Genomic DNA, 114,913 nt, shown 5'->3' on the forward strand with positions numbered 1-114,913 from the left:
CAGGCCGCCACCCAGTACTTTGCCGAGTTGGGCATCACCATCGAGCGAGTGATCACTGACAACGGTTCGGCCTTCCGGTCCCACGCCTTCCGGATCGCCTGCGGTGCCTTGGGCATCCGCCAGAAATTCACCCGCGCCTACCGGCCCCAGACCAACGGCAAGGCTGAGCGATTCATCCAGTCCGCCTTGCGCGAATGGGCCTACGGGCACGCCTACACCAACTCGGATCAGCGGCGTGCTGCGCTGCCACTCTGGAATCACTTCTACAACTGGCACCGACCTCATCACGGAATCGGCTGCCAAACCCCCAGCTCTCGGCTACCGGGTGACAGAAACAACGTCTTGACTCTTCACATCTAGCACATTCAGATTACGCGAGTCACCCGCGGGGCGTAACTCGGGCAAAATACGGGTCTCGCATGCGCAATAGAATGACAATCAGATAAAAACTGACTTCTGCGCAATTCCGCAGCACCATCGGCCGTGCGTCCCCAACCAATCGGCCGGTCCCTTCAGAAGGACAGCAATGGCATATCTCTCTTGGTCAGACGACCTGGACACCGGCATTGTCGAAATCGACAATCAGCACAAGCAGATCATGGACTTCATCAACCGCCTCCATGACGCCCGCCAGCACGCGGACCGGAGCAACATCGTCGCGGTGGTGGACGATCTGGTGGAATACACCCTGTCCCACTTCGCCTTCGAGGAATGCCTGATCGAGGACGCCGGCTACGAGTTCGTGCGCGGCCACAAGAAAGTGCACGAACTCTTCGTGCGGCGGGTGAACGGCTTCGTGGAACGCCTGGCCAAGGGCGAGGACATCAGCCACGAACTGCACAGCCTGCTGCACCGCTGGCTATTCAGCCACATCCGCCACGACGACGCAGCCTACGTGGCAGCGGTCCGCCCCAAGATGAAGGTGCTTACCGAGACGCAGGCACCAGGCGGCTGGCTGTCCCGCTCCCTGAAGCGCTTCTTTGGTGGCTGACGCCCCGCCGGCCGGCCTTCAGCTGCTCAATACGGTGTGCAGCATCTTGGTGGACAGCAGCACCAGCACGGCCGCAAAGATCTTCTTCAGCGTCGCCACCGGCAGCTTGTGAGCCAGCCTGGCACCGACAGGCACCGTAAAACTCGACAAGGCGCTGAGCAGGACCAGGGCCGGCAGATACACATAGCCCGCCGACCACTCCGGCAACCCACCCGAGCCCCAGCCATTGATCAGGTAGCCCACCGCACCCGCCACCGCGATGGGCAGGCCGATCGCCGCGGAGGTGCCGATGGCGTTCTGCATCTTGACGTTGCACCAGGTCATGAAGGGCACCGACAGGGAGCCACCACCGATCGCCACCAGCGCCGAGATCACCCCGATCGCTCCGCCGACACCGGCCAGCCCGACCGTGCCGGGCAATTCACGCGAAGGCTTGGGCTTCACGTTGAGGATCATCTGCAGGGCCACGTAGGCCATGAAGCAGCCAAAGAAGATCGCCAGCGGCGTGGTCGGCACGCGGGAGGCGATGAAGGTCCCGCCAAACGTGCCCAGCAGCACCCCCGGCGCCACGCCCCGGACGATGTCCCAGCGCACCGCGCCGTGCTTGTGGTGGGCCCGCAGGCTGGCTATCGAGGTGACCACGATGGCCGCCATCGACGTCCCCAGAGCCAGGTGCACCAGGTGTTCCCGTGGCACCCCCTGCGCGGCGAACAGCGTCGTCAGGATGGGCACCATGATGCCGCCACCGCCCACCCCCAGCAGTCCCGCAAAAAAGCCCACGAAGGCCCCCAGGGCCAGGTAGGCCACCAACCATTCGATACCCATTGTTCAATCCAGTAGATCAGAAGCGCCAAGCAGCTGCCCGACGATGAAGCGCCATTCCGCCGGCTCCACCGGCGTGATGGAGAGGCGGTTGCCGCGCGCAAGGACGCGCATGTTCTCCAGTTCCGGGTGGCGGCGCAACTCGGGCAAACCCAGGAGCCGCGTCTTGCGCACGAAGGCCACATCCACGTGCATCCAGCGCGGGTTCTCGCGCGTGGCCTTGGGATCGTGGTAGCGATGGGCCGGGTCGAACTGGGTCTCGTCCGGGTAGGCCGTCGAGGCCACCCGGGCAATCCCGGCAACGCCCGGTTCGGCGCAGCCCGAATGGTAGAACAGCACCCCGTCACCCACCTGCATCTGGTCGCGCATGAAATTGCGCGCCTGGTAATTGCGGACGCCGTACCAGGGCACGGTCTGAGCCGGGAGGGCCTGCAGGTCGTCGATCGAAACATCGTCCGGTTCGGACTTCATCAGCCAGTAGCGCATGGGTGACTCCTGTTTACCTGCCCGGTCGTGTGTGATGGCCGAAATTGTGGCATACATGCGGCGGCTGGCCGCAGCACCATTGCGGCACACGCACATCCTGGAGACCGGATCCCATGCGCATCACCCCACCTGCCGGCCGCCAGCGGCCTCTGCCGCCCGCCACGCTGGCGCGCGTCCTGGGCCTTTTGCTGGCGGCCCTCACCCTGCTGCTTGGCGCGGCCACCGCAACCCTTGCAGCGGAGCCTGCCGCCGCCAGCCCGGCTGAAGCCGAGCTGGTGCTGATGAACCGCAGCGTCGTGCGCTTCCGCGCCAGCGTGCTCGGCTCGCCACCCGCCCAACGAGCCGAGCGCGGCGCCCGCAACCTGGCGTCGATCCTGGCCCGCAACGACAGTGACGAGGTCAGGGCCCAGCCCAATGACATCGGCAACCTGATCATGGTGGGCGACCAGCTCGCCTTCATCCTGTCGCCGGACGACGCCGACAAGCTCTCCGGCGAAACCCTGCCGATCCTCACCGACAGGACACTCGATGCCCTGCGCACGGTGATCGCCGAGTCCCGCGAAAGCAGGGACAGCGAGGCCTTGCTGAAAGGGCTGGCGGTCAGCGCGATGGCCACGGCCGTACTGCTCCTGCTGATCTACGTCCTGACGCGCCTGCGCCGCTGGATCGGCACGCACCTACTGACCGCGGTCGAGCGTGGCGCCGAACGCCTGCGCCTGGCCGGAGCCGAGCTGATCCGCCGGGACCGCATCCTTGCAGCGGTCGGCTGGGTCACCCATGCCGTCTATTGGCTGCTGGTGGTGGTGCTTGTCCATGCCTGGCTCGGCGTGGTACTGGCCCGTTTCCCCTACACCCGGGCCTGGGGCGAACGCCTCAGCCAATACCTGCTCGGCGTGGTCGCCGACCTGGGTGGCGGCATCCTGACCACCCTGCCCAACCTCCTCATCGCCGGCTTGATGTTCCTCATCGCCCGTGGCGTGGTGGGCGTTCTGAAGCCCCTCTTCGACCACATCGCCGCCGGCCAGGCCGGTATAGGCTGGCTGGACCAGGACACCGTCGAGCCGACCCGCAAGATCACCAACATCCTGATCTGGATCTTCGCCCTGGTAATGGCCTACCCCTACCTGCCCGGCGCCCACACCGAAGCCTTCAAGGGCATGTCGGTGCTGATCGGCCTGATGGTCTCGCTGGGCGCCTCGAGCATCGTCGGACAGGGCGCCAGCGGGCTCATCCTGATGTACTCGCGCACCCTGCGCAGCGGCGAATACGTGAAGATCGGCGAACACGAGGGCACCATCGTCGGCATCAACCTGTTCACCACACGCCTGCGCACCGGCCGCGGCGCCGAGATCACACTGCCCAATGCCATGATCGTCGGCAGCGCCACCCGCAACTACTCACGCACCGTGAATGGCGAGGGCTTCATGCTGGACACCAGCGTCACCATCGGCTACGACACCCCCTGGCGGCAGGTGGAAGCGATGCTGATGGAGGCTGCCCGGCGCACCCCCGGGATTCTCGCCGAGCCCGTCCCCCGGGTGTTCCAGACCGCCCTGTCAGACTTCTATCCCGAATACTGCCTGGTAGCCCAGGCCACTCCGCTCGGCGCCGCGCCACGGGCCGAAGTACTGAGCCGCCTGCATGCCAACATCCAGGACGTCTTCAACGAATACGGCGTCCAGATCATGTCGCCCCACTACATCGAAGACCCCGAATCCGAAAAGGTAGTGCCCCCTGGCCGCTGGTACCCTTCGCCAGCTCACCAACCAGACGCATGACACGCACACACCAACGCCCTTCGCGCCGCCCAGCTCCCCCTGCCGCTGCATCCGGGCCCCCTGGGGTATGATCCCGGGCTGCCCCATGATCGCCCCAGGAACCCCCATGAGTACATCCCCCGAGCGCCGCAAGAACCTCAGCCTGCGTGAGCTGGTGGACAAGGCCTACCTCATCATCGAGCCCTTCTTCGATCCGGCCAATGCCTGGAACGGCCAGTCCCTCGAGCACCTCGCCTACCGGGTGGTGCGCGAGAACCTGCCCGACATCTCGCCGGCCGAGGTGCAGGTCATCGTCTCCGCCGCTGCCCGCATCTACCGTAGCAAGCACATCCCCCGGTAGGCCCCGGTGACCCCGTTGGCAACCCGTCTCTACCCGCTGCTGTTCGTGCTCCTGTGGAGCACCGGCTTCATCGGCGCCAAGTACGGCCTGCCCTACGCCGAGCCCCTCAGCTTCCTGTGCGCCCGCTATGTGCTGGTGATCGCCCTGATGGGCGTACTCGCCCTGGCCACCCGCGCGCCATGGCCGAAGGACCCGCGCCAGTGGCTGCACATCGCGCTCAGCGGGGTGCTCGTCCATGCCATCTACCTGGGCGGCGTGTTCACCGCCATCCGCCACGGCCTGCCGGCCGGCATCACCGCCCTGGTGGTCGGCCTGCAACCGCTGCTCACCGCCCTGGGTGCCGGCGCCGTACTCGGCGAACGAGTGCTGCCGCGCCAGTGGATCGGCCTGGTGGCCGGCTTCACCGGGGTAGGGCTGGTCGTCGCCCACAAGGTCGCCGCCGCCACCGCACTGCCGGAGCTCGGCGCCATGCTCATGCCGGCCGTGGTCGCGCTCCTTGGCATCACCATCGGCACCCTGTATCAGAAGCGCTTCTGCCCCGGCTTCGACCTGCGCACCGGCTCAGTGATCCAGTTCCTGCCCACCCTGGCCCTGTCGGCCCTGGTGGCCAGCCAGACCGAGAGCATGGTCATCGACTGGTCCGGCCAGTTCGTCTTCGCCCTGCTGTGGCTGGTGCTGGTGCTGTCGGTGGGTGCGGTCAGCCTGCTCAACCTGCTGATCCGCAGCGGCAGCGCGGTGAATGTGGCCAGCCTGTTCTACCTGACGCCCCCCACCACCGCCCTGATCGCCTGGGCCGCCTTTGGCGAAACCCTCACCGGGCTGGCCTTGGCCGGCATGGGCCTCAGCGTCTTCGGCGTGTGGCTGGCACGCAAATGAAGGTCCATGGCCCCGCCGCCTCGGCCACCGTCGCCACGCGCATCCTGGGCATCGACCCGGGCCTGCGCATCACCGGCTTCGGCCTCATCGACACCCTGGGCAGCCAGCTGCGCTACGTGGCCAGCGGCTGCATCAAGACCGGCGAGGGCAGCCTGCCGGAACGCCTCAAGATCATCCTGGCGGGCATCCAGGAGGTGATCGACACCTACCGCCCCGACCAGGTGGCAGTGGAGATCGTCTTCGTCAACGTCAATCCCCAATCCACCCTGCTCCTTGGCCAGGCCCGGGGCGCCGCCATCTGCGGTGCCGTGTCGCGCGACCTGCCGGTGGCCGAATACACGGCCCTGCAGGTCAAGCAGGCGGTGGTAGGCCATGGCAAGGCCGCCAAGGAGCAGGTCAGCCACATGGTGCAGCGCCTGCTGAGCCTGGACGGCGCCCCCTCCGCCGATGCCGCCGACGCCCTCGGCTGTGCCATCTGTCATGCACACGGCAGCAGCGGCCTGGCCGCCATGACCGGGGCCGGCACCCGCAAGCGCGGCAGCCGCCTGACCCTGCGGGAGCGCTGAGCTTCACCCCTGGCTGCTCCCGACCCACGCAGGGGACGGCAGCCTTCATAGCCGCAGACATTCACCATTACGCGAAACGCATCGACATTTCTATCGCACCCCTCCCCGGCGGCACCTAAGATTCAACAACACAAGCCGGCATGACCGGCACATGGGGACGGGGAGACAAAGTGATCGACGTATCGCTGAAGTTCCTGATCGACGAGCTCAACGGCTACCTGCAGCGGCGCCTCGACTCCAGCTTCGGGCAGGCCGCCCTGGGCGCCCTGGTCGATGACAAGGGCACCTGGACCATCTCCGAGGACAGCCTCCGGATGTGCCTGTTCCAGATCGAGGAAGAACGCATCACCCGCGCCCCGGTACCCCAGCAGACGCTGGTGGATGGCCGCCACGTCACCCTGCGGCCGCCTCTCACGATCAACCTCGTGGTGCTCATCGCCGCGCGCTTCAGCCAGTACCACGAAGGGCTGCGCATGCTGGCCCTGGTCCTCACCCACTTCCAGGCCCACTCGCTGTTCACGCCGGCAACCCACCCCGGGCTCCCGGCGGGCGTAGACAGACTGTCCGTAGAACTGGTCAATTACGGGCCCGAGCAGGCCAACCAGATGTGGGCCTGCCTGGGCGCACGCCACCTGCCCTCGGTGGTGTACCGGGTCCGCATGCTGATCCTGCAGGACAGCGAGCCCGACCAGGTGGCCATGCCGGTCACCCACATCAGCACCCGCACGGGGCCGCGATGAACGCGCATTTCCGCCTGCTCTGGCAGATCAGCGTGCATCACGCCTTCCGGGGTGGCGCCGCCGACGAGTTCGAGTTCGTGCCTGCACCCTCCGCCAAGGACAGCCTCGCCGCCATGCAGGCCGTGCTCAGGCAGCGGGGCGGCCGGCTTCAGGTCATCATCGCCACCGACGAACTCGGCGCGCCGCTGGGCGACAGCCCCGGCCGCAGCCTGCTCTTCGGCCTCGTCCCCCGCCAGGCCGCTTTCGCCCTGTACACCCGCGCGCCCGCCCTGGCCGCAGGGCAGATCCCGCTCTACGCCAACAGCCCCGACGCCCCGGACAGCCTGGCCGCACCCCGCGGCATTCCCCGCGGCGACCCGCTGCTCGCCAGCAGCGGCCTGGCCGATGCCACACCCTGGGGCCTCCTGCAGCTCACTGCCAGCAACGACCACGTCAGCCGAGGCCAAGCCTTCCAGCTGAACCTCGAGGCCCGCGAGGACACCCTGCGCTACTACGTGGTGCTCACCCCCGCCGATGCCGACGACGCAGCCAGCCTGCGCATCGAGGACACCGGCGCAGCGGGCGACGGCCGTGCCCCCATCGCCTTCCGCCGCATCGAATCGGACGCCTTCGGGCCCACCCACCTCAGCCCCGCCCAGCTCGGCGGCGGCGCCCGCCGCACCGTGCTGTTCGAGACCCTCGCCCCGGTACCCCGCCGCGCCCGAGGGCCCCGCGGGCTCGAGCTGCACCGCCATGACGAAGTCCTGATCGGCCACCTGCCCCAGGCAGGCGCCGACCGCCCCGACGCCCAGTTCGTCGTCCATCTCAAGTAGTCCAGCGAAGAGGAGCGAAGCCGCCATGCCCACCTACCGCACGCCCGATGTGTATGTCGAAGAGATTTCGGTCTTTCCGCCCTCGGTGGCCGAAGTGGAGACTGCAGTGCCCGCCTTCGTCGGCTACACCGCCCGCGCCACCCGCACGGTGAACAACGACCTGCGCAACGTCCCGACCCGCATCACCTCCCTGCTGGAGTTCGAGACCCTGTTCGGCGGCGCTCCCGCCCTGCAACTCGAGCGGGTGGACCTGGACAACGCCAGCCGCTTCCAGAGCGCGACCCTCGCCGCCACCAACACCAAGTACCTCTACGACAGCATGCGGCTGTTCTTCGACAACGGCGGCGGCAAGGCCTGGATCACCTCGGTGGGCGACCTCGACGACGCGGTGGACAAGACCGCCCTGATCGAAGGCTTCAAGCACGTCGCCACGGTGGACGAGCCCACCATCCTGCTCGCCCCGGATGCCGCCGGCCTCGGCGCCGATGACCTCGCCGCCGTACAGGTGGCCACCCTCAACCAGTGCGGCAAGCTGGGCGACCGGGTCGCCGTGCTCGACACCCGCCTGGCCGGCAACAAGCTGGAACACACCACGGTGGTCGAGGAGTTGCGCAACCGGATCGGCATCAATCACCTCAAGTACGGCGCCGCCTACGCCCCCTGGCTCAAGCTCAACTACCCCAAGAACGTCGGCTATGCCGATGTGCGCGGCGTGCTGCGCAAGGGCGGCGTGGCCGTCACCCTGGCCAGCCTCAGCGGCGACGCCGGCGTCGTCGCCATCATCCAGGGGCTGGAGCAGATCCTCGTCGACCAGAACGGCCTCGCCGCACGCATCGGCAATGTCAGCGGCAGCCCCGCCACGGCCATCTCCGACGCCTACGGCGCCGCCGTGCTGGCCTACCAGGGCGAGCGCAGCGCCGGCAACCTGGAAGACCTGTTCGCCCTGGTCTTCCGCCTCGCCCCCATGCTTGACGGCATGGTCGCCGGCGCCACGGCCTTCACTCACCCCGGCCTGCGCGGCGACGTGACCCGCGCCATCACCAACAGCTTCCTGCCCGCCCTGCGCGAACTCATCGCCATCGAACGCGAAATGGACGACAAGCTCGGCGATGATGCCGGCTACACCCTGCAATACACCAACACCGGCGCGCTGACCCTGCCCGCCTGGGCCACCCTGTTCGGTGCCGGCGCCCCGGCCATCCCCAACCCGGCCACCGCGGTCACCGGCGCGACCGACGCGGAACTGCTCAACAGCGGCCTGGCCCATGTGCAGCGCATCTACGCCCCGCTGGCCTCCGCCCTGGACGCCATCGACGCTTCCCTCGGCGCCTACCGGGCCAATGCCGAAGCCAACCTGCTGGAGAGCTTCGGCACCTACCGGGACATCATCCGCGGGGTCGGCAGCACCCTCACCGCCTGCCCGCCGTCGGGCGCCATCGCCGGCATCTACGCCCTGGTGGACAACCAGCGCGGCGTCTGGAAAGCCCCCGCCAACGTCAGCCTCACCGGCGTGATCGGGCCGACCTACGCCCTCGACAGCGACGACACCGACAGCCTCAACGTCGATGCCACCGCCGGCAAGTCGGTCAACGCGATCCGCGCCTTCGTCGGCAAGGGCACCCTGATCTGGGGCGCCCGCACCCTGGCCGGCAACGACAACGAATGGCGCTACATCTCGGTGCGGCGCTTCTTCAACATGGTCGAGGAGTCGGTCAAGAAATCCACCTATTGGGCGGTCTTCGAGCCGAATGACGCCAATACCTGGGTCAAGGTGCGGGGCATGATCGAGAGCTACCTCACCCAGAAATGGCGGGAGGGCGCCCTGGCCGGCGCCACCACCAAGGACGCCTTCTTCGTGCGCTGCGGCCTCGGCACCACGATGAGCAGCCAGGACATCCTGGAAGGCCGCATGTACGTGGAGATCGGCATGGCGGTGGTGCGCCCGGCCGAATTCATCATCCTCAAGTTCTACCACAAGCTCCAGACGTCCTGATGCCCGGAGCCGGGCCGCGCTGAATCCCCCGCCGGCCTGCCCCGCCCCCGCCATCGATCGCGAAAGGAACCGACATGCCCGCCCAGTATCCCCTGCCCGTCTTCCATTTCACCGTCCAGTGGGGCGGCACCCGCATCGGCTTTTCGGAGGTCAGCGGCCTGACCCAGGAAAACCAGGCCATCGAGTACCGGGACGGCTCCTTCCCCGAGTACTCCTCTATCAAGATGCCGGGCCTGCGCAAATTCAGCAACCTCACCCTCAAGCGCGGCATCGTGAAATCGGACAACGACTTCTTCAAGTGGCTCGCCACCATCAAGCTCAACACCGTCGAGCGGCGCGACCTCACCATCAGCCTGCTCAACGAAAACCACGAACCGGTGATGGTCTGGAAGATCCACAACGCCTTCCCAGTCAAGGTGGAGGGGCCGCAGCTCAAGGCCAGCGGCAACGAGGTGGCCATCGAGTCCATCGAGCTGGCCCACGAGGGCCTCGAGCTGCAGAACGAATGAGCGGCCTGCCCCAGCCATGTACACCCCGCCGGTCGGATTCCACTTCAAGGTCGAGGTCCTGGGTCTGCCCCGGGCCGTGGACGATGACGTGCGCTTCACCGAAGTCAGCGGCCTGTCCTTCGAGCTGACCACCGAAGAGGTGCCCGAGGGCGGCGAGAACCGCTTCATCCAGCGCTACCCGGTGCGCGTCAAATACCCCGACCTGGTGCTCAAGCGCGGCCTGCTGAAAAGCTCGGCCATCTGGGACTGGACCCGCGACAGCATCGAGAACCTGGACATCCGCCCCTGCAACGTGGACGTCAAGCTCCTCAACGAGGAACACCAGCCCCTGATCACCTGGCACCTGGTCGGCGCCTGGCCGGTCAAGTGGGCGGTCACCGACCTCAACGCCAGCAACAACGCCGTCGTCGTGGAAACCCTGCAGTTGGCCTACCAGTACTTCACCGTGGACAAATCCTGAAAGCCCGCCATGCCCATCATCGTCGATGAAGTGGTCATCTCCGTCGAAGTCGGCAATGCCGCCTCCGGTGGCACCCCCACCCCGCCCGCACCGGAAGCCGACCGGCAGGCCCTGGTGGCCGAATGCGTGCAGCAGGTGCTGGACATCCTGCGCCGGGACCAGGAAGCCTGAGCGCCGGAGCCCGCCGCCATGCCCGACCGCGGACAGCTCGAACACCTCCGGATCGAGGCCTACACCAAGGCCGACTATGCCGGCACACCCATCGCCACCTTCGAGGCCTACGTCAATCCCGCCGAGCTGACCCTCTCCTACGAGATGGAGTACGACAGCGGCCAGGGCGCCGGCACCACCGGCAGCCGCATGGACTTCAAGAAGATCAAGCCCGGCGACCTCAACCTGGCCTTCTTCATCGACGGCACCGGCGCCAACGGCCGGCCGGAGGACGTGCAGCGCAAGGTCGAGTCCTTCCAGGAGGTCACCGGCTACAACGGCGACATCCACCGCCCCAACTACCTCAAGCTGATGTGGGGCCGCCTGCAGGTCAAGCGCTGCGTGCTGAAGAGCGCCTCCATCGCCTACAAGCTCTTCAAGCCCAGCGGCATCCCCCTGCGGGCGGTGATCACCGCGGTGTTCACCGACACCGCCGACGACCAGACCCGGGTGGCCCTGGCCCAGGACTCCTCCCCCGACCTCACCCACGTGCGCATCGTGCATGCGGGCCAGACCCTCGCCGCCCTGTGCCACGAGATCTACGGCGACCCGCGCCTCGCCCCGCGGGTGGCCCGGGCCAACGGGCTGGACGGCTTCCGCCACCTGGCGCCGGGCACCCGGGTCGTCTTTCCGCCCCTGGAGAAATGAAATTCCCGCCCCCCGCACGCTCCCCATCGCCGCCGCCCACCGGGAGTTCACCATCAAGGTGAACGGCAGCCCCGTGCCGCGCACCCACCAGCTCCTGTCGGCCAGCCTGTCCAGCAGCGCCGGCCACATCGCCTGGGCGCGGCTGGCCTGGCGCGACGGGGACGCCGCCAGCGGCGCCTTTGCCCTCGCCGACGACGCCCTCTTCGCCCCCGGCGCCGAAGTCGAGATCCTCGCCGGCGCCGACACTCCGGACCGACTCTTCAAGGGCATCGTGGTCAGCCAGCAGCTGCGCATCCGCGAGAGCTCAACCCCCCAGCTCATCATCGAATGCCGCCACGCCGCCACCCGCATGAGCCTGCGGCGGCACAGCGCCACTTACCTGGAGATGAGCGACGCCGACGTGATCGGCAAGCTCTTCGCCGACGCCGGGCTGAGCATCACCACCGCCACCACCAGCGTCACCCACCCCCACCTGGTGCAATACGACTGCACCGACTGGGACTTTGCGGTGACCCGCGCCGAGGCCAACGGCCAGCTCCTGCTGACCCGCGCCGAGGCCCTCGAGACCCGCGTGCCCGATGCCTCCGGCGCCCCTGTGGCGACCCTCCAGTTCGGCGCCACCCTGCTCGAGTTCGACGCCCGGGTGGACGCCCGCGAACAGACCCGGGCCGTGCAGGCCCTCACCTGGAATGCCGCCGACCAGGCCGTGCACAGCCTCGACGCCAGCCCCCCGGCCTTCACGGCCCCCGGCAACCAGTCCACCGACAGCCTCGCCGATGCCCTCGGGGTGGACAACCTGGCATTGCCCCACGTCATGCTCCCCGACGCCGAGGCCAGCGCCGCCGCCGACGCCCGCCTGCTGCGCGCCCGCCTCGACCAGGTCAGCGGCCGCGCGGCATGCCTCGGCCTCGGCCAGGTGCTGCCCGGCGACGTGGTCGAGCTGGCCGGGGTGGGCGGACGCTTCAACGGCCGCGTGCTGGTCACCGGGGTGCGCCATGAGATGGACGCCACCCAGGGCTGGCGCACCCACCTGCAGTTCGGCGGCGTGGGCGAAGACCCCGCCCGGCGCCAGCGCCTCGAGGCCCGCCGTACCACCAGCCTGCTGCCCCCCGTGCACGGCCTGCAGGTGGGCGTGGTCAGCGACAACGAAGATCCCCAGGGCGAATTCCGGGTACGCATCCGCCTGCCCCTGGTCGACCCGGACAGCGACGGCGTGTGGGCCCGGGTCGCCGCCGCCGACGCCGGCGACAACCGGGGCGTGATGATCCGCCCCGAGATCGGCGACGAGGTGGTGGTCGGCTTCTTCGACGACGACCCGCGCGCCGCGGTGATCCTCGGCATGCTCCACAGCAGCGCCAAACCCGCGCCGCTCACCCCCAGCAACGACAACCACGAGAAGGTCTTCCGCAGCCGCAGCGGTATCCGCATCCACATGGACGACGACAAGGTCGTGCTGACCCTCACCACCCCGGCGGAACAGCAGATCGTCTTCGACGACGACAAGGGCGAGGTGCTGCTCAAGGACAAGAACGGCAACAGCCTGCGCATGGACAGCAGCGGCATCACCATCGAGTGCTGCGACACCCTGTCCGTCAAGACCAAGGGCACGACCCGGCTCGACGTGGGCAGCAACGCCGAGCTGAAAAGCGCCACCGGCATCGAGATCAAGGCCGGCACCCGCCTCGCGCTGGAAGGCAGCGCCGGCACCGAACTGAGCAGCCCGGCCGTCACCCAGGTCAAGGGCTCGCTCGTGCAGATCAACTAGGAGAAGCGCCATGCCCAGTGCCGCCCGCCTCACCGATGTCAGCGTCCATGGCGGCCTCGTCATCGGCCCGGGGGTGCCCACCGTGCTCATCGGCGGCCTGCCCGCAGCGGTGCTGGGCGACCTGCATGGCTGCCCGATCCCCCCGCCGCACCCGCCGGTGAGCCCCTTCGTGGCCGGCAGCGCCACCGTGCTGATCGGCGGCCGGCCAGCCCTGCGGGTCGGTGACAGCTGCGGCTGCGGCGCCAGCACCGCGGTGGGCGAGCCCACCGTGCAGATTGGCTGAGGCGGCCATGAGCGATCCTTCATCCTTCCTCGGCCGCGGCTGGTCCTTCCCGCCCGCCTTCGCCAACGGCGGCGTGCAGATGAGCGAAGACGAGGCCGACATCCAGGCCAGCCTGCACATCCTGTTCGGCACCGCCCCCGGCGAGCGCTTCCTGCACCCGGACTACGGCCTGGACATGCGCGCCCTGATGTTCGAGCCCTTCAGCACCACCCTGCGCAGCGACCTGAAGGACCGCATCCAGAAGAGCGTGCTGGTCCATGAGGCGCGCATCCGCCTGCTCGACGTGGACATCGACGACAGCCGGCTGCACGAAGGGGTGGTCAGCATCCGCCTGGACTACCGGGTGCGCAGCACCAACTCCCGCTTCAACCTGGTCTTCCCCTTTTACCAGGGCGAGGCCGCCGCCGCGGCGCACACCGCCCATGCCGGGAGATGAGCCGCCATGGCCCTGCCGGACCTCCTCGCCGCCCTGATCGCCGCCCCCGGCACGCGCCAGGCAGACCGCCTGCCGGCCGCCCTCGATCCGGCCGGCGCGCCCCTCGATGGCCGGAATCCCGGCGACCTCCTGCACGCGGCGCAGGCCCTGGCCGCCCACCTGCACTACTACGGCCACGACCCCGTCACCCCGGCCGGTGACTGGCAGGCCTTCTTCCCGGCCCGCGGCCCGGGAGAGTCCGACGCCGCCTACCGCGCCCGCCTTACCGCCCTGGCCGACACCCGCGACGGCAGCCTGCCGCCCCACCTGGCCCTGCTCATCGCCTTCCTGCAGGTGGCCCGCCACCCCCGCGCCCTGCTTGACGACTTCACCCGCCGCCACCTGGCCTTCCAGATGGAGACGGTGCTCGGTTTCCGCCCCCGTCCGCCGCAGCCAGACCACGTGCACGTGGTGCTGCACCTCAAGAAAGGCGTCGCCCCCGTCGAGATCGGCCCCGGCCTGGCGCTCGCGGCCGGCAAGGACGCGGAAGGGCGGCCCCTGCACTACCGCCCGGTGCGCCCGGTGGTGGCCGGTCACGCCCGCATCGAACGCCTCGCCGCGCTGGGACGCGACGGCGGGCGGGTCAGCTTCGCGCCGCTGGCCGACTCGGCCAACGGCCTGGGCGAAGCCCTGCCGCCCGACGATCCGGCCTGGCACCCCTTCGGCCTGCGCCGCCCCGGGCAGGCGCCACTGGCCGACGCCCCCCTCGGCTTCGCCCTCGCCGCCCCGGTGCTGCGCCTCGCCGAAGGGCGCCGCCGCATCAGCGTCAGCCTGGGGCTGGCCGGTCTGCCCGCCGACCTGGACGGCGCCACCCTGGCCGCCGCCTTCGAGGCGCGCCTGAGCGGCCCGAAGGGCTGGCTCGGCCCCTACCTGCCTGCCCCCGCCGAGTCCCGCGCCGGGCCCGACGGCTGGAGCTTCGTGCTGCAGCTGGAAGCCGACCAGCCGGCGGTGGTGGACGCCAGCCCGGCCCTCCACCAGCAGGCCTTCCCGGCCGGCACACCGGTGCTGCAGCTCCTGCTGCGCGAAGGCGCCGGCCCCCTGTTCGAGCGCCTCGCCGCGGTGCGCGTGCGCGAGCTGCGCATCGGCGTCACGGTCGAAGACATCCACGGCCTGAGCCTCGACAGCGACTTTGGCCCCCTCGACCCGAAGAAGGCCTTCCTGCCCTTCGGCCCTCAACCCACGCCTGGCACCCGCTTTCACGCCGGCTGCCCGGAAGCCCTGGGCAAGCGCCTGTCGGCCCTCAGCCTCAAGCTCGTCTGGCAGGACGCCCCGACCAGCCAGAGCCGCCTCAACGCCCGCTATGACCATTACTCCGGCCTCGCCGGGCTGGCCGGCGGCGTCCAGGCACAGGCCAGCTGGATGGACGCCAGCGGCAGCCACCCGGCCAGCACCGTCACCCTGGCGCCGGCCCCCGGCAACACGGTGATCCTGGGCCTCGCCGGCATCAGCCCGGCCCCGCCGGCCAGCGGCTTCCGCGCCGTGGATGACTACGCCGCCCTGCTGCGGGTCGGCGGCAAACGGGCCCGCGAGGAGGCCGGTTTCCTCAAATGGCGGCGCGGCAGGTCCTCGCGCCAGCCCGCCGCCAGCCCGCGGGCCGGCTTCATCACCCTCAGCCTCGCCACCGACCTGCTGCACAGCGCCTGGCGCAGCGAGGCCGTGGCCGGCCTGCTGGCCGACCCGCCCACGCCCCTGGCCGAACCGTGGACACCCCGCGCCACCGGCATCAGCCTGTCCTACAGCGCCAGTGCCGGCCCCAGCCGGGTGGACGACCCGGACACCGCCGGCTTCACCGGCGCCGAGATCGAGTTCTTCCACGTGGACGCCCTCGGCGTGGCCCGCGAACACGCCTGGCTCAACGCCCGCCGGCCCTGGGCGCAGCAGGACGGCGTGGCCCTGCTGCCGCCCCATCCGGCCGGCGGCGAGCTGTTCATCGGCCTCTCCGGCAGCGCCCCCGGCGCCCCGCTCAGCCTGCTCTTCCAGGTCGCCGAGGGCAGTGCCGACCCCGGCGCCCACGCCCTGCCGCTGAGCTGGTCGGTGCTCGCCGACAACGCCTGGTACCCCCTCGCCAGCGGCCGCGAGATCGGCCTGGATACCACCCGCGACCTGCGCGCCAGCGGCCTGCTCGCCCTGACCCTGCCGCAGCAGGCCGGCACCGACCACAGCCGCCTGCCCGCCGGTCTGATATGGCTGCGCGCCGTGGCGGGCGACCCGGCGGCCGCCTGCCGGCTTGTCGGCATCCACACCAACGGTATGGAACTGGCCTTTGACGACCAGGGCAACAGCGCCAGCCACCTGGCCGCCCCCCTGCCGGCCGGCCGCATCACCCGCTTCCAGGCCAGCCCGGCGGCGGTCAAGGAAGTCGTCCAGCCCTACGCCTCCTTCGGCGGCGCCCCGCAGGAAGACCCCATGGCCCTGGCCCGGCGGGCCGCCGAGCGCCTGCGCCACCGCAACCGCGCGGTCAGCCGCTGGGACTACGAGCGCCTCGTGCTGGAGGCCTTTCCCGGGGTCGAGCGGGTCAAGTGCATCCCCCATGCCCAGCCGGGCAGCTGGCTCGCCCCCGGCCACGTCCTGCTGGTGGTGGTGCCCGACCTGCGTCAGCGCAACGCCGTCGATCCCCTGCAGCCGCGGGTGGACCTGGACACCCTCACGCGCATCCGCGACTTCATCCTCGAGCGGGCCCCCATGGCCCTCGGGCCCGACAACCTGCACGTGGCCAACCCGGCCTACCGCCCGCTACGGGTGGACTTCAAGGTCGCCATGCGGCCGGGCCATGCCTTCAGCTACTACCGCCAGGCCATCAACGAGGCCCTGGTCCGCGCCCTCTCCCCGTGGGCTTTCGACAGCAGCCAGGCCCTCGATTTCGGCGGCCGGGTACGGCGCTCGTCCCTGGTCAACTTCGTCGAGGACCTGCCCTGGGTGGACTACGTCACCGACTTCCGCCTGAGCCTGGCCGAAACCGGCGCGGCCGACAGCGCCGAGCTTGCCCCCGACGCCCCGGACGCGATCCTCGTGTCCGCCGCGGAGCACCTGATCGCCGAGGTCGCGCCATGACCGACATGCCCCGCCCTGTCAGCCTGTCCCGCGAGCCCGAGCCCACCGGCCGCGACGCCGCAGCCCTCTATGGCGAAGCCCTGGAGCACCTGCGCCGCCTGGCCGGCCGGACCTGGACCGACCACAACCTGCACGACCCGGGCATCACCATTCTCGAGATCGCCACCTGGGGCCTGGCCGAGTTGGGCTACCGGGCCGACCTGCCCCTAGAAGACCTGCTGACGCCCACCGCAGGCAGCCCGGCCACCCTTGCCGAGCAGTTCCTGCAGGCCCGCCGGGTGCTGCCCATGCGCCCCCTCAGCGCCCGCGACTGGCGCAAGCGCCTGATCGACCTGCCCGGGGTCAAGAACGCCTGGGTCCAGCCGGTGACCCCGCCGCCCCTCTACGCCGACCTGCTGGAGCGCCGCCTGCGCCGCCATCCGCCGGAGCACGGGCGCTACCGGGAAGTGCGCCTGCGCGGGCTGGTCCGGGTGCTGATCGACTGCATGGACGGCCTCGACACCCAGGCCGAGCGGGAGCCGGTGCTGCGCGCGGTACGCGCCGCCCTGGAAGCCGGGCGCAACCTGTGCGAAGACTTCGTGGCGGTGGACATCGTCCCCACCCAGTCCTTCGCCCTGTGCGCCGAGGTGGACCTGGAGCCCGCCGCGGACCTCACCGAGACCGCCGCCCGGCTGCTGTTCACCGCCGCCCGCTGGATCGCCCCGCCAGTCCCCGCCCACCGCCTGGGCGAGCTGCTGGCCCGCCCAGGCCCCGACGGTCAGGCGCGAACCCCTGACCAGATCTTCGACGGCCCCCTGCCCGACAACGGCTTCATCGACGACACCGAGCTGGCCGCCGGCGACCTGCCCGCCGAGCTGCACCTCTCCGACCTCATCAACGTGCTGATGGACGTGCCGGGCGTGCGCGCCCTGCCCGACCTGCTGCTGACGCCCCTCGACGGCGACGGCTTCGGCCAGCGCCTCGCCAGCCCCTGGCGCATCCCGGTCACGCCAGGCCATCTGCCGCGCCTGGCCCTCGGCGGCGATGGCCCCGCCGCCGGCCGCCTGGTCTTCCGCAAGCGCGGCCTGCCGGTGGCCGGCTGGAACCTCGACGCCCTGCCCGGCCCCGTCGCCACCCGCCTCGCCGAACTGCAGGAGGCCGCCCGCCGCGCCCTCGAAACCCCCGATACCGAAGACCTGCCCCTGCCCGCCGGGCGCGGCCGCGAGGTGGCCGCCTGGCGCTCGCTGCAGCTCGACTTCCCCCCCCTCTACGGCCTGGGCGAAAGCGGCCTGGCCGGCAACCCGGACCCGCAGCGGCAGGCCCAGGTGCTGCAGCTCAAGGCCTGGCTGAGCTTCTTCGACCAGCAGATCGCCAACGACCTGGCCCTCCTCGGGCAGGCCCGCGAGCGGCTGTCGATGGCCCCGTCCGACCTGGCCGCCACCGCCGCACGCTTCAATGACCCGTCCACGCCCGCGCAGTTACTGGTCGGCCAGCGGGTGGACAGCATGCCCGGCCACACCCGCATCTACACCGACGACGTAGGCCCGGCCCTGCTCGCCGGCCTGATGGAATCCCCAGCCGAGGCGGTGGCCCGCCAGCAGCGCCTTCAGGACCACCTGCTGGCGCGTCTCGGCGAGGACTTCTCCGACTACGCCGGCGCGATGGCCTCCGCCTTCGGCCACAGCGACGCCCGGGTGATCGCCGACAAGAGCCGCTTCCTGGCCGATGCGCCCGAGGTGGTCGGCCAGCGGGCCGGCGCCTACCACCAGGCCGCCGATGCCCCCGAAGCCCTGTGGAACAGCTTCAACGTGAGCGGGCTGGAGATCCGCCTGGCCCGCCTGCTCGGCATTGCCGACTTCAGCCGGCGCAACCTGGGCGCCGTGTCCTACGACACCTATGCCGAGATCGACGCCACCCCCGGCGACGAATTCCGCTTCCGCGTGCTGCGCGCCGGCGACGACAAGATCCTGCTCTCCTCCACCGGCAACTTCACCACCCGGGAAGCCGCGCGGGCCCGCATGATCGAAGCCATCGAGCGTGGCCAGCGCAGCGACGACGGCCACTACCGGATCATCCAGGGCAGCGACGGGCGCTTCTACTTCAGCGTGCAGGCCGCCGACGGCCACCTGCTGGCCCGCCGCGCCGAGGGCTTCGCCAGCCGCGACGCAGCCCTCGCCGAGATCACCGCGCTGGCCGCCTACCTGCGTGACCACTACAGCGGCGAAGGCCTCTACGTGATCGAGAACCTGCTGCTGCGCCCCGCCCTGCAGCGCCAGGCCGACGGCAGCTGGACCTACGCCGAAGACTCCGCCGACCCGGCCAACGACGACCCCTTCCTGCCCATCTGCGTGGACCCGGCCTGCGCCGACTGCGGCGATGACGACCCCTACTCGCAGCGTCTGCAGATCGTGCTGCCGGCCTACGCCGGGCGCTTCCAGGAGCCGGACTTCCGCGACTTCGTCGAACACACCATCCGCCAGGAAGTGCCGGCCCACCTGCTGCCCAAGCTGTGCTGGGTCGGCGCCGACCAGATGGCCCGCTTCGAGGGCGCCTACCGCGACTGGATCCGCCTGCACGCCGGCGCCCTGCGCCCCGACCGGGCCGGCCGCCACGCCATCCTGCAGGCCATGCTGGAGGCCCTCACCGAGATGAAGAACCAGTACCCCCGACGCACCCTGTTCGACTGCGTTGCAGACGCCCCCCGGCCGCCCTTCGTGCTCGGCCTCCACGCCCTCGGCAGCGCCCCCGACCAAAACCTTCCCCAGGAGACGGACAATGGCTAAGGTCCTCACCCGCCTCACCCCGCCCCTTGCCGGCCACTACACGGTCTTCGAGCGGGATCAGGTCCTCACCCACGGCCAGCTCAACGACGTGGCCGACTGGCTCGACCAGCAGGACCGCCTGTCCCGGGTCAGCCTCACCGGCACCGGCCTGATCGCCGGCCTGGCCCTCGGCGGCGACGCCGGACGGATCACCGTCAGCCCGGGCCTGGGCATCACCTGCGACGGCGACCTGGTCCGGGTCGACGCCCCGCTGCTGCTCACCGCCCTGCGCCCCTACGACGACACCGCGCCACGCTACGAGCCCTTCTTCGACGCCACCACCGGCCAGCCGGTGATCCTCGGCGAGCTGGTGGCCAGCGACGACGCCAACCCCGGCCAGCCCCTGGCCGACCTCCCCGGCATCCTCGAGCGCGGCATCGTGGTGCTGCTCGCCGAGACCAGCGACACCGACCGGGACCTGTGCACCGGCACCGACTGCGACAACCTGGGCCAGCAGCGGCGCCAGCGCCTGCGCGTGCTGCTGGCCGACCGGCGCTGGGCCGGACTGCTCACCGACGGCCCGGTCAGCGTTGCCGCACGGGCCCGCGACCTGCCCGAAGCCATCGCCTACCGGCCGCAGCTCGGCGCCGGGCTAGCCAACGCCGAGACCCTTGTCGCGCGATACCAGGAAAGCAGCGACCGCACGGTGGCCGGGCTGCAGACCTGCTTCACCAGCCTGAGCCAGCTCTTCCCCGAACTGCTGCTCGAACTTTTCCAGGGCGACCCGATGCCCGACCTCGACGCCCAGCTCCTCGCCCGCCTGGCAGGCACCCCCGCCCTGGCGGCCCAGACCTTCTCCGACTTCCTGCGCGACCTGGTGGCCAGCTGGAACGAGCTGCGCGACGCCCTGCTCGACGACGACTCGATCAGCAATCCGTCCATCGGCACCTTCCCCAAGCATCTCGGCCTGGGCGCGCTCGGCGACCAGAGCGACGCCCCCATCGGGCGCAGCGGCTTCCACCCGGCAGCCAGCGCCACGGACGCCCGCCAGCGCCGCGCCGACGCCCGCTTCCTGCTGCGCCGCCTGGCCTCCCAGATCGACCGCTACCGGATGCCGGAGGACACGCTGCTGCGGATCACCCCGAGCCACGGCGAGCATGCCCCCCTGGGCGAGCGCGCCATCCCCTGGTACTACACCGCCAGCACCGCCGCCGTGTGGAACCGCCGCCTCGCCGAACGGCGCCTGTCCCACCACAACCTGGGCTACCGGGCCGCCGACTATGGCGGCAGCCCCCGCGCCCTGGTTCCGCTGGCCGGCGCCATCGGCGGCCACGACTTCTTCCGGGTCGAAGGCCACCTGGGGCGCAGGGTGGACGAGGTCTCCGCCGAGCTGAAAAAGCTCATCGCCGAGCACAACCTGCCCTTCCAGGTGCATGCCGTGCTGGCCCACAACCGCAAGGACCGCATCCGCATCCGCCCCGGCATCCGCTACACCGACCTGCACCGCTTCCATTACCTGCTGCGCCAGGACGTGTCCCTGCGCCTCGACGAGAGCGACAGCTACGCCGAGCGCTTTGTCGGCAAGCTGCGCGGCGCGGTGGAGCAGAACGAGGTGCCGGCCGAGACCGACTCCGGCGCCTCCGTGCTCAACATCGCCGGGCTGGCCCGCAGCGCCATCGGCACCCTGGCCGGCCGCGCCAAGCCCGCCCTCGACTCCCGCAGCTACAGCATTTACCGCAGCGCCAGCACCGAAACCCGCTGGAGCAACGGCATCGGCGAGGCCCTCGGCGCCCTTGGCGGCGCCCGCAGCAACCTGGGGCCGCTGGCCCGCAGCGACTTCGTGTCGCCCCTCGACAGCCTGATCCAGACCACCCACCCCCTGTGGCTGGACTGGCTCGATGACCTGATCCAGGCCAAGGACGACAAGGACGACGACAAGCTGCTGCTGGCCCGCTTCGCCACCGACCACCCGGGCCTCGACCACCTCGGCGGGGTGTGGCGCGGCGGCACCCTGGTGCTGGTCTATGACGACAACCAGCGGGTGGTGGCCGACTTCACCCTGGCCTATCCCTGCGCCGAGGCCGACGAGCCCGAGCCCGTCGAGCCGCCGCTGGTGCGACCGCCGCAGCGCCGGCCGCCCTTCGACCTGGACCCGATCCGCCCGATCCGCCCGGTGGACCGCCTGGTCAGCTCCCTCGTCGGCAGCGCCGTGGCCAGCCGCTTCGATGGCGCCCGGGCCGAGCTGGCCGCCGACCTCAAGGCTGTCCAGGCCGAGGTGCGCAGCCGCCTGGACAACCAGACCGCCAGCGTCGAAGGCCTGGTCAAGGGCGTCTTCAGCACCCGCGAGGCCACCGGCGCTGGCGTGGTGCTGCCGGGCAAGAGTGTCGCCACCGGCAACCTGCTGGTCGATGAGATGGTCCGCGACGTGGAACTCAAGCGCCAGAAGGTGCAGAGCCTGGTCGAACTGACCACCCGCGGCGACCTCCCGCCGGAGAGCCGCGAAGATGCCCAGGCCCTGCTCGCCCGCGCCCAGGCCGAACTCGGCGCCTCGGTGGCCGACGCCGCCGAGCAGCTGGTCAAGCACAAGGTGGACACCTCCACCGGCAGCGCCGCCGGGGTGGCCACGGTGCTCGCCAACAGTGCCGTCTTCGTCACCGACGCGGGCGCCGCCAAGGAGCTCGGCAACCGCCTCGACGGCCTGCGCGCCGGCCCCCTGGACAACACCCAGACGGTGCTGATCGGCAACATCCAGAGCGTCACCCGGATCCGGGGCTAAAGGAAGGAACTCTCGATGAGCACCCTGCTGCCCCACCGCATCCGGCGCCTGCACTGGCAGGCCCGGGCCCCCACGCCCACCGCGGCCTTTGGCTTGCGCGGCCTGTTGCGGGACGCCACCGACGAAGTGCTGACCGCGCTAGAGCGCAGCCTGTCGGCCCACATCCCCGCAGACCAGGTGCTGCGCCTGCCCCGCCTGACCCTGAACGTGCGCCTGCCCCCCGGCGCCCAGGCCGACGACCTGGCCCGCGGCATCGAAAGTGCCGTGGCCGAAGCCCTGGCCGGGCAGCTGTCCGCCAGCGCGCCCAGCCCCGGCGGGCAGGGCACGGACGGCAGGCCGATGCAGGAAGACAGCCCTCCCACCGACGCCCTCGCCACCCTGCAGCGCCTGCCGCCCGATGTCCTGCAAGGTCTGCTGGACAGGGTACTGGCCAGCACCCGGACGGAGGACGACGCGGCCCTGGTGCCGATCACCCTGCCCGACCCCCGCCTGCCCACCAGCCACCTGCCCCTCGGCCTCGTCCGCCAGCTCGCCCGGCAACTGCGGGGAGAATCCGCCCCCTCCGGCACCGGCGGCACCAGCCCGGCGCACCACGCCCAGGCCGGCCTGGAGATCTACCTCGGCAGCGGCAACGTGGACTGGCCCCTCGCCGGCCTGGACCCGGAAACCCTGCTGCAGCTCCTGCGCGAAGCCGCCCTCGCCTGGGTGGATGGCGATGCCCTGCCCCCGGCCATTGCCCGCCTGACACCAGCCCTGCGGCCCGGTGCCGTGGCGCGCTGGCTGGCCCTGCTCCCCCTGGCCCGGCGCAGCGACGCGCTGGCCGGGCGGCTGGACGCGGGTGGTGCCCTGGCGCAGCACCCCCTGACCCCGGCACTGCGCGACCGGGCCCTGGCAAACAGCCCTGCCACCACCCTGCTCCCCGCCCTGTGGCTGGCCTGGCGGCTCGAAGCGGCCAGCCCCCCCGCAGCCCTCGCCGACTACTGCCGCGGCCTGCGGCCCCTCCTGGCCCATGCCCCGGCAGCCGATGGCGAGGCCCTGCGGGCGGCGCTGGAAACCGCCGCCCCAGCCGGGCCGGAGTCGATCCCCAGGACAGACCCCGACACACGCCCCGCCACCACCGACACCCCTCGCTTCACCCAACGCCCGGAAAGTGCCGCCCCCTCCGGCCTGCTGGTGCCGGCGGCCGGCCTGGTGCTGGCCCACCCCTACCTGTCGCGCCTGCTCGACGCCACCGGCCTGCACCCGGCAGGCACCCGCGGGCCGATACCCGACCCGGTGCTGCCGGCCGCCGCCAGCCTGCTGCACTGGCTGGCCACCGGACGGGAGGCCGAGCAGGAATTCACCCTGCCCTTCATCAAGCTGCTGCTGGGCCGTGACCCGGACACCCCGCTGCCCCACGCCCCGCCGCCCCTGCCCGAGGCCTGGCGGGTCGAGGCCGACGCCCTGCTGGAAGCCATGCTGGCCCACTGGCAGGCCCTGCGCGGCACCCGCCCGGCGGGCCTGCGCAGCGGCTTCCTGCAGCGCCGCGGCTGCCTCGAAAAAGGCGACGCGGCCTGGCGCCTGCGGATCGAACCCGAATCCTTCGACATGCTGCTCGACCTGCTGCCCTGGGGCTTCAGCCTGGTCCGCCTGCCGTGGATGCCCCGCCCCCTGGTCACGGAGTGGCCCACCCCATGAGCGGCCCCGACCTGCCCTGGACGCCGGCCCCCTCTGCCGCCACGGCGGACAGCCTGCTGCCGGCCGCGGCGGCAAGCCTGGAAGCCGAGCTGGAATGGCTGGCCAGCTGCCTGCAGGCCCGGCTGGGCAGCTACTTCGGCACACCCCCGTCGTCGCCGGCCCTGCCCGTGGACGCCCCGCTCCTCGGGCAGCCGGGCTGCCCCTATGCCGCCGCCGTGCAGGGCCACGGGCTCGACCCGGCGGAGCGGCTGGTGCTGGCCCTCGCCCTGGCCCCCAGCCTGCGGCCCCAGCTCCTCGACGTGCTGTGGTCGCCCAATACCAGCATCCAGCGGCCCTACACCGAGTTTGGCGCCATCGGCGGCGGGCCGGTGTGCCTGCCCAGCGGCGAGACCGCCTGCTTCCTGCTCGCCGGCGACGCCCTCGCACTGCGCCTCGCCGCCATGCGCCGGCTCGCCCCCGAATCCCGCCTGGCCCGCCAGGATGTACTGCGGGTCGGCCCCCCGGCCATGTCTGGCAGCGCCGGCATCCCCGTCAGCCCGCTGGCCGGCCCCCTGCAGGTATCACCGCGCTTCCTTGCCGAGGCCTTGCCCGGCCTGCCCCTGCCGGTCAGCGGCGAAGCCGGCCTGCCGGCGCGGCGGGTCTTCAGCGGGCTGGGCTGGCACGACCTGGTGCTGCCCGCCCAGACCCTCGCCCAGCTGGAGGACATCGCCCTGTGGCTGACCCACGGCCACACCCTGCTGCACGAGTGGGGCCTCGGCCGGCGCAGCGCCCCCGGCCACGTCAGCCTGTTCCACGGCCCCTCCGGCACCGGCAAGACCCTCTCCGCCGGCCTGCTCGGCCAGCGCTGCGGACGCGAGGTGTGGCGGGTGGACCTGTCCCAGGTCAGCTCCAAGTACATCGGCGAGACCGAGAAGAACCTGGCCCGCCTCTTCGAGGCCGCCGAGCAGGCCGGCTGGATCCTCTTCTTCGACGAGGCCGACGCGCTGTTCGGCAAGCGCACCGGCGTCAGCGACGCCCATGACCGCTACGCCAACCAGGAGGTGAGCTACCTGCTGCAGCGCATCGAGGCCTTTGCCGGCGTGGTGATCCTGGCCACCAACCTGCGCCACAACATCGACGACGCCTTCCTGCGCCGCTTCCACTCGGTTGTGGCCTTCCCGATGCCCAAGGCCGCCGAGCGCCTGCGCCTGTGGCAGGAGTCGATCCCCGCCGCGGCCCGCCTCGACCCGGCCATCGACCTGGCAGCCCTGGCCCGCCGCCACGAGATCTCCGGCGGCACCCTCCTCAACGTGGTGCGCCACGCCTGCCTGCAGGCCCTCGGCCGCGGCGACACCACCCTGCGCCCCACCGACCTGGACGAAGGCCTGCGCCGCGAACTCCTCAAGGAGGGCCGGACCAGCTAGGTCCGGCATGGAATGAGCGCCGCCCGGCCGTCCGAAGGCGATCGCCCCGAAGCCCATCAGGGCGGAGGGCGTATTACGGACGCAGCCCGGCCGCCCGAAGGCGATCGCCCCGAAGCCCGCAGGGCGGAGGGCGTCTTATGAATGCGCCCCTGTCGCGGCAGATCCTGCGCGCACCGGAACACCGGAGCCAGGTGGTGGCGGCCCCCCAGGCCCAGCGCTCGGCCGTGTCCGCCGCCCCGGCCAGCTTTGCCGGGCTGCGGGTGTCCAGCCCCCACGATGCCGCCGAGCACGAGGCCACCCGGGTGGCGGCGCGAGTGGTCAGCATGCCGGCGGGTGCGGCGTCGGCCAGCGCGGCCCGCTTCAATGGCCTGGTGCCGCCGTCGGCCCAACGTTCCCCCGCCCTGCCCACCACGGCAGGGGGGGGCCCCAGTGTCTCCGGGCTGCCGGCCGGCGGCCAGCCCCTGCCACGCCCGGTGCGGGATTTCATGGAGCCGCGCTTCGGCGCCGACTTCTCGGCGGTGCGCATCCACACCGGCCCCCAGGCGGCCCAGGCCAGCCGCCAGCTCAACGCCGCCGCCTTCACGGTGGGCCACCAGGTGTTCTTCGGCGCCGGCGCCTGGCAGCCCGACAGCGGCTCCGGCCGCGAGCTGATCGCCCACGAGCTGACCCACACCATCCAGCAGGGCGCCGCCCCCCAGGTGCAGCGCAGCCCGCTGCCCATCCAGCAGCACGGCGCGCCCTCGGTGCAGCGCCTGGGCGTCGCCGATGCGCTGGACTACTTCGCCGAGCAGGCCAACCTGCTGCCCGGCTTCCGCCTGTTCACCCTGGTGCTCGGCGCCAATCCGATCAACCTGCGGGCGGTGGACCGCTCCGCCGCCAACCTGCTGCGGGCGGTGGTCGAGCTGCTGCCCGGCGGCGCGCTGATCACCCGCGCCCTCGACGCCCACGGCATCGTGGACCGGGTGGCCGGCTGGGTGCAGCAGCAGATCGGCAGCCTCGGCCTGGTGGCAGGCAGCATCCGCCAGGCGGTGGACCGCTTCCTGGGCAGCCTGGGCTGGCGCGACATCTTCCGCCTGGGCGACGTGTGGGAACGGGCCCGGCGCATCGTCACCGAGCCCATCGCGCGCATCACCGCCTTCGTCGGCAACCTGGCCGGTGGAGTGCTGGCCTTCATCCGCGATGCGGTTCTGCGCCCCCTGGCCGGGCTGGCCCGCGGCACCCGCGGCTGGGACCTGCTGTGCGCCGTGCTGGGGCGCAACCCGATCACCGGGGAGGCGGTGCCGCGCACCGCCGAGACCCTGATCGGCGGCTTCATGCGCCTGATCGGCCAGGAGGAGGTGTGGCAGAACATCCAGCGTGGCAATGCGCTGGGCCGCGCCTGGACCTGGTTCCAGGGCGCCCTGGCCGGCCTCATGGACTTTGTCGCGACCCTGCCCGGCCTGTTCATGGACACCCTGCGCAGCCTGGGCATCGCCGACCTGGTCAGCCTGCCCCAGACCTTCGCCCGCATCGGCCGGGTCTTCGGCGACTTCGCCGGGCGCTTCGTGGCCTGGGCCGGCCGCCAGGTGATGAGCCTGCTGGAGATCATCTTCGAGGTGGTGGCCCCCGCCGTGATGCCCTACCTGCGCCGCGCCGCCGGGGCCCTGCGCACCATCATCGCCGACCCGGTGCGCTTCATCGGCCACCTGGTGCGGGCCGGGGTGCAGGGCCTGCGCCAGTTCGCCGGCAACATCGTCAGCCACCTGCGCGCCTCCCTGATCGGCTGGCTGACCGGGGCGATGGGCGGTGCCGGGGTCTACATTCCCCAGGCCTTCACCCTGCCGGAGATCATCAAGTTCGTGCTCAGCGTGCTCGGCCTGACCTGGCAGGCGCTGCGCGGCAAGCTGGTGCGGGCGGTGGGCGAAACCGCAGTGACGGCCCTCGAGACCGGCTTCGACATCGTCGTCACGCTGGTCCGCGACGGCCCCGCGGCGGCCTGGGAGCGCATCCGCGAGAGCCTCTCCAACCTGCGCGAGATGGTCATGGAGCAGATCATGAGCTTCGTGCGCGACAACATCGTCAGCGCCGCCATCACCCGCCTGGTGTCCAGCCTCAACCCGGCCGGCGCCTTCATCCAGGCCATCATCGCCACCTACAACACGGTGATGTTCTTCATCGAGCGGATGCGCCAGATCGGCCAGGTGGCGGCGGCGCTGATCGACTCCATCGCGGCCATCGCCAGCGGGGCCATCGGCGCCGCCGCCAGCCGGGTCGAGCAGACCCTGGCCGGCCTGCTGACCCTGGCGATCAGCTTCCTGGCCCGCCTGGTCGGCCTCGGCCGGGTCAGCGATGCGGTGACCAACATCATCAACCGCATCCGCGCCCCCATCGACCGGGCCCTCGACCGGGTGGTGGAGTGGATCGTCGCCATGGCCCGGCGCATCGGTCGGCTGTTCGCGGGTGGAGGTGGAGGCGCCGCCGCCGCACCGGCCGCCGCGGGGGTGCGCGGCGAGGCCGCCCGCCTGCTGCAACAGCGCCTGGGCAGCCACCAGACGCCCGAGCAGGCACGCCAGACTGTCCGCCAGGTGCTGGATCAGCTGCGCCCCGCCGGCCTGCGCAACCTGCTCATCGTGCCCGGCACACCGGAGACCGGCGAGCGCATCGAAGCCGAGGCCAGCCCCCGCCTGCCCCTGCTCAAGCTGCTGCCGCGCGGGCTGATTCCGCCGGGGCGCAGCGTGACCATGGTGGCCCGGGTCACCCTCGACCCGGGCCCCGCGCCGGCCACCCCGGCACCCGGCAGCGTCACGCCCCTGCCCGCCGCGGAGCGGGGCGCCCCGGTGCGCGGTTCGGCCCTGGTGCCCTTCGGCAGTGGCGGCGCGGTGCTGGCCTCCGGGGGGGCACAGATCCTCGACATGGCCAGCTGGAACACCGGCCGCCTCAACGAGACCGGCAACAGCTCCCATGCCGAGCATCAGTTCATCCACCACATGGAAGGGCGCAACCGGCGCGAACGGGGCTTCTTCGGACGCATCGCCAGCCTTGAGCTGAACCTGCGCAACTACAGCCCGTGCACCGTCTGCGTGGACGAGTTGTCCGGCTTCCTGCGTGACATCCGCGCGGCCCGCGCCGCCGCCGGCACCCCCACGGTGCAGGCCCGCATCGCCTGGACCGAAGCCTACCCGGGCGGCCGCGGTGGCCTGCAGGCCACCACCACCCAGAGCCTGGGCACCCTCTCCGGCGCCGGCTGGACCCTGGCCGCGCCGGCCAGCGGGCTACCCCCCAATGACAACGCCTGGGCCGCTCAGGTGCACGTCGAACCACTGTAAGCTTGCTCCTGTTGCCTCAGCCGAGATCCCCGTGCCGGTTCCCTCTTTCCTCAACAGCGTCCTGGGTGGCAGTTGGACGGCCCGCCCCCTCGACGTCAGCGACTTCGCGGCAACCTGGCGGGCCGACGGGCCGGACGGGGCGCTGTTCGTCAAGGCGGTTCCCCTGGCCCGCGCCAGCATGCTGGAGGCTGAGGCCGACGGCCTGGCGGCACTGGCAGCCACCGGTACGGTGCGCACCCCGCAACTGGCCGGCTGCTGGCGGGACGGCGAGCGGGACCAATGCCTCCTGGCCATGGAATGGCTCGATCTGGCACGCCCCGACCAGCGCTTCGGCGAACGTCTCGGCCACGCTCTGGGGGCCCTGCACAGGACCCCGCCGCCCGAAGGCGACGGCCGCTTCGGCTGGCATCGCAACAACGTGCTCGGCGCCACTCCCCAGCTCAACACCTGGAGCCCGCAGGACGGCCGGGCCGGATGGCTGCGTTTCCTCACCGACCAGCGCCTTGGTGCCCTGCGCGAGAGGCTGGCGCGGCGCGGCGCCCCACCTGGCCTGCTGACAGCCCTGGACCCCCTGATCGACGGGCTGGAGCATTTCTTCCCGGCCGACTTCAGCCCTCGGGCCAGCCTCATCCACGGTGATCTGTGGTCCGGCAACCGGGCCATGCTGAAGGATGGCAGCCCGGTCATCTTCGACCCTGCAGTATCCATCTCCGACCCCGAAGCCGAGCTGGCCATGCTGGAGCTCTTCGGCCCCGCCCCCGCCGGCTTTGCCGAGGCCTACGCCGAGGCCGGCCTGCAGCCCGGGGGTTCGGCCGAAGGCGCGATGCAGCGCCGCAAGCTCTACCAGCTGTACCATCTGCTCAATCACGCGCTGCTGTATGGCGGCAGCTACCTGAGCGAAGCAGAACGGGTTGCCCGGGCCCTTCTGCCCCGCTAGCACGCGCAACCCCGCCGCCAGAAGAGCAACACCGCGCCGAACGCCGGACAGCCACCATGCGCCCCCCTGCTTCCACCCCTCTCCCGCCGGAGCCCCTCTGGCATGCCCTCTCCGCCGAACAGGTGCTGGACGCGTTGGGCTGCCTCCCCGCCCGCGGACTGACGCCCGAAGAAGCCGCCGCCCGGCTGGCCCGGGTCGGCCCCAACGCCCTTGCCGAGGCACCGCGCCGGCCCGGCTGGCGGCGCTTCCTCGACCAGTTCACCAGCCTGCTGATCCTGATCCTGCTCGGCGCCGCCGTGCTGGCCGGCCTGCTCGGCGACATCAAGGACGCCGTGGTGATCGGGCTGGTGGTGCTGCTCAATGCCAGCCTCGGCTTCATCCAGGAGAACCGCGCCGAAAGGGCGCTGGCCGCCTTGCGTGACATGCTCTCGCCCTCCGCGCGAGTCCGCCGTGATGGCGCGGAACAGGTCGTCGACGCGGCCAGCCTGGTCCCGGGTGACCTGCTGCTGCTTGAGGCCGGCGAACGCATCGCGGCCGACGCCCGGGTGGTCGTGGCCATCTCCGCCGAAGTGGCGGAAGCCGCCCTCACCGGGGAATCCGCCCCGGTTCCCAAACAGGTGGAGGCCAGCGACGCCGCGGCCGGGCTGGGAGAGCGCCACGGCATGCTGTTCATGAACACAGTCGTCACCCGGGGCCGGCTGGAGGCGGTGGTCACGGCCACCGGGATGGCCACCGAGATGGGCCACCTCGCCGGGCTGCTGGAACAGGCTGGCGAGCCGCCCACGCCGCTGCAGGTCCAGCTCGATGTGCTGGGCAAGCGGCTCGCCCTGATCGCCGGCGTGGTCGTCGCCCTGATGTTCGCCGCCGGCCTGGCCAGGGGCGGCAATCTGATGGACACCGCCCTCACCGCCATCGCCCTGGCCGTGGCGGCGATTCCCGAAGGCCTGCCGGCGGTGGTCACCGTCACCCTGGCCCTGGGCATGCACCGCATGGCCGGGCGCAAGGCCATCGTCAAGAAGCTGGCGGCAGTGGAAACCCTGGGCTGTACCACGGTGATCTGCTCCGACAAGACCGGCACCCTGACCCTCAACCAGATGACCGCCCGGGCCCTGCTCAGCGGCGGACGTCGCTTCACCCCGGCCGCTGACGACGATGCCGGCCCCGCCGGCCTGCGTGCCGAAGACGGGGGCCCGCTACCGGACCTGCAGACCCTGCTGAGGCCCGCCGTGCTGTGTTGCGATGCGTGCCTGCGCGAGGGCGAGCTGATCGGCGACCCCACCGAGGGGGCCTTGCTGGCCCTCGCCAGTCAGGCCGGCCTTGATGGTGAGGCCCTGCGCGAGGCCTTCCCGCGGATTGCCGAGATTCCCTTCGACTCGTCCACCAAGTTCATGGCGACCTTTCATCGCGAGGGCGAACAGGTCCGGATGTGGGTCAAGGGCGCGCCGGACGTGCTCATGGCCCGCGCCTCGCACTACCTGGCGGGGACCGGCGAGGCCGCCCTCGACGACGAGGCCCGGACCCGCCTGCAGGCCGCCAACGAGGCCCTCGCCGGCCAGGCCATGAGGGTGCTGGCCCTGGCCGGGCGGAGCCTGCCGGCCGCGGACTTCGATCCGGACGGGGATCTGCAGGCCTGGGTCCGCGACCTGAACCTGGTGGCCCTGGTGGGCATCATCGACCCACCCCGCCCGGAAGCCCGGGCGGCCATCGCAACCTGCCGGCGGGCCGGCGTCGAGGTGAAGATGATCACCGGTGACCATCGCCTCACCGCCGCCGCCATCGCCGCCGAGCTGGGCCTGCACGGCCGGGTCCGCGAAGGGCGCGAGCTGGACGGCCTGAGCCCCGCCGCCCTGCAGGCCGCGGTGGCGGACACGGCAGTCTTCGCCCGCGTCTCGCCAACCCACAAGACCCGTATCGTCGAGGCCCTGCAGGCCGGCGGCCAGGTGGTGGCGATGACCGGCGACGGGGTCAACGACGCCCCCGCCCTGAAGGCTGCCGACATCGGCGTGGCGATGGGCATCACCGGTACGGCCGTCACCCGCGAAGCCGCCACCCTGGTACTGGCGGACGACAACTTCGCCACCATCGTGGAGGCCATCGAGGAAGGCCGCACCATCTACGACAACATCGTCAAGTTCGTGCGCTTCCAGTTGTCCACCAACATCGGCGCCATCCTGACCGTGCTGGCGGCGCCCTTCCTGGGCTTCGCCACGCCCTTCACGGCCATCCAGATCCTGTGGGTGAACATCATCATGGACGGGCCACCGGCCATGACCCTGGGCCTCGAGCCGGCACGGCCGGGCATCATGGACCGGCCACCCCGCCCGGTCGACGCCGCAATCCTGTCGTGGCCGCGCCTGGCGCGCATCGGCACCTATGGCCTGACCATGGCGGCGGGCACCCTGGGCATGTATGCCTGGGGTCTGGAGCGGGGCGGCGCCGCGCTGGCCGGCACCCTGGCCTTCACCACCTTCGTGCTGTTCCAGCTCTTCAACATCTTCAATGCCCGGACGGAGCACGAGTCGGCCTTCAACCGCCAGTTCTTCAGCAATGGTCGCCTGTGGACCGCCCTTGCCAGTGTCCTGACCCTGCAGGTCCTGGTGGTGCACTGGGCTCCGGCCCGGCAGATCTTCGACACGGTGGAACTGAGCGCGCTGGAATGGGGCCTGGCCGCCCTGGTGGCCTCCACCACCCTGCTGCTTGATGAAGCACGCAAGCTGATGTTGCGCAGCTTCCCCCCCCCGAAAAAAGTGCGCGGCTGAACAACTTTGGCGGAAATTTGTCACCGGCGGGCAGACACAGCCTTCCCCGCCCGGCTTAGACTCATGGTTTTCCCTGATTGCGTCCCGGATTTTCCCGGTCGGCCCCACCCTCCGCCTTGAAGACCTCCATTCTGCTCGAGTCCGGTCGCAGCTTCGGCATCGCCCTCAGTTACCTGGCACTGGGCAGTCTGGGGCTGGTCTTCGCCATCGCTCCCGGCTACGCCAGCCCGATCTTCCCCGCCTCGGGCCTGGCCCTGGCGGTCGCACTGGTGATGGGCAAGCGGGCCCTGCCGGGCATCTGGGCCGGATCGGCGGGCATGAACTGCCTGCTCGCCCTCCTCAGCGGCACCGCCTCCCAGGCCACGCTGACCGCCGCCTTGCTGATCGCCACCGGCGCCACCCTGCAAGCCTGGATCGGCAGCCGCCTGATCCGCATGCTCGAGGCCCAGCGCTGGCGGCAGCTGGAGCAGGAACGCGATGTGGTCGTCTTCCTGCTCATGGGTGGCCCCCTGGCCTGCCTGGTGTCGGCCACCGTTGGCATCGGCAGCCTCTACTTCCTCGACGTGCTGCCCCAGGCCGCCACCCTGTTCGCCTGGTGGAACTGGTTCGTCGGCGACACCCTGGGCGTACTCACCTTCACGCCCCTGTGCATGTCCCTGCTGCTGCGCCACTCGCCGCTGTGGGCATCGCGCCTGCGCCAGGTCGGTGTCCCCATGGTGCTCACCCTGTTCTGTGTGGGGGTCGCCATCTACTTCACCGGCCGCTGGGAACAGCAGGGCCAGCTGAACCGCCTGAAGGCCGACTCCCTGGCCATCCAGAGCCATATCACGGACCGTCTGCTGAGCCACCGGGAAGCCCTGCAGGCCCTGCGCCGCCTGATCGAGATCGACCCCGATCTGTCGCCGGAGCACTTCACCCGCTACACCCTGTCGACCCTGCAGGACAACCCGGACATCTCGGCACTCAGCTTCAACCGGCGGATCCGCGGCGCCCAGCGCAGCAGCTTCGAGCACGATATGGCTACCCGCCTGAGCCAGCCCGGTTTCCGCATCACCGAAAGGAACAGCGAAGGCATGCTGGCACCCGCCGAAGAGCGGTCCTTCTACGTGCCTGTGACCCATATAGTGCCCCGTTCGGGCAACGTGCCGGCCCTCGGTTTCGACCTCAGTTCGGAGTCGGTTCGACGGGAAGCCCTGAACCTGGCCATGGACGGCCAGACCCCCATCACCCTCACCCCGCCCATCCAGCTGGTGCAGGATGGCGCCGAACGGAGTGCCGTGCTCATGATGGCGCCGGTACACCGCCATGAAAGCATGCCGGGCTCTCCCAACGATCGCCTGCTGGGCGTTGCCGTGGCGATCATCCGTCTGGAAACCCTACTCGAGACCTCGATCCGCGGACACCTGCCGGCGGGGCTGTCCCTTGAGCTGTACGACGCGGGCGGCGGCCTCCTGGCCCGTCATCACCGCCTGGAAGCCGAAAAAAATGACCGGATCACCTGGCAGGGCCAGTTTCCGGTCGGCCAGCGCACCTGGGAACTGAAGGTCTACGCGGAAGATGCCTACCTGGAGCAGAACCGTCTGTGGGTGGCCTGGGCGGTGGGCGTGGTGGGCCTGCTCTTCGCGTCCCTGCTGCAGACCCTGATGCTGGGCATGAGCGGCCGGGCCGCCATCATCCAGCGCAAGGTCGAGGAGCAGACGGCCGACATCGCGGCCAAGAACCAGGAACTGGCGCTGGTCAAGATCTCCACCGACCGCTCCGCCGACGGCACCTACTGGATGCACACCGACGGCCGGATCGTGCGGGTCAACCCCGCGGCGCACCGGATGCTCGGCTACACCGAGGAGGAGCTGACCCGCCTGCGCGTGCCGGACATCGACCCGCTGGTCAGCCAGGCCGTCTGGCAGGGCCACGTGAAGCTCCTCGCCGAAGGGGCCACCAGCCGCTTCGAAACCCTGCACCAGCGCAAGGACGGCAGCCGCTTCCCGGTGGCCATCTCGGCCGCCATGGTGCATGCCGGCGGGCAGGACTACATCTACGCCACCGCACGGGACATCACCGAACGCAAGCTGGCCGACGACGAGCTGCGCCGCCACCGGGACCACCTCGAAGACCTGGTCACCACCCGCACCGCCGACCTGAACATGGCCAAGGAGGCCGCCGAAAGCGCCAACCGGGCCAAGAGCAGCTTCCTCGCCAACATGAGCCACGAACTGCGCACGCCGATGAACGCCATCATCGGCCTGACCCACATCCTGAGCCGCCGCAACACCGACCCGGAACAGAAGGATCGCCTCTCCAGCATCAGCCGGGCCGCCCGCCACCTCATGCAGTTGCTCAACGACGTGCTCGAACTGTCGCGCATCGAAGCCGAGCGCCTGCCCCTCGAAGAGCAGGATTTCATCATCGACGGGGTCATCACCGGGGTACAGGGCCTGGTCTCCACCGATGCGGCCAACAAGGGCCTGAGCCTCGATTTTGCGGTGGCCCCGGCCCTGGCCGGACAGCCCCTGCACGGCGATCCCCTGCGCCTGCAGCAGATTCTCCTCAACTTGGTCGGCAACGCCATCAAGTTCACCCGCGCCGGCGGGGTGCGGGTGCGGATCGACATGACTCCGGGCGAAGGCCGGGAGATCCTGCTGCGGGTTGAAGTGGACGATGACGGGATCGGGATTCCACCCGAGGCACGGCAGCGCATCTTCGAACCCTTCGAGCAGGCGGATGGCTCCACCACCCGCCAGTTCGGCGGCACCGGGCTCGGCCTGGCCATCTGCAAGCGCCTGGTGAACATGATGGGCGGGCAGATCGGGGTCGGCGAGCACCAGGGCGCGGGCAGCACCGTGTGGTTTACCGCCCGCCTGCAACGTGGCACCGAGGGCTGCCACCTCCCCGGTGCCAGTACCAGCCAGGACGGCATCGAGGCGGAACGCCAGCTACGGGCGCACCATCGCCAACGCCGCGTCCTGTTTGTCGAGGACGACGCGGTGAACCAGGTGGTCGGGCTCGAACTGCTGCGGGAGATCCTCGGCCTGCACACCGAACTGGCCTGCAATGGCCTGGAAGCCCTCCAGAAGGCCGAAACCCAGGCCTATGACCTGATCCTGATGGACATCCAGATGCCGGTGATGGACGGCCTCACTTCCACCCGCCGGATCCGGGCCCTGCCGGGGCATGCCCGCACACCCATCGTGGCGATGACCGCCAACGCCTTCGAGGAAGACCGCCGGGCCTGCCGCGAAGCCGGGCTCGATGACTTCATCTCCAAGCCGGTCGCCCCCGACCGCCTGTATGCCACACTGCTGCAGTGGTTCGAGGCTGCGGTCGACACGGCCCCCGCCCTGCCCGAGCGCGCCTGAATCCGCGCCGGCAGTCCCCTGGTAGATCCATTCCCCTTGCCCGAACTCCGCCCCGGGCCTAGCATCCCGCCCGGCATGCCCGCCCCACCGGAGATTCCGATGCCCACCGACAACGCGACGCGCCCGCGCGTCGGCCTGTTCGCCACCTGCCTGATGAACCTGTTCCGCCCGAACGTGGGCTTCGCCGCGGCGCGGCTGCTGGAGGATGCCGGCTGCAGCGTGGAGGTGCCCCAGGCCCAGACCTGCTGCGGCCAGCCCGGCTACAACAGCGGAGATTTCGAGGCCGCCCGGGCCCTGGCGCGGCAGCTCATCGAGGTGTTCGAGGGTTACGACTACGTGGTCGGCCCCTCCGGGTCGTGCATGGCCACCCTGCGCCACGACTACCCGAAGCTGCTCGCCGACGACCCCGCCTGGCGGGCCCGGGCCGAGGCCCTGGCGGCAAAGAGCCACGAGCTGCTGTCCTTCCTGACCGATGTGCGCGGCGTCCGCAGCGTGCCCACCCGCTACGCCGGCACGGTCACCTACCACGACTCCTGCTCATCGATGCGCGGCCTGGGGGTCGAGGCCCAGCCGCGCCTGCTGCTCGGCTCGGTGGCCGGCCTGAGCCTGGCCGAGATGGCCGACCGGGAGGTGTGCTGCGGCTTTGGCGGCAGTTTCTGCGTCAAGTACCCGGCCATCTCCGGCCGCCTCGCCGGAGACAAGACCGCCGCGGTGGCGGCCAGCGGCGCGGACACCCTGCTCGGCGGCGACCTGGGCTGCCTGCTGCACCTGGCCGGCAAGCTCCGCCGCGACGGCCAGCCGGTCAAGATCTTCCACACCGCCGAGGTGCTGGCCGGCATGGCCGATGGCCCCGGCATCGGCGGCGAGGCCTGAGCCCATGCAGGTCAACAGCCCGAACTTCAAGGCGAAGGCGGAAGCCGCCCTGACCGACCCCCAGTTGCGGGAGGCCCTGGGCAAGACCCGCATCATGTTCGTGAACAAGCGCGCCGAACTGGCCGCCGCCCTGCCCGAATTCGAGCACCTGCGCGACGAGGCCCGCGATCGCAAGAACCACATCCTGGCCCACCTCGACCACTACCTGGAACGCTTCGACGAGGCCGTGACCCGGGCTGGCGGCAAGGTGCACTGGTGCGCCGACGCGGCGGAGGCACGCCGCGTCATCCTCGACATCTGCCGTCGGGTCGAAGCGAAGTCCATCACCAAGGGCAAGTCCATGGTGTCGGAGGAGATCGGCCTCAACGAAGCGCTTGAGGCCGAGGGCTACCGGGTGCTGGAGACCGACCTGGGCGAGTACATCATCCAGCTCGCCCACGAGCCGCCCTCCCACATCATCGCCCCGGCCGCCCACAAGACCCAGGAGCAGGTGGCCGACCTCTTCCACGCGGCCCACGGCGGCCCGCGCAAGACCACCGTCGCGGAGCTGGTCACCGAGGCCCGCCTGGTGCTGCGCGACGAGTACTTCAGGGCCGACGTGGGCATCACCGGCGGCAACTTCCTGGTGGCCGAGACCGGCTCCACGGTGATCGTCACCAACGAGGGCAACGGCGACCTGACCCAGACCCTCGCCAGGGTGCACATCGTCACCAGCGGCATCGAGCGCATCGTGCCGACGCTGGAGGACGTCAGCCTGTTCCTGCGCATCCTGGCCCGCAGCGCCACCGGCCAGGAAACCGAGACCTACACCACCTTCTCCACCGGCCCGCGGCGCCCCGGCGACCCGGACGGCCCCGAGGAATTCCACGTGGTCCTGGTGGACAACGGGCGCAGCGGCATGCTCGGCGGCCCCTTCCAGGACATGCTGCGCTGCATCCGCTGCGGTGCCTGCATGAACCACTGCCCGGTGTATGGCGCGGTGGGCGGCCATGCCTACGGCTGGGTCTATCCGGGCCCCATGGGCGCGGTGCTGACGCCGCTGTTCGTCGGCCTCGACGCTACCCGCGACCTGCCGAATGCGTGCACCCTCAACGGCCGCTGCCAGTCGGTATGCCCGGTGCGCATCCCCCTGCCCGAACTGCTCCGTGAGCTGCGCCACCAGCAGCACCAGCAGGGCCTCCGCCCGCCGGCCGAACGCCGCGCCCTGGCCACCTGGCGCTTCGTGGCGGAACGGCCGCGCCTCTACCAGTTCGCCAACCGGGTGGCGGCACGCGCCCTCAAGGGCCTCGGCGGCGACGCCGGCCGCCTCCGCAGCCTGCCCTTCGCCGAAGGCTGGACCGCCTTCCGTGACCTGCCGGCACCCGAAGGCCTGACCTTCCTCGAACTGTGGCAGGCCCGCCACCCCGGAAAGCGCTGAAGCCATGCCCGACTCCCGCGACACCATCCTCGCCCGCATCCGCGCCGGCCTTGGCCGCGGCCCACTGCCCGCGGCCGCCGGAGCGGCCCTGGATGCCCGCCCCGCGCACACCCGCATCGCCTTTGACGATGACCTGACGGAGCGCTTCATCACCAAACTGTGCAGCCGCGCCGGCAGCGTGAACCGCCTTGCCAGCCTGTCGGAAGTGCCCGCCGCCGTCGACGCCTACGGCGAGGCCCATGGCCTGCCGCCCCGCGCCGCCGTGGCCCGCCCCCTTGCCGGCCTGCCCTGGCCGGCCGGGCTGGCCCGCCATGAGGGGCCCGCCGGCAAGGACGAGATCCTGTCCGTCACGGCCTGCCTGGCCGGCATCGCCGAGACCGGCAGCATCCTGCTCGCCTCCGGCCCAGACAGCCCGACCACTCTCAACTTCGTGCCCGACCACCATCTGGTCGTCTTGCTGGCCAGCCAGCTGGTGCCCGATTTCGAGGCTGCCTGGGCGCACCTGCGGGCCCTGCCGGGAGGCATGCCGCGAACGGTGAACATCGTCTCCGGCCCGTCCCGCACCGGCGACGTGGGGTTGACCCTGCAGCTCGGCGCCCACGGACCACGCAGCCTGCATGTACTGCTGGTGGGCGGCGACACCTAAACTTCTGCCGCCGACGGCCGAAAACCTCCATTCATCCGCCCTGACCGTCGCCCGATGCAAGCATCACCGCCCCAGGATTTCGTCGTGACCCCCGACCAGCTGTGCCTCGGGCTGTTCGTGCACATCGACCTGCCCTGGTTCAGCCACCCCTTCAGCTTCAACAGCTTCAAGATCCGCAATGCGGAACAGCTGGCGACGCTGCGCAAGCTGGGCGTCAAGCACTTCCGCTACGACCCGGACCGCTCCGACGTGCAACCGGCCGGGCTATCGGCTGCGCCACAGGTCGAGGCCCCGCCCCCCCCACCGGCCGAGCCGGTGGACGATGGCACGCTGGCGGCCAAGCGCGAGCGCATCGCACGCCTGGCCCAGCGCAAGCGCAAGGTGGTGGAGGTGGAAAAAGCCCTGGTCAAAGCCGCCGGGGTGATGCGCAACATCAGCAAGAACCTCTTCGCGCGCCCCAAGGAATGCATGGAGGAGGTGAGCGAGCTGGTGACCCAGATGGTGGTCGCCTTTCTCGACCAGCCGGAGGTCGCCCTGCACGTGATCGGCGAGCACTCTGGCGGCGAGGAGACCTATTACCACGGCCTCAACTGCTCGATCCTGTCGATGATGCTGGCCAAGGAGCTGGGTTTCCCCCGCGCCCATTGCCAGCTGCTGGGGGTCGGCGCCCTGCTCCACGACATCGGCCTCAACGACATTCCCGACCGGGTGGCCCGCCCGCGCCACGAGCTGACCGCCCCGGAGCGCCACCTGCGGGAGCTCCACTGCGAATACGGCGTTCGCACGGGCAAGCAGATCGGCCTGCCCGAGCCCGTCCTGCGCATCATCGCCCAGCACCACGAGCTGGCCGACGGCAGCGGCTTCCCGAACCGCCTCAAGGGCGACCAGATCGACCCCCTGGCGCGCATCGTGGCGCTGGTCAATTACTACGACAACCTGTGCAATCCAGCGGATCAGGCCAAGGCCATGACGCCCCACGAAGCCCTCTCGCTCATGTTCGCCCAGCGCCGTGCCAAGTTCGACCCCAAGGCCCTGCAGGTCATGATCCGCTGCCTGGGGGTGTATCCGCCCGGCACCGTGGTCAAGCTGTCCAACGACGCCATCGCCCTGGTGGCTTCGGTCAACCCGGTCAAGCCGCTGCGGCCCTGGGTCACGGTCTACGACCCCGGCGTCCCCAAGGATGAAGCCATCATGCTCGACCTGGAAGAGGAGCCGGACATCAACATCGCCAAGGCCCTCAGGCCCATCCAGCTGCCGCCCGAGGTCTACGACTATCTCAGCCCGCGCAAGCGCGTGACCTACTACTTCGACGCCGACTCCAAGAAAGGGCGCACGTGATGACCGCCCCCTACAAGGACGTCCTGCTCGCCGCCGCCGAGGAGATCCTGCTGCTGGTCGACCCGACCAGCCTCTCCATCCTGGCGGCCAACCCGGCCGCCGCGCGCCTGCTCGGCCACCCCGCCGACGCCCTGGTGGGCATGTCCATCACCGACGTGGAGTGCGCCCTCGCCGACCTGTTCTTCTGGGAGGAGGTGCGGGCTGGCGGCGCCATCGACGAGCAAGTGATGGAAGGCCTCTACCGCCGCGCCGACGACAGCCTGCTGGCCGCCCGCAAGACCGTGCACCGCATCCCGGAAGGCGTCCTGGTGCGGGCCTCCGACATCGGCGCCCAGAAGCGCGCCGAGGACGAGCTGGCCCAGATGGCCTCGCGCCTGCGCGCCACCCTGGAGGCGACCGCCGACGGCATCCTGGTGCTCGACCGGGACGACCGGGTGGTCAATCTCAACCGCCGCCTGGCCCAACTCTGGCAGATCCCCGAATCCCTGCTCGCCCGGCACGATGACGAAGCCCTGCTGGAACATTTCTGCCAGGCCGTCGAAGACCCCGCCACCCTGCGCCGCCTGCTGACCGGCCACGGCCGCGACACCCGGGAGACCTTCGACACGGTGTCCCTGCGCGACGGCCGCATCTTCGAGATCAGCTCGCGCCCCGCACGCCACGACGAACAGATGATCGGCCGGGTCTTCTGCATCACCGACGTGACCGAGAGGCAACGCGCTCAGCAGGCCCTGATCACCGCCCGCGACGCCGCCACCGCCGCCAGCCGCGCCAAGAGCGACTTCCTGGCGATGATGTCGCACGAGATCCGGACCCCGATGAACGGCATCATCGGCATGGCCCAGCTGCTCGAGATGGCACCCCACTCGGAAGAGCAGCAGGAGTACATCTCGACCATCCAGAAGAGCGGCGAGGCCTTGCTCGGCATCATCAACGACATCCTCGACTACTCCAAGATCGAGGCCAACAAGATGAGCCTCGAGACCGTCGGCTTCGACCTGCGCCAGCTGGTCCTCGACGTGGAGCGCCTGTTCCGCCCGAAGGCCGCCGAAAAGAAACTGGCCTTCGCCACCTCGGTGGCGGCCAACATCCCGCGGGTGCTGATGGGCGATCCGACCCGCCTCAGGCAGATCCTGGTCAACCTGACCGGCAATGCCTTCAAGTTCACCGCCCACGGCGAAGTCGGCATCCACGTGGCCGGCGTCCCCGGCCAGCCGGGACGAACCAACCTGCGGATCACGGTGAGCGACAGCGGCATCGGCATCGCCCCGGCCAAATGCAAGCACATCTTCACGCCCTTCGAGCAGGCCGACATGTCCACCACCCGCCGCTATGGCGGCACCGGGCTGGGGCTGGCCATCTGCCGCATGCTGTGCGAGCTGATGGGTGGCGAGATCGGCGTGGACAGCGAGGAGGGCGCCGGGTCGCGCTTCTGGTTCACCCTCAACCTGGAGAACGGCGCCGGCGAGGAATCCCAGCCTCCCGAAACGCCCCGCCCCATCCTGCGCCAGAGCACGCGCATCCTGATCGTCGAGGACAACCCCATCAACCGGATGGTGCTGGGGCGCATGCTAGAACGCTTCGGCGCGAAGGAGCTGGCCTACGCCGAAGACGGCCAGGAAGCCCTGGAGAGCTGCGCCACGAAAGCCTACGAGCTGATCTTCATGGATGCCCGCATGCCGCGCCTGGACGGCCTGGCGGCCACCCGGGCCCTGCGCGAAGCCGGCAACCCGGCCTACATCATCGGAGTCAGCGCCGACGCCATGAGCGACGAGCGCAGCAAGGCCCTCGAGGCCGGCATGAACGACTACGTGGTCAAGCCGGTGGCACGCCAGGCCCTGGCCGAAGCCATCCATCGCTGGCGGCAGACCCTCATCGACAGCCACAATGCGGCCAGGGAGGACAGCCAGGAAAGCTGATGGCCCGCAGCCGTGGCACAAAAGTTTGCTTACAAAGGCTCACCACCCGTCACGACGGGCCTGGCTATCCTGCAAGCGCGTCCGGTTCAACCGGAACCTTGAGGAGAATACGATGAGCCCCCTGAAACTGCTGACCGCCTGCCTGATCGCACTGGGCACCCTGAGTGTGTCCCTCCCCGCCAGCGCCGACCGGGGCGAACATCGGGGACACCACAAGCACTGGGAACGTCATGACCACCGCCATCGGCATCATGATGAATACCGTTATTACCGCCCCTATCGGGCTCCGGTCGCCGTGATGCCCGCGCCGGTCTATGTGCCGCAACCGGTGTACCCGGCGCCGGCCTACGCCTACTCCCGCGATCCCGCCGTGGTGATCGGCATACCGCCGCTGGTCATCCCCCTGCGCTGAGCCTGGCGCGCACACCCTGGCGCAGCGCCAGGGTGAGGGGATCGGGGCCAGAGAACGCCAGCCGCAGGGCCGGATGCTCGGCCTCCCCCACCGCAAAGACGCTCCGCACCCAGCGCATCTGGGCTGCACCGGCCTCGTCGATCAAGCCCTGGAGAATGGTCACGCAGCCCTCGGCGCCCGCTTCTATCATCAGGTTCAGGCGATTGTCGAGTTCGGCCCGATCGACCGCGTAGAGCACATCGTCCTGCCGCAGGGCCTGGCCGCGCAGACAGCTGCTGGTCGCCCCCAGGAGCAGGCGTCCGGCCAGGAAATGCAGGCGCTGCGCGGCATCCGCCTGCGCCAGCAGCAGGCTGCCGAACAGGTCCGTGAGGTGCAGGCTGGCGCATTGTGCCGATTCCGGTTGGATCCACATGGGCGGGCTCTCGTTGAGGGTGATGACCGGGCTCCCTTGGCGGCCACAGGCCGGGGGAATCGAATTGCTGCGGGCGATCCAGGCGGTTTCCGCCCGACAGGGTCGGACGCCATGCGCACGCAGCTGCCCATTCTGCGCCAGTTGCGGCTGAATGTGTCAGCTGTCGCGGGCGTTCACCGGCCACAGCCAGGCCGCCCCGCGCACCCCCGATGCATCCCCGTGCAGGGCCGGCGCCAGGCGTGTCGCCACCTCATCCGAGAACACGTGCGGGCACCACAAGCGGGGGACTGACTCGTATAGACGGGCCAGGTTGGAAAGCCCGCCGCCCAGCACGATCACATCCGGATCGAGAATATTGATGACGCCGGCCAGCGCCCTCGCCAGGCGTGTCTCATAAGCCTGCAGGCTGGCCTCGCAGGCCGCATCCCCGGTCGCCGCCGCGGCCACGATGGCCTCCGGGGCCAGGCGGAGGCCGCTGTCGCGGGCATGCAGGGCGGCCAGGCCCGGGCCGGACAGATAGGTCTCGATGCAGCCCGCCCGGCCGCAATAGCACGGCGGCAGCGGCAGATCGGCCCCCTCCGGCAGGGGCAAGGGGTTGTGCCCCCACTCACCGGCAATCGCATTGACCCCCTCGACGACCTCTCCGCGGATCGCGATCCCGCCACCCACGCCGGTGCCGATGATGACCCCAAACACCACATCGGCCCCCGCCGCAGCCCCGTCACCCGCCTCGGACAATGCCAGGCAGTTGGCGTCGTTGGCCAGCCGGACCTCGCGCCCCAGGGCGGCCGCCAGGTCCGCCGCCAGTGGCCGGCCGATCAGGCAGGTGGAGTTGGCGTTCTTGATCAGGCCGCTGCGCCGGGACGGCGCGCCGGGCATCCCGACGCCCACCGTTCCGCGCTGCCCGAGTTCGGCCTCGACACCGTGCACCAGGCCGGCCACCGCCGCCACCGTGCCCGCATAGTCGCCCTGCGGCGTCGCCACCCGCCGCCGCGCCAGGGTCTGGCCGCCGCGGCCGAGGGCGATGATCTCGATCTTCGTGCCGCCAAGGTCGATGCCGATACGCATGCTCAATCGTCTCCGCAAATGGGCGCCCGATGATAAGCCTTACTCCCCGTGGCAAACGACGGATGACTGGCATATTCTTCAGGCACGCCACGCGCAGGCCAGGAGGAGCGTTCCCACCATGCCCCACGAAGCCGGACAGTCCGAGATCGGCCAGATCTTCGTGAGCGCCACCGCCCAGGACTGCAAGGTCTACCGGGAAGCCGTGCGGGACTTCATCCACGACAACCTCGAGTCGACCAGGATCTTCCTCCAGGAGAACTGGGCCGCCGGCGGCCAGTATGTCGAGAAGGTGTGCAAGCGCAAGGTGCAGGAATCGGACGCCTACCTCGGCCTGTTCGGCCACCGCTACGGCTGGACCCCGCCGCTGCAGCGGCGCTCCATCACAGAACTCGAATTCCGCTGGGCGGTCGAGCGCTGGGGTGCGGGCGAGGCGCCGATCTTCATCCTGCGCCCGGTGCCCGGCAGCGAGGCCGACCAACATCTGCGAGACCAGGCCGCCCTGCTCCACGCGCAGCTGCCCCCCGCCGACGCCGAGGCCGACCGGGCCGCCCAGCAGCAATTTCTCGCCAGCGTCGATGACTGGGCCGGCGGACGCATCCAGGTCTTCTACCGGACCCCACTGCAGCTGGTCGGCAAGGCCCTGTGCTGCATCAAGGACTGGGATCAGGAAGTGCTCCGCAATGCCTCGCGGGGCCGTTACGCAGCCGCCGGCGACATCCCCCGTGACGAGCTCGGCCGGATCGGCCGCGACGCGCAGATCAGCGCCCTCGAAAACGCCCTCGAAGCCTTCCGCGAGCGCAAGACCGAGCGCGCCGCGGCCTTTCTCGTCCATGGCCCGGAAAGCCACGGCCAGCTGGAGTTCGTCGAATTCCTGCGCAACTGGCACGACGAATGGGACGGGATGGACGTCCATTGCGGCCAGGCCGACGAACCCGACAGCGCCGAGTCCCTCATCTGCTGGACCTGCAGCCAGCTCGGCGAACCCCTGCTCGGCGAGCCCGGCATCGAGGCCCTCGCCGGCCTCCTCGCGGTACGCCTGGCCGGGCGCTCGGTGGTCATCATCCTGCGCACCGCCGGGCTCGAGGCGACCCGGCTGGCGCTCTTCCAGCAGCGCTTCTGGCTGCCCCTGAAGGCCGCCCTTACCACCCGCCCGCCAGCCGGCAAGGGGCGCCTGTACTGCTTCCTGGCCGACCACGCCGCCCTGCCGCCGGGCCCCGACGCCGCCTTCCGCAGCGCCGGCCTGGACGCGGACGACGTGGACTACCGCCAGATCCTGGCCTTGCCGCCCTTGGGCCCCATCAGCGCGCGGCAGGTGCGCAGCTGGCTGGCCGACATCCGGACGAGCGCCGGCGTGCGCGTCGGCGAAGCCGAGCGGGAGAGCATCGCCGAGCACGCCACCACCCCCGACGGCAATCCCCCCCACGTCTTCAACCGATTGATCCTGCACGGCTTCTGGAGCCGCGCCCGCTGAGGAACCCACCGTGCCCGACACCCCGCCCTACACCGAATTCAGCGGCAACCGCGCCACCGGCTACGTGGCCGCCCCCCACACCGCCACCATCATAAACCTGGCCATCCGCCTGGGCCGGCCGCTGCTGGTGGAAGGTGAGGCGGGCTGCGGCAAGACCCGCCTGGCCAGCGCCATCGCCGAGGAGCTGGGCATCGACCTCACCGTGATGACGGTCAAGAGCACCAGCCAGGCCCGCGACCTGCTCTACCGCTTCGACGCCCTGCGACGCCTGCAGGACGCCCAGGACCCGGCCAATCGCAGCGCCCGCCAGGTGCATCCCTACATCGACCTGGAACCCCTCGGCCACGCCATCCGCGAAGGCCGGCCGCAGGTGGTCCTGATCGACGAGGTGGACAAGGCCGACATCGACTTCCCCAACGACCTGCTCGACGTCCTCGACCGCTTCGAGTTCGACATCGAGGACCTGCCCCGCACCGAGGACGACGCCTGCCGCCAGGCCCGCGGCTTCGGCCGCCACGTCACCGGCCCCGAGGGCGGCGTGCGGCCCATCGTGCTCATCACCAGCAACCGCGAGAAGCAGCTCCCCGAACCCTTCCTGCGCCGCTGCCTGTACGTCCAGCTCGACTTCCCCGCCGACCAGCCCGGCATGCTGGCCGACATCGTGCGCAAGAACCTCGACGCCCGCAGCGAGCAGATCAGCGACGAACTCATCACCGGTGCCGTGGAGCGTCTGTGCCGCATCCGCGAACGGGGCCGCGAGCTGGGCATGCAGAAGCTCCCCGCCACCAGCGAGCTGGTGGACTGGGTGCGCGTGCTGCACTGGCAGGGCCGCAAGGCCGAAGCCGTGTCGGTCGACAGCCTCGATGCCGTGGATCAGGCCGTGCTCTTCAAGGTCCGCCAGGACATCGAACGCTACCGCGCCCGCACCGACGACGAGGCCGGGCGGTGAGCCACACCCTGCCGCCCCTGCTGCTCGGCCTGTTCCGCGAGCTCAAGGCGCATGGCGTGCCGGTCGGCGTGCGCGACTACCTGGACGGCATCGAGGCCCTGCGCCTGGGCTTCGGCCACGGCGACCGGGCCGCCCTGCGCGACCTGGCGGTGGCCCTGTGGGGACGCAGCGACGAGGAACGCCGCCTCATCAGCCGCTGGTTCGACGTATTGCCGGCCCCCGACGGAGCCCTCACCGACGCCATCCACGCCAGCCTGTCCGCCCTGGACACCCACGACAGCGACGGTACATCGCCCTCTGGCACCGCTCCACCTCCCGGCCGCGGCTCCTCGTCCGGCGCTGCGCCCCCGGTCCGCCCACCCCCCGTCGAGGCTGACGCCCAGGCCGCTGAAGCCCGCGCCGCCATGGCCCGGGTCGCCTTCGCCGCCGCCCGCGAAGGCAGCGGCCTGCCGATCCCCCGCCTCGCCACCACCCCGCAGATCGGCGAAGACTACGTGCTCATACCCCAGCCCCTCGTCAGCCCGCGCGACCTGGCCGTGCTGTGGCGGCGCTACCGGCGCAGCACCCGCCACGGCCCACGCACCGAGCTGGACCTGGCCGCCACCCTGCGCGAACGCTGCCGCCGCGGGCTGCTGTGCCAGCCCGTATGCCGCCCCCGCCGCAGCAACAGCGCCCGCCTGCTGATCCTCGCCGACGCCAGCCCAAGCATGGACCCGTGGCGCCCCTTCCTCGCCACCCTGGCCGAATCCCTGCCCCTGGGCCGCCTGGGCCAGGCCGAGGTGCACTACTTCAACAACCTGCCCCGCCGCCAGCTGTTTGCCACACCCGGTCTGGCCAAGGCAGCAGAGCGGGATGAGATCCTGCGCCGCCATGCGGGTGCCGGCCTACTGGTGGTGAGCGACGCCGGCAGCGCCCGGGGCGTGCTCAACCGCCGCCGGGCCCTCCAGACCGCCACCTTCCTCGAGGACGCCCGCAAGTTCTGCCCCACCGCCGTGTGGCTCAACCCGATGCCGCGGAGCCGCTGGGCCGGCACCACCGCCGGCCTCATCGCCGACGGCCCGGTGCGTATGCTCCCCCTGGACGCCGCCCACCTGCTGCGCGCCATCGACATCCTGCGCGGCAACAAGTAGCCATGCCCTACCCCGCCGCCCTCGGCCACCGCCCGCTGGAAGTCGACGAAGCCTACGCGGCACTCACCCAGTACGCCGCCGACTACGGCCGCGAACCCCTGCTGCTGCTGATGCACGCCGCGGTGCCGGAAACCCTGCGGCCCGACCTGCTCAACCTGATCCGGGTGAACTTCCTCGCCGCCCGCGGCCCCGACACGAGCCTGGAGGCGGACGTCCTGTTCTCCCCCCTCGCCACCGCCCTGGGCGGCGGCTACTACCGCATCGACGCCCAAGTGCGCTGGCATTGCCTGGTGATGCTGCGCTCCCTCTACCGTCACGACCCGCGGCCGCGCATCCGGCGCATTGCCGAGCTGCTGTGGCGCTACGTGGAGGCCCGCGAGCACCAGGCCAGCCGTGCCGCCGACCCGCAGCTGGCGGAGTTTCTCGACATCCAGCGCTGGGTCGCCCTGGCCTTCCTCGAGCCGGGCAGCGCCGCCCACGCCTTTGCCGATGCCCTGCGCCAGGCCGGCGACAGCCGCAGCGAGGTCACCCTGCGCCTGGGCGGACTCGCCGCCGCCATCGAGATCCCCCTGGCCGGCCAGCCGGAGCTGCTGGCCTACGCCCGCGGGCTGGACGCCCTCGCCGGCGGCAACGAGGAGGCCGGCCGGCAACTGCTCGAAGCCCTCGGCGACGGGGACATCCGGGTCGGCGACATCGTCCTGCGCCCGGGCGAACTGCTCGCAGATTCAGCGGCCCCCTCGCTCCGGCCGGACACGAAGGGAACACCAGCGTCCCGCCGCATCTGCCTGGTTCTGGCCGGCCGGGGCAGCACTCGCGACCCGATGGACGGATCACTCATCGATTTCGAGGCCCTCTACCCGGCCATTACGCAGGGCCTTGCCCGCCTCGATATCGCCAGCCGGCGCTTCGACCTGCCCGCCTCCGACAGCATCCAGATCCTGCTCGACGCCGACCTGGTACTCGGCGACCTGAGCGGCGCCGACCCGGACACCTGTTACCAACTGGGCCTGGCCCTGGCCCTGCGGCCCGAGGGTGTCCAGCTCATCGCCCGGCGCGACAGCTGGCAGGGCGTGGACGCCCTGGCGCTGGGGCTGATCCACGAATACGATGCCCCGGAATCCACGCCGGCCGGACTCGCCCGCTTCGCCGCCTGGCTGGCCGGCAGCCTGCAAGGCCCCGGCACCCCGCTGGCACGCAGCCCGGTCTATCTCGACCTGGACCTGCGCCCTCCCCACCTGGACGAGGACGCCATCGCCCAGCCCCTGCCTGCCTGGCCCTCCCGCCCGCAGGCCCTGCTGATCCAGGCGCACGGCCTGCGCGTCGACCCGGCAAGCGGGCGCAGCATCGATCTGGACGATAGCCGGGCAAGCCTGGGAAGGGCGCTCCAGGGCGCCGGGATCGACATCCGGAGGGCCGACGACGACGCCACGCCGGGCTCACCCGACTTCCTGCGGCAGCTCCTGGAGGCCGACCTGGTGGTCGCCGACCTGAGCACCCTGCCGCCGGACACCCTGCTCCAGCTCGGCCTGCGCCACGGCCTGCGGCCCGGCCGCAACCTGCTGCTGGCCGAAGCGGAGACCCCGCTCCCGATCAGCCTGCGCAGCCAGAAGGTGCTGCGCTACAAGCGGGTGAACACCCACCTGGACACCCGCGAACAGGCAGACCTGAACGCCATGCTGCAGGCCGCCCTGGTGCACCTGCTGGCCCAGACCCGCGCCGACAGCCCGGTCTACGAAGCACTCCCGGCCCTGCACCCCCCCAGCCCGCGCCCGGCCCGCATCTTCGTGTCCTACCCCCAGACCTACACACCCTACGTCCGCCCCCTGGTCGCCGCCCTCAAGGGCCTCGGTCTCGAGGTCAGCTGGGACATGGATCTCTCGTCCGGTCACGACTGGGCCACAGCCCTGAGCCGGATGCTGGAAGAAGCCGACGCGGTGATCTGTGTCGCTGGCCGGGACACCGCGGCACGGGAATTCCCCATGGCCGAGATCCAACGGAGCGTCGAACTGGGCAAGCGCTTGATCCCGGTGCTGGTCGAGCCCATCGACGCCCCGCCCGAGCTCACCTCACGCAGCGCCGCCAACCCCGAACGGAACGGGCGGCTGCGCTATCTGCTGGACGGCTGGCGGGAGGACGACTTCGACGCCCTGGTGGCGGAAATTGCAGAACGCATCCGCACGCGCCTTGGCGCACCGGAGCAGGCACCGCCAGCTGATTCCAACGGCCAGGCCACCCGCCAGCTCAGCATCCGGGTCCTGCGGGCCGGACAGCTGGAGGTCCAGTGTGCCGACGAAAGCGGACGCCACGACTGGAGGCAGGCCTACGACCCGGCTGCGGTCGCCCTCGCTGCCGACACTTTCCAGCACCAGACACCAAGGACCGGACAAGCCCTCGACGTCCTCACCGACCTGCTCATCCCCTCTGCCCTTGCCGGACTTCCACGCGCCTCCGCCTACCGCTTGATCCTCGGCCCCGAAGCCGTGCCCTGGCCTTGGGAGCTGATGCTGTCCTGGCGCCTGCACGCATTGCGCAAGGCCATCCCGGTGCTGCGCCGGAGCGACGGCAATCTCTTCTCGGTATTGCGTGAGCCGCCCCGCCGGGCCCTGCTGGTTCATTCCCGGCCTCAGTCCGAAGCCCCGATCCGCGCGGACGGACTTGACGCCCTCCAGGGCGCGGGCTTCGAGGTCACCATCAGCACGGGCGAGCCACGGGAGACCCTCCTGGCGCTCACCTCCGGCGATTTCGGCCTGGTCATCATCAATGGTCGCTCGAGCGCCGGAGACGGGCGCGCCGGGATGCTCCTCGGCGACGGCGTGGCCTTGGGCAGCGAGGACCTGGCCCAGATGCGCCTCACCCCGGAAGTCGTGATCCTGCACGCCCCGGAAGTCGACCACGGCGGGCTGGCCAGCCTGATGGCGCCGGCCCTGCAGAAGGCTGGGGTGCGCTGCGTGGTGGCGCCCGCCTGGGGCACCGGGGGCCCGGCCGATGCGGCCTACCACGACACCCTGCTGAGCCTGCTGGCCGGCGGCGAGCGCTTCGCGGACGCCCACGCCGGCGCAGTGGCGGCCTGCTTCGACGCCGCCCCGCAGGACGGCCAGTGGGCAGCCTACCAGGCCTGGGGCGAGCCGGACTTCCGCTTCCCCGGCCTGGCGCCTGCCTGAACGGCTCAGCCGGCCCGGGCCGCCCGGTATTTCTGCCAGCCGCTCCAGCTGTACAGCCCCAGGCCGGCCCAGATCAGCGCAAAGGTGAACAGGCGGGCCGGCTGCAGGGGTTCACCGAAGATCAGCACCGCCGTGAGGAACTGCAGGGTCGGATTGATGTACATGAGCATGCCCACCGTAGCCAGGTTGAGGCGCTGGGTGGCCGCCGCAAAGAACATCAGCGGCAGGGCGGTGATCGCCCCGGCAGCGGCCAGCATCGACTGGGTGGAAGCATCGAAGCCGGTGAACACACCGTGTCCCTGGCCACCCTGCCACAGCGCATAAATGCCGATCAGGGGCAGCATGGAGAGGGTCTCCAGCCACAACCCGGACAAGGCATCCACCTGCACCTGCTTGCGCACCAGGCCGTACAGCCCGAAGCTGGCCCCCAGGAAGATCGAGATCCAGGGCAGGCTGCCGAGGGTCAGGAACTCGCTGCCCACCGCCGCCAGGGCCAGGGCCACCGAGGCCCATTCCTTGCCATTGAGCCGCTCCTTGAGCACCAGCATGCCCAGCAGCACATTGACCAGCGGCGTCAGGAAGTAACCCAGGCTGGAGGCCACCACCTGGCGCTGGTCCACCGCCCACAGGAAGGCCAGCCAGTTGGATCCCACCAGCAGTGCCGCCACGAACAGGCGCAGCACGGTGCCCGGCCGCCGCGCCGCCGCCAGGGTGGGGCCCCAGTGACGACGGGCGGTGAGGATCAGGCTGACGAAGACACAGCCCCACACCGCCCGATTGCACAGCACGTCCATCGGGCTCACATGCCCGAGCTGCCGGAAGAACAAGGGAAAGAAACCCCAGATGCCATAGGCACCGAGGCCGAAGGCGATGCCGGCGAGAGTGGTGCGAGGATCCACGGGATTGACGGGCACGGAAGCTAGGCCCTCCAACTTACCACCAGGGCCGCATGGACACCCTTGGGGTTTTCCTCCACGCCGGCCCGCGGGCCTACAATGCCGTCATTCCACTGTGAGGATCCTTTTACCCATGCTGATCATCTTCAAATCCCCGGCCGGCGGCGACGTCATCATGTTCGAGAAGAACGGCAAGGACATGCTCGAGGTGCTGGGCAAGGACCCGGCCGACGCCAAGGGCATCGTCACCGTCGAGCAGCTGCCTGCCGCCATCGACACCCTCAAGGCCGCCATCGCCGCCGACAAGGCCCGCCAGGCCGAACAGGGCGAGCCGGACGATGCCGACGCCAAGCCCGGCAGCGGCAATGTCAGCTTCTTTCAGCGGGCCGTGCCCCTGCTCGAACTGCTCGAGCGCTCCCTCAAGGACAGGAAGCCTGTCACCTGGGGCGTGTAGGGGCGGTGCAGGGGCGGCTTCAGCCGCCCACCTCCTGCTCAGTCCGCAATCGCCTCCCCGCCCGGCACCACCACCGCGAACAGGTCACCCAGGGCCGCCAGCGCTACAGCCTGCACGGTCGCCGCTTCCACGACGCCACCACCCGGCATCGGCAGCGGGCGGGTTGCGGTGGCCGCCGCCGGCACCGTCACCGCGAAGCCCAGGTTGAAGGCGCCCCGGGTCGTCGAGTTGATGCACATGTGGGTCATGAAGCCGACCACCACCAGGTTCTTCACGCCGGCCGCCTTCAGGCGTTCCTCGAGGTCGGTGCCGACGAAGGAGTTCGGATAGTGCTTGATCACCACCGCCTCGCCCTCCTGCGGCGCCACCTTGGCGGCGATCGCGCCGTTTTCCGCGCGGATGTCGTAGGGCGAGCCCGGGCCGGCGTCGTGCTGGATGTGGATCACCGGGATGCCGAGGCCACGGGCCCGGGCCAGCAGGCGGGCACATTCGTCCAGCGCCGGCTCGACGCCGGTGAGCTGCATGATGCCTTCCCGGTAGGTGTTCTGCGCATCGACGATGATCAGGGCCGACGCGGACAAGGGCGCGGGCTCGGCGGGCAGGCCGGAAAGCTGGCGAAGGGTGTGGGCTGCAGTCATGTGGGTCTCCGTTGGGTGGGTTGCAGTAAATCAGTGCGCACAGGCTAAACTCCGGCCACCCCTGCGCAAATAGACATCCATACCCGAGACACCTGCAAAAATGCAGCCCCCCTCCACAGTCCCCAACTGGGACGACCTGCGCTTTCTCGCCACCATCGGTCGGGAAGGCACCCTGGCCGCCACGGCCCGCCGCCTCGGCGTGGACCAGACCACCGTGGCCCGCCGGCTGCGCGCCCTGGAGGAGGCCCTCGGCACCCCTCTCTTCGAGCGCAATGACGGCCGCTGGCAGCCGACGCCGGTCGGCATGCGGGTGCTGGAACGCTGCAGCCGCATCGAGGACGAGGTGGCCGGCGTGATCCGGGTGGCCGACGCCGGCACCCAGGCCATCAGCGGCCTGGTGCGCATCACGGCCGTCAGTGCGCTGATCGGCGATTACCTGGCCGGCCAGCTGGGCAGCCTGTACGCCCTGCACCCCGAGCTGAGCATCGAGCTGATCGCCAGCAACGACAACCTCAGCGTGTCACGCCGGGAGGCGGACATCGCCATCCGCCTGGCGCGGCCGGCCAGCGGCGACTTCCTGATCCGCAAGCTGGCCGACGTGGGCTTTGCCATCTACGGGGCGGCCCAGGGCGACCTGCCGGTACGCCCCGGTGACTGGGTCGCCTACAACCCCGACCTCGACCACACCCCGGAGATGCGCCAGCTGACCGCCATGCTGGGGGACGGGCGGATCCGCCTGCGCTCCAACAGCCTGCGCGGCCTTGCCCGCGCGGTGGCGGACGGCATCGGCCAGGGCATCCTGCCGTGCTTCCTGGCCGACCCCGACACCCACCTGACCCGCCTGTCCGGTCCTCAACCCGTGTTGAGCCGCGAAGTGTGGATGCTGATCCACCCTGACGCCCGCCAGCAGGCCCGCGTTGCGGCCACCGCCGACTGGCTGGTGCGACGCTTCGAGGCCACTGCAGGGATTTTCAGCGGCACGCTTTGAGTGATCAGCCTTTGCGTTTGCCGCAGATCAGAATAAGAGGAATTTTCCCGTTCCGTGCAGTAGTTGAGCAGGCGAAGCGACAGCCCCTTCGGATAAGATCGGGCGATGCTCCTGAAACGATTTTTTACAAGCCTTCTCAGCCGGATGATTCTCTTCGGGCTGCTGCTGGTGCTGCTCGGCGGCGGGGCCCGGTACGTCTTTCTGTCCAGGTTCCTGCAGGAGGATCTGACCCAGGTGGTATCGGCCCAGCAGAAGGCCCTGGCGGAGGCCGTAGCCCAGGACATCGATGGCAAGCTCGTGGAGCGGCTCAACCTGCTCGCCCAACTGGGCAAGACGCTGCCACCAGAATTGCTGACCCAACCGGCCCGGCTGGAAGCCTGGCTCGCCGAACGGCACGAGCTCCACCCGGTGTTTTCCCTTGGCATGGTGGTGGCCGACCCACAGGGCCGGGTCATTGCCGACTTTCCACCGATCAGCGGACGCCGGGGTGCATCCCTGGCTGGACAGGCCAACTTCCGCGCCGCGGCAGAGGGCAAGGGCGGCGTCGGACAACCCCGGCGCGGGGATTTTTCCCATCAGTGGATGCTGCCGATCGGCAGGGCGGTGAAAGACGCCGACGGCAGTGTCCGAGCTGTCCTGATCGGCATCACCGCCCTCAACACCCCCGGCTTCCTGGACAGGATCTCCCACGGACGGATCGGGGAGGCCGGTAGCTTCCTGCTGGTGTCGCCGGCCGACAAGCTTTTCATCGCCGCCGGCGACCCCGACCTGGTGATGAAGCCGACCCCGCCCCCGGGCGTCAACCTCCTGCACGACAAGGCCATGGCCGGCTTCCGCGGAACCGGCATCACCGTCAATGCCAAAGGCGTTGAAGAGCTGGCCACCATGGTCAGCGTGCCGAGCACCGGCTGGTTCGTGGTGGCCCGGCTACCCACCTCCGAGGCCTTCGCTCCGGTGCGCCGCGCCCAGGACACGGTGATCCGGCACAGCTTCACAGCGATGTTGATGGTCCTGCTGGTGGCCGGCTTCTTCATCCGCGCCATGCTCGGCCCGCTGCACCGGGCCGCCCAGCTTGCCGACCGGATGACCCAGGGGGACATCCCGATGCAACCCCTGCCGGTGGTTCGCAATGACGAAGTGGGGCACCTCACCGTGGCCTTCAACCAGCTCCTGGACAAGCTGCGCAACAGCCAGGTGGAGCTGGAACGCCTGGCCCACCACGACAGCCTCACCGGCCTGCCCAACCGCCTCCTGCTGGCCGACCGCATGCAGCAGGGGCTGGCCCGGGCGCGACGCAACGGCACCCGGATCGCCGTGCTCTACCTGGACCTGGACGGCTTCAAGCCGATCAACGATGAGCTTGGACACGAGGCCGGCGACCAGGCGCTGATCGAAGTCGCCCGGCGCCTGTCGGCCACCCTGCGCCGCAGCGACACCCTGGCCCGGATCGGTGGCGACGAGTTCGTGCTGCTCGCCACCGACCTGTCCGGCGACTGGCAGGAGAGCGCCATCAGCCTGGCCAGCAAGTGCATCACGATCCTGTCGGCCGGCGTCGAGCTGGATGGGCGTGCCCGCGCGCTGGGGGCCTCCATCGGCATCGCGGCGAGCGCCGGGCACGACACGCCGGAGGCCATCCTGTTCGCCGCCGACGAGGCCATGTACGACGCCAAGCGCGCCGGCCGGGGCCGCTACGCCATGGCCCCGGACAAGCACGATGACAAAGCCCGGGGGGTCAGCGGGGCCCTGCGTCCATGAGCGCCAGCAGGCTGCGCAGCTGAATGCCTTGCGGGCGGGCCAGGTCGTCCAGCACCGAGAAGTGGTGGCAGCCGGGCAGGGGCAGATAACTGACCTGCTCGCCGGCCTGCACGCCGGCCACCGCATAGTCGCGGGAATGCCGCAGCAGCTCCGGCAGTTCGTCATTGCCCACGGTGACCAGGGTGGGCACGCCCCTGCCGATCTGGCGCAGGGGGCTGAAGGCGGCGATCTCGGCCGGCGTCAGCTGCAACTTGTCGTTGAGCCAGCACAGGCTGATCGGCTCCAGGTCCACCAGGGCGCTGATCGGCATGGCATGGGTGAGCGCCGGATGGCTGCGGAAAAGCGCCGTGAGGTGGCCCCCGGCGGAGTGCCCGCTCAGCACCACGCGCCGCCCGCGCAGGCCGAACTCGCCCTCGCTGGCGGCCAGATGGTCGAGGAGCCGGCCGATGTCGCCGACGATCCGGCTCATCGAGGCCTCGGGCGCCAGGGTGTATTCCGCCAGCACCACGTCGAAGCCCTGCTCCAGGGGCCCCCGGGCGATGAAGGCGAAGTCTTCCTTGGTGGTGGCCTGCCAGTAGCCGCCATGGATGAAGATGAACACCGGCGCATCCGGGCGCCCGCAGCCGAACCAGTCGAAGCGCTGGCGCGGGCCGGGCCCGTAGGCGCCGTCGCGCAGGCAGGGGTGTTCCCAGTAGAGGCGGGCGCTGCGGGCCTGGAAGTCGGCCAGGATGGCCGGGAAGCCCGGCACGGCGCGGGTGTTGTTGTAGGCCAGCTCGAGCTGCGCCCGATCCAGCCCGCGATAGAGGGGCTGGCCGGCGGCCGGCATGGATTCGTCGCGCGCAGGAGTGCTCATGGCAGGTAACCGGTATCGAAAATGACCCGGCGATCCTGAACAAATCCGCCACGCCTGACTATCCGGATCCGCGGCCGGATGTGTCCGGCTTTTCCGGCCAGACAGCCACTGCGCAGACTGCGTCGACGGACTCCGGCGTCACGGACTCTGCGGCTAAAATAGGCTCGCCCGCGGCCTCCCTCAAGCCGGCATTCTGCCGCGGCCTTGGTCGCTCCTCCACCCTGCCCGCCCCGCATGTCCGATCTCCCCGAGCCCCCCAGCCGCCAGCCGCGCCGCCTGCCCCAACGCCTTCTCGCCTACCTGCGCGGCCTGCCCCGGCCATCACGGAGCAGCCTGCGGCGCATCGCGCTGGCGCTGCCGGTGCTGGCCCTCGCCTATGTGCTGGTGCTGATCCCCTTCACCCCCGGCATCCGCGACATCCGCAAGGCCAAGGTGGAGCAGCCCGCCCGGGTGCTGTCGGCCGACGGCAAGGAGCTCGCCGTGTTCAAGTGGGCCAACCGCCAGTGGGTGGGCCTGGCGGACATTTCGCCGCAGGTCACCGCCGCCCTGATCGCCACCGAGGACCACCGCTTCCGCGAGCATCACGGCATCGACTTCTACCGCCTTGGCGGGGCGATGCTGCACACCTTCTCCGGCGAGCGCCAGGGCGGCTCGACCCTCACCCAGCAGCTCGCCCGCAACCTCTTCCCGGACGAGATCGGCCGCGCCCCCACCCTGACCCGCAAGCTCAAGGAGGCCATCACCGCCCTGAAGATCGAGGCGCTCTACTCCAAGGACGAGATCCTCGAGACCTACCTCAACACGGTGCCCTTCCTCTACAACGCCTGGGGCATCGAGATGGCGGCTCGCACCTATTTCGACAAGCCGGCGCGCAACCTGGACGTGCTGGAGGCCGCCACCCTGGTCGGCATGCTCAAGGGCAACAGCTACTACAACCCGGTGCTCAACCCGGAGCGGGCGGTGGCCCGCCGCAACACCGTGCTGGCCCAGATGGTCAAGCGCGGCCAGCTCGACGAGCGCCGCCTGGAGGCCCTGCAGAAGAAGCCGCTGCGCATCGACTTCGAGCGCCAGCTGGAGTCCCCCGGCCCGGCGCCCCACTTCGCCGTGCAGATCCGCAAGTGGTTGATCAGCTGGGCCGACCGCAACGACTACAACATCTACGCCGACGGCCTGGTGCTGCGCACCACCCTGGACAGCCGCCTGCAGGCCCGGGCCACCCAGGCGGTGATGCGGCGCGGACGCCAGCTGCAGGGCCTCGCTGACCAGGCCTGGAACAGCCGCAAGGGTTGGTCGGGCAGCCCGGAGCTGGTGGCCACCTTTGTACGGGAGTCAAAGGAATACCGCGCCGCCGTGGCCCGCGGCCAGGATCCGGACGAATCCCTGGCCCGCCTGCTCGCCGACAAGGCCTTCATGGAGGCCCTGCGCCAGGACAAGACCCGGGTCCAGGTCGGCTTCCTGGCCATCGACCCGCGCAACGCCCAGATCCGCGCCTGGGTGGGCAGCCGCGACTTCGTGCAGGACCCGTTCGATCACGTCGCCCAGGCCCGCCGCCAGCCCGGCTCCACCTTCAAGCCCTTCGTGTATGGTGCGGCCTTCGACAAGGGCATGAGTCCCGCCGGCACCCTGGTGGACCAGGCCGTGGAAATCCCCCTGAAGAACGACGAGATCTGGCGCCCCGACGACGAATCCCCGCCCAGCGGCAAGCCGGTGAGCCTGCGCGACGGGCTGGTCTACTCCCGCAACCGCATCACCGCCCAGCTCATGCAGGAGGTCGGCCCGGCCCGGGTTGCCCGCCTGGCGAAGAAGATGGGCGTCCGCCAGAGCCCGCTGGAGGAAGTGCCCTCCCTGGCCCTCGGCACCAGCCCGGTGACCCTGCGCGAGATGGTCAGCGCCTACGCCACCCTGGCCAATGGCGGCGCCTTCATCGAGCCGGTGCTGGTGACCCGCATCGAGGACCGGGAAGGCCGGGTGCTCGAGGAATTCGCCCCGGCCGACGCCGAGGCCGCCCTGGACGCCGGCACCGCCTACACCCTGCTCGACGTGATGCGCGGCGTGGTGGACCGGGGTACCGGCGTGGCCATCCGCAACCAGTTCGGGCTGCGCGCCGACCTGGCCGGCAAGACCGGCACCACCCAGGACAACACCGACGGCTGGTTCATCCTGATGCACCCGCAGCTGGTCGGCGGCGCCTGGGTCGGCTTCAACGACAACCGCATCACCCTGCGCAGCGACTACTGGGGACAAGGGGCCCGCAGCGCCCTGCCCATCGTCGGCGACACCTTCCATTACGCCCTGGCCAACCGCCTGATCGATCCGAAGCTGCGCTTCCAGTCGCAGGAAGGGCCGGGCCTGCTGCAACGCGGCTGGAACTGGCTGAAGGGCCTGTTCGTCACTCCCGAGCCGGAACCCGCGCCCGAGCCCCGGCGTCCACGCCGACAGGCCGCCCCGCGCCCGGCGACAGCGCCCGCAGACACACCGCCGCCGACGCCGCCAGCCGTGCCCCAGGCTCCATCGCCACCCCCCGTACCCGTGGCACCGGAAGCCACCGCCCCGGCGGCAGCCCCCACCCAATGACCTCGCCCGGACCCGCCCGATGGACGACCACGACCCGCACGCCAAGCGCCCCTTCGCCCTCGACGAAGCCGAGAAGGAACGCCGCCTCGCCGCCGTGAAGGCCCGCCTCACCATCGACACGCCCCCCCCGCCACGCAACGCCGGCCGCAGTGCGGGCGGCTGGTTCCTGCCCGCCCTGTTCTGGACCGCCCTGATCGTGCTCGGCACCGTCGCCACCAGCCACTGGCTGGGCGGCCGCGGCGACACCACCCCGAGCGTGCGCGCCGACGGCAGCCTGAGCCTGCGTCTCGGGCCGGGCGGCCGCTACGAGGTGGCCGGCAGCGTGGCCGGTCAGCCCACCCGCTTCATCGTCGATACGGGCGCCAGCCTCACCTCCATCCCCAAGGCCCTCGGCGACCGGATCGGCATCCGTGAATGCCCCGCCATCGGCTTCGACCTGAGCCGGGCGGACGAACCCGGTTGCTGCCGCCGGGAGACCTTCCACACCGCCAACGGCAGCACCGAAGGCTGCGTGGCGCGGGTGCCGCTGCTGCGCTTCGGCCCCTTCGAAGTGCAGCATGCCCAGGTCGCGGTGATGCCGGCCATCGGCGACCGGGCCCTGCTCGGCATGAACGTGCTCAAGCACTTCAGCCTGCTCCACGCCGGGGCCGAGCTGAGCATCCGCCCAACACAACGACCATGACAGACACCATGGACACCCTCCGTTTCCCGCTGGCCATCATCGGCGCCGGCGCCCTCGGCCTGCACTTCGCCGCCCGCCTGGCCACCGCCGGCCCGGTGGCCCTGGTGGCACGCAACGATGCGCAGGCCGCTGCGCTGCGCGCCGGCACCCGGGTCGGCGGCGTCCTGTTCCAGGCGCAGGCCTTCGGACCGGCCGCCCTGCCCCGGGCCGACTGGGTGATCCTGCTGGTCAAGACCGGCGACACCCTCGCCGCGGCCGCCACCGCCAGATCCATGGCGCCGCGGGGCATCGTGTCCCTGCAGAACGGGCTGGTGGACCACCTCCTGCAGGCCGCCTGCCCCGGCCTGCCCACCGGCCAGGGCATCACCACCGCCGGCGCCTGGCGCGATGCGGACGGCGTACACCCGGCCGGCACCGGCGACACCCTGCTGCCGCCCGGCTTCGAAGCCGTGGCGGAGAGACTGACGGCAGCCGGCCTGCCAGCCCGGGTGGAGCCGGAGATCGCCGCCGCCCGCCTGGCCAAGCTGCTGGTCAATGTGGCCATCAACCCCCTCGCCGCCCTGCATGGCGTGACCAACGGTGCCCTGCGGGAGGCGCCCTACCGGGCCGCACTGGACGCCCTGGTGGACGAGGCCTGGCCGGTCCTGCGCGCGGCCGGGCTGGCCCTCGACGCCGAGGCCGCCCGCCAGCGGGTCATCGCTGTGGCCACCGCCACCGCCGCCAACCGGGCCAGCATGCTGCAGGACGTGCAGGCCGGCCGGCGCACCGAGATCGACGCAATCACCGGGGCCCTGCTGGAGATGGCCCGCCAGCAAGGCATCGACCTGCCGGCCCACCGGGAGATCTTCTCCCGCATCAAGGCCCTGGAAGTTGATTAAAGTCATACGGTATTACGCTTTACCTTGACCCCGGGGCGATCGCCGCCTACCTTGAACCATCATGAATGGCGACGTCTTCTCCTGGTGGGCCTTCCTGTCCACGATAGCGACCCTCAACATCGCTGCCTGGGCCTATGCAGCCTGGCAACTGCAGCGACGACGTCCGCTGATGGACGCCGAGGCCTTCGCCCTGCGCCGGGCCCAGCTGCTGCTGTCGGCCGGCTACGTCTTCGGCTGCGCCTACCGCTCCTACCTGCCGGTGTTCGACGTGCCGCGGCTGTGCCTGGTGGATAGCTGGCTGTCCAGCGTGGTGGTCGGCCGCTCGGTGGCGACCATCGCCGAACTGTGCTTCGTGGCCCAGTGGGCGCTGATCCTGCGCGCCACCTCACGGGCCACCGGCAGCAGCGTGGGCGGCGCCATCTCGTCCCTGCTGGTGCCGATGATCGCCGTCGCCGAAACCTGCTCCTGGTATGCCGTGCTGACCACCTCCAACCTCGGCCACGTCATCGAGGAGACCCTGTGGGGCCTCGGCGCCGCCCTGCTGGTGATCAGCCTGGTGGAGATCTGGCCGCGCTGCGCCCGCCGCCTGCGCCCCCTGCTGGCCGTGTGGGGTGCCGCCGGGCTGGGCTACGTGTTCTTCATGTTCCTGGTGGACGTGCCCATGTACTGGTCGCGCTGGCTCGCCGACGAAGCCACCGGACGCCACTACATGAGCCTCGCCCAGGGCCTGCTGGACGCCTCCAGCCGCTGGGTGGTGTCCCACCGCTGGGCCGACTGGCACAGTGAGGTGGCCTGGATGAGCCTGTACTTCAGTGTGGCGGTGTGGCTGAGCATTGCGCTGATCCACGCCCCACTGCCCGCCGGGCGCCGGCTGCGCCCGCACTGAACGCACGCCACAGTTTCCTTCAATACGGCGCGGTCGCGCCGGCCCAAGCTGCGTCTCCCGACCCTGCGTGGAGACGCGAATGAGCACCCTTGTTTCCATGGCGGCCTTTGCCCTGGCCGCCTCGATCTCACCCGGCCCGGTCAATGTCGTGGCGCTCGGCGCCGGGGCGCGCTTCGGCCTGCGGGCGGGGCTGCGCCATGTGGGCGGCGCCACCATCGGCTTCACCCTGCTCCTGCTGCTGTGCGGGCTGGGCCTGCAGGCGGCCCTGGCGCAATGGCCCGGCGCCCTCGGGGTGATCCGCGGCAGCGGGGTGGCCTTCCTGCTGTGGATGGCCTGGCGCCTGGCCTGCGACGACGGCCGCCTGGCCACGGATGGGCCACTCCGCGCCCCGTCCTTCCGGGTCGGCGCGGTGATGCAATGGCTCAACCCCAAGGCCTGGCTGGCGGCAGTAGCGGGGATGGGCGCCTACGCGGCCGATGGCGACCTGGGCCAGGTGTGGCTGTTCACCGGGATCTACTTCGTGGTCTGCTACCTGTCCGTCGGCTGCTGGGCCTGGGCTGGCGCCCGCCTGCGCGGCCACCTCGCCGCCCCGGCGCGGATGCGCGCCTTCAACCGGACCATGGCCGGGCTGCTGGTCGGCAGTGCGGCCTGGCTGCTGCTGGAAGCCTAGCGCCGGTACTGCCCCGGCGTAGCGGCCACGTGGCGCTTGAAGGCCCGCTGCAGGTGGGCCTGGTCGGCAAAGCCGGCCTCCAGCGCCACATCGGCGATGGGGTGGCCTTGGCGCAGGCGGGCGCGGCAGAACTGGATGCGGCGATTGACCAGGTAGGCGTGGGGCGTCATCCCGTACTGCCCCTTGAACGCCCGGATCAGGTGGGACTGGGACAAGCCCGCCGCGGCGCAGATGTCGTCCAGGCGCAGGCTGCGGGTGTAGTTGTCGCGGATGAAATCGGCGGCCCGGGCCAGGGGCCGGTGCACCTCGGCACGGCACTCCGGAGGCGGGTCGAGGTGGTCGTGCAGATCGGCCACGAAACCCACCAGGGCGGCCTCCTTGGCGAGCAGCCCTGCCGCGGGGTCATCCAGCAGCCGGCACAGCGCCGCGGTCGCCCGGTACAGGCCCGGGGCATGGCTGAGCCGGGTGGCCGAAGGGCGGAAGCCCCGCTCGCCGGCAAAGCCCAGTTCCTGTTGCCGGCAGGCCAGCCACGCCGTGTCGAGGTAGAGCATGCGGTAGGACCACGGCGCATCCTCCAGCGGATTGCAGGCATGCACCTCCTCCGGGTTCATGATCACCACCGCCCCGGGCCCCACCCGCTCGCGCAGGCGGCCGTTCACGTAGGTGCTGCGGCCGCCGGTGATGATCCCGAGGGAAAAGCTCTCGTGGCTGTGCGGGGCGTAGCAGACGCGCCGCCCGTCGGCGATGGAGCGGGCTTCGGCGAAGGGCAGCGCGGGGTCGTACCAGAAGCGGGGAGTGGCGTCGGAGGGCATGCCTCGTTCCTCAAGGCCGTGAGGACGCCACTGTACCCCGCCGGGCGGCGCCGCGCCCGGGGCTCAGGCCTTCTTGACGAACTCCGACTTGAGCTGCATGGCGCCGAAGCCGTCGATCTTGCAGTCGATGTCGTGGTCACCATCGACCAGGCGGATGTTCTTGACCTTGGTGCCGACCTTCACCACCGAGGACGAGCCCTTGACCTTGAGGTCCTTGATCACGGTGACCGAATCACCGTCCTGCAGCACGTTGCCGTTGGCGTCACGCACCACCTTCTGTTCTTCGGCGGCGGCCACCCTGGGCCACTCGTGGGCGCATTCGGGGCACACGAAGTTGTCCCCGTCCTCGTAGGTGAACTCGGACTTGCACTGGGGGCACGGGGGCAGGCTGCTCATGGACTTTCCTTTGAATGAAGCGCCCGGCTGGCGGGCGGAAGGGGCGCAAGAATAACCTTTTGGCGGGCAGGGGGAAATGCCGGGCCGCCCTGTGCTAGGGTTCGCCCCCCAAGGAAGAGCTGCCATGACGACCTCCCGCAACACTCCGCCCCCGCCCCCCGCCGACAGCCGCGGCACCCGCGCGGCGCTGATCTTCGCCCTCGCCGCGGAGCGCCTGTCCCTGTACTACGAGCACGGCCAGTGGCCCACCGAGGCCCAGGGCGCCACCCTGGTGGCCGACTGGCTGGGCCGCACCCGGCGCAGCCTGCCCCTGGCGGAGCGGCGCCAGTTGTCGGCCCTCAGCGACAGCCTGGCGCGCCGCCTGGCCGGCGAGCTGTCCCGCGAGGCGGGGCTGCACGTCGTGCACGAGATGATGGAAGCCCTCGACCCCAACCACGAAAGCGACCTGAGCCGGGCCCTGATGGGCGAATGCGAGCGCCTGCTCGACGAGGGGGCCTGATTACGCACCGCCGATGCGCAGGCCGGTCTTCTTGAGGATGGCGGTGGAGAACAGCACGTCCTGCCCCCGGCAGGCGCTGCCCAGCAGCCTGGCGATCTCGGCGACGCCGGCCAGCACGGTGTCCCGGTCACGGCCGTGCACCATGGCGAACAGGTTGTAGGGCCAGTCGGGCAGCGCCCGCGGGCGCTCGTAGCAGTGGGTGACGAAGTCGAGGCGCCCCACCGCCTCGCCCAGCTCGACGATGCGCGCGTCGTCCACGTCCCAGACCGACATGCCGTTGGCCGTGTAGCCCAGGGCATAGTGGTTGGGCACCGCACCGATGCGGCGGATGCGGCCGCTGGCGAGCATGGCGGCGAGGCGGGCCTTGACCTCCTCGGCCGTCACCCCCAGCCCGGCTGCCAGGGCGTCGTAGGGGCGTGCCACCAGGGGCAGGCCGGCCTGGGTGGCGATGACCAGGCGGCGGTCGAGATCATCCGGCAACGAATCCATGGCGGCGCTCCGTTCAGGCCTGCAGGCGCATGTCCACGAAGAACTCGCGGTGCTTGGGAAAGGCGAATACCGGCAGGCCGGTGGCGGCCTCGATCTTCGCGATGGCGCCGGCGATGCCTTCCGGCTTCTCGGTGGCGAGCACGAACCACATGTTGAGGCGGTGGGTGCGCCGGTAGTTGTGGGCCACCTCGGGCAGGGCGTTGACCACCGCCGTCACTGCGTCGAAGCGCTCCTCGGGCACCGCCAGCGCGGCCAGCACGAAGCGGCCGCCCAGGCGTTCGATCTGGAACATGGGGCCAAAGCGGGTCAGCACCCCCGTTTCGCGCAGGCGCCGGACCCGTTCCAGGACCTCTTCCGGGGTGCTGCCGACGGCCTCGGCCACCACCCGCCAGGGTTCATCCACCAGTGGGAAGCCCTCCTGCAGGGTGTTGATGAGGTGCCGGTCGAGGGTGTCCAGGGTCGACGTCATGCGGCCAGGCTCCGCGGCGTGGTGTAGCGGGCGCCGCACTGCTTGTAGCAGTCGGTGGAGAACAGCACCGCGGCGGGGTAGGCCGACAGGCCGACCGCCTCGGCCAGCTCGGCGCGGCGCCGGGCCACGGCCTCGCGGTCCTGCCCGTGGATCATGCAGAACAGGTTGTGGGCCCAGTCCCGCTCGGGCCGGCGGCGGTAGCACAGGCTCACCCCATGGTGGCCGGCGAGGGCAGCACCGAGCGCGTCGACGTGGCCGTCGGGCACCGTCCACACGCACATGGCGTTGGCCTTCCAGCCCAGCTCCCGGTGGCGCACCACCACGCCAAAGCGGCGCACCGTGCCGTCGGCCAGCCAGTCAGCCAGGGTCGCCAGCACGCTTTGCTCGGTGAAGCCCGCCGCGTCGCCGAGGGTGCGGAAGGGCCGCGGCACCCAGGGGAGGCCCTCCTGCAGGCTCTCAATGAGGCGCCAGTCGGCCGTGCTCAGGGGACGCCGCGGCCGCCCCGTGGCCGGGGCATGACGGGTGCGCGCGCCGCTGGCCAGGTCGAAGCCGAGGTCGATGTGGTACTCCTGCACCAGGGGCAGGGCGATGGGCGGGCAGCCGGTGGCCTCGCCCATCTCGTCGAGCAGGGCGGACAGGGCCGGCTGGTCGGCGGCCCCGGCGACGAACCACAGGTTGTAGCGGTGCTCGCGCCGGTAGTTGTGATTGACCCCGGCAAAGGCGCTGACCTGCGCTGCCACGCCGGCCAGGCGCTCCGGCGGCACGGCCATCGCGGCCAGGGTGCTGGCACCGATCCGGTTGGGAGCGAAGACCGCCCCGACCCGGCTGATCTTGCCTTCGTCGCGCAGCATGGTGAGGCGGGCCAGCACTTCGGCACCGTCGCGGCCGAGCCGCTCGCCGAGCGCCTCCCAGGGCCGGGGCTGCAGCGGAAAGCCGCGCTGGAACTCGTTGAGCAGGCGGAAATCGAGGGAGTCGCGGGCCAGCATGGCGTCAGAACCCGATGCGCTGGCCACGGGCCGTGAAGAAGATGCCCGACGGCGCGTCGGCGGGCAGCTCCCGGCGCAGCGCAAAGCTGGCCGTATCCACCACGCTGATCCGGTTGCTGTCCCGCGAGGACAGCCACACGGCCTCGCCGCGCGGCGTGAATTCCATGTGCAGCACCGCCTTGCCGGGGCTGAAGGTATGCACCACGCGCTTCTCCAGGGTGTCGATGACCTGCACCCATTCGTTGTCGGGGAAGGCGAAGTTGACCCACACCTGGCGCCCGTCCGGCCGCGCCATCACAAACACCGGCTGGCCCTTGACCGGGATGCGGGCGCTCTCCGCCCAGCTCCGGGTGTCGGCCACCAGTACCTCGTGGCGGCCGATGGCGGGCAGCCAGGCCTGGCCGCCCGCCATTGCCCAGCCGCGCAGGTGGGGCATCTTGAAGACCGGCAGCTTCTCCTCGCCCTTGCCATAGCCGGCGAGGATCCTGCGCACACCGGTCTGGGGCTGCCACAGGTCGAGGAGCGACAGGCCGTCCTCGCCGAACAGACCGGCGATGAAGTAGCGCCCGTCCGGCGTGACCAGCCCGTCGTAGGGCTGGCGGCCGGCCGGAAAGCGGGTGGTGACGGGCTGGCGCGGATTGGAGAAGTCGGTGATGCGGATCTCGTCCGCGTCAAACAGCGCATACACGAAGCGCTGGCCGGAGACGTCGGCCAGGCCCACCACCCGCGAGAATTTGCCCGGCGCGTACTCGGCGGGCACGTCGGCGAGCAGCGCCAGGGTGTCGGCGTCGAAGGCCTTGATGCCGCCCGGCTCGTAGTTCTGGGCCACCACCAGGCGGCCGTCCTGGGACACCGAGCCGCCGATGGAATTGCCGGCCTGGACGATGCGCCGGTCGATGCGGCGGGTCAGCAGATCCACCTTGGTGAGGCCGCCGTCGCGCCCGAACACGTAGGCGTAGCGGCCATCCCGGGAGAAGGCCACATGGGCGTGGGACAGGTCGCCGAGGCCCTCCACCGTGCCGAGGCGGCTGTCGTGGCTGTGCTCCACCACCTGCACCCGGCCGGCGGCGCGCTCGATGACCACCCCGAGATCGCCGGTGCCACGCAATTCGGGCGCGCTGCCAGACGTTATGGCAGGCGGAGGAGCCGAGGCGCAGGCCACCAGGCCCAGGGCCAGCAGCGGGGCGAACAGGCGCGCGCGCATGATCAGGGCAGCTCCGGAAAGCCGCTCTTCAGGCGGGCGACGATCCAGCCCGCCTCGTCCTCGTCCACAAAGCGCTGCCAGCCCGGCATGGCCGTGCCGGGGCGGCCGTGGAGGATGGTGGCGACCAGGAACTCGTCGGGCAGCTCGGCCAGGCGCGCCGGCAGCAGGTCGGGGCCCAGGCCGCCGGCCAGGCGCATGCCATGGCAGGAGCCGCAGTCCTGGCGGACCATGTGCACCAGCGCAGCCTGGCGTTCGGTGGCAGGCTCGGCCGCGGGGGCGGCGGTCACCGCCAGGGCGGTGAGGCCGAGCAGCACGGCCACGTGGATGAGCAGGGAACGGTCCATCGCTGAGCTCCGGAGAATGACGCCATCACATTAGGGCGCAGCCCTCAGCGGGTCATTGACCGCCATCAAGAAGGCCGGCAGCTGCCGGTTTTGAGTATTCTTGCCGCCTCACCCCGCGCCCTCCGCCATGCCCCAGACCCTCGCCGCGCCTGCCCACAGCGAACTGCTGATCAAGAAGAGCCGCTTCATCGGCTGCGTCCAGCCGATGGCCGACCGGGCCGGCGCCCAGCGCGTGGTGGCCGCCCTCAAGGCCGCGCACCCGGGTGCCGCCCATGTGTGCTGGGCCCTGCTGGCCGGCGGGCAGTCGGCCGCGGTGGACGACGGCGAGCCCTCGGGCACCGCCGGCCGGCCGATGCTCGACGTGCTGCGCCACCAGGACCTGGAAGGCGTGCTGGCCACCGTGGTGCGCTACTACGGCGGCGTGAAGCTGGGCGCCGGCGGCCTGGTCCGCGCCTATACCGACAGCGTCGCCCAGGCCCTGCTGGGCGCCAGCAAGGTCGCCATCGTGCGCCTGACGGAACTGCACTGCCGCGTGCCCTACGCCCTGGAAGGCCTGCTGCGGCGCGAGCTGGAACAGGCCGGCGCCAGCCTGCTGGAGGTCTCCCACGCCGACGCGGTGGGCTTCGCCTTCAGCCTGGCGGAAAACCAGGCCGCCGCGCTGGTGGCCCGGCTGGATGAAGCGGGGAATGGCCGGGTGGTATGGCTGTAGGGGCGTGTTGCTTATTCTGCGTTTGTGCGTTTGTCTGGGCGGCTTTCCTTTTTTCAGCGTTGGATTGGCCGGGAGTTCGCCCCGGCGGGCGACCTCCTTTCTTGCTTCGCCAAGAAAGGAGGCAAAGAAGGCGACCCGCCTCCCCGGTCATTCGCTTACGCGAATGACTGCCCTGCGCTGCTCACGCCAGGCGGCCGGCGCGGAACTCGCCCTGCGGGCTCAGACAGCCGCGCCGGACTACCCCGCCTGCCGTTCCGCTGCTCGGCGGGTCGGGACGGGCTTTTCGTAAGCACCGAGCCTTTGCTGAAGCCTTGGTTGGCTTTCATGGAAAAAGCAAAACCCCAGCGTCTCGCATCCACCGACCTCTCCGTAGAGGCTCGGTGTCTGCTGAAAGCCCGTTCTGACCCGCCGAGCAGCGGAGTATCGGGCGGGGCTTTCCGGCGCGGCTGTCTGAGGAGGCGCAGCCGACGAGTTCCGCGCCGGCCGCCCGATGCGAGCAGCGCAGGGGAGTCGTCCGCTACGCGGACGACCGGGGAAGCCGGGTCGCCTTTCTTTCCCCCTTTCTTTGGCGACGCAAAGAAAGGGGTCGCCTGCCGGGGCGAATTCCCGGCCAATTCAAGGCGGAAAAAAGGCAAGCCGACCAGCAAAAGCTCCACAGGCCAATACCCACTGCAGGCCCATGCACAGAGCCGAAAGCCGGATTCATGGGGTGACGAGCCCCGGCGACGGGGCTCCAAGGCCTTCTCTCGCGCGGCGGCGGGCCTTGGGGGGGTGTGCCGCGGCCCGCCGCCCGGCAAAAGAAAAGGCGGCCGAAGCCGCCTCATGGATCGATGACCAAAGCTCGCGCTCAGCCCTTCAGGATCCACCCCACCACGTCCTTCAGGTCTGCGTCGCTGATCTTCTCGGCGGCGTTGGGCGGCATCGGGATCGGGCCCCAGACGCCGGAGCCGCCCTTGCGGACCTTGTCGCTGAGCTTGGCGACGGCGTCGCCCTGGCCCTTGTACTTGGCCGCAATGTCCTTGAAGGCCGGGCCGACCATCTTCTTGTCCATGGTGTGACAGGCCATGCAGCCGGCCTTCTGGGCGGCGGCGGCCGGGTCGGCGGCGAGGGCGCTGCCGCTGGCGGCGGTGGCCAGCAGGGCGGCGAGAACAAACGCGTATTTCATTTTTTGAGTCTCCTGGCAGAAAGACGCCGCCGACCCGGCAGGCCGGGCGGCGGCAGGCAGCGACGATCAATAGACGTCGTGCTGGGTATTGTGCAGGTTGAAGTGGCCGGTCGGTGTGACGATGCGCGGATCCTTGATCACCGCCTTCAGGGTCAGGGTCTTGTCATCCACGACGACGATCGCCGACTCCTTGTTCTTGGCACTCCACACCGAGAACCACACCTCGTCGCCCGCCTTGTTGTACTCGGGCTGCACCACGCGCTTGGCGCCGTCGTCCTTCAGGCCGGCCCACTGGGCGATGGGCAGGGTCTTGTAGCCGGCGGCCAGGTTGTTGATGTCGAACACCGCCACCGACTGCGACAGAGCCGGATCCGGGTTGAGCGGGGTGTCGGAATACAGGTGGGTGGACTTGGGATGGCTCTTGATGAAGAGGGCACCGCCGCCCGGGCCCTTGATCGATTCGACCATCTTCCAGGCGTATTGCTTGTGCTTGACCGGGTCGGTGCCGATCAGGGCGATGGTGTCGTCACCCAGGTGGCCGGTGGACCACACCGGGCCGTACTTCGGGTGGATGAAGTTGGCGCCGCGGCCCGGGTGCGGGATCTTGCCGACTTCGATCAGGCCGGCCAGCTTGCCGTCCTTCAGGTCGATGGCGCCGATCTTGTTGGACTGGTTGGCGGCCACCATGAAGTAGCGCTTGGAGCTGTCGAGGCCGCCGTCGTGCAGGAACTTGGCGACCGGGATCTCCTTGGTGGTGATGGCGTTGATGTCGGTGTAGTTGACCATCAGGGTCTTGCCGGTCTCCTTCACGTTCACCACGAACTCAGGCTTGTAGTGGGAGGCGACGATGGAGGCCACGCGCGGCTCGGGGTGGTATTCCTGGTCATCCACGGTCATGCCGCGGGTGGCCATGATCTTCAGCGGCTCGAGGGTGTCACCCTTCATGATCACGTACTGGGGCGGCCAGTAGGAGCCCGCCACGGCCAGCTTGTCTTCATAGCCCTTGAACTTGGAGGTCTCCACCGAGCGGGCTTCCAGGCCGGTGCGGATCTCGGCGACGTTGTCGGGCTTCTCCATCCACAGGTCGATCATGTTGATCTTGGCGTCGCGGCCGATCACGAACAGGTAGCGGCCGGAGGCGGAGACACGGGAGATGTGCACCGCGTAGCCGGTCTTGACGATGTTGATGATCTTCTTGGTGTCGCCGTCGATCAGCGCCACCTCGCCGGTGTCGCGCAGGGTGGTCGAGAAGATGTTGTCGATGTTGTAGCTGTTCATCTTCTTCCTGGGCCGCTGCTCGGGCGGAATGATGACCTTCCACGTGGCCTTCATCTCCTTGAGCCCGAACTCGGGCGGCTGCGGCGGGGTCTGCTGGACGTAGCGGGCCATCAGGTCCACCTCGTCATCGCTCAGCTCACCCGAGGTACCCCAGTTGGGCATGCCGGCCGGGGAGCCGTACTTGATGAAAACCTTCAGGTAGTCGGTGCCGGCGGCCAGGGTCTTGTCGGTGGTCAGCGGCTTGCCGGTGGCCCCCTTGCGCAGCACCCCGTGACAGCCCGCGCAACGCTCGAAGTAGATCTGGCGTGCCTTGTCGAACTCCGCCTTGGTCATCGGCGGCGCCTTCGGATTGATGTCCTGGTACATCTCCACGTTGGCCAGCGGCGAGCCGCCGGCCTGGTACTGCACCTCGGCAGGGCTTACGTTCTTCTTGCCCTCGTCGGCAAAGGCTTGAGCCAGAGCCAACGGCAGCAAGGCCGCGGCAATGATTCCGGACTTCCACGTTTTCATCGTGCATCTCCCTTGATTGAACCCACCAGCGGCGATTCCCGCTCGCGGCGAAGAGTGCGCTTCCGGGCAATATCCCTTCCTTGACTCGGGTCAAGTTAAGAAACGCCCCCCCGCTGCTAGATTGCGGTCGTCATGAATCCGGGAGTTCCGCCATGCCTCCGTCCGCCTCAATCTCATCCGGCATGCCGGCCCCGGTCACGCTGCGCAGCCTCTTCGAGCTGCTCGGCGGGCGCATGGACGAAGGCCTGCAGGCGGGCCGCCCTGCCATGAGGACGACACCATCCGTCGGGCATGTCGCCCTGGTGGGGGCCGGCCCGGGCGATCCGGAACTGCTCACCCTGCGCGCCGCCCGCCTGATCGGGCAGGCCGGAGTACTGGTGGTGGATCACCTGGTCAGCGATGGGGTGCTGGATCTGGCCCGGCCGGGGGCGGAGCGGATCTATGTGGGCAAGGAGTCCGGGCACCACACCCTGCCCCAGGAGGAGATCAACGCCCTGCTGGTCCGCCTCGGGCGGGAAGAACGCCAGGTGGTGCGCCTGAAGGGCGGCGACCCCTACATCTTCGGGCGCGGTGGAGAGGAGGTGGAGGCCCTGCTCGAGGCCGGCATCTCCTTCGAGGTGGTGCCGGGCATCACCGCGGCCTGCGGGGCCTCGGCCTATGCCGGCATCCCCCTCACCCACCGGGACCATGCGCGCTCGGTGGTCTTTGCCACCGGCCACCGGCGGGCCGGGCAGGACGCCCTGGACTGGTCGGTGCTGGCCCGTCCGCAGCAGACCGCGGTGATCTACATGGGCGTGGGCCAGCTGGCCGCCCACTGCGCCGCCCTGATCGACCACGGCCGCGGCGCCGCCACCCCGGCGGCCCTTGTGGAGAACGCCACCTCGCCGCGCCAGCGGGTGGTCACCGGCACCCTCGAGACCCTGCCGGAAATCGCTGCCCAGGCCGGCATCCGGCCACCGGCGCTGCTGATCGTCGGCGAGGTGGTGAGCCTGGCCGGACGCCTCCAGCCTACCGCCAGCCGCCCTGCAGAGGCCGCGCTGGCTGTCTGACCCCTATCCCGGAGCACGCCGGCTCCGGCACGGGATCGCACCATGCCGGTGCGCTTCCCGCAATCCATTCTGGTGCATGCACCGCAACGGGTTGCCACCCGAGGCGGGACTTCGGGCTATTTCTTCACGCCACAGGCATTCTGGCGACTTCGCACAGCACTTCATCCGCAAAACCTGCGCAACAAGACAGGCGTAAACCACTTGGCGTGAAGTTTGCTAGACGGATACACAAGCCTGAAACCCGCAGCTCAAGAACGGAGTAGCCCGTGACCATCCATGTCGCCCTCAATCACCTGACCTCCTACAAGTACGACCGCCCGATCAACGTGGGTCCCCAGGTCGTCCGTCTGCGCCCCGCTCCCCACAGCCGCACCCGCATCCTGTCCTACTCGCTGCGCGTGCTGCCCAAGCCCCACTTCATCAACTGGCAACAGGACCCGCAGGCCAACTACCTGGCCCGCCTGGTCTTCCCGGAGAAGGTCACCGAATTCAGCGTCGAGGTGGACCTGGTCGCCGAAATGTCGGTGATCAACCCCTTCGACTTCTTCCTGGAGCCCGAGGCCGAGAATTTCCCCTTCGAGTACGCAGGCGCCCTCAGCCACGAGCTGGCCCCGTACCGCCTGAAGGAAGAAGCCACCCCCGAATTCCAGAAGTACCTGGACACCATTCCCCGCGACAAGCTGCGCATGGTGGACTTCCTGGTCAAGATCAACGCCGACCTGCAGAAGCACATCGGCTACGTGATCCGCATGGAGCCCGGCGTGCAGACGCCCGAGGAGACCCTCGCCAAGCGCACCGGCTCGTGCCGCGACTCGGCCTGGCTGCTGGTCCAGCTGCTGCGCCACCTGGGCCTGGCGGCGCGCTTCGTGTCCGGCTACCTGATCCAGTTGAAGGCCGACGTGAAGTCCCTCGACGGCCCCTCCGGCACCGAGGTGGACTTCACCGACCTGCACGCCTGGACCGAGGTCTACCTGCCCGGCGCCGGCTGGGTCGGCCTCGACCCGACCTCCGGCCTGTTCGCCGGTGAGGGCCACATCCCGCTGGCCGCCTCGCCCGACCCCTCCTCCGCAGCCCCGGTGTCCGGCCTGATCGATGAGTGCGAGTGCGAGTTCGAGCACGTCATGAAGGTCACCCGGGTCAAGGAAGCGCCCCGCGTCACCAAGCCCTACACCGAAGAGCAGTGGGCCGAGATCGAAGCCCTCGGCCATCTCATCGACACCGACATCGAAGCCCACGACATGCGCCTGACCATGGGCGGCGAGCCGACCTTCGTGTCGATCGACGACCCGGACGGCGCCGAATGGAACACCGAGGCGATGGGCCCCACCAAGCGCGTCCGCGCCGAGGACCTCTACCACCGCCTGCGCGACAAGTACGCCCCCACCGGCCTGGCCCACTTCGGCCAGGGCAAGTGGTACCCCGGCGAGCAGCTGCCGCGCTGGTCGCTGACCTGCTTCTGGCGCAAGGACGGCCAGCCGGTGTGGACCCGCCCCGACCTGATCGCCGATGCCTCCACCCCCGGTGAAGTCACCGTGGACAAGGCCCACACCTTCCTCGCCGGCGTGGCCTCGCGCCTGGCCGTGGACCAGCGCCGGGTCTTCCCCGCCTACGAGGATGCCTTCTACTACCTGTGGCGCGAGCGCCGCCTGCCGGGCAACGTGGATCCCTTCGATGCCCGCCTCGACGACCCGCTCGAGCGCGACCGCATCCGCCGCGTGTATGAGCACGGCCTGCCCAACCCGGTCGGCTACGTGCTGCCCATCTCCATCAACAACTGGACCGGCGCCTGGCAGACCGGGCCGTGGTTCCTGCGCGACGAGCGCTGCTACCTGATCCCCGGCGACTCCCCGGTGGGCTACCGCCTGCCGCTGGACTCCCAGCCCTGGGTGACGAAGGGCGAGTACCCCTACGTCCACCCGACGGACAGCCACCAGGTCTTCCCGCCGCTGCCCGAGTACAAGGCGATCCGCCGCCAGCTGCCGGGCGGCCAGACCGCGGTGCTCAACGCCCTGTCGGACGACGAACCCGGCTTCGGCTCCTCCGCTGCGGCCCGCGCCGCCGCCGCCCTGAAGGCCGCCCGCGACGCCGAGAAGCAGTCCCCCACCGACCGCCAGCCGGCCCAGTTCGAGTCCGCCAACTGGATCGTCCGCACCGCCATGTGCGCAGAGACCCGCAACGGCACCATGCACATCTTCATGCCGCCGCTGTCGAGCCTGGAGAAGTACCTGGAACTGGTCACCGCCATCGAAGCCACCGCCGAGGACCTCGCCATGCCGGTGGTCATCGAGGGCTACGAGCCGCCCTCCGACCCACGCCTGCAGCACTTCCGCATCACTCCCGACCCGGGCGTGATCGAGGTCAACATCCACCCGTCCAGCAACTGGGAAGAGCTGGTGGACCGCACCACCCACCTGTATGAGGCGGCCCATTACTCGCGCCTGACCACCGAGAAGTTCATGGTGGATGGCCGCCACACCGGCACCGGCGGCGGCAACCACTTCGTGCTCGGCGGCGCCACGCCGTCCGATTCGCCCTTCCTGCGGCGCCCGGACCTGCTGCGCAGCCTGGTCTCCTACTGGCACAACCACCCCAGCCTGTCTTACCTGTTCTCCGGCCTGTTCATCGGCCCGACCAGCCAGGCGCCGCGCATCGACGAAGCCCGCAACGACTCCGTATATGAAATCGAGACGGCCTTCCGCCAGTTCCCGCCCCCGGGCGAGAGCCTGCAGCCGTGGCTGATCGACCGCCTGCTGCGCAACCTGCTGATCGACGTCACCGGCAACACCCACCGCTCCGAGTTCTGCATCGACAAGCTCTACTCGCCCGACGGCCCCACCGGCCGCCTCGGCCTGCTCGAGCTGCGCGCCTTCGAGATGCCGCCCCATGCCCGCATGTCGCTGGCCCAGCAGCTCCTGCTGCGCGGCCTGCTGGCCCGCTTCTGGGAAACCCCCTACGCGCCGGAACGCCTGGTGCGCTGGGGCACCGAGCTGCACGACCGCTTCCTGCTGCCGCACTTCGTGCAGCAGGACTTCAGCGACGTGATGGAAGACATGCAGGCCCACGGCCTGGACTTCAAGCCGGAGTGGTTTGCCCCCCACATGGAGTTCCGCTTCCCCAAGATCGGCGACTTCGCGGTGCGCGGCATCGAGGTGGAGCTGCGCAGCGCCCTCGAGCCCTGGCATGTGATGGGTGAGGAAGGCGCCATCGGCGGCACCGTGCGCTTCGTCGATTCGTCGGTGGAACGCCTGCAGGTCAAGGTCAGCGGCATGTCCGACGACCGCTTCCAGCTCGCCGTGAATGGCCGCAGCGTGCCGCTGCAGCCCACCGGCACCGTGGGCGAGCACGTGGCCGGGGTGCGCTACCGCGCCTGGCAACCGCCGTCCTGCCTGCACCCGACCATCCCGTCCCACGCCCCGCTGGTCTTCGACCTGGTGGATACCTGGACCGGGCGCTCCCTGGGCGGCTGCCAGTACCACGTGTCGCACCCGGGCGGGCGCAGCTTCGAGACCTTCCCGATCAATGCCTTCGAAGCCGAGAGCCGCCGCCTGGCCCGCTTCTTCCGCATGGGCCACACCCCGGGCGCGCCCAAGGTGACGACCTCCCCGGTCGAGCGGGAATTCCCCTTCACCCTCGACCTGCGTCGCTGAGCAACTCAAGCGCGACAGGCGGATGCAACGACACCCGCTGCGGAGGCACCCGCCTCCGCAGCCCGGGTCGTTGCGTCAACGCCAACTCTGCCATTTCCCGAATGCCGGTAAGAGTGTTAGCTTCTGCCGATGCCCAGTTCGATCCTCTCCCACTATCCCTACCGTCCCGACAGCTATGACGAGCTCTTCGGCGAAGACGGCGTACGCCCCCACTGGCAGGAATTCCTCGACCACATCGACGAATCCAGCGCCGATGTACTGAAGGCCCGCGCGGCCCAGCTGGCGCGGGGAATCCAGCAGAACGGGGTCACCTACAACGTCTATGCCGACCCCCGCGGCACCGACCGCCCGTGGTCCCTCGACCTGCTCCCGCTGATCCTTCCCACCGAGGAATGGCGCGGCATTTCCGCCGCCATCAGCCAGCGCGTACGCCTGCTCGACGCCCTGCTGGGCGACCTTTACGGTGACCAGACGACCCTCGCCGAGGGGCTGCTGCCCCCCGAACTGGTCTTTGGACACAAAGGTTTTCATTGGCCGTGCAAGGGCATCAAGCCCGCCGGTGGCGCCTTCCTGCATCTCTACGCCGCCGACCTGGCACGCTCGCCGGACGGGCATTGGTGGGTCATCGCCGACCGCACCCAGTCCCCCTCCGGGGCCGGCTATGCACTGGAAAACCGCCTGCTGGTGTCGCGCGCCTTCCCCGACCTGTTCCGCGACCTGCAGGTGCAGACCCTGGCCGGCTTCTTCCGCGGCCTGCAGCGCAGCCTGGGCAGCCAGGCCCCGACCGACGGCGAGCATCCCCTGACGGTGCTGCTGACCCCGGGGCCCTTCAACGAAACCTACTTCGAACACGTCTACCTGGCCCGCTACCTGGGTTTTCCCCTGGTCGAGGGCCAGGACCTGACGGTGCGCCACGACACCGTCTATCTCAAGACCGTCTCCGGCCTGAAGCGGGTGCATGCCATCCTGCGCCGCCTCGACGACGACTTCTGCGACCCGGTCGAGCTGCGGGCCGATTCTGCTCTGGGCGTGCCCGGCCTGCTCGGCGCGGTGCGCGCCGGCCGCGTGCTGGTGGCCAACGCGCTGGGCAGCGGCCTGCTCGAATCCGCCGCCCTGCCCGGCTTCCTGCCCGGCATCTCGCGCCACTTGCTGGGCGAGGAGCTGATGATGCCCTCGGTGGCCACCTGGTGGTGCGGCGAGGAGCCGGCCAAAGCCGTGGTGCTCAAGCACCTGCGCGAGCTGGTCATCAAGCCCACCTTCCCCGGCGGCGGCAGCGACGTGATCTTTGGCGACCAGCTCGATGCCCCCCAGTTGGCTGCCCTCGCCGCGCGCATCGAGGCCGACCCCTCCGCCTTCGTGGCCCAGGAGCTGGTCAAACTGTCGCGCGCCCCGGCATGGACCGGCGGCCACCGGCGCAAGCTGATGACCCGGGCCATGGGCCTGCGCGTCTATGCGGCGATCACGCCGGAAGGCTACAGCGTGCTGCCCGGTGGCCTGGCCCGGGTGGCCGGCATGGACAACACCCGCATCCTGACCATGCAGAAGGGCGGCAGCAGCAAGGACACCTGGGTGCCGTCCGACGGCCCGGTGTCCACCTTCAGCCTGCTGCAGAACACTCTGCGGGTCAGCGACCTGATCGGCGAAACCGGCACCCTGTCGTCGCGCCTGGCCGAGAACCTGTTCTGGTTCGGCCGCTACGGCGAGCGCTGCGACGCGGTCGCCCGGCTGGCCCGGCTGGCCCTGTCGCGCCTCTCCGAGGGGCGCCGCACCGAAAGGGCCGGCGCCCTGTCGGTGATGCTCGACCTGGCCGCCGGTGCCGGACTGATCGAGGGAGAAGTCTCCGCCACCCCGCTCGCCAAGGCCGAGCTCGACCTGTTCCGGGCCGTCCTCGACCGCCGCGCCGAATGCGGCCTGGCGGCCAACCTGCAGCGCCTGACCTGGTGTGCCACCCAGGCCCGCGAACACCTGTCGCTGGACCACTGGCACGCCCTCAAACGCCTGTCGGCAGAGATCGAGAGCGCCCGCGGGCGGGTCAGCGACGTCTCCGCCCTGCTCGAATTCCTCGACGAAGCCCTGACCACCTTTGTGTCCCTGTCCGGCTTCGCCATGGACAACATGACCCGTGACATGGGCTGGCGCCTGCACATCGTGGGCCGTCGCCTGGAGCGCCTGGACAACCTGTCCGGCCGCCTGGCGCGCTTCCTGCGGCGCTACGCCGAGGTGGCCGGCCCGCTGCACCGGGAGCTGGCGGTAGAGGCCCTGCTGGAGCTGTGCGACTCGATCATCACCTACCGGACCCGCTACCGGGCCCAGCCCGAGCTGCTGCCCGCCATGCACCTGCTCACCATGGATGATGCCAACCCCCACGCCCTGGCCTTCCAGGCCCGCATGCTCAGCAACTACCTCAAGACCTTCGAGACCGACGGTGTGGAGCTGGGCGTGGCGGAACTCGACCGGGCCTTCGGCGCCGTCCAGGCCTTCCCCTGGGCACACCTTGAGTCCCTCTGCCCCGAACCCGAACGGCGCGAAGCCGTCCTGCAGCTGGCCGATCTGCTGGATCACCTGGCCCGGGCCGGCCGCCACCTGTCCGATCGCCTGGCCATGCGCTTTTTCAGCCACGTGGGCATCGCCGGCCAGGCCACCTTCGCCGCCTGAGCGGCCAGCAAGGATCTGTTCCCTCATGACCCGCCGCGTCGCCTATACCGTCATCCACGAGACCGAGTACCCCGCCTGCGGCGTCCCGGTCTCGCTGGCCCAGCACCTGCTCCACCTGATCCCCCGGAAACTGCCGTGGCAGACCCGCGAGTCGGGCCAGATCACCATCGAGCCGGCCCTGGCCCAGCTGGAGGAAGGCGAGGACGCCTTCGGCAACCCGGTGGCCTGGCTGTCCCTCGACACCCCCCACGATGGACTGCTCGTACGCGCCGAAAGCCATGTCACGGTGATCGGCCGGGAGCTGCCCAAGCCCGACGACTCCCCCCTCTGGGAGAGCGTGCGCGACAGCCTGCGCTACCACCCCAAGCCCCGCAGCGCCGACTCCCTGGACGCCCTGCGCTACCTCTATGCCTCGCCCCGGGTGCCCCGTGACGCACTACTGGCCGAATTCGCCGCCACCGCCTTCAAGCCGGGCCTGCCCCTGCTGGTCGCCACCAAGGCGCTGATGGACCTGATCTTCAAGACCTTCACCTTCGATGCCAAGGCCACCGAGGTGAGCACCCCGGTGCACGAGGTGCTCAAGCGCAAGCGCGGTGTCTGCCAGGATTTTGCCCACCTGATGATTGCCGCCCTGCGCTCGGTCGGCATCCCGGCCCGCTACATGTCCGGCTACCTGCTGACCGACCCACCGCCGGGCAAGCCCCGCCTGATCGGCGCCGACGCATCCCACGCCTGGGTCTCCGTGTGGTGCCCACGCAATGGCTGGGTGGAATACGACCCCACCAACGGCATCCAGCCCGATGTGCGTCACGTCACCCTGGGCTGGGGGCGGGATTTCCAGGACGTCTCGCCGCTACGCGGGGTGATCCTCGGCGGCCTCGCCCAGGCCCCTGAAGTGCGCGTCACCGTGATGCCGGACTCGGAGAAGGCAGCCCCGCGGAGCCCGGCCGGAGCCTGATCCCGGCACTCTGAAAGGCCCCCGGCGCCCACTTCGCCGGCACAAGCAGGGGCGTCGTCCCGACCGGGAAGCTGAACTCCGCAGTGGGCACGAGCTCGGCCTCGGTGGTCGGCGACGGCATGTCGACCTGCCCCCGCAGCGACGAATCCTCCGGCAGGCTGAACGCCAGACTCTCCGTCTCCAGGGCCCCCGGGCGCAGCAGATGATTGCCCTGGTGCGTGCCGGGCAGCACCAGGTCGAACAGCCCCAGGCCAGCCAGCAGGTTGTTGCGCGTCACCACCGTGGTGTTCGCCGGCAGGCGGCTGCCCCACACCCGGGCGAACAGGGCCGGACGCCAGCCCTCGCTGATCAGGGTGTTATGCGACAGCACCAGCCGGTTTTCCGGCCACACGGACGATTCGGCGCCGTAGGCCACCATGGTGATGTTGGAACTGGCGCGGCTCTGCCCGATCACGTTGCCCACCACCAGCGCCACCCCGCCATTGGGAAACTCGAGCTCGTAGGAAGCGCGGCCGTCCCGCCCGTCCACCAGCAGGTTGTAGCGGATCTCGCTACGCGCCGCCCGGCTCTTCAGGAGATGCCCCAGGTAGCCGCCGTGGAAGCGGCTGCCCTCCACCGACAGGTGGCGGATCCGCCCGGCATAGAGCAGGTGGTGCAGGGACAGACTGTCCTGTGGCGCGCGGCTGAAAATGCTGTCCCGCACCTGCAGCTCGGTGTCGGCATCGTTGCCGGTGAGGATGGCCGTCTCATTGCCCTCGAAGACGCAGTTGCCGATCTCCAGGCTCCCTTTCTCGAGACGGATCCCGGCACCATTGTGGTCTGTGGCACGGGCACCGCGAAACTCGATGTTGGCCACCTTGAAGCGCCCGCCGGCAAACACCCAGATGCCCTTGCCCTCGGCACTGCTACCCGCCGCCTCGAGCACCGGACGCTGGCCGATCCCCCGGATCTCGAGGCTGCGCTGCCTCCACACCGCTACATCGCCCCGGTAGGTACCGGGCTGGATGAGCACGGTATCGCCGTCCTTCGCCAACCGGGCGGCCTCGGCGATGCGGGTGATGGCCTCCAGCGGGCCGACCGTAAGGGTCGCCGCCTGGGCCGACGCACTGCACGCCGCCAGCACGACAGCGATCAATGGGATCGATGGTTTCACATCTGCACTCCTGTTTCGGTCACGCCCGCCGGACTAGCCCGGCCCGGACTGCACCGGGTCTGGCGGGAGACGAAGATTCAAACCCAGCCACAGAACCAGCAGCAGCAGCAGCGTGATGCGGGGCATGTCCACCAGGCTGTCCACCAGGCCCACCGTCACCCCGCCCGCCAGCGAAGCCAGCAGGACGGGGGCCAGCGGATGACCGCGGGTCCGCCGGCCGGCCAGATGGACCCCCGCCGCCCCCAGCGCCGCCACCAGCGCGATCATGCCCAGCAGGCCCTGTTCCACATAGGTCTGCAGAAAAACATTCTTGGCGTGCCAGGGCAAGTGGTCGTGGTCGGACGAGAAGAACCAGAAATCACTGCCACGCTCGAAATCCCCATTGCGCAACAGGCTGCGCAGACGGCCATCGAAGAGTTGCAGTTCATCGAAATCCACCGGCCCCTTGCCCAGCACGCTGACCGACAACACCGCGGGGCGGGGCGGCCAGCCGGCGGGGCGGAAGGTGGCACCATCGAGGCGGATCTCCACCTCCTGCCAGTTTGCGTCCCCCCTCACCGGGATCGCCTGCTCGGTGCAGTCCTCCGGGTACAGCAGATGCTTGCGGCACACCGCCACGGCGATCTGGATGGCTCCCGCGCTGCGCAGCCTGGCCCTGAGCTGGAAAGGCGCTCGCGGATCGCCCTCGAGCCGCTGCATCAGGTGCAGATGCTCGCCGAACCCCGTCACCCGGCGCTCCCCGCCAAGCTGCAGGTAACGGTGGCCAGGGGCGCCCTGCAAGGCCAGGAAGCCCGGCACCCCCGGATCCGTCACGTTCCAGAAATAGCTGTCGGGATAACGCCCGAGCCCCAGCCCGAAGGCCGTGCCGCCAAGGTCGCGCACCAGTCCGAGGCTATGCTCGAAGTGCCTCATGCGCCCCTTGAAGTCATCCTCCGTAGACGCCAGGCGGTTACCCATGTAAGCGCTCGCCAGGGTGGCGACGACCATACCCCCCGCCACCAGCAACCCGGCCACCACGTGCAGGTCACGCAGCCGGGGCACCCACAGGGGGCGTACCCCGGCGGACTGGGCGATCAGCACGCCCCCCACCATCCCGACGGCCAGCAGCACACCTGGGAGACCCGTCATCTCGCCCCAGAAGGCATTCACCAGCACGGCATGGGCTGCGAGCCATGCCAGCAGGGCCGCCACCAGCGCCGGAGGGGCCGTCAGGCGGCCACGCAGCCCACCGAGCAGGACCACGGCCGTGATACACCAGGCCAGGCCATAAACCACGTAAACCCCCTTGGGCAACCACCAGGCCAGCACGCCCGTCACGGCAGCCAGCAGCAGGCCCGCCAGCCCGCCTCCGGCCAGCACGCCCCCCTTGCCGTCACGGAGCACGCCGCCCCCCAGGTAAACGAGCAGCAACAGACCGGCAAAGGCCGCCATGCCCCGATAACCTCCCGACTGGAAGGCCAGGGCGCATCCTGCCAGGCCCGCCACCGCGAGCACGATCAGCACCAGCGCATGGTCGCCCCCCTCATCCGCACCCGCCCGCCGCGCCGGGTGACGCCACGCCGCCACCGCCAGCACCGTGCCCGACACCAGCATCGAGGCATAGACGATGCGCGAAAAAGTGGTGAACAAGGCATAGCTGCCAAGCCCCACCAGGAACAGGGCCACCACCCGCGCCCACTTGCTGCGGGCGGCGTGCAAGTGCGCCAAGGCAAAAGGAAAGCTCAGGCTGAGCCAGGCATCCAGGGCGGCACCGCCGACGTGCATCTCCCAGAACAGGGCCGCACTCCGGTAGTCTGCCGAGAAGTTGGTCAGGCCGGGGAAGGCCATCCGCTCCCACAGGGCCCCCAGCGCACAGGTCCCCAGGCCGAAGGTCACGCCCGCCGCAAAACGGCGCAGGGCCAGCTCGCCATCTCGCCGGATCGCCAGGTGCAGGAAGGGGATCAGTGCAAAGGCCAGGACGTAGCCCTTGGCCACCCGCAGGCTGTTGAGTGGCGTGCCATAGCCCACCAGGCTGCCGGCATCGAGCGGCGGAAAGGGCTGCAGGCCGCGCAGGGTGGATATCACCACGGCGGCCGCCAGCAGACCGAAGCAGGCCAGCGCGGCTGCCCTCAGCTTGACCGGGGCCCTGCCCTGCAGCGTCGGCGGCGGCGGCGCCAGCAACTCGCGCAGGCCAAGACCGGCCAGCGTGGCCAGCGCCAGGGCATCGCTCTCGTTGATGTGGATCTGGCCGGTCCATGGCGCCAGGTCGATCACCGGCCACAGGGCCGGCAGCAACACCAGCCACAGGGCCGGCTGGATCAGGACCAGCACCATATAAACCGCCAGAATGACACCCGCCAGCCAGGGGCCGAAGGGATACACGGCAAGCCAAGCTGCCAGCGCCACCAGGGCCACCAGCGCCACGCCCCCGCCGTAAATACGCGGGGCCATGGCGGAGGCATGGGAACGAGGATGGGCAAGAGTCGCCAAGATCGGACTTCCGGCAGCGGGATCAGGCGTCGATCCTAACCGATAGGGCTTGCAATTGTCGTGTTCCGCATACCCGCAACTTGACCCGGACGCCGCCCCAACGCAGGATTGCGTGTCCATCCGACCTCAAAGCCCATGTCCCCCCCACCCGCTCACGTCCATCCGCCTCAACCCGCCGAACCCGGCCCCGGCCTGCGCGCCCGCCCGGTGATGGCCTGCGTGATGGCCACCCGGCCGGCCTTCCTGGGTGTGACCCTGTTTGCCTGCCTGATCGGCCTGGCCGCCGCGCATGGAAGCGGCGTGCCCCTGGATCTGGCAAAGGCGGTGCTGAGCGTGCTCTTCGCCCTGGTTGCCCACGCCGGCATCAATGTCCTGAACGACTACTACGACGCCCGCAGCGGCGCCGACGCCGCCAACACCGAGCGCATCTATCCCTTCACCGGCGGCAGCCGCTTCATCCAGAACGGCGTGCTCAGCGAAGCCGAAACCGGCCGCCTGGGCTATGCCCTGCTGGCCCTGGTGGTACCCGCCGGCCTGTGGCTGGCCACCCACTCCGCCGCGGGGCTGATCCTCATCGGGCTGGCCGGGCTGTTCCTGGGCTGGGCTTACACCGCCCCGCCGCTGGCCCTGGTCAGCCGCGGCCTGGGCGAGGCTGCCGTGGCGGCCGGCTGGCTGATCGTCATCATCGGCAGCGATTTCGTGCAGCGCGGCAGCTTCTCGCCGGTCCCCTTCCAGGCTGGCCTGTCCTACGCCCTGCTGGTGGCCGCGATCCTGTTCGTCAATGAATTCCCTGACCGCCAGGGCGATGCCAGCGCCGGCAAACGCACCCTGGTGGTCCGCCTGGGGCCCGACACGGCCAAGTGGGTCTGCCTGGGCCTGGTGCTGGCGGCCTACGCCTGGCTGGTCCTGATGGTCGGGCGCGAGCGCCTGCCGCAGGGCGCCGCCGCCGCCGCGATGACGCTGATCCTGTCGTTCCGCGGGCTGCGCACCCTGCTCGCCCACGCCAGCGAGCCGGCCGAGCTGGCCCCCGCCCTGCGGCTCACCATCGCCGCCGCCAACCTGCACGGCCTCGTCCTCGCCGCCACCCTGGCCTTCGGACGCTGGCCCGGACCCCAGCCATGAGCCCGCCCCTGCACCTACCTTTCTCCCCTGCGCAGATCCAGGGCGTGATCTTCGACATGGACGGCCTGCTCCTCGACAGCGAGCGGGTCGCCCTGGCCACCGTCGCCGAGGCCGCCACCGAACTGGGCCTGCCCTGGCGGCCGGAGGTGGGGCTGGCCATGGTGGGCCTCAATTCCAATGACGGGCCGGCGGTGATCCGCCAGCACCTCGGTGAGGACTACCCGGTCGCCGAGCTCTACGAAGCCTTCGGACGCATCTACGAAGCCGCCATTGCCGCCGGCCGCATTCCGCTCAAGGGCGGCGTCACCGAGCTCTTCGATGTGCTCGACGGGCTGGCCATCCGCCGTGTCGTCGCCACCTCGACCCGGCGCTCCCGGGCCGAGCCCAAGCTCGCCGCGGTCGGCCTGCTGAGCCGGGTACACGGCATGGTCTGCGGTGACGAGGTCAGCCGGGGCAAGCCGGCCCCGGACATCTTCCTGGCCGCCGCCGAGCGCCTGGGGCTGCCGGTGGGCCACTGCCTGGTCCTCGAGGACTCCAATGCCGGCGTGCGCGGCGCCCTGGCCGCCGGCGCGCGGGTGGTGATGGTCCCCGACCTGCTGCAGCCCGCCGCCGACCTGCGGGCCGCCGCCGTGCCCGTGGCCGGCAGCCTGCACGATATAGCCCGCTTTCTGGAGGGAAGACTGTCATGATGCCGCGCCACCTGCTGCGCCCCATGCTGGCCATCGTCCTTGCGCTGGCAGCCCCCCTGACGCGGGCCGCCGATGCCGGCTCGACCGCCTTCTGCCTGTTCCCGCTGCCTGCCGACGGCGGCACCCAGCGCTTCATCAACCTCGGCATCGTGCAATACGTGGATGTCCGCGCGGATGAGGTCCGCCTCTATTTCGGCGGCGGCAACCTGGGCAGCGGTCACGAGGCCCGCCTGCCGGCCAGGGGCCGGGACGAGGCGGAAGCCATCCTGACCCGCCTGCGCAGCACCGCCGCCCGTTGCGCCCAAACCCTTACCGGAGGATCACCATGAAACTTATCGGCCTGCTCGACTCCCCCTTCGTCCGCCGCAGCTTCATCACGGCACGCACGCTCGGCATTCCCTTCGAGCACCAGACCCTGTCGGTCTTCCGCAACTTCGACGAATTCCACGCCATCAACCCGCTCGTGAAGGCCCCTACCCTGGTCTTCGACGACGGCGAGCTGATGGTGGACAGCTCCCAGATCATCGCCTGGCTGGAACACATCGCCGGGCCGGGCAAGAGCCTGTGGCCCACCGACCCTTCCGCGTACCGCCGCTGCCTGCAGCTCGTCAGCCTGGGCCTCGCCGCCGCCGAGAAGAGCGTGCACCGGGTCTACGAGATGAAGGTACGGGCCGCCGAATATCGCGACCCCGATTGGCTGCAGCGCGTCGAAGGCCAGATCGCCGACACCTACGCGCTGCTCGAAGGCCATCTGGGCGACAGCGAGTGGCTGTGCGGTGACCGCGTCACCCAGGCCGACATCACCGTCGCGGTGGCCTGGCGCTTCACCCACTTCTCCGCCCCCGGCCTGCTGGCCGACAGTGAGCACCCCCGCCTGGCAGCCCTCTCTGCCGCCGCCGAGGCACTCCCGGCCTTCATCGCCGCCGACTACTCGTAACCCCCGAAAGCACGCATGATCGGACGCATCACCGGCCGCCTGGCCGAAAAGAACCCGCCGCAGATCCTGGTGGACGTCAACGGCGTCGGCTATGAACTGGAGGTGCCGATGAGCACCTTCTACGGCCTGCCCGCCAACGGCCAGAACGTCAGCCTGGCCACCCACATGGCGGTGCGCGAAGATGGCCACTTCCTGTACGGCTTCGCCACCGAAGAAGAACGCGCCGCCTTCCGCCAGCTCCTCAAGGTGGCCGGCATCGGAGCCCGCACCGCCCTGGCCGTCCTCTCCGGGCTGTCGGTCGGCGACCTGGCCCAGGCGGTGGCCCTGCAGGAGAGCGGGCGCCTGATCAAGATTCCCGGCATCGGCAAGAAGACCGCCGAGCGGCTGCTGCTGGAGCTGCGCGACAAGCTCGCCAAGGCCCTGCCGACGGTGGCCGGCAGCACCATCACCGCCAGGCCCGGCGACGACCGGGGCGACATCGTCAATGCCCTGCTGGCGCTCGGCTACAACGAGAAGGAAGCCATCGGCGCGGTCAAGACCCTGCCTGAAGGCGTCAGCGTCTCCGACGGCATCCGCCAGGCCCTCAGGGGCCTGTCCAAGGCCTGAGCGGACGGGGAGAACGGGGATGAGCCAGAAACTCAAGCAGGGCTTCATGCGCAACGTGAAGCTCGGAGCCGGTCCGCTGCGCCTGCTGATGAACCTGTGGCCGCCCTTCATCGGGGCCGGCATCCACGTGGAGCGGATCAGCCCCGACTACCTGGAAGCCTCGGTGCGCATGCGCATGGGACTGCTCAACCGCAACTACATGGGCACCCATTTCGGCGGCTCCCTGTTCGCCATGACCGATCCCTTCTTCGCCCTGCTGGTCATGCACAACCTGGGCCGCCGCTACGTGGTGTGGGACAAGGCCTCCAGCATCGACTACCGCCTGCCCGGCCGCGGTACGGTGCGCGCCACCTTCCGCATCACCCCCGCCCAGCTGGAGTCCATCCGCGCCGCGACTGCCGGCGGCGACAAGCACGAGCCGACCTTTGCCGTGGATGTGCTCAACCACAAGGGCGAGGTGGTGGCCACCGTCAGCAAGACCCTCTACGTCCGGCTCAAGCCTCCCAAGCCGGCGTCATGAGTGGCAGGCTGCTGCCGGGCGGCAGAATCGGGGATAATCCGGCAAACCCATTCGAGACACGCCCATGACTCCCCGACGCACCGCCCAGTTGGCCATCACGGCCCTGCTGCTCCTCGGCTGCGCCTTCGTGCTCAGCCCCTTCTTTGCGGCCATCCTGTTCGCCGGCACGGTATGCGTCACCACCTGGCCGCTCTACGAGAGCCTGCACCGCCGCCTGGGGCGGCGCGATGGCCTGGCCGCCATCACCATGACCCTGCTGCTCACTGCCGTGCTGCTGGTGCCGATGATCGGCCTCGCCGCCTCCCTCACCGATTCGGCCATCGACCTGGTGGATTACATCCGGACCCTCATCGAGCAATCCGACGGCCGTCCACCGGCCTGGCTGAAGGACATCCCGCTGGTCGGTGGCGAGATCGATGCCTACGTGCGCAAGCTGACCCACAGCCAGGCGGAGATGCGCAAGCTGGCCCTGCAGGCCGTGGAGCCCGCCCGCAAGCTCGCCCTCGGCATGGGCGGAGTGGTGGGCCAAGGCCTGCTGCAGATCTCCCTGGTCCTGTTCATCGTGTTCTTCCTGTACCGGGACGGAGCGCGTATCGAGGCCAAACTGGAAGCCGGCGCGGCGCGCCTCGGCAGCGAGCTGTGGAGCGAACTGCTGGAGCTCGCCGGCAATACCGTCAAGGCGGTGATGATCGGGATCGTCGGAACCGCTGCGGCCCAGGCCATCGTGGCCTTGGTCGGCTTCCTGCTGGCTGGCGTGCCCGGCGCCCTGCTGATGGCCGCCGGTGTGTTCTTCCTGTCCCTGGTCCCCATCGGTCCGCCCCTGATCTGGGGCGGCGCGGCCTTCTGGCTGTACCAGCAGGGCGAGAACGGTTGGGCCATCTTCATGGTGCTGTGGGGCGTGCTGGCGATCAGTTCGGTGGACAACTTCCTCAAGCCCTTCCTGATCAGCCGCACGGCCAGCCTGCCCATCCTGCTGATCGCGCTGGGAGCCTTCGGCGGGGTGCTGGCCTTCGGCTTCATCGGCATCTTCCTGGGCCCCACCTTCCTGGCCCTCGGCCAGGCCCTGTTCTCCCACTGGACGGAAGCCCGTACCAGCGAGAACGCCCCCGACCTCGACGAAGAGGCCCAAGACGCCCCGCAAGCCCGCCCATGATCCAGACCGACGACCTGAAGGGCGGCCAGCCCGACCCTTCCGCCCGCCTCATCACCGCCCAGCGGGCCAGCACCCAGGAGGAGGCCCTGGAACGGGCCCTGCGTCCCAAGCGCCTGGACGATTACGTCGGCCAGCAGAAGATCCGCGAACAGCTGGACATCTTCATCAGTGCCGCCCGCAAACGTGGCGAAGCCCTCGACCACGTGCTGCTGTTCGGCCCGCCGGGCCTCGGCAAGACCACCCTGGCCCACATCGTGGCCGCCGAGATGGGGGTGAACCTGCGTCAGACCTCCGGCCCGGTGCTGGAACGGGCGGGCGACCTTGCCGCCCTGCTGACCAACCTGGAACCCCACGACGTCCTCTTCATCGACGAGATCCACCGCCTCAGCCCGGTGGTGGAGGAGATCCTCTACCCGGCCCTGGAAGACTTCCAGATCGACATCATGATCGGCGAAGGCCCGGCCGCCCGTTCGGTGAAGCTGGACCTGCCACCCTTCACCCTGGTGGGCGCCACCACCCGCGCCGGCATGCTCACCAACCCCCTGCGCGACCGCTTCGGCATCGTCGCGCGGCTGGAGTTCTACACCGCCCAGGAACTGGCCTACATCGTCGGCCGCTCGTCGCGCCTGCTCGACGTGGAAATCGACGATACCGGTGCCTTTGAAATCGCCCGCCGCGCCCGCGGCACGCCGCGCATTGCCAACCGCCTGCTGCGGCGCGTCCGCGACTACGCCGAAGTGCGTGCCGACGGCCGCATCAGCGCCCAGGTGGCGGATGCGGCACTCACCATGCTGGACGTGGACCATCTCGGCCTCGACCTGATGGACCGCAAGCTGCTGGGAGCGATGCTGGAGAAGTTCGGCGGCGGCCCGGTGGGCCTGGACAACCTGGCGGCCGCCATCGGTGAATCGTCCGACACCATCGAGGACGTACTGGAACCCTACCTCATCCAGCAGGGCTACCTGCAGCGCACGCCACGCGGCCGCATGGCCACGGCGTCGATCTGGCAGCACTTCGGGCTGCGCGCACCGGGCGGAACGGGCAGCGGCGGGCTGTGGGATCCGCAGGGCTGATCAACAGGCGGAACACATCAACAGACACGAGGAGCGCCCCGGGCGGGGCACTTCCAGCGCCATCCGGTTCAGCTGCCGGTGTCGCTCTGCACAGCGCGGATCCGGTCGGCCGTCGACAGGAAATCGGCCAGGTTTTCCTGGTCGAAGGGTTCGAGGCAGATATTGATGGCCTTGGCGGTGATCGTCAGGCCGCCCTTCACGTCACGGGCGATCCAGCCAAGCTGGATCAGGTGGCTCACCTTGCGGCGCACGGTTTCCCGCGGGATGCCGGTGGACGAACTGATCGAGAAGGCATTGCAGGGGCGCAGGGGCAGCTTTTCGAAGTCCTGCTCGCCATGGCAGCGCAGCGCAGCCAGGGCCTGGTCATCGAGCCCCAGGCCGCCCACGTTGTAGAGGCCGACCTCACCCAGCACGATGGGCAGCAGGAGGTCGCCATCGAAGGCCGCATAAAGACGAACCAGCTGGCGCAGGTTGTAGCGGGACAGCAGCAGGGAAGCGACCCGCTGGTCGTTGCGCGCCTGAGCCCCGGATTCATCCCCGGCAGGCGTAGCGAGGATCGTTGCGTCAGGGGAATGCGGGGTGTTCATCTGTATCTCCGTAGCAAGTCGAATCAGTTAAAAGACACAACATTTAACCGATTCCATGACAACAGGAGGATACACACCTCAACCGGATTTGACGCCTGGATAAATACCCGTTTTGAGCACCCCACCTCCACCCGGCCGGGCGCAGGGGCCGCCCCCCTCACGAGAGGGACGGCAGACACACTGCACGCAGGGTCGCCCGACTCAGATCTGGCAGGCCAGGCCCTTCAGATATTCGCCTTCCGGCACGGCCAGCCCGATGGGATGATCGGGCGCCGCCGACAGGCGATGCAGGATGCGCGCCTCGACGCCCACGTCGGCCGCCGCCCCGGCGATGATCTTCTGGAACAACTCCTGGCCGATTCCGCCAGAGCAGGAGTAGGTCATCAGGATGCCGCCGGGATTGAGCAGGCGGAAACCCAGCAGGTTGATGTCCTTGTAGGCACGCGCCGCCCGCTCCGCGTGGGCCGCGGAAGGCGCGAACTTGGGCGGATCGAGCACGATCAGGTCGAACTTGCGCCCTTCGGCCTTGAAACCGCGCAGGGCCTGGAACACGTCGTCCTCACGCCATTCGGCGCGGCTCGCGTCAAGCTGGGGGTTGTGGGCCACGTTGCGGGCCGCGGTGGCCAGCGCAGGCCCCGAGGAGTCGATGGAGATCACGCTCTTCACGCCACCGGCCAGGGCCTGCAGCGAGAAACCGCCGGTGTAGCAGAAGCAGTTGAGCATGTCGCGTCCGGCGGCGAGCTGGCCGGTGAGCAGGCGGTTGTCGCGCTGGTCGAGATAGAAGCCGGTCTTGTGGCCCTTCTCCACGTCCACTTCCATGCGCACACCGTTCTCGACGATGGTCAGCAGCTCGGGCAGCTCGCCGTGGGCCAGGCCGGTCACCGGGCCCAGGCCTTCGAGCTTGCGCACGTCGGAATCCGAGCGTTCATAGACCGTACCGCAGCCGGTGGCCTGGACCAGGCCGGCGACGATGGCATCGCGCCACTTGTCCGCTCCCGCGCTGGTGAGCTGGACCACCACCACAGGTCCGAAGCGGTCGGCAATGACGCCGGGCAAGCCGTCGGACTCCCCGTGGATCAGGCGCACCCCGTCCTGGCCCGCCAGCCAGGGGTGCGACGCCCGCCGCGCCACCGATGCCGCCACCGCACGCTTGATGAAGGCATGATCGACGGACTGCTCCACATCGAAGGACCACACCCGGGCCCGGATCTGCGACTCCGGCGACCACGCGGCCCGCGCCAGCGCCTTACCATCGGCGTCCTTGACCAGCACCGTATCCCCCGGCCGCGCCCGCCCCTCCAGCCGATCCACCGATCCGGCAAAGATCCAGGGGTGACGACGGAGCACGGAACGTTCCTTGCCGGGTTTGAGAATCAGATCAGCCATTGAAAAAACCTTCAAAAAACAAAAACCCCCAGGCCGGGAGCTTCCATAAAAGACAACCCCTCGCCGGAGGGGTCGAGAGCGCGTAGCGAGCGGCCCGAGGCCGCGGGGAGAAGCGCAGCCGTACATGAGTACGGCGAGCATCGCAGTCGCGGGAGCGGGTTGCGCAGTAGCGCTATCGACCCCTCAGCCGAGTTGGCGGCGGAGGGCGCAGGAAACCATCTCGCCGATCCGCGTGACGTAGAGCGTGCCCATCTCCGGATAGAAACGTTCCGGGTCTTCACTGCCCATCGCCAGCAGGCCAAAGGTCTGGTCGTCGCGCTGCAGCGGCACCAGGGCCACCGAACGCAGCAGGCGGCTGGCCGGCCCGAACCAGGCCATGACTTCCTTGGTCACCGGCGCGCCGCAATAGGGCTGCACCAGGTCGCCGGCGAAGAAGCGCACCTCCTCGCCCACCGGCAGGAACTCCGGCCCGCTGCGCGACAGCACGCTGTTCCAGACCCGGAAGGCCACGTGGGGCACGGAGAAATCTTCCTTGAGATGCAGGTAGATGGCCTGGCGGATGGACTCGAAATCCTCCGCCTCCAGCAGGGACAGGGTGAGGCGATGAACCTTCTCGCCGATCGCATCATTTTCCTCGCCGAAGGACAGGAGTTCGGCAAACTTGTCTTCCAGCTGGGCAATCCGGTCACGCAGCGCGATGAGCTGCCTCTCGGTGAGAGAGATGGCCTGCCCATTGTTGGGGTGGGTCACCGTGAGGTCGGTCAGCAGGGTCGAATTCCGGTCGAAGAAGTCGGGATTCTCCTCGAGGAAGGCAATGACGTCGGAAGGATTCATGGGGTGGGCCGCAAGGGTGGAACGTGAAACTCAGGGAAGGCTCAGCTCGCCGCTGAACACGGTGACGGCCGGGCCGGTCATCATGACGGGCGTACCGACGCCGTCCCAGGCGATACTCAGCTCGCCGCCCCGGGTCTCGACGGTGACGGGCGACACGACCAGTTCGCGCAGGATGCCGGTGACCACCGCGGCACAGGCGCCGGTGCCGCAAGCCAGGGTTTCGCCGGCACCACGCTCGAACACACGCAGGCGCACCCGGTGTTCATCGACGATCTGCAGGAAGCCGGCATTGACCCGTGCCGGAAAGCGCGGGTGATGCTCGATCAGCGGCCCCTGCTCCGCCACCGGGGCGGTATCCACATCCGCCACCACCTGCACGGCGTGGGGGTTGCCCATGCTCACGGCGGTGATCGCCACGCTGGTGCCGGCCACGTCGAGCGGCTGCACCCAGGCATCGGAATCGCTGACGAAGGGCACCTCGGCCGGCTTGAGCACCGGCACGCCCATGTCGACGGTGACATTGCCGTCGTCCTCGAGGCGCGGCGCGATGACTCCGCGCTGGGTCTCGACGCGGATCTCGCGCTTGTCGGTGAGGCCCTGGTCGAACACGAAGCGGGCAAAGCAGCGGGCACCGTTGCCGCACTGCTCCACCTCGCCGCCATCGGCGTTGAAGATACGGTAACGGAAGTCCACGCCGGGCGTCTGCGCCGGCTCGACCACCAGCAGCTGGTCGCAACCCACGCCGAAGTGGCGGTCGGCCAGGTAGCGCACCTGATCCCCGGAAAGCTGGATGTCCTGGCGCACGGCGTCGATCATCACGAAATCGTTGCCGAGGCCCTGCATCTTGGTGAAGGCGAGTTTCTTGCTCATGGGATAAGATCCATGTAATCCCGCCAAACGCAGCGGTCCATCACCACGGTGATGCCGGCAGCCCGGGCGCGTTCGGCGGCGTCGAAGTTGATCACTCCGTCCTGCAGCCAGATGCGCCTGACCCCCAGGGCGATGCACTCGTCCACGATGGGCCCTACTTCGTCGGCGGCGCGGAACACATCCACCAGGTCCACCGGGAAGGGAATGTCGGAGAGGCGCGGATAGGCTTTTTCGCCCAGGACTTCAGCAACCGCCGGACGAACCGGTACGATGCGGTAGCCGAAGCCCTGCATCGCGCGGGACACCCTGTAACTCGGGCGTTCCGGCCGCGGCGACAGGCCGACGACGGCAATTGTCCGGACTTCCTGCAGCAGGCTGCGGAGCTGGTCGGGAGTGGGATTGGTAAACATGGCGGGATTCTACCGGATTGGTGGACCCCGCAAACCTTGGAGGCGGCCGATGGCCGCCGGGCCGTGAGGCCCGTCTGGAGAATGTAATGGATCGGAAAGCACGGCCCGGTGTCGTGAGAAGAGTTTTTTCGGCGGTATGGCGAGCGATCGACCGCTTCAGGCAGCTCAGCCTCAACCTGCTGTTCCTGGCCGTGGTGGCCTTCCTGGTGGCAGGCTGGCTGGCCGCCAGGCCGACGCCGCTGCCGGCCGAAGCCGCCCTGCTGATCGCCCCCAACGGGCAGCTGGTCGAGCAGCGCAGCGTGCGCAACCCCCTCAGCGTGCTGCAGGGTGGCGACGGCATCCACCAGGTGCTGCTGCGTGACGTGGTGGACGCCATCCGCGCCGCTGCGGGTGACGCCCGCATCAAGGCCCTGGTCATCGAGACCGACAGCCTGGCCGGCGCCGGCCTGTCGAAACTGCAGGAGATCGCCGCCGCCGTGGCCGACTTCCGCAAGGCGGGCAAGAAGGTCTATGTCCACGGCAAGAACTTCAACCAGGTTCAGTACCACCTGGCCGCCCAGGCCGACGAAGTCTTCGTCAGCCCGGATGGCTACGTCTTCCTGTCCGGCTTCGCCCGCTACCCGACCTACTTCAAGGGCCTGTTCGACCAGGCCGGCGTGAAGATGCAGATCTTCCGGGTGGGCACCTACAAGTCCTTCGTTGAACCCTATACCCGCAGCGACATGTCGCCGGAGGACCGGGAGGCCACCCGCGACTACCTGGACGCCGCCTGGCGCACCTACCAGGCCGACATTGCCGCCGCCCGCCCGAAAGCCGCCGCCGGCCTCGCCCGCTATGTGAGCGAGGCTCCGGCCCTGCTGGCAGAAGCCGGGGGCGACACCGCCCGGATGGCACTCAAGGCCGGCCTGGTGGACGGGCTCAAGACAGCCGATGAATGGCGTGACTTCCTGAAGGAACGGGTTGGTGCCAGCGACGACGCGCGCGGCTACAAGCACGTGGACATGGCCACCTACATCTCGCGGGTGCGCGACGAAACGCCCCAGGCCAGCGACCACATCGGCATCGTCGTGGCCCAGGGCGCCATCGTGGACGGCGAGCAGCCTTCCGGCGTGGTCGGCGGCGACACCGTGGCCGGCCTGATCCGCCAGGCCCGCGAGGACAAGAGCATCAAGGCCGTGGTGCTACGCGTGGACAGCCCCGGCGGCAGCGCCACCGCCTCGGAAGTCATCCGCCGCGAGCTGGAACTGACCCGCAAGGCCGGCAAGCCGGTGATCGTCTCGATGGGTTCGGTGGCGGCCTCGGGCGGCTACTGGATCAGCATGGCCGCCGACGAGGTATGGGCCGGCCCGGCCACCCTCACCGGCTCCATCGGCATCTTCGCCATGGTGCCGGATCTCTCCGGCCCGATGGGCAAGCTGGGCCTGGCGGTGGACGGCGTCGGCACCTCGGCCCTGGCCAGCGGCCTCGACCCGCGTCGCCCGCTGGATCCACAAGTGGCCAGCGTGCTCCAGCAGAGCATCGAGTTCGGCTACAAGCGCTTCATCGAACTGGTGGGCAAGAACCGCCGCATGGATGTCGCGGCGGTGGACCAGGTCGCCCAGGGCCGCGTCTGGCTGGGCAGCCAGGCCAAGGAAAAGGGGCTGGTGGACAAACTCGGCGGCCTCGACGAAGCCGTCAAGGCTGCAGCCACCCGGGCCGGACTCAAGGACTACGACGTGAGCTACGTGGAAAAGCCCCTGTCGCCCCGCGACCAGTTGCTGGCCAAGCTGCTCGACAACGGCGAGGACACGGAGGGCGCCAAGACCCGCCTGTCCCCGGTGGAGGCCACCCTGGCCCGCATCCGCAACGAGCTGGCCGGGCTGGCCCTGTGGAACGATCCGGGCGCCACCTACCTGCACTGCCTGTGCGAGGCACCCTGAAAGCAGGAGCTGAAGGGGCGGCCAGGGGCGGCTTCAGCCGCCCGCAAGTGCCTGACCGGGGTCCGAGGGCGGATGAATCCGCCCCTACAACCTCAAATAAAAAAGGCCGGGAACCCCCGGCCTTTTTTCGTTCACCCGGCAATCGGGCTCACCAGCGCTTGATCACCCACTTGGGCACCCGGATGCCCGAATCCTGGGCGTCGCGGCGGGTGAAGTCGCCGTTGCCGACGTCGTCGTAGAGGTAGTAGGGCACGCCGCCAGGCGGGGTGACCTTGACCATGTAGAGCTGGCCATTGACCCGGAATTCCTCGACCGTGTCCTCACCCTTCCTGGTGATGGTGACCTGCGGCTCGACGTCCTGGTCGAGCTCCATGCCGGGCGGCGGCGGAGGGGGTTCGGGCAGGGGCTCGAGCTTGGGGGGCTGCTGGGCCCAGGCCGGCAAGGCAAGGGCGATCAGCAGGGCGGCGATATGACGTGCTCGGGGCATGATAGGTCTCCTGGCAATGCCACGATTGTAACCCGCGGCATGACGGCTACAGGGCATTGCGGCTACAGGTTGAGCATGAGCTCGTGTTCTTCCGGCAGGGGCAGGAAGCCGCGGCTCTGGTAGTGATCGAAGATGGCATCCACCACTTTTTCCGGCTCGTCGATGACCTGCACCAGGTCCAGGTCGTCCGGGTTGACCATGCCCTCGGCCACCAGGCGCTCCTTGAACCAGTCGATCAGGCCTCGCCAGAAAGGCTCGTGAACCAGGATCACCGGGATCTTGCGGCTCTTGCCGGTCTGGATCAGGGTCATCGCCTCCAGCAGTTCATCGAGGGTGCCGAAGCCACCGGGCATCACCACGTAGGCCGTGGCGAACTTGACGAACATGAACTTGCGGGCAAAGAAGTGCTGGAAGGTCTGGGAGATGTCCTGGTAGGGATTGGCCTGCTGCTCCATGGGCAGCTGGATGTTGAGCCCCACGCTGGGTGACTTGCCGAAGTAGGCGCCCTTGTTGGCCGCCTCCATGATGCCGGGCCCGCCGCCGGAGATCACCGAGAAGCCGGCGTCGGAGAGCAGGCGGGCGATGCGCTCGGTGGTGGCGTAATAAGGGTGGTCGGGCTTGGTGCGGGCGCTGCCGAAGATGGACACCGCCGGACGGATGGGCTTGAGGCGTTCAGTCGCTTCGACGAACTCTGCCATAATCCCGAAAATCCGCCAGGACTCCCGGGCCGTGAAATTCTGGGCCGCCGTGCTCGGCGCCATCCGGGGAAGCTTGTCTTTTGCAGTCATTTTTCTTGTAAGGAGTGAGGGGTGAGGGGTGCCGGGCGCCTGCTCAGCCTTGCATGCCCATGCCTACCTTGTTGCTCGTCGACGGTTCCAGCTACCTGTACCGTGCTTTCCATGCCCTCCCCGATCTGCGCAATTCCGCGGGGGAGCCAACCGGTGCCGTGCGCGGCGTGCTGTCCATGCTACGTCGGCTCGAATCCGACTACAAGGCGGAGTATCGCGCCTGCGTATTCGATGCCAAGGGCAAGACCTTCCGGGACGACTGGTTTCCCGACTACAAGGCCCAGCGCCCGCCCATGCCCGACGACCTGCGGGCCCAGATCGAGCCGCTGCACGAGGCAGTCAAGGCCGAAGGCTGGCCCCTGCTGATGGAAGAGGGCGTGGAGGCCGACGACGTGATCGGCACCCTGACCCGCCAGGCGGTGGAGGCCGGCTGGGAGGTGGTCATCTCCACCGGCGACAAGGACCTCACCCAGCTGGTCCAGCCCGGCGTACGCTGGGTGAATACCATGAGCGAGGAAGTGCTCGACGAAGCCGGCGTCACCGCCAAGTTCGGCGTGCCGCCGAAGCTCATCGTGGACTACCTGACCCTGATCGGCGACACCGTGGACAACGTCCCCGGCGTCGAGAAATGCGGCCCCAAGACCGCCGTGAAGTGGCTCACCGAGTACGGCAACCTGGACAAGCTGGTGGCCAGTGCCGACAAGGTGGGCGGCAAGGTCGGCGAGAACCTGCGCAAGCACCTGGATTTCCTGCCCCTCGGCCGCCGGCTGGTCACCGTGGTCACCGACCTCAAGCTGCCCGTCGGCCCCGCCGACCTGCCGGCCCGCGAGGACGACAAGGCCGCCCTCGCCGCGATCTACCGGCGCATGGAGTTCAAGGGCTGGCTGAAGGAACTGGAAGAAGGCACCCACCGCCCCGCCGCCAGCAACGCAGCCACCAGCCCCGCCGCGGGCACCGCCATCGCGCAACCCGAGGCGGCCGGCGAGCCCGGAGCCCATCGCACCGGCTACGAAGTCCTGCTCGACTGGGCCAGCTTCGACGCCTGGCTGGCAAAGATCAGCTCGGCCGCGCTCACCGCCTTCGACACCGAGACCACCGGCCTCGACCCGATGGCCGCCACCCTGGTGGGCATGTCCTTCGCCATCGTGGAGGGCGAAGCCGCCTACCTGCCCCTCGCCCACACCTACCCGGACGCACCGGCCCAACTGCCCCTGGCCGAAGTGCTCGACAAGCTGCGCCCCTGGCTCGAGTCGGAAGCCCACGCCAAGCTCGGCCAGAACCTCAAGTACGACGCCCACATCCTAGCCAATCACGGCATCCACCTCAACGGCATTGCCGAGGACACCCTGCTCGAGTCCTACATCCTGGAGAGCGACAAGTCCCACGACATGGACTCCCTGGCCAGCCGCCACCTGGGCCTCAAGACCCTCACCTACGCCGAGGTCTGCGGCAAGGGCGCCAAGCAGATCGGCTTCGGCGAGGTGGACCTGGCCCGCGCCACCGAGTATGCCGCCGAGGACGCCGACATCACCCTGCGCCTGCACCACAACCTGTCGGCCCAGCTGGCGGCGGAGCCGGCCCTGGCCGCCCTGTACCGGGAGGTGGAGCTGCCCACCGCGCGGGTGCTGTTCGAGATGGAACGCAATGGCGTGCTTATCGACGACTTCCTGCTCGCCCAGCATTCCGAAGAACTCGGCCGCCGCCTGCACGAACTGGAACAGCAGGCCCATGAACTGGCCGGCCAGCCCTTCAACCTGGGCTCCCCCAAGCAGCTCGGCGAGATCCTGTTCACCAAGCTCGGCCTGCCGGTGGTCAAGAAGACCGCCACCGGCCAGCCGTCCACCGACGAGGACGTGCTCAGCCAGCTCGCCGAGGACTACCCGCTGCCCAAGCTGCTGCTGGAACACCGCAGCCTGGCCAAGCTCAAGAACACCTACACCGACAAGTTGCCGGCAATGGTCAACCCGCGCACCGGCCGGGTCCACACCAGCTTCAGCCAGGCGGTGGCGGTCACCGGGCGCCTCGCCAGCACCGAGCCCAACCTGCAGAACATCCCCATCCGCACCCCGGAAGGCCGCCGCATCCGCGCCGCCTTCATCGCCCCGGCCGGCCACCGCATCCTCTCGGCCGACTACTCGCAGATCGAGCTGCGCATCATGGCCCACCTGTCCGGCGACAAGGGCCTGCTCGACGCCTTCGCCAAGGGCGAGGACGTGCACCGCGCCACCGCCGGCGAGATCTTCGGCGTCACCCCGCTGGAGGTCACCAGCGAGCAGCGCCGCTACGCCAAGGTGATCAACTTCGGCCTGATCTACGGCATGAGCGCCCACGGCCTGGCCAAGAACCTGGGCATCGAGCGGGCCGCCGCCGCCAGCTATATCGACCGCTACTTCGCCCGCTACCCCGGCGTCGCCGACTACATGGAGCGCACCCGCGCCGAGGCCAAGGCCCAGGGCTACGTGGAGACCGTCTTCGGCCGCCGCCTGCACCTGCCGGAGATCCGCGCCCAGCAGGTGGGCCGCCGCCAGGCCGCCGAACGGGCGGCCATCAACGCACCGATGCAGGGCACCGCCGCCGACCTGATCAAGAAGGCCATGATCGCCGCCTCCGCCTGGCTGCGGGAATCCGGCGTCAAATCCAAGCTGATCCTGCAGGTGCATGACGAACTGGTGCTGGAGGTGCCGGACGACGAAGTGGCCCTGATCCGCGAGCAGATTCCGAGGCTGATGGCCGGCGTGGCGCAACTTTCCGTACCCCTGGTTGCCGAAGTCGGGGTCGGCGCCAACTGGGACGAAGCCCACTGACCTGGAGCTGTAGGGGCGGCTTCAGCCGCCCGCAGGCGTCGATCAAGTCCCTGAGGGCGGCTGAAGCCGCCCCTACAGCCTTCCGAACTCCACCGAGTACCGCCATCCATGCGTCACCGTGTCACCCTGCTGATCCTGACCCTCGCCCTGGCTGCCTGCAGCAACCTCTCCTCCAAGCCCAAGGAGGAGAGCTACAAGCTCGAGAACTTCACGCCTGACTCACCCTACGAGCAGTCCTTCGAAGTGCCCCCCCAGGCGGCCTGCGAAGCCGGTCGGCGCGCGCTCCTCAGCCAGGGCTACCTGATCGACGAGAGCAAGCCCGACGCGGTCAAGGCCCGCAAGTTTTTCCAGCCCAACCGCGAAAGCCAGGTCCAGCTCACCTTCAGCCTTTTCTGCCTGGCCGAGGGCGAAGGGGCTGCCGTGTATGCCAACGTCCGCCAGGTCCGGGAGGAGCTGAAGGCCGGCTCGGCCAGCACCGGCCTGAGCGTCACCGGCATCGGCTCCCTGTCCCTGCCCTTCGGCGGCAACAACGAAACCCTGGTCAAGGTGGGCGAGGAAACCGTCACCGACGCCGACTTCTACGGGCGCTTCTTCGCCCTGATGCAATCCTTCATACGTTGATGAAACCACTCACCCGAATCCTTGCCGGGATCGCCCTGAGCGCCGCCGGCCTGGCCCACGGCGCACACGCCGCCGACCTCCCAGACCCATCGCGTTTCACCCCCTGCGTGGCCGAGCTGAAATCCGGCGCCACCGCCCGGGGAGTGTCCGGCAGCGGTTACGAGCGCCTCACCGCCAGCCTGCAGCCCGACCTGAAGGTACTGGACTTCCTCGATTACCAGCCCGAGTTCCGCACCCCGATCTGGGACTACCTCTCCGGCCTGGTGGACGACGAACGGGTTGCCGACGGGCAGGCCATGCTCAGGCAGTGGGGTGACACCCTCAACGCGGTGGCGGCCCGCTACAAGGTCGATCCGGCCACAGTGGTTGCCGTGTGGGGCGTGGAGAGCAACTTCGGCCGCAACTTCGGCTCCCGCCCCCTGCTCACCTCCCTGGCCACCCTGTCCTGCTACGGCCGCCGCCAGGCCTACTTCCGCGGCGAGTTCTTCGACGCCTTGAAGATCGTCGACGCCGGCGACGTGAAGGCCGAGCAGATGGTCGGCTCGTGGGCCGGCGCCTTCGGCCACACCCAGTTCATGCCCTCCACCTTCCTGCGCCTGGCCGTAGACTTTGACGGTGACGGCCGCCGCGACCTGGTCGGCAGCGTTCCCGACGCCCTCGCCTCCACCGCCAACTTCCTGCGCAAGGCCGGCTGGCGCGAAGACGAGGTGTGGGGCTACGAAGTGCGCCTGCCCGCCGGCTTCGACGCCAGCAGCGCCGGCCGCCGCAACAAGCAGCCCCTGTCCGCCTGGGCCGCCCGCGGCCTCAAGCGCAGCGACGGCAGCCCCCTCGCCGGTGACGGCAACGCCGGCCTGCTGCTGCCCGCCGGCCCCAAGGGCCCGGCCTTCCTGGTGTTCCGCAACTTCGACGCCATCTACGGCTACAACGCCGCCGAGAGCTACGCCCTGGCCATCGCCCACCTGTCCGACCGGCTGCGCGGCGGCGGCGCCTTCACCACCCCCTGGCCCACCGACGATGCCGGCCTGTCCCGCGCCGAACGCCGCGAGCTGCAAGTCCTGCTGGCCGCCCGCGGCCATGCCATCGGCGCCATCGACGGCATGCTCGGCGACGCCAGCCGGGCCGCCATCCGGGTCGAACAGCAACGCCTCGGCCACACCGTGGACGGCCGTGCCGGGCAGAAGCTGCTCAAGGCGCTCAAGGAGAACCGTTGATGAGCACAGCAGCCTCTCACCCCGACGCCTCGCCCCTCGGCAAGGCCGTCGCCTACGCCGAGCATTACGCCCCCGAGCTGCTCTTCCCCATCGCCCGCCAAGGCAAGCGGGACGAGATCGGCATCGCGGCCGACGCCCTGCCCTTCATCGGCGAAGACTTGTGGACCGCCTTCGAGCTCTCCTGGCTCGGCCCCAGGGGCAAGCCGGAGGTGGCCCTGGCGCACTTCCGGGTGCCAGCTGATTCGCCCAACATCGTCGAGTCCAAGTCCTTCAAGCTCTACCTCAACGCCTTCAACCAAACCAAGGTGAACGACGTGGCCGAACTGCAGGCGACCCTCGCCCGCGATCTGTCCGCCGCCGCCGGCGCCCCGGTCACGGTGCAGGTCGAGCCCCTCTCCAGCCGCCCCGCACGGGCCATCGGCTACCCGCAGGGCGTGCTCCTCGACACCCTCGACATCGAGGTGGACCGCTACACCCCCGACCCCGGCCTGCTGCGCAGCGACGCCGGCCAGCCGGAGGTGGAGGAAACCTTGTATTCCCACCTGCTCAAGTCCAACTGTCTGGTCACCGGCCAGCCCGACTGGGGCATGGTGGCCATGCATTACCGCGGCGCCCCCATCGACCGGGAGGCCCTGCTGCGCTACATCATCTCCTTCCGCCGCCACAACGAATTCCACGAGCAGTGCGTGGAACGCATCTTCACCGACGTGCTGCGCCAGTGCCGCCCGGCCGAGCTGTGCGTGTGGGCCCGCTACACCCGCCGCGGCGGGCTGGACATCAACCCCTGCCGGCGCACGCCGGGCCTGCCCGCTCCGGCGGTCCTGGCGGAGGTGAGGCAATGAGCGCCCCCGCCCGCCCGTCACGCTGCACCAGGAAGATCGCGCCATGAGCCGCAACCCCACCGTCTCCGCCGACAGCCTGCTGCGCCAGGACGTACCGCTCGACAGCCTCAACACCCTGCGCCTGCCCGCCCGGGCCGCCTGGTTCGCCGCGGTGGACGAGGTGGACGGCCTGCGCGCCGTGCTCGACGACCCGCGGGTGGCCGGCCTGCCCCGCCTGGTGCTCGGCGGCGGCTCCAACCTGGTGCTCACCGGCGATTTTCCCGGCCTGGTGCTGCACGTGGCCTTCCATGGGCGCAACCGCATCCAGGAAGACACGGATGCCTTCTTCGTGCGTGCCGGCGGCGGCGAGAACTGGCACGACTTCGTGCGCTGGACCCTCGACATGGGCATGCCCGGCCTCGAGAACCTGTCCCTCATCCCCGGCACCGTGGGCGCCGCGCCGGTACAGAACATCGGCGCCTACGGCCTGGAGATGGCCGAGCACTTCTACAGCCTGCGCGCCTACGACCTGGAAACCGGCAAGACCGTGGGCTTCGACAAGCGCGACTGCGCCTTCGGCTACCGCGACAGCTTCTTCAAGCAGGCCGGCAAGGGCCGCTACCTGATCGCCGCCGTCACCTTCCGCCTGCCCAAGGCGTGGGCGCCCAACACCGGCTATGCCGACGTGGCCCGTGAGCTGGAGACCCAAGGCATCGCTCACCCCAACGCCCTGCAGGTGTCGGACGCGGTCATCGCCATCCGCCGCCGCAAGCTGCCCGACCCGGCCGAGATCGGCAACGCCGGCAGCTTCTTCAAGAACCCGGTGGTGGACGCCGCCAGCCATGCCTGCCTGGCCGCCGCCCACCCGGGCCTGCCCAGCTACCCGCAGCCCGACGGGCGGGTCAAGCTGGCCGCCGGCTGGCTGATCGAGCAGGCCGGCTGGAAGGGCCGCCGCCTCGGCCCGGTGGGCTGCTACGACAAGCAGGCCCTGGTGCTGGTCAACCATGGCGGCGCCACCGGTGCCGACGTGCTTGCCACCAGCCGCGCGGTACAGCGCGACGTGCAGGCCCGCTTCGGGGTTGAGCTGGAGCCGGAGCCCGTCTTCGCTGGGGAGGCGTAGAAAGGTGCCCTAAAGCTTTTCGGAACCATGCCGAAAACCCGGGACCCAGTCCAAAAGCGGAGAAAGTAATGACAGCAGCAGACGAACGTCGCGGCACCAGCGCCCACATGCCCGATCTGGACTGGAGCCAGGTGCGTGAGACCGTGCTGATGCTCGAGCTGGCGGTCGGCCAGATCGAAGCGGCGATGAAGGAAGGCCACAGCTCGGTGGAAGTGCTGACCGACTCCTTCACGTCGATGGCCGGCTACATGCGCATGATGGGCACGGCCCTCGAGCAGCTGCCCGACTCCCCCGCCACCGCCCAGCTCAAGGAATCGCTGATCGGCCACGCCGCCGAAGTGGCCGGCCGGGTCCAGAAATCCATCATCGCCTTCCAGTTCTACGACAAGCTCAGCCAGCGCCTGGCCCACGTCTCCCACAGTCTGGAAGCGCTCAGCAGCCTGGTCACCGACCAGCGCAAGCTCTACAACCCCTTCGAGTGGGTCGCCCTGCAGGAAAAGATCCGCGCCAAATACTCCACCCGCGAAGAGCTCGACATGTTCAACGCGGTGATGCAGGGCATGCCGGTGAAGGAAGCGCTGGACCAGTACAAGGCCGAGATGAAGGATAAAGGCGACGACGTCGAACTCTTCTGAACGCACCCCGTAAAGCTACTGCGCGCCCCGATCTTGCAACTCCGGTGCTCGCCGTACTCATGTACGGCTGTGCTCCTCATTGCGACCTCGGGGCGCTCGCTACGCTTTCCGGGGCACGTTCGAAATCGCGGTTTTTTTGTAAGGCTTTCTGATGGGGCGGCGGGGGTGGGGGTAAAGGCGTAAACTGCGGCGCCTTCCGTTTAAACCTACCCTACTGCCGGATTCCGCAATGCCGCCCGTCATCCATTTTGCCGACCCTGCTCCCGACCCCGTCGAAGACCGCCCCGCTGCCAGCCGGGCGATTGGTGCGCCGCCGCTGCGCCTGACCGCGGAGCGCTACGCGGCCGAGGACGGGGCGCTGTCGATGGGCGACTGGGAATGCGAGCCGGGGGCCTGGCGGATCGCCTTCCACGAAGGGCGGCACGAGTTCTTCCAGGTGGTCCGCGGCCGCCTGCGCATCATCGACACGGCAGGCAACGCGCGGGAGTTCGGCCCCGGCGACGCGGGCATCATCCCCACCGGCTTCATCGGCACCTTCGAGGTGGTAGAGCCCGTGCTCAAGCGCTACGTGATGTTCGACCGCAAGGGTTAGCCGCCCCTGCGTCAGCTCCTCACGTGGTTAGCCCCTAAAGCGGTCACCCCCTAACGCTGTCCGCCCAGTCGGCCAGGGCCCGGGCGGCCTCTTCCCATTGCGGGTCCAGCATCAGCATGTGCCCGGCACCGTCCACCACCACCTGCCGGGCGCGCCAGGAGAGGGCCGTGAAGAACAGCATCGACGGGGGGAACACCGCGTCCTCGCGCCCACCCATCACCAGCGCGGGGATGTCCGGCCGGCGCCCGACGGGGTGGAAGGGCAGGGTCGCCATCTCGGCCACCGCCTGTTCCGATTCGTCCTGGATCATCGGCAGGCAAGCCAGCACCGCGTCAAGCGACATCTCCGGCGAGAAATACACCTCGGCCATCACCTCCAGCGTGCGCTGGGTGGGGTGGCCGGACGTCACCCGCGGCAGCTCGGCGAAGAACTCCGGCCGGGTCAGCGCCAGGCGGGCCGCCGATCCGCCAGTGCCGGTGGGCGGCACCGGCGACAGCAGGGCCAGGCCGGCCGCCTGGCCGCTCGCCAGGTAGCGCTGCACCACCAGGCTGCCCATGGAATGCCCGACCAGGATGGGCAGGGCCGGCAGGCTGGCGACCGCCTCCGCCAGGTCCACCGCATAGTCGGCCAGCCCGAACCCGTGCAGCGATGCCCGCGCCGCGCTCTGCCCGTGGCCGGACAGGTCCACGGTGTAGCAATCAAAGCCCCGCGCATTGAAATAGGGGACAAAGTTCGGCATCCAGCACAAGGCGTGGGTGTAGGCACCGTGCACGAACAGCAGCGGCGGGCGGCTTCCCGCGGGGGTGGCGGCAGGGTGGGCGTAGAGCTTGAAATTCCGGATCGGCATGATGGGTCGGCAGTGAATGGGGTCGGGGCTTGGAACGCCAGGCAGGGCGCGGGTTCCGGCACGGGGCGGATTCCATGCCCGGGCCGCGCGGCGGGCAGGCCCCGGCGGCCCGCCGCGCACGGGCTCCCCCGGCAGGCCCGAGAAGCGTATATTCGCCCCTCTTTCGCCGGCCACCGCCGGCCAGCCGGTTGCCCCGCCATGCCCCTTCCCAGCATCAACCCCGCCGACTACGACCACCAGCTTGCCGCCAAGGTGGCGGCCTTCAAGGCCGATTTCGCCGGCTTCGGCCTGCCCGAGCCCCTTGTGCACGCCTCCGCGCCCCTCCACTACCGGCTACGCGCCGAATTCCGCATGTGGCACGAGGGCGACCGGGTGGACTACGCCATGTTCGACTCGGACGACCCGAAGACCCCGGTGATCATCCAGGACTTTCCGGCCGTCGCCGCCCCCATCGCGCAGGCCATGCCGGTGCTGCGCGAGCGCCTGATGGCCAGCGAGCCCCTCAAGCGCAAGATCTTCCAGGTGGACTTCCTGGCCACCCTGAGCGGCCGGCTGATGATCTGCCTGGTCTACCACCGGCCCCTCGACGAGGCCTGGGAGGCCGCCGCTCGCGAACTGGCCACGGCCATGGACGCCCAGATCATCGGGCGCAGCCGCAAGCAGAAGATCGTGGTCGGCCAGGACTGGCTGCTCGAGGAGTTCGAGCTGGACGGCCGGCTACTGCGCTACCAGCAGATCGAGGGCAGCTTCACCCAGCCCAATGGCGGCGTGAACCGCCAGATGCTGGGCTGGGCCTGCCACCAGGTGGAGGGCGCAGGCGGCGACCTGCTGGAGCTCTACTGCGGCAACGGCAATTTCACCATGGCCCTGGCACCGCGCTTTGGCCGAGTGCTGGCCACCGAGGTCAGCAAGTCATCGGTCAAGGCCGCCCACTACAACCTGGAAGCCAACGGCGTCGGCAATGTGACGATGGTGCGCATGTCCAGCGACGAGATCAGCGATGCCCTGGCCGGCGGCCGCGAATACAAGCGCATGCAGGGAGTGGACCTGCCCGGCTACGACTTCAGCACCCTCTTCGTGGACCCGCCGCGCATGGGCCTGGACGACGCCACCGTGGCCCTGGCCCGGCGCTTTCCGAACATCCTGTACATCTCCTGCAACCCGCAGACCCTGCACGCCAACGTGGCGGCCCTGGCGGACACCCACGAGATCCGCGCCGCAGCGGTGTTCGACCAGTTCCCGTACACCCATCACCTGGAATGCGGCCTGCTGCTGACCCGCCGCCCGGAGGCCTGATGGACACCACCGCCTTCGACGAAGCCGGCGAGCCCGACAGCATCCACGAGGCGCGCCTGTGGCGGGACAACGGCTGGACCGCCCGGGTCATCAAGAACGAGGACGATGACGGCTGGGCCGTGGAGATGATCAAGGACGGCGAGGCCGAGCCGGCACTGGTGGGGCCGTGGACCATGGGCCGCGACAAGAAGAACCCCAAGCCCCTCGACGCCCCGGCCTTCCAGACCCTGGTCAAGACCGCCTCCGAAGTGCTGCGCCGCCACGAGCAGCACCTCCACGCCCTGTATCACAAGCGGCTCAGCATCAGCACCGACGACGGGCCGGTGGACGTCTTCCTCGACATCGTGCCCGACGAGTACGAGCCCTACGCCACCCTGTCGGCCCGCAACAGCTTCGACGAGCTGCTGGCCGAGGTGCGCGTCGCCGCCAGCTTCAAGCTCGACCGGCGCAGCGCCCAGAGCTGGGTGGACAGCGGCTTTGCCAGACCGCAGTAGGCGCTCAAGAGCGCTCCCGCCACGCCGTTAGGGCTTTTCCCCGCATAATGGGGAAACGATCGATCCCCCGCCCCCGGATGACGTGAAGAGAGCCTGTCTTGCCCATTGCGCCCCCCAGCCTGCGCCCCCGGCTGCCCGACACACCGGGCGGTGACCGCCCGGAGACGGCGACACAGCGCCTGTCCTGGGTCGTGCAGATGCACTACCGGATGCGCACCGCCGCCTTCGGCATGCTCTTCCTGGCGGTCTGCCTGCACGCCCGGGTCGAGGCGGTCAGCGCCAGCATCTGGCTCTTCCTCGGCGTGCTGCTGATTGTTTACCCGCACCTGCAGTTCCGCCGTGCGCGGAGCTCCAGCGCCCCGCTGGACACTGAGATGCACAACCTCAGCGCCGACTCGCTCCTCCTCGGCATGGCGGCGGCGGCCCTCGGCTTTCCCCTGTGGATCACCTTCTCGTCCCTGCTCGGCACCCTCTCCAACAACACCGCCAACAAGGGCTGGCCCGGCGTCGCCGAGACCCTGCTGGCCTTCTCCACCGGCGCCCTGATCGGCGGCCTGGTGTGGGGCTTCCGCCTGGTCCCCGGCAATGATCTGCCGACCACCCTGCTGTGCATCGTCTGCCTGACCGCCTACCTGGTGGCCATGGGCCACATCGCCTTCACCCGCATCCAGCGCCTGCGCGACACCCGCGAGGCCCTGCAGCAGCGCGAACGCGACCTGCTGGCCGCCAACGACGCCCTGCAGCGCAACCTGCAGGCCATCGACGCCCTGCAGGCGCAGCTGCGCGAGCAGGCCATCCGCGACCCGCTCACCGGGCTCTACAACCGCCGCTACCTGGACGCCACCCTGCAGCGGGAGCTCGCCCGCAGCCAGCGCGACGACCAGCCCCTGGCTCTGATCCTGATGGACCTGGACCACTTCAAGCGGGTCAATGACACCTACGGCCACCAGGCCGGCGACGCAGTCCTGCTGCAGCTGGCCCGGCTCCTCACCGAGATGGCCCGCGCCGGCGATGTGGCCAGCCGCCATGGCGGCGAGGAGTTCCTGCTGCTGATGCCCACCATGTCCCTGGCCACCGCCCGGGAACGGGCCGAGGCCCTGCGCCACGCCTTCGGCAGCCGCGGGATCCCCTTCGGCGGCCTCACGCTGCACGCCACCCTGTCCATCGGCATCGCCGCCTGCCCCGACCACGGCAACACCGCCGAGGACCTGTTCCGCCACGCCGACCGCAGCCTCTACCAGGCCAAGCACGGCGGGCGAAACCGGGTGGAAGGCTGAATCACCCGCGAAAATTGAGCCAGGACAGGGCCACGCCGCCAGCGCCACGCTAGGCTGCGCTCCATGAAGCCCGCGCGCCCCCGGCCCTTCCTTCCGCCCCCCGCCACGCCCGCCCGGCCAGCGCCGGAGATCGCCGCACGGACCGCCCCCTGCGCTAGCATCCTCCCTTTGCCCGGGCAGTCGCCCGGCACCCCACAAGGAGAGAACGATGCTGGCAGGTAGAACGGCTTTGGTGACGGGTTCCACTTCAGGAATCGGGCTGGCGGTAGCGCGGGCCCTGGCCCGGGCCGGCGCCCGGGTGATGCTCAACGGCTCGCGCCCGGCCGACGAAGCGGAGAGCCTGCGCGCCGGGCTGGCCGCCGAGACCGGCGCCGAGATCGGCTACACCCGGGCCAACCTGGCCCAGGCCGCGTCCGCCCGCGAACTGGTGGAGAGCACCATCGCCGCCTTTGGCAGCCTGGACATCCTGGTGAACAACGCCGGCATGCAGCACGTGGCGGCGGTGGACGCCTTCCCCGACGACAAGTGGGACGCGCTGATCGCCCTCAACCTGTCCTCGGTCTTCCACACCACCAAGGCCGCCCTGCCCGGCATGCAGGCGCGGGGCTGGGGGCGCATCGTCAACATCGCCTCCGCCCACGGCGTGGTCGCCTCGCCCTTCAAGGCGCCCTACACCGCCAGCAAGCACGCGGTGGTGGGCTTCTCCAAGGCCGTGGCGCTGGAAGTGGCCGAGCAGGGCATCACCTGCAACGCCCTGTGCCCCGGCTACGTGCGCACCCCCCTGATCGACAAGCAGGTGGTGGACCAAGCGAAAGTACACAACATGCCGGAAGACCGGGTGATCCGCGAGGTGATCCTGGCCGCCCAGCCCACCAAGCAGTTCGTGGAGGCGGACGAAGTGGCCGCCTTCACGGTGTTCCTGTGCTCCGATGCGGCAAAGTCCGTCACCGGCTCGGTACAACTCATCGATGGGGGCTGGACCGCGAGGTAAACAGCCCCCGCAACGGAAGCAGACATGGAAGAGTTCATCGGCGGCCTGTGGCATCGCTTCATCACCCGCGCGGCAAGCCGTAGCCACCCGGCTGCGGCCGTGCGGCTGGCCGAGATGGAGCGCAGCGCCGGAATCCTCTTCCGGGCCCTCGGCGGCGACCCCGGCCTGCGGGTGGCCCCGGCCGCCGAGGTCGAGCACGGCGCCCGCCGAAACTGGCTGGCGCGCCTGGCCCACAGCGGCGAAAAGGCCGCCCTGGCCGCGCGGGACGCGGAGACCCTGCGCCTGCCGGCCGAGATCGCCCTGTTCCCCGACCGCACTCTCAACCGCGACCTCTACCTGTGGCTGATCGCCCAGGGTGCGGCCCTGCCCGCCGCGGGCCTCGATGCCGACAGCTGGATCAGCGCCAACCAGCAGGCCAGCACCGCCACCCTGGCCGCCTTTCCCGGCTTTGCCGCGCGCTACCGCCGCCTGGTGGCCGCCGTGCTGGCGGAGCGCCCCGACCCCGCCCGCCTGCCGGCCGACGAGGCCGCCGCCGAACAGGCCATCCGCCAGGCCCTCGCCGAGCCGGGCAGCGTCACCCGCCTGCCCGCCGCCCGCCGCCCGCCCCAACCCGTGGCCCTATGGCTGTACCCGGCACCGGTGGCCATCGACCGGCGCAACAACGCCGCCGACCCCACCCCCGCCGAGCAGCGCGAGAGCGGCAAGAGCGCCGACGCCACCGATCGGCGCCGCCAGGCCAGCCGCGAGGACATGCCCGACGGCCGCAACGGCCTGATCCTGCCCTTCCGCGCCGAGAGCCTGCTGTCCTTTGCCGAATACGTGAAGGTCAATCGCAGCCACGAGGAGGGCGATGACGAGGACCCGGTGCGCGCCGCCAGCGAGATGGAGCAGGTGGCGGTGGCCCAGGACAGCCGCGACACGGCCTCCAAGGTGCGCTTCGACCTGGACCTGCCCTCCGCCGCCCACGACGACATCCCCCTCGAAACCGGCATCCTGCTGCCCGAATGGGACTGGAAGAAGCAGCAGCTCAAGCCGGACATGTGCCGCCTCGACGTGCTCGACCCGCGCGACGCCGAGCCCTGCGCCCTGCCTCCGCGCCTGATCGTGCCGGCCCGGCGCCTGCGCCGCCAGCTGGAAGCCCTCACCCCCGCCCGGCGCTGGCTCAAGAACCAGCCCGACGGCCAGGAGCTCGACCTGGACGCCTGCGTGCGCGCCTTCACCGACCGGCACAGCGGCCACGCCGCCAGCGCCAGCGGCGGCTACCTGTCCTGCGAGCGGCGCGAGCGCGACCTGTGCTGCCTGGTGCTGGCCGACCTGTCCCTGTCCACCGACGCCTGGGTGAGCGACGAGCAGCGGGTCATCGACGTGATCCGCGACAGCCTGTGGCTGTTCAGCGAAGCCCTCGGCGCCACCGGCGACCCTTTCGGCCTGTACGGCTTCTCGTCGCGGCGGCGCGAGCACATCCGCTTCCACCGCATCAAGGATTTCGACGATCGGGTGGACGACCGCATCCGCGGCCGCATCCAGGCCATCCGCCCGGGCTTCTACACCCGCATGGGCGCGGCCATCCGCCACGCCACGCAGATTCTCGCCAGACGCCCGGAGAGCCTGCGCCTGCTGCTGATCCTGTCGGACGGCAAGCCCAACGATGTGGATCACTACGAAGGCCGCTACGGCATCGAGGACACCCGGATGAGCCTGCACGCCGCCCGGGCCCAGGGCCTGCGCCCCTTCTGCGTCACCATCGACCGGGAGGGCGAAGCCTACCTGCCTCACCTCTTCGGGCCGGCAGGCTACAGCGTGCTGCGCAAGCCGGAAGAACTTCCGGTGCACCTGCCGCGCCTGTATGCCCGCCTGACCGCGGGCTGACGCCGCTCTAGGCCAGCCCGGGACGGGTCGTCGCCAGCACGCCGGCCACGCTGCGCGACAGCTGGCGGACGGGTTCGGCGGAGGGACGGCCGAGCAGGAAACCCTGGGCGCACTGGCAGCCCAGCTGGTGCAGCAGGGCCAGGTCGCGCGCATCCTCGACGCCTTCGGCAATGCTCCGCCCCCCCTGGCGGGCGCCCTGCGCGAGCAAGGCATCCAGACCCTGGCGACGGTCGGGATCGGCGTGGATCCGCCCGATCCGGGAGGCCGCGATCTTCAGGAAGGCGCCGTCCCTCAAATTGGGGACGGGCGTATCGAAAGCCAGGCCGCAAGCCCGTTCGGCCAGGCGGACCAGGGCAGCATCCAGGCGCTCGGCCTGTGCCGCCGCCCCCATGCACTCGACCACCATCCGCCCGGGGGCCAGGCCGGCCTTGTCGAGCAGGCGGTCGAGCGCGTCACCCTCGGCCAGATCGATGATCATCGCCTCGCCGAAGTTGATGAACAGCCGGCCGGGCAGCTGCCCCTCCACGAAGGCGTCGATCGCCAGCCCCGCGGCGAGGCGCTCCAGTTCAATCCCCAGCCCGGCATCGCGGGCCACCCGCAGCAGTTGCTCCGGCGTGTGCAGCGGCGAATCGGCAGGCCCGCGCATCAGCGTCTCGTAGCCCAGCACCTCGCGCTGCTCGAGATCGAAGATGGGCTGGAACACGACGCTCAGGGCCTGGCTGAGCAGGATGCTGCGGAGATGGGTCACGAGACCGCTGAAGTACATGGCGCGGGTGCACGGGCTGAATCAGTAATACCGACATTGTTGATGGCGGCTCACGCAATTTGAATGAAACTTTTGTGAAGTCTCTGCACGGTCACACACGCGGCGCGGAGCACAGGCACTGGAACGCCCGTTTGATCTTGATTTCATACCCGGATAAGATGCGGCGGAATTTGTAAAACGCCGTTACACCCTTTATAGCTGCCCTATTTCGCGCCCTGCCGCGCCCTCTTCGGCCGTGATCCGGATCATGAAGCCTCACCGCCTTGCGCTCCTTCTGTTCGGTCTTCCGGCCCTCTCCTGGGCTGACGCCCCGGCTATCGAAAACCTGCCCCTGGCCGGCTTCGTGGATGCCACCAGCCTCGAGCAGCTCGGCAACCTGGTGGTCACCGACACCAAGCTGGGCCAGGCACCGGATTCGGTCACCCAGCAGATCCTGGTGCTGCGCAGCGACGAGATCGAGCGCCTGCCCACCCCCAACCGCAACCTCGCCGAGCTGATGCGCCACACCTCGGGCCAGTTCGTCAATGTGCTGTCGCGCAACGACGCCAACTGGGGCGCCTACGCCGGCCTCGGCCCCAAGTACAACAGCTACCTGCTGGACGGCCTGCCGATCGACTCTTTCGTGGATGCGATGAGCCTGGACAGCGCCGCCATCGAACGGGTGGAAGTCCACAAGGGGCCGGCCTCGGTGCTTTATTCCGGCTATCTGTCGATGGACTTCGTGGGCAACGAGACGCCCCTCGCCGGCACCACCAACTTCGTGCTGCGCAACCGGGTGGACGAAGCCCAGACGCGCTTTGCGGCGGGCGCCGGCAGCTATGGCACCTTTGCCGGCAGCGCCTACACCCAGGGGCGCAGCGGCGCCCTGAGCTACATACTGAGCGCCCGCCACGAGCGTTCCGACTACACCCCCTACGGCACCCGCGGCTCGTGGCTGCACACGGTGCAATCACCGCGCTACGAGAAGGACCGGGCCTTCGCCAAGCTCAGCTACGCCCTCGACCGACCCGACCACACGGTCTCCCTGTTCTACCAGCGGACTTTCCAGCAGGGCAACATGGGCCGCCCCAATCGGGATTTCGAGCACCACTACGACACCTTCAACTTCGCCTACAACAACCCCTTCGCCACCGACTGGCACCTCCAGTTCAAGTACGGCGAGCGGCGCTACGACCGGCGCTTCGCCAACGACGCCTTTCCGGCCAGCCTGGCCCTGGTCAACCTGGAGAACACCCGCCAGACCATCCGCCCGGCCGACCTGACCTTCAGCCATCGCCACGGGCAGGACGCCCTGCTGACCCTCGGCGTCGACGCCCAGTGGGTGGACTACGCCACCGACCTGCGCGGCGCCGGTGGCGCCACATCGCGGGAGAACCGCGCCGAAGCCCGCTCGACGGGCTACTTCGTGCAGGAGAAGATCCGCCTGGACGACTGGATCCTGCGCGGCGGCCTGCGCCGCAACAGCCTGCACAACGATTACGCCCTGCTCGCCGGCAACACCCCGGACGTGCGCGCCGCCAGCTGGAGCAAGAACCTGTGGAGCCTCGGCACCCGCTACAACATGCATCCGGGCCTGGCCTTCTACGCCAACGCCGGCTCCAGCTTCATGGCCCCCACCGCCAAGCAGATCGGCGGCACGGTGTCCTCGCTGCAGGCCAGCGGCGAGCTGCCCAACCCGAACCTCAAGCCGGAGAGCGGCATCGGCCGCGATCTGGGGCTTGCCTGGCAGGCCAGCCGGGACCTGGCGGTCGACCTGCGCGCCTACCTCAACACCATCGGTGACGCCATCGTCACCAACATCGTCAGCGCCGCGCCCTCCCAAGTGCGCTCGGTGAACGCCGGCAGCGCCCGCGCCGCTGGCTACGAGGTGGATGCCCGCTACAGCCCGGCCGGCGGCAGCACCTTCTTCGCCAACTTCACGCGCACCCACAGCCGGGTCAGCGATCCGGTCAATGCGGCCCAGGACGGCAGCGCCATCCCCTTCGCCCCGGACACCCTGGCCAATGCCGGCCTCAGCCTGCGCCTGCCCGGCGAGCTCAGCGCATCCGCCTACTACCACTGGGTCGGCCGCTACTACGACAGCACCGACCGGGGCAGCCGCCAGGCCTACGGGCACTTCGGGGTGATCAACGCACGGCTGCAGAAGACCCTCGACCGCCAGGGCAGCCAGGAGGTCCGCCTGACCCTCGACCTCAACAACCTGACCGACCGGCAATACCGCATGCCCTTCGACTTCCGGGACCCCGGCTTCAATGCCTTCGTCGGCCTGGATGTGCGCTACTGAGCCTGCCGGGCGCCCTCGCCCCGCCGCGCTGCGCGCCTGCGTCCCGCTCCTGCTGGCGGCCGGCCTGATGGCCTTCGCCCCACTGGCCCGGCCGGCCGAGCTGGAGGCCAAGGTCAAAGCCGCCTACGTCTTCCATGTCATCAAGTTCGTTGACTGGCCGGCCCTGCCCGGCGACGCCCTGACCCTGTGCATCAACGGCAGCGACGCGGTCAGTGCCCTGCTCGGCGACCTGGCCGGCAAGCCGGTCAAAGACCGCCCCCTGCGCGTCCTCGCCAGCCTGCCGGCCGACGTGGCCCAGTGCCAGGTGCTGTACGTGGGCGGCCCGGAACGGCGCTGGGCCGAGCTGCAGCCCCGCCTGCGCGGCCACAGCGTGCTCACCCTCAGCGACCAGGACGGCTTTGCCCGCAACGGCGGCATCGTCGGCTTCTACCCGGAGGCCGGCAGGATCCGGCTGGAGATCAACCCCGAGGCGGCCCGCCAGGCCAACCTCCGGATCAGCGCCAAGCTCCTCGAGCTGGCGCGGACCGTCCCCTGACCCGGACCCGCGGCCATGCACAAGCGCTTCGACGGCCTGCAGATCAAGACCAAGCTGGTGGCGATCATCGTCATCACGACCCTCGCCGCCCTGCTCATCGAGGCGGTGGGCTTCATCGTCTATGAGCGGATGCGGGTCAAGGACGAGCTGGTGCGCGACCTCTCGTCGCTGGCCCGCATCGTGGCCGACCGGAGCGGCGCCGCCCTGCTCTTCAACGACGACAAGATGGCGGCCGAAACCCTCGGCGCCCTGAAGGTCAAGCGGCCGGTCACCGCCGCCGGCCTGTACGACGCCGCGGGCCAGGTCTTCGTCCGCTACGACAGCGGCGAGGAACGCGCCTACGCCTTCCCGGCCGGCCTCCGCGCCGAAAGCCGGGCCGAGATGGCCGACGGCTACCTGGTCCTGACCGAACCGGTGGTGGTGGACGGCAGCACCGTCGGCACCGTGCTGATCCGCGCCAGCCTGCGCGAGCTGGACCGCCTGTGGCGGGACTACCTGCTGATCGCCGCCGGCATCGCCCTGGTCACCTCGGCGCTGGCCCTGCTGGTGGCCACCCGCCTGCAACGCATCATCTCCGGCCCCCTCGAGCGCCTCACCCGCACCGTGCAGACGATTGCCCGGGGCAAGGACTACAGCGTCCGCGCCCGCCTCGAGAGCCGCGACGAGATCGGCACCCTGGTCGGCGTCTTCAACGGCATGCTCGATGCCATCGAGGACGGCAACGCCGCCCTGCTCACCTCCAACCAGC

Annotated in this window: 100 protein-coding genes (1 of these 100 cut by a window edge); 73 read left to right on the top strand and 27 right to left on the bottom strand. The window is 69.9% G+C overall.

Annotation, left to right across the window (positions count from 1 at the left end; genetic code table 11):
* Together HHL15_RS04640 and HHL15_RS04645 are read left to right on the top strand one after the other, a co-directional pair.
* Positions 1-360, top strand: a 360-nt coding sequence (locus HHL15_RS04640; RefSeq protein WP_169144668.1) for an integrase core domain-containing protein, incomplete at its 5' end; no start/stop codon positions are given.
* Positions 361-526: 166 nt separating this feature from the next.
* On the top strand, positions 527-991 hold the full coding sequence (locus HHL15_RS04645) for a bacteriohemerythrin (RefSeq protein WP_169144669.1): 465 nt from the start codon (positions 527-529) through the stop codon (positions 989-991).
* An 18-nt stretch (positions 992-1,009) separates the two neighbouring features.
* Here the strand turns inward: HHL15_RS04645 and HHL15_RS04650 are convergent, their stop codons facing one another.
* Complete coding sequence (locus HHL15_RS04650; protein WP_169144670.1) at positions 1,010-1,816, bottom strand: sulfite exporter TauE/SafE family protein; 807 nt, start codon at positions 1,814-1,816, stop codon at positions 1,010-1,012.
* Between the two features lie 3 nt (positions 1,817-1,819).
* The gene (locus HHL15_RS04655; RefSeq protein WP_169144671.1) at positions 1,820-2,299 is read right to left on the bottom strand and encodes an EVE domain-containing protein; all 480 of its coding nucleotides are present in this window, start codon (positions 2,297-2,299) and stop codon (positions 1,820-1,822) included.
* 113 nt (positions 2,300-2,412) lie between these two features.
* Here HHL15_RS04655 and HHL15_RS04660 point away from each other — a divergent pair, with 113 nt between their 5' ends.
* The 29 genes from HHL15_RS04660 to HHL15_RS04800 all read left to right on the top strand — a co-directional run bounded on the left by HHL15_RS04660 (position 2,413) and on the right by HHL15_RS04800 (position 42,364).
* A complete protein-coding gene (locus tag HHL15_RS04660; RefSeq protein ID WP_169144672.1) occupies positions 2,413-4,077 on the top strand; it encodes a mechanosensitive ion channel family protein in 1,665 nt (554 codons plus the stop codon).
* A gap of 106 nt (positions 4,078-4,183) precedes the next feature.
* The gene (locus tag HHL15_RS04665) at positions 4,184-4,417 is read left to right on the top strand and encodes a hypothetical protein (RefSeq protein ID WP_235943236.1); all 234 of its coding nucleotides are present in this window, start codon (positions 4,184-4,186) and stop codon (positions 4,415-4,417) included.
* Positions 4,418-4,432: 15 nt separating this feature from the next.
* Complete coding sequence (locus HHL15_RS04670; protein WP_206198595.1) at positions 4,433-5,293, top strand: DMT family transporter; 861 nt, start codon at positions 4,433-4,435, stop codon at positions 5,291-5,293.
* The gene (gene ruvC, locus HHL15_RS04675) at positions 5,290-5,859 is read left to right on the top strand and encodes a crossover junction endodeoxyribonuclease RuvC (RefSeq protein ID WP_169144675.1); all 570 of its coding nucleotides are present in this window, start codon (positions 5,290-5,292) and stop codon (positions 5,857-5,859) included. The genes HHL15_RS04670 and ruvC overlap by 4 nt, the downstream gene beginning before the upstream one ends.
* Positions 5,860-6,029: 170 nt before the next feature.
* Positions 6,030-6,599, top strand: coding sequence for a DUF4255 domain-containing protein (locus HHL15_RS04680; RefSeq protein WP_169144676.1), 570 nt, complete (start codon positions 6,030-6,032; stop codon positions 6,597-6,599).
* A complete protein-coding gene (locus HHL15_RS04685; RefSeq protein ID WP_169144677.1) occupies positions 6,596-7,411 on the top strand; it encodes a hypothetical protein in 816 nt (271 codons plus the stop codon). The genes HHL15_RS04680 and HHL15_RS04685 overlap by 4 nt, the downstream gene beginning before the upstream one ends.
* A gap of 25 nt (positions 7,412-7,436) precedes the next feature.
* The gene (locus HHL15_RS04690; RefSeq protein ID WP_169144678.1) at positions 7,437-9,404 is read left to right on the top strand and encodes a phage tail sheath C-terminal domain-containing protein; all 1,968 of its coding nucleotides are present in this window, start codon (positions 7,437-7,439) and stop codon (positions 9,402-9,404) included.
* Positions 9,405-9,478: 74 nt separating this feature from the next.
* Complete coding sequence (locus tag HHL15_RS04695; RefSeq protein ID WP_169144679.1) at positions 9,479-9,913, top strand: phage tail protein; 435 nt, start codon at positions 9,479-9,481, stop codon at positions 9,911-9,913.
* Positions 9,914-9,929: 16 nt separating this feature from the next.
* Positions 9,930-10,373, top strand: a complete 444-nt coding sequence (locus HHL15_RS04700) for a phage tail protein (protein ID WP_169144680.1) — start codon at positions 9,930-9,932, stop codon at positions 10,371-10,373.
* 9 nt (positions 10,374-10,382) lie between these two features.
* Positions 10,383-10,544: a DUF5908 family protein gene (locus tag HHL15_RS04705; protein WP_169144681.1), complete on the top strand. Its 162-nt coding sequence runs from the start codon at positions 10,383-10,385 to the stop codon at positions 10,542-10,544.
* Between the two features lie 18 nt (positions 10,545-10,562).
* Positions 10,563-11,231 carry a CIS tube protein gene (locus HHL15_RS04710; RefSeq protein ID WP_169144682.1) on the top strand — a complete coding sequence of 223 codons (669 nt, stop codon included), beginning with the start codon at positions 10,563-10,565 and terminating at the stop codon, positions 11,229-11,231.
* 58 nt (positions 11,232-11,289) lie between these two features.
* The gene (gene vgrG / locus HHL15_RS04715) at positions 11,290-12,996 is read left to right on the top strand and encodes a type VI secretion system tip protein VgrG (protein ID WP_328824991.1); all 1,707 of its coding nucleotides are present in this window, start codon (positions 11,290-11,292) and stop codon (positions 12,994-12,996) included.
* 10 nt (positions 12,997-13,006) lie between these two features.
* Entirely contained in the window at positions 13,007-13,279 is a 273-nt protein-coding gene (locus tag HHL15_RS04720; RefSeq protein ID WP_169144683.1) for a PAAR domain-containing protein, read from the top strand.
* Between the two features lie 7 nt (positions 13,280-13,286).
* On the top strand, positions 13,287-13,715 hold the full coding sequence (locus HHL15_RS04725; RefSeq protein WP_169144684.1) for a GPW/gp25 family protein: 429 nt from the start codon (positions 13,287-13,289) through the stop codon (positions 13,713-13,715).
* A gap of 6 nt (positions 13,716-13,721) precedes the next feature.
* Positions 13,722-16,805, top strand: coding sequence for a baseplate J/gp47 family protein (locus HHL15_RS04730; protein ID WP_169144685.1), 3,084 nt, complete (start codon positions 13,722-13,724; stop codon positions 16,803-16,805).
* Positions 16,802-19,567, top strand: a complete 2,766-nt coding sequence (locus tag HHL15_RS04735; RefSeq protein ID WP_169144686.1) for a diguanylate cyclase — start codon at positions 16,802-16,804, stop codon at positions 19,565-19,567. The genes HHL15_RS04730 and HHL15_RS04735 overlap by 4 nt, the downstream gene beginning before the upstream one ends.
* Positions 19,560-22,322 carry a hypothetical protein gene (locus HHL15_RS04740; RefSeq protein ID WP_169144687.1) on the top strand — a complete coding sequence of 921 codons (2,763 nt, stop codon included), beginning with the start codon at positions 19,560-19,562 and terminating at the stop codon, positions 22,320-22,322. The genes HHL15_RS04735 and HHL15_RS04740 overlap by 8 nt, the downstream gene beginning before the upstream one ends.
* A gap of 15 nt (positions 22,323-22,337) precedes the next feature.
* The gene (locus HHL15_RS04745; RefSeq protein WP_169144688.1) at positions 22,338-23,999 is read left to right on the top strand and encodes a contractile injection system tape measure protein; all 1,662 of its coding nucleotides are present in this window, start codon (positions 22,338-22,340) and stop codon (positions 23,997-23,999) included.
* Positions 23,996-25,402: an ATP-binding protein gene (locus HHL15_RS04750; RefSeq protein ID WP_169144689.1), complete on the top strand. Its 1,407-nt coding sequence runs from the start codon at positions 23,996-23,998 to the stop codon at positions 25,400-25,402. Before HHL15_RS04745 ends, HHL15_RS04750 begins: the two co-directional genes overlap by 4 nt.
* 137 nt (positions 25,403-25,539) lie before the next feature.
* Positions 25,540-28,707: an eCIS core domain-containing protein gene (locus HHL15_RS04755; RefSeq protein ID WP_206198596.1), complete on the top strand. Its 3,168-nt coding sequence runs from the start codon at positions 25,540-25,542 to the stop codon at positions 28,705-28,707.
* 31 nt (positions 28,708-28,738) lie between these two features.
* On the top strand, positions 28,739-29,644 hold the full coding sequence (locus HHL15_RS04760; RefSeq protein WP_206198597.1) for a fructosamine kinase family protein: 906 nt from the start codon (positions 28,739-28,741) through the stop codon (positions 29,642-29,644).
* Positions 29,645-29,700: 56 nt separating this feature from the next.
* Positions 29,701-32,403: a cation-translocating P-type ATPase gene (locus HHL15_RS04765; protein WP_169144690.1), complete on the top strand. Its 2,703-nt coding sequence runs from the start codon at positions 29,701-29,703 to the stop codon at positions 32,401-32,403.
* A gap of 116 nt (positions 32,404-32,519) precedes the next feature.
* The gene (locus HHL15_RS04770; RefSeq protein ID WP_169144691.1) at positions 32,520-35,759 is read left to right on the top strand and encodes a CHASE domain-containing protein; all 3,240 of its coding nucleotides are present in this window, start codon (positions 32,520-32,522) and stop codon (positions 35,757-35,759) included.
* Positions 35,760-35,858: 99 nt separating this feature from the next.
* The gene (locus HHL15_RS04775) at positions 35,859-36,632 is read left to right on the top strand and encodes a (Fe-S)-binding protein (protein WP_169144692.1); all 774 of its coding nucleotides are present in this window, start codon (positions 35,859-35,861) and stop codon (positions 36,630-36,632) included.
* Positions 36,633-36,636: 4 nt separating this feature from the next.
* Entirely contained in the window at positions 36,637-38,049 is a 1,413-nt protein-coding gene (locus HHL15_RS04780; protein WP_169144693.1) for a LutB/LldF family L-lactate oxidation iron-sulfur protein, read from the top strand.
* A 4-nt stretch (positions 38,050-38,053) separates the two neighbouring features.
* Positions 38,054-38,695, top strand: coding sequence for a LutC/YkgG family protein (locus HHL15_RS04785; RefSeq protein ID WP_169144694.1), 642 nt, complete (start codon positions 38,054-38,056; stop codon positions 38,693-38,695).
* An 84-nt stretch (positions 38,696-38,779) separates the two neighbouring features.
* Positions 38,780-40,033, top strand: coding sequence for an HD-GYP domain-containing protein (locus HHL15_RS04790; RefSeq protein ID WP_328824992.1), 1,254 nt, complete (start codon positions 38,780-38,782; stop codon positions 40,031-40,033).
* Positions 40,033-41,952 (top strand): hybrid sensor histidine kinase/response regulator, encoded by a 1,920-nt coding sequence (locus tag HHL15_RS04795; RefSeq protein ID WP_169144696.1) that lies wholly within the window; start codon positions 40,033-40,035, stop codon positions 41,950-41,952. Before HHL15_RS04790 ends, HHL15_RS04795 begins: the two co-directional genes overlap by 1 nt.
* A gap of 112 nt (positions 41,953-42,064) precedes the next feature.
* The gene (locus HHL15_RS04800) at positions 42,065-42,364 is read left to right on the top strand and encodes a hypothetical protein (RefSeq protein WP_169144697.1); all 300 of its coding nucleotides are present in this window, start codon (positions 42,065-42,067) and stop codon (positions 42,362-42,364) included.
* Here HHL15_RS04800 and HHL15_RS04805 read toward each other — a convergent pair.
* The gene (locus HHL15_RS04805) at positions 42,348-42,776 is read right to left on the bottom strand and encodes a hypothetical protein (RefSeq protein ID WP_169144698.1); all 429 of its coding nucleotides are present in this window, start codon (positions 42,774-42,776) and stop codon (positions 42,348-42,350) included. The two genes, HHL15_RS04800 and HHL15_RS04805, sit on opposite strands and share 17 nt — an antisense overlap.
* Positions 42,777-42,932: 156 nt before the next feature.
* Entirely contained in the window at positions 42,933-43,844 is a 912-nt protein-coding gene (locus HHL15_RS04810; protein ID WP_169144699.1) for an ROK family protein, read from the bottom strand.
* Between the two features lie 118 nt (positions 43,845-43,962).
* On the opposite strand from HHL15_RS04810, the gene HHL15_RS04815 reads away from it, so the two are divergent.
* Genes HHL15_RS04815 through HHL15_RS04830 form a run of 4 tightly spaced genes read left to right on the top strand, consistent with a single transcriptional unit; the run spans position 43,963 to position 50,555 of the window.
* Positions 43,963-45,315 carry a DUF4062 domain-containing protein gene (locus tag HHL15_RS04815; protein ID WP_169144700.1) on the top strand — a complete coding sequence of 451 codons (1,353 nt, stop codon included), beginning with the start codon at positions 43,963-43,965 and terminating at the stop codon, positions 45,313-45,315.
* 10 nt (positions 45,316-45,325) lie between these two features.
* The gene (locus HHL15_RS04820; protein WP_169144701.1) at positions 45,326-46,264 is read left to right on the top strand and encodes an AAA family ATPase; all 939 of its coding nucleotides are present in this window, start codon (positions 45,326-45,328) and stop codon (positions 46,262-46,264) included.
* Positions 46,261-47,394: a VWA domain-containing protein gene (locus HHL15_RS26880; protein WP_169144702.1), complete on the top strand. Its 1,134-nt coding sequence runs from the start codon at positions 46,261-46,263 to the stop codon at positions 47,392-47,394. The genes HHL15_RS04820 and HHL15_RS26880 overlap by 4 nt, the downstream gene beginning before the upstream one ends.
* 2 nt (positions 47,395-47,396) lie before the next feature.
* Entirely contained in the window at positions 47,397-50,555 is a 3,159-nt protein-coding gene (locus tag HHL15_RS04830; RefSeq protein WP_169144703.1) for a toll/interleukin-1 receptor domain-containing protein, read from the top strand.
* A 5-nt stretch (positions 50,556-50,560) separates the two neighbouring features.
* Here the strand turns inward: HHL15_RS04830 and rarD are convergent, their stop codons facing one another.
* Complete coding sequence (rarD, locus tag HHL15_RS04835) at positions 50,561-51,469, bottom strand: EamA family transporter RarD (RefSeq protein ID WP_328824993.1); 909 nt, start codon at positions 51,467-51,469, stop codon at positions 50,561-50,563.
* A 115-nt stretch (positions 51,470-51,584) separates the two neighbouring features.
* Between rarD and HHL15_RS04840 the strand changes: the two genes are divergently transcribed.
* Positions 51,585-51,905, top strand: a complete 321-nt coding sequence (locus HHL15_RS04840) for a DUF1840 domain-containing protein (protein ID WP_169144704.1) — start codon at positions 51,585-51,587, stop codon at positions 51,903-51,905.
* Between the two features lie 38 nt (positions 51,906-51,943).
* On the opposite strand, the gene HHL15_RS04845 is transcribed toward HHL15_RS04840, so the two are convergent.
* Positions 51,944-52,543: a cysteine hydrolase family protein gene (locus HHL15_RS04845; RefSeq protein WP_169144705.1), complete on the bottom strand. Its 600-nt coding sequence runs from the start codon at positions 52,541-52,543 to the stop codon at positions 51,944-51,946.
* A gap of 100 nt (positions 52,544-52,643) precedes the next feature.
* On the opposite strand from HHL15_RS04845, the gene HHL15_RS04850 reads away from it, so the two are divergent.
* Together HHL15_RS04850 and HHL15_RS04855 are read left to right on the top strand one after the other, a co-directional pair.
* Entirely contained in the window at positions 52,644-53,531 is an 888-nt protein-coding gene (locus HHL15_RS04850) for a LysR family transcriptional regulator (protein ID WP_169144706.1), read from the top strand.
* Positions 53,532-53,636: 105 nt separating this feature from the next.
* Positions 53,637-55,286 carry a GGDEF domain-containing protein gene (locus HHL15_RS04855; RefSeq protein ID WP_169144707.1) on the top strand — a complete coding sequence of 550 codons (1,650 nt, stop codon included), beginning with the start codon at positions 53,637-53,639 and terminating at the stop codon, positions 55,284-55,286.
* On the opposite strand, the gene HHL15_RS04860 is transcribed toward HHL15_RS04855, so the two are convergent.
* Positions 55,264-56,139: an alpha/beta hydrolase gene (locus HHL15_RS04860; protein ID WP_206198599.1), complete on the bottom strand. Its 876-nt coding sequence runs from the start codon at positions 56,137-56,139 to the stop codon at positions 55,264-55,266. The genes HHL15_RS04855 and HHL15_RS04860 overlap by 23 nt on opposite strands.
* 234 nt (positions 56,140-56,373) lie before the next feature.
* Between HHL15_RS04860 and HHL15_RS04865 the strand changes: the two genes are divergently transcribed.
* From HHL15_RS04865 to HHL15_RS04885, 5 genes are all read left to right on the top strand, one after another.
* Positions 56,374-58,713 (top strand): penicillin-binding protein 1A, encoded by a 2,340-nt coding sequence (locus HHL15_RS04865; protein WP_169144708.1) that lies wholly within the window; start codon positions 56,374-56,376, stop codon positions 58,711-58,713.
* 19 nt (positions 58,714-58,732) lie between these two features.
* Entirely contained in the window at positions 58,733-59,395 is a 663-nt protein-coding gene (locus HHL15_RS04870) for a retropepsin-like aspartic protease family protein (RefSeq protein ID WP_169144709.1), read from the top strand.
* Between the two features lie 8 nt (positions 59,396-59,403).
* Positions 59,404-60,273 (top strand): ketopantoate reductase family protein, encoded by an 870-nt coding sequence (locus HHL15_RS04875; RefSeq protein WP_169144710.1) that lies wholly within the window; start codon positions 59,404-59,406, stop codon positions 60,271-60,273.
* A gap of 61 nt (positions 60,274-60,334) precedes the next feature.
* A complete protein-coding gene (locus tag HHL15_RS04880; RefSeq protein WP_169144711.1) occupies positions 60,335-61,159 on the top strand; it encodes a hypothetical protein in 825 nt (274 codons plus the stop codon).
* Positions 61,160-61,238: 79 nt separating this feature from the next.
* The gene (locus HHL15_RS04885; protein WP_169144712.1) at positions 61,239-61,829 is read left to right on the top strand and encodes a LysE family translocator; all 591 of its coding nucleotides are present in this window, start codon (positions 61,239-61,241) and stop codon (positions 61,827-61,829) included.
* On the opposite strand, the gene HHL15_RS04890 is transcribed toward HHL15_RS04885, so the two are convergent.
* Together HHL15_RS04890 and HHL15_RS04895 are read right to left on the bottom strand one after the other, a co-directional pair.
* On the bottom strand, positions 61,826-62,641 hold the full coding sequence (locus HHL15_RS04890; RefSeq protein WP_169144713.1) for an AraC family transcriptional regulator: 816 nt from the start codon (positions 62,639-62,641) through the stop codon (positions 61,826-61,828). The genes HHL15_RS04885 and HHL15_RS04890 overlap by 4 nt on opposite strands.
* A 63-nt stretch (positions 62,642-62,704) precedes the next feature.
* Positions 62,705-63,037 carry a zinc ribbon domain-containing protein YjdM gene (locus HHL15_RS04895; RefSeq protein ID WP_169144714.1) on the bottom strand — a complete coding sequence of 111 codons (333 nt, stop codon included), beginning with the start codon at positions 63,035-63,037 and terminating at the stop codon, positions 62,705-62,707.
* A 124-nt stretch (positions 63,038-63,161) separates the two neighbouring features.
* Here HHL15_RS04895 and HHL15_RS04900 point away from each other — a divergent pair, with 124 nt between their 5' ends.
* A complete protein-coding gene (locus HHL15_RS04900) occupies positions 63,162-63,536 on the top strand; it encodes a hypothetical protein (protein ID WP_169144715.1) in 375 nt (124 codons plus the stop codon).
* On the opposite strand, the gene ahbB (HHL15_RS04905) is transcribed toward HHL15_RS04900, so the two are convergent.
* From ahbB (HHL15_RS04905) to HHL15_RS04925, 5 genes are read right to left on the bottom strand one after another with little or no spacing between them, the layout of a single operon-like run.
* Positions 63,537-64,025 carry a siroheme decarboxylase subunit beta gene (gene ahbB / locus HHL15_RS04905; RefSeq protein WP_169144716.1) on the bottom strand — a complete coding sequence of 163 codons (489 nt, stop codon included), beginning with the start codon at positions 64,023-64,025 and terminating at the stop codon, positions 63,537-63,539.
* A gap of 13 nt (positions 64,026-64,038) precedes the next feature.
* Positions 64,039-64,494, bottom strand: coding sequence for an Lrp/AsnC family transcriptional regulator (locus HHL15_RS04910; RefSeq protein WP_169144717.1), 456 nt, complete (start codon positions 64,492-64,494; stop codon positions 64,039-64,041).
* A complete protein-coding gene (ahbB, locus tag HHL15_RS04915) occupies positions 64,491-65,480 on the bottom strand; it encodes a siroheme decarboxylase subunit beta (protein ID WP_169144718.1) in 990 nt (329 codons plus the stop codon). The genes HHL15_RS04910 and ahbB (HHL15_RS04915) overlap by 4 nt, the downstream gene beginning before the upstream one ends.
* Positions 65,481-65,484: 4 nt before the next feature.
* On the bottom strand, positions 65,485-66,684 hold the full coding sequence (locus HHL15_RS04920) for a cytochrome D1 domain-containing protein (RefSeq protein ID WP_169144719.1): 1,200 nt from the start codon (positions 66,682-66,684) through the stop codon (positions 65,485-65,487).
* Between the two features lie 2 nt (positions 66,685-66,686).
* The gene (locus HHL15_RS04925; protein WP_169144720.1) at positions 66,687-67,028 is read right to left on the bottom strand and encodes a c-type cytochrome; all 342 of its coding nucleotides are present in this window, start codon (positions 67,026-67,028) and stop codon (positions 66,687-66,689) included.
* Between the two features lie 127 nt (positions 67,029-67,155).
* On the opposite strand from HHL15_RS04925, the gene HHL15_RS04930 reads away from it, so the two are divergent.
* Positions 67,156-67,737: an IMPACT family protein gene (locus HHL15_RS04930; RefSeq protein WP_169144721.1), complete on the top strand. Its 582-nt coding sequence runs from the start codon at positions 67,156-67,158 to the stop codon at positions 67,735-67,737.
* Positions 67,738-68,584: 847 nt separating this feature from the next.
* Here HHL15_RS04930 and HHL15_RS04935 read toward each other — a convergent pair.
* Together HHL15_RS04935 and HHL15_RS04940 are read right to left on the bottom strand one after the other, a co-directional pair.
* The gene (locus HHL15_RS04935; protein WP_169144722.1) at positions 68,585-68,902 is read right to left on the bottom strand and encodes a c-type cytochrome; all 318 of its coding nucleotides are present in this window, start codon (positions 68,900-68,902) and stop codon (positions 68,585-68,587) included.
* Between the two features lie 66 nt (positions 68,903-68,968).
* Positions 68,969-70,690, bottom strand: coding sequence for a nitrite reductase (locus HHL15_RS04940; RefSeq protein ID WP_169144723.1), 1,722 nt, complete (start codon positions 70,688-70,690; stop codon positions 68,969-68,971).
* A gap of 266 nt (positions 70,691-70,956) precedes the next feature.
* Here HHL15_RS04940 and cobA point away from each other — a divergent pair, with 266 nt between their 5' ends.
* The 4 genes from cobA (at position 70,957) to HHL15_RS04960 (ending at position 78,999) form a co-directional block, all read left to right on the top strand.
* Complete coding sequence (gene cobA / locus HHL15_RS04945) at positions 70,957-71,739, top strand: uroporphyrinogen-III C-methyltransferase (RefSeq protein ID WP_206198615.1); 783 nt, start codon at positions 70,957-70,959, stop codon at positions 71,737-71,739.
* A 266-nt stretch (positions 71,740-72,005) separates the two neighbouring features.
* The gene (locus HHL15_RS04950; protein WP_169144725.1) at positions 72,006-75,386 is read left to right on the top strand and encodes a transglutaminase family protein; all 3,381 of its coding nucleotides are present in this window, start codon (positions 72,006-72,008) and stop codon (positions 75,384-75,386) included.
* Positions 75,387-75,515: 129 nt separating this feature from the next.
* Entirely contained in the window at positions 75,516-78,041 is a 2,526-nt protein-coding gene (locus tag HHL15_RS04955) for a circularly permuted type 2 ATP-grasp protein (RefSeq protein WP_169144726.1), read from the top strand.
* A 25-nt stretch (positions 78,042-78,066) separates the two neighbouring features.
* Positions 78,067-78,999: a transglutaminase family protein gene (locus tag HHL15_RS04960; protein WP_169144727.1), complete on the top strand. Its 933-nt coding sequence runs from the start codon at positions 78,067-78,069 to the stop codon at positions 78,997-78,999.
* Here HHL15_RS04960 and HHL15_RS04965 read toward each other — a convergent pair.
* A complete protein-coding gene (locus HHL15_RS04965) occupies positions 78,944-80,152 on the bottom strand; it encodes a right-handed parallel beta-helix repeat-containing protein (RefSeq protein WP_169144728.1) in 1,209 nt (402 codons plus the stop codon). The two genes, HHL15_RS04960 and HHL15_RS04965, sit on opposite strands and share 56 nt — an antisense overlap.
* A gap of 33 nt (positions 80,153-80,185) precedes the next feature.
* A complete protein-coding gene (locus HHL15_RS04970) occupies positions 80,186-82,582 on the bottom strand; it encodes a hypothetical protein (protein WP_169144729.1) in 2,397 nt (798 codons plus the stop codon).
* 174 nt (positions 82,583-82,756) lie between these two features.
* Between HHL15_RS04970 and HHL15_RS04975 the strand changes: the two genes are divergently transcribed.
* The 8 genes from HHL15_RS04975 to ruvB all read left to right on the top strand — a co-directional run bounded on the left by HHL15_RS04975 (position 82,757) and on the right by ruvB (position 88,721).
* Positions 82,757-83,743, top strand: a complete 987-nt coding sequence (locus tag HHL15_RS04975; RefSeq protein WP_169144730.1) for a prenyltransferase — start codon at positions 82,757-82,759, stop codon at positions 83,741-83,743.
* Positions 83,740-84,432 (top strand): HAD family hydrolase, encoded by a 693-nt coding sequence (locus HHL15_RS04980; protein WP_169144731.1) that lies wholly within the window; start codon positions 83,740-83,742, stop codon positions 84,430-84,432. Before HHL15_RS04975 ends, HHL15_RS04980 begins: the two co-directional genes overlap by 4 nt.
* Positions 84,429-84,761: a hypothetical protein gene (locus HHL15_RS04985; RefSeq protein ID WP_169144732.1), complete on the top strand. Its 333-nt coding sequence runs from the start codon at positions 84,429-84,431 to the stop codon at positions 84,759-84,761. Before HHL15_RS04980 ends, HHL15_RS04985 begins: the two co-directional genes overlap by 4 nt.
* On the top strand, positions 84,758-85,369 hold the full coding sequence (locus HHL15_RS04990; RefSeq protein ID WP_169144733.1) for a glutathione S-transferase family protein: 612 nt from the start codon (positions 84,758-84,760) through the stop codon (positions 85,367-85,369). Before HHL15_RS04985 ends, HHL15_RS04990 begins: the two co-directional genes overlap by 4 nt.
* A 15-nt stretch (positions 85,370-85,384) precedes the next feature.
* Positions 85,385-85,975, top strand: coding sequence for a Holliday junction branch migration protein RuvA (gene ruvA / locus HHL15_RS04995; protein ID WP_169144734.1), 591 nt, complete (start codon positions 85,385-85,387; stop codon positions 85,973-85,975).
* Between the two features lie 19 nt (positions 85,976-85,994).
* The gene (locus HHL15_RS05000; protein WP_206198601.1) at positions 85,995-86,495 is read left to right on the top strand and encodes a DUF4442 domain-containing protein; all 501 of its coding nucleotides are present in this window, start codon (positions 85,995-85,997) and stop codon (positions 86,493-86,495) included.
* Between the two features lie 64 nt (positions 86,496-86,559).
* Positions 86,560-87,648, top strand: coding sequence for an AI-2E family transporter (locus HHL15_RS05005; RefSeq protein ID WP_169144735.1), 1,089 nt, complete (start codon positions 86,560-86,562; stop codon positions 87,646-87,648).
* A complete protein-coding gene (ruvB, locus tag HHL15_RS05010; protein ID WP_169144736.1) occupies positions 87,645-88,721 on the top strand; it encodes a Holliday junction branch migration DNA helicase RuvB in 1,077 nt (358 codons plus the stop codon). The genes HHL15_RS05005 and ruvB overlap by 4 nt, the downstream gene beginning before the upstream one ends.
* A 68-nt stretch (positions 88,722-88,789) precedes the next feature.
* Here ruvB and HHL15_RS05015 read toward each other — a convergent pair whose 3' ends face one another.
* The 5 genes from HHL15_RS05015 to HHL15_RS05035 all read right to left on the bottom strand — a co-directional run bounded on the left by HHL15_RS05015 (position 88,790) and on the right by HHL15_RS05035 (position 92,808).
* Entirely contained in the window at positions 88,790-89,308 is a 519-nt protein-coding gene (locus HHL15_RS05015; RefSeq protein ID WP_169144737.1) for a helix-turn-helix domain-containing protein, read from the bottom strand.
* A 201-nt stretch (positions 89,309-89,509) separates the two neighbouring features.
* A complete protein-coding gene (locus tag HHL15_RS05020) occupies positions 89,510-90,694 on the bottom strand; it encodes a class I SAM-dependent rRNA methyltransferase (protein WP_169144738.1) in 1,185 nt (394 codons plus the stop codon).
* Positions 90,695-90,877: 183 nt separating this feature from the next.
* Positions 90,878-91,528: a DUF484 family protein gene (locus HHL15_RS05025; protein ID WP_169144739.1), complete on the bottom strand. Its 651-nt coding sequence runs from the start codon at positions 91,526-91,528 to the stop codon at positions 90,878-90,880.
* A 30-nt stretch (positions 91,529-91,558) separates the two neighbouring features.
* The gene (gene dapF / locus HHL15_RS05030; RefSeq protein ID WP_169144740.1) at positions 91,559-92,398 is read right to left on the bottom strand and encodes a diaminopimelate epimerase; all 840 of its coding nucleotides are present in this window, start codon (positions 92,396-92,398) and stop codon (positions 91,559-91,561) included.
* Entirely contained in the window at positions 92,395-92,808 is a 414-nt protein-coding gene (locus tag HHL15_RS05035; RefSeq protein WP_169144741.1) for a CoA-binding protein, read from the bottom strand. Before HHL15_RS05035 ends, dapF begins: the two co-directional genes overlap by 4 nt.
* 86 nt (positions 92,809-92,894) lie before the next feature.
* Between HHL15_RS05035 and sppA the strand changes: the two genes are divergently transcribed.
* On the top strand, positions 92,895-94,727 hold the full coding sequence (gene sppA, locus HHL15_RS05040; RefSeq protein WP_169144742.1) for a signal peptide peptidase SppA: 1,833 nt from the start codon (positions 92,895-92,897) through the stop codon (positions 94,725-94,727).
* Positions 94,728-94,875: 148 nt separating this feature from the next.
* Here sppA and HHL15_RS05045 read toward each other — a convergent pair whose 3' ends face one another.
* Together HHL15_RS05045 and HHL15_RS05050 are read right to left on the bottom strand one after the other, a co-directional pair.
* Positions 94,876-95,214: a DUF2782 domain-containing protein gene (locus HHL15_RS05045; RefSeq protein ID WP_169144743.1), complete on the bottom strand. Its 339-nt coding sequence runs from the start codon at positions 95,212-95,214 to the stop codon at positions 94,876-94,878.
* A 62-nt stretch (positions 95,215-95,276) separates the two neighbouring features.
* On the bottom strand, positions 95,277-96,002 hold the full coding sequence (locus HHL15_RS05050) for an LOG family protein (protein WP_169144744.1): 726 nt from the start codon (positions 96,000-96,002) through the stop codon (positions 95,277-95,279).
* A gap of 59 nt (positions 96,003-96,061) precedes the next feature.
* On the opposite strand from HHL15_RS05050, the gene polA reads away from it, so the two are divergent.
* The 7 genes from polA (at position 96,062) to HHL15_RS05085 (ending at position 103,806) form a co-directional block, all read left to right on the top strand.
* A complete protein-coding gene (gene polA / locus HHL15_RS05055) occupies positions 96,062-98,806 on the top strand; it encodes a DNA polymerase I (protein ID WP_169144963.1) in 2,745 nt (914 codons plus the stop codon).
* Between the two features lie 108 nt (positions 98,807-98,914).
* Positions 98,915-99,427, top strand: a complete 513-nt coding sequence (locus tag HHL15_RS05060; protein WP_169144745.1) for a DUF2242 domain-containing protein — start codon at positions 98,915-98,917, stop codon at positions 99,425-99,427.
* Positions 99,427-100,638, top strand: a complete 1,212-nt coding sequence (locus HHL15_RS05065; RefSeq protein WP_169144746.1) for a lytic murein transglycosylase — start codon at positions 99,427-99,429, stop codon at positions 100,636-100,638. The genes HHL15_RS05060 and HHL15_RS05065 overlap by 1 nt, the downstream gene beginning before the upstream one ends.
* The gene (gene queF / locus HHL15_RS05070; protein WP_169144747.1) at positions 100,638-101,480 is read left to right on the top strand and encodes an NADPH-dependent 7-cyano-7-deazaguanine reductase QueF; all 843 of its coding nucleotides are present in this window, start codon (positions 100,638-100,640) and stop codon (positions 101,478-101,480) included. The genes HHL15_RS05065 and queF overlap by 1 nt, the downstream gene beginning before the upstream one ends.
* A gap of 43 nt (positions 101,481-101,523) precedes the next feature.
* Entirely contained in the window at positions 101,524-102,579 is a 1,056-nt protein-coding gene (gene murB / locus HHL15_RS05075; protein WP_169144748.1) for a UDP-N-acetylmuramate dehydrogenase, read from the top strand.
* 68 nt (positions 102,580-102,647) lie between these two features.
* Positions 102,648-103,214, top strand: coding sequence for a hypothetical protein (locus tag HHL15_RS05080; protein ID WP_169144749.1), 567 nt, complete (start codon positions 102,648-102,650; stop codon positions 103,212-103,214).
* A 229-nt stretch (positions 103,215-103,443) separates the two neighbouring features.
* The gene (locus HHL15_RS05085; RefSeq protein WP_169144750.1) at positions 103,444-103,806 is read left to right on the top strand and encodes a cupin domain-containing protein; all 363 of its coding nucleotides are present in this window, start codon (positions 103,444-103,446) and stop codon (positions 103,804-103,806) included.
* Positions 103,807-103,849: 43 nt separating this feature from the next.
* Here HHL15_RS05085 and HHL15_RS05090 read toward each other — a convergent pair whose 3' ends face one another.
* Positions 103,850-104,653 carry an alpha/beta hydrolase gene (locus HHL15_RS05090; protein WP_169144751.1) on the bottom strand — a complete coding sequence of 268 codons (804 nt, stop codon included), beginning with the start codon at positions 104,651-104,653 and terminating at the stop codon, positions 103,850-103,852.
* A 198-nt stretch (positions 104,654-104,851) separates the two neighbouring features.
* Between HHL15_RS05090 and trmA the strand changes: the two genes are divergently transcribed.
* The 5 genes from trmA to HHL15_RS05115 all read left to right on the top strand — a co-directional run bounded on the left by trmA (position 104,852) and on the right by HHL15_RS05115 (position 110,580).
* The gene (trmA, locus tag HHL15_RS05095) at positions 104,852-105,949 is read left to right on the top strand and encodes a tRNA (uridine(54)-C5)-methyltransferase TrmA (protein WP_169144752.1); all 1,098 of its coding nucleotides are present in this window, start codon (positions 104,852-104,854) and stop codon (positions 105,947-105,949) included.
* Positions 105,949-106,443, top strand: a complete 495-nt coding sequence (locus HHL15_RS05100; protein WP_169144753.1) for a hypothetical protein — start codon at positions 105,949-105,951, stop codon at positions 106,441-106,443. Before trmA ends, HHL15_RS05100 begins: the two co-directional genes overlap by 1 nt.
* 98 nt (positions 106,444-106,541) lie before the next feature.
* The gene (locus HHL15_RS05105) at positions 106,542-107,720 is read left to right on the top strand and encodes a sensor domain-containing diguanylate cyclase (protein ID WP_169144754.1); all 1,179 of its coding nucleotides are present in this window, start codon (positions 106,542-106,544) and stop codon (positions 107,718-107,720) included.
* A 208-nt stretch (positions 107,721-107,928) separates the two neighbouring features.
* Positions 107,929-108,711 (top strand): 3-hydroxybutyrate dehydrogenase, encoded by a 783-nt coding sequence (locus HHL15_RS05110; RefSeq protein WP_169144755.1) that lies wholly within the window; start codon positions 107,929-107,931, stop codon positions 108,709-108,711.
* Positions 108,712-108,735: 24 nt separating this feature from the next.
* Entirely contained in the window at positions 108,736-110,580 is a 1,845-nt protein-coding gene (locus HHL15_RS05115) for a VWA domain-containing protein (protein WP_169144756.1), read from the top strand.
* Positions 110,581-110,587: 7 nt separating this feature from the next.
* On the opposite strand, the gene HHL15_RS05120 is transcribed toward HHL15_RS05115, so the two are convergent.
* The gene (locus HHL15_RS05120; RefSeq protein WP_169144757.1) at positions 110,588-111,346 is read right to left on the bottom strand and encodes an EAL domain-containing protein; all 759 of its coding nucleotides are present in this window, start codon (positions 111,344-111,346) and stop codon (positions 110,588-110,590) included.
* Between the two features lie 247 nt (positions 111,347-111,593).
* On the opposite strand from HHL15_RS05120, the gene HHL15_RS05125 reads away from it, so the two are divergent.
* The 3 genes from HHL15_RS05125 to HHL15_RS05135 all read left to right on the top strand — a co-directional run.
* A complete protein-coding gene (locus tag HHL15_RS05125) occupies positions 111,594-113,630 on the top strand; it encodes a TonB-dependent receptor plug domain-containing protein (protein WP_169144758.1) in 2,037 nt (678 codons plus the stop codon).
* A gap of 67 nt (positions 113,631-113,697) precedes the next feature.
* Entirely contained in the window at positions 113,698-114,165 is a 468-nt protein-coding gene (locus HHL15_RS05130) for a YfiR family protein (protein ID WP_169144759.1), read from the top strand.
* 15 nt (positions 114,166-114,180) lie between these two features.
* Positions 114,181-114,913: the 5' portion of a response regulator gene (locus HHL15_RS05135; protein ID WP_169144760.1), read on the top strand. It continues 2,681 nt past the right edge of the window; only the first 733 of its 3,414 coding nucleotides appear in the window; it begins with the start codon at positions 114,181-114,183; the stop codon falls past the right edge of the window.

The sequence above is a fragment of the Zoogloea dura genome (assembly GCF_012927165.1).
GTDB lineage: Bacteria > Pseudomonadota > Gammaproteobacteria > Burkholderiales > Rhodocyclaceae > Zoogloea > Zoogloea dura.

Coding starts and splice junctions, on each gene's coding strand:
- HHL15_RS04645 (WP_169144669.1), top strand. CDS start 527: ATGGCATATCTCTCTTGGTCAGACGACCTGGACACCGGCATTGTCGAA.
- HHL15_RS04650 (WP_169144670.1), bottom strand. CDS start 1,816: ATGGGTATCGAATGGTTGGTGGCCTACCTGGCCCTGGGGGCCTTCGTG.
- HHL15_RS04655 (WP_169144671.1), bottom strand. CDS start 2,299: ATGCGCTACTGGCTGATGAAGTCCGAACCGGACGATGTTTCGATCGAC.
- HHL15_RS04660 (WP_169144672.1), top strand. CDS start 2,413: ATGCGCATCACCCCACCTGCCGGCCGCCAGCGGCCTCTGCCGCCCGCC.
- HHL15_RS04665 (WP_235943236.1), top strand. CDS start 4,184: ATGAGTACATCCCCCGAGCGCCGCAAGAACCTCAGCCTGCGTGAGCTG.
- ruvC (WP_169144675.1), top strand. CDS start 5,290: ATGAAGGTCCATGGCCCCGCCGCCTCGGCCACCGTCGCCACGCGCATC.
- HHL15_RS04685 (WP_169144677.1), top strand. CDS start 6,596: ATGAACGCGCATTTCCGCCTGCTCTGGCAGATCAGCGTGCATCACGCC.
- HHL15_RS04690 (WP_169144678.1), top strand. CDS start 7,437: ATGCCCACCTACCGCACGCCCGATGTGTATGTCGAAGAGATTTCGGTC.
- HHL15_RS04695 (WP_169144679.1), top strand. CDS start 9,479: ATGCCCGCCCAGTATCCCCTGCCCGTCTTCCATTTCACCGTCCAGTGG.
- HHL15_RS04700 (WP_169144680.1), top strand. CDS start 9,930: ATGTACACCCCGCCGGTCGGATTCCACTTCAAGGTCGAGGTCCTGGGT.
- HHL15_RS04705 (WP_169144681.1), top strand. CDS start 10,383: ATGCCCATCATCGTCGATGAAGTGGTCATCTCCGTCGAAGTCGGCAAT.
- HHL15_RS04710 (WP_169144682.1), top strand. CDS start 10,563: ATGCCCGACCGCGGACAGCTCGAACACCTCCGGATCGAGGCCTACACC.
- HHL15_RS04720 (WP_169144683.1), top strand. CDS start 13,007: ATGCCCAGTGCCGCCCGCCTCACCGATGTCAGCGTCCATGGCGGCCTC.
- HHL15_RS04725 (WP_169144684.1), top strand. CDS start 13,287: ATGAGCGATCCTTCATCCTTCCTCGGCCGCGGCTGGTCCTTCCCGCCC.
- HHL15_RS04730 (WP_169144685.1), top strand. CDS start 13,722: ATGGCCCTGCCGGACCTCCTCGCCGCCCTGATCGCCGCCCCCGGCACG.
- HHL15_RS04735 (WP_169144686.1), top strand. CDS start 16,802: ATGACCGACATGCCCCGCCCTGTCAGCCTGTCCCGCGAGCCCGAGCCC.
- HHL15_RS04740 (WP_169144687.1), top strand. CDS start 19,560: ATGGCTAAGGTCCTCACCCGCCTCACCCCGCCCCTTGCCGGCCACTAC.
- HHL15_RS04745 (WP_169144688.1), top strand. CDS start 22,338: ATGAGCACCCTGCTGCCCCACCGCATCCGGCGCCTGCACTGGCAGGCC.
- HHL15_RS04750 (WP_169144689.1), top strand. CDS start 23,996: ATGAGCGGCCCCGACCTGCCCTGGACGCCGGCCCCCTCTGCCGCCACG.
- HHL15_RS04755 (WP_206198596.1), top strand. CDS start 25,540: ATGAATGCGCCCCTGTCGCGGCAGATCCTGCGCGCACCGGAACACCGG.
- HHL15_RS04765 (WP_169144690.1), top strand. CDS start 29,701: ATGCGCCCCCCTGCTTCCACCCCTCTCCCGCCGGAGCCCCTCTGGCAT.
- HHL15_RS04775 (WP_169144692.1), top strand. CDS start 35,859: ATGCCCACCGACAACGCGACGCGCCCGCGCGTCGGCCTGTTCGCCACC.
- HHL15_RS04780 (WP_169144693.1), top strand. CDS start 36,637: ATGCAGGTCAACAGCCCGAACTTCAAGGCGAAGGCGGAAGCCGCCCTG.
- HHL15_RS04785 (WP_169144694.1), top strand. CDS start 38,054: ATGCCCGACTCCCGCGACACCATCCTCGCCCGCATCCGCGCCGGCCTT.
- HHL15_RS04795 (WP_169144696.1), top strand. CDS start 40,033: ATGACCGCCCCCTACAAGGACGTCCTGCTCGCCGCCGCCGAGGAGATC.
- HHL15_RS04800 (WP_169144697.1), top strand. CDS start 42,065: ATGAGCCCCCTGAAACTGCTGACCGCCTGCCTGATCGCACTGGGCACC.
- HHL15_RS04805 (WP_169144698.1), bottom strand. CDS start 42,776: ATGTGGATCCAACCGGAATCGGCACAATGCGCCAGCCTGCACCTCACG.
- HHL15_RS04810 (WP_169144699.1), bottom strand. CDS start 43,844: ATGCGTATCGGCATCGACCTTGGCGGCACGAAGATCGAGATCATCGCC.
- HHL15_RS04815 (WP_169144700.1), top strand. CDS start 43,963: ATGCCCCACGAAGCCGGACAGTCCGAGATCGGCCAGATCTTCGTGAGC.
- HHL15_RS04830 (WP_169144703.1), top strand. CDS start 47,397: ATGCCCTACCCCGCCGCCCTCGGCCACCGCCCGCTGGAAGTCGACGAA.
- HHL15_RS04840 (WP_169144704.1), top strand. CDS start 51,585: ATGCTGATCATCTTCAAATCCCCGGCCGGCGGCGACGTCATCATGTTC.
- HHL15_RS04845 (WP_169144705.1), bottom strand. CDS start 52,543: ATGACTGCAGCCCACACCCTTCGCCAGCTTTCCGGCCTGCCCGCCGAG.
- HHL15_RS04850 (WP_169144706.1), top strand. CDS start 52,644: ATGCAGCCCCCCTCCACAGTCCCCAACTGGGACGACCTGCGCTTTCTC.
- HHL15_RS04855 (WP_169144707.1), top strand. CDS start 53,637: ATGCTCCTGAAACGATTTTTTACAAGCCTTCTCAGCCGGATGATTCTC.
- HHL15_RS04860 (WP_206198599.1), bottom strand. CDS start 56,139: ATGAGCACTCCTGCGCGCGACGAATCCATGCCGGCCGCCGGCCAGCCC.
- HHL15_RS04865 (WP_169144708.1), top strand. CDS start 56,374: ATGTCCGATCTCCCCGAGCCCCCCAGCCGCCAGCCGCGCCGCCTGCCC.
- HHL15_RS04870 (WP_169144709.1), top strand. CDS start 58,733: ATGGACGACCACGACCCGCACGCCAAGCGCCCCTTCGCCCTCGACGAA.
- HHL15_RS04875 (WP_169144710.1), top strand. CDS start 59,404: ATGGACACCCTCCGTTTCCCGCTGGCCATCATCGGCGCCGGCGCCCTC.
- HHL15_RS04880 (WP_169144711.1), top strand. CDS start 60,335: ATGAATGGCGACGTCTTCTCCTGGTGGGCCTTCCTGTCCACGATAGCG.
- HHL15_RS04885 (WP_169144712.1), top strand. CDS start 61,239: ATGAGCACCCTTGTTTCCATGGCGGCCTTTGCCCTGGCCGCCTCGATC.
- HHL15_RS04890 (WP_169144713.1), bottom strand. CDS start 62,641: ATGCCCTCCGACGCCACTCCCCGCTTCTGGTACGACCCCGCGCTGCCC.
- HHL15_RS04895 (WP_169144714.1), bottom strand. CDS start 63,037: ATGAGCAGCCTGCCCCCGTGCCCCCAGTGCAAGTCCGAGTTCACCTAC.
- HHL15_RS04900 (WP_169144715.1), top strand. CDS start 63,162: ATGACGACCTCCCGCAACACTCCGCCCCCGCCCCCCGCCGACAGCCGC.
- ahbB (WP_169144716.1), bottom strand. CDS start 64,025: ATGGATTCGTTGCCGGATGATCTCGACCGCCGCCTGGTCATCGCCACC.
- HHL15_RS04910 (WP_169144717.1), bottom strand. CDS start 64,494: ATGACGTCGACCCTGGACACCCTCGACCGGCACCTCATCAACACCCTG.
- ahbB (WP_169144718.1), bottom strand. CDS start 65,480: ATGCTGGCCCGCGACTCCCTCGATTTCCGCCTGCTCAACGAGTTCCAG.
- HHL15_RS04920 (WP_169144719.1), bottom strand. CDS start 66,684: ATGCGCGCGCGCCTGTTCGCCCCGCTGCTGGCCCTGGGCCTGGTGGCC.
- HHL15_RS04925 (WP_169144720.1), bottom strand. CDS start 67,028: ATGGACCGTTCCCTGCTCATCCACGTGGCCGTGCTGCTCGGCCTCACC.
- HHL15_RS04930 (WP_169144721.1), top strand. CDS start 67,156: ATGCCCCAGACCCTCGCCGCGCCTGCCCACAGCGAACTGCTGATCAAG.
- HHL15_RS04935 (WP_169144722.1), bottom strand. CDS start 68,902: ATGAAATACGCGTTTGTTCTCGCCGCCCTGCTGGCCACCGCCGCCAGC.
- HHL15_RS04940 (WP_169144723.1), bottom strand. CDS start 70,690: ATGAAAACGTGGAAGTCCGGAATCATTGCCGCGGCCTTGCTGCCGTTG.
- cobA (WP_206198615.1), top strand. CDS start 70,957: ATGAGGACGACACCATCCGTCGGGCATGTCGCCCTGGTGGGGGCCGGC.
- HHL15_RS04955 (WP_169144726.1), top strand. CDS start 75,516: ATGCCCAGTTCGATCCTCTCCCACTATCCCTACCGTCCCGACAGCTAT.
- HHL15_RS04960 (WP_169144727.1), top strand. CDS start 78,067: ATGACCCGCCGCGTCGCCTATACCGTCATCCACGAGACCGAGTACCCC.
- HHL15_RS04970 (WP_169144729.1), bottom strand. CDS start 82,582: ATGGCCCCGCGTATTTACGGCGGGGGCGTGGCGCTGGTGGCCCTGGTG.
- HHL15_RS04975 (WP_169144730.1), top strand. CDS start 82,757: ATGTCCCCCCCACCCGCTCACGTCCATCCGCCTCAACCCGCCGAACCC.
- HHL15_RS04980 (WP_169144731.1), top strand. CDS start 83,740: ATGAGCCCGCCCCTGCACCTACCTTTCTCCCCTGCGCAGATCCAGGGC.
- HHL15_RS04985 (WP_169144732.1), top strand. CDS start 84,429: ATGATGCCGCGCCACCTGCTGCGCCCCATGCTGGCCATCGTCCTTGCG.
- HHL15_RS04990 (WP_169144733.1), top strand. CDS start 84,758: ATGAAACTTATCGGCCTGCTCGACTCCCCCTTCGTCCGCCGCAGCTTC.
- ruvA (WP_169144734.1), top strand. CDS start 85,385: ATGATCGGACGCATCACCGGCCGCCTGGCCGAAAAGAACCCGCCGCAG.
- HHL15_RS05000 (WP_206198601.1), top strand. CDS start 85,995: ATGAGCCAGAAACTCAAGCAGGGCTTCATGCGCAACGTGAAGCTCGGA.
- HHL15_RS05005 (WP_169144735.1), top strand. CDS start 86,560: ATGACTCCCCGACGCACCGCCCAGTTGGCCATCACGGCCCTGCTGCTC.
- ruvB (WP_169144736.1), top strand. CDS start 87,645: ATGATCCAGACCGACGACCTGAAGGGCGGCCAGCCCGACCCTTCCGCC.
- HHL15_RS05015 (WP_169144737.1), bottom strand. CDS start 89,308: ATGAACACCCCGCATTCCCCTGACGCAACGATCCTCGCTACGCCTGCC.
- HHL15_RS05020 (WP_169144738.1), bottom strand. CDS start 90,694: ATGGCTGATCTGATTCTCAAACCCGGCAAGGAACGTTCCGTGCTCCGT.
- HHL15_RS05025 (WP_169144739.1), bottom strand. CDS start 91,528: ATGAATCCTTCCGACGTCATTGCCTTCCTCGAGGAGAATCCCGACTTC.
- dapF (WP_169144740.1), bottom strand. CDS start 92,398: ATGAGCAAGAAACTCGCCTTCACCAAGATGCAGGGCCTCGGCAACGAT.
- HHL15_RS05035 (WP_169144741.1), bottom strand. CDS start 92,808: ATGTTTACCAATCCCACTCCCGACCAGCTCCGCAGCCTGCTGCAGGAA.
- sppA (WP_169144742.1), top strand. CDS start 92,895: ATGGATCGGAAAGCACGGCCCGGTGTCGTGAGAAGAGTTTTTTCGGCG.
- HHL15_RS05045 (WP_169144743.1), bottom strand. CDS start 95,214: ATGCCCCGAGCACGTCATATCGCCGCCCTGCTGATCGCCCTTGCCTTG.
- HHL15_RS05050 (WP_169144744.1), bottom strand. CDS start 96,002: ATGACTGCAAAAGACAAGCTTCCCCGGATGGCGCCGAGCACGGCGGCC.
- polA (WP_169144963.1), top strand. CDS start 96,062: ATGCCTACCTTGTTGCTCGTCGACGGTTCCAGCTACCTGTACCGTGCT.
- HHL15_RS05060 (WP_169144745.1), top strand. CDS start 98,915: ATGCGTCACCGTGTCACCCTGCTGATCCTGACCCTCGCCCTGGCTGCC.
- HHL15_RS05065 (WP_169144746.1), top strand. CDS start 99,427: ATGAAACCACTCACCCGAATCCTTGCCGGGATCGCCCTGAGCGCCGCC.
- queF (WP_169144747.1), top strand. CDS start 100,638: ATGAGCACAGCAGCCTCTCACCCCGACGCCTCGCCCCTCGGCAAGGCC.
- murB (WP_169144748.1), top strand. CDS start 101,524: ATGAGCCGCAACCCCACCGTCTCCGCCGACAGCCTGCTGCGCCAGGAC.
- HHL15_RS05080 (WP_169144749.1), top strand. CDS start 102,648: ATGACAGCAGCAGACGAACGTCGCGGCACCAGCGCCCACATGCCCGAT.
- HHL15_RS05085 (WP_169144750.1), top strand. CDS start 103,444: ATGCCGCCCGTCATCCATTTTGCCGACCCTGCTCCCGACCCCGTCGAA.
- HHL15_RS05090 (WP_169144751.1), bottom strand. CDS start 104,653: ATGCCGATCCGGAATTTCAAGCTCTACGCCCACCCTGCCGCCACCCCC.
- trmA (WP_169144752.1), top strand. CDS start 104,852: ATGCCCCTTCCCAGCATCAACCCCGCCGACTACGACCACCAGCTTGCC.
- HHL15_RS05100 (WP_169144753.1), top strand. CDS start 105,949: ATGGACACCACCGCCTTCGACGAAGCCGGCGAGCCCGACAGCATCCAC.
- HHL15_RS05110 (WP_169144755.1), top strand. CDS start 107,929: ATGCTGGCAGGTAGAACGGCTTTGGTGACGGGTTCCACTTCAGGAATC.
- HHL15_RS05115 (WP_169144756.1), top strand. CDS start 108,736: ATGGAAGAGTTCATCGGCGGCCTGTGGCATCGCTTCATCACCCGCGCG.
- HHL15_RS05120 (WP_169144757.1), bottom strand. CDS start 111,346: ATGTACTTCAGCGGTCTCGTGACCCATCTCCGCAGCATCCTGCTCAGC.
- HHL15_RS05125 (WP_169144758.1), top strand. CDS start 111,594: ATGAAGCCTCACCGCCTTGCGCTCCTTCTGTTCGGTCTTCCGGCCCTC.
- HHL15_RS05130 (WP_169144759.1), top strand. CDS start 113,698: ATGGCCTTCGCCCCACTGGCCCGGCCGGCCGAGCTGGAGGCCAAGGTC.